The sequence below is a fragment of the Paractinoplanes ovalisporus genome (assembly GCF_016834655.1).
In the GTDB taxonomy this organism is placed as follows: domain Bacteria; phylum Actinomycetota; class Actinomycetes; order Mycobacteriales; family Micromonosporaceae; genus Actinoplanes; species Actinoplanes ovalisporus.
In genome coordinates this window covers 618,698-731,320 of sequence record NZ_JAENHP010000003.1, presented here as the reverse complement: position 1 = coordinate 731,320, position 112,623 = coordinate 618,698, and the positions used below count along the sequence as shown (strand labels likewise).

At 71.3% G+C, this 112,623-nt stretch carries 105 protein-coding genes and 2 pseudogenes (2 of these 107 only partly in view); 57 read left to right on the top strand and 50 right to left on the bottom strand.

Annotation, left to right across the window (positions count from 1 at the left end):
* The 4 genes and pseudogenes from JIG36_RS13630 to JIG36_RS13615 all read right to left on the bottom strand — a co-directional run.
* Positions 1-668 carry the 5' portion of a cytochrome P450 gene (locus tag JIG36_RS13630; protein WP_203376500.1) on the bottom strand. 526 nt of this gene lie to the left of the window's left edge, so the window shows 668 of its 1,194 coding nt (coding positions 1-668); the start codon lies at positions 666-668; its stop codon lies beyond the left edge, outside the window.
* Positions 669-1,398: 730 nt separating this feature from the next.
* On the bottom strand, positions 1,399-2,193 hold the full coding sequence (locus JIG36_RS13625; protein ID WP_203376498.1) for a trypsin-like serine protease: 795 nt from the start codon (positions 2,191-2,193) through the stop codon (positions 1,399-1,401).
* 133 nt (positions 2,194-2,326) lie between these two features.
* Positions 2,327-2,731, bottom strand: a pseudogene (locus JIG36_RS51870) (hypothetical protein); the annotation flags it as partial.
* Between the two features lie 296 nt (positions 2,732-3,027).
* The gene (locus JIG36_RS13615; RefSeq protein WP_307872697.1) at positions 3,028-3,786 is read right to left on the bottom strand and encodes a phosphotransferase enzyme family protein; all 759 of its coding nucleotides are present in this window, start codon (positions 3,784-3,786) and stop codon (positions 3,028-3,030) included.
* A gap of 66 nt (positions 3,787-3,852) precedes the next feature.
* Here JIG36_RS13615 and JIG36_RS13610 point away from each other — a divergent pair, with 66 nt between their 5' ends.
* Positions 3,853-4,935: a hypothetical protein gene (locus JIG36_RS13610; RefSeq protein ID WP_203376492.1), complete on the top strand. Its 1,083-nt coding sequence runs from the start codon at positions 3,853-3,855 to the stop codon at positions 4,933-4,935.
* Here the strand turns inward: JIG36_RS13610 and JIG36_RS13605 are convergent.
* The 5 genes from JIG36_RS13605 to JIG36_RS13585 form a co-directional block, all read right to left on the bottom strand.
* Positions 4,928-5,536: a maleylpyruvate isomerase family mycothiol-dependent enzyme gene (locus tag JIG36_RS13605; RefSeq protein ID WP_203376490.1), complete on the bottom strand. Its 609-nt coding sequence runs from the start codon at positions 5,534-5,536 to the stop codon at positions 4,928-4,930. The genes JIG36_RS13610 and JIG36_RS13605 overlap by 8 nt on opposite strands.
* Positions 5,533-6,690: an alpha/beta hydrolase-fold protein gene (locus JIG36_RS13600; protein ID WP_307872696.1), complete on the bottom strand. Its 1,158-nt coding sequence runs from the start codon at positions 6,688-6,690 to the stop codon at positions 5,533-5,535. Before JIG36_RS13600 ends, JIG36_RS13605 begins: the two co-directional genes overlap by 4 nt.
* An 80-nt stretch (positions 6,691-6,770) precedes the next feature.
* On the bottom strand, positions 6,771-8,162 hold the full coding sequence (locus JIG36_RS13595) for an NAD(P)(+) transhydrogenase (Re/Si-specific) subunit beta (RefSeq protein ID WP_203376486.1): 1,392 nt from the start codon (positions 8,160-8,162) through the stop codon (positions 6,771-6,773).
* A complete protein-coding gene (locus JIG36_RS13590; RefSeq protein WP_203376212.1) occupies positions 8,159-8,443 on the bottom strand; it encodes an NAD(P) transhydrogenase subunit alpha part 2 in 285 nt (94 codons plus the stop codon). The genes JIG36_RS13595 and JIG36_RS13590 overlap by 4 nt, the downstream gene beginning before the upstream one ends.
* A complete protein-coding gene (locus JIG36_RS13585) occupies positions 8,440-9,564 on the bottom strand; it encodes an NAD(P) transhydrogenase subunit alpha (protein ID WP_203376484.1) in 1,125 nt (374 codons plus the stop codon). Before JIG36_RS13585 ends, JIG36_RS13590 begins: the two co-directional genes overlap by 4 nt.
* Before the next feature lie 65 nt (positions 9,565-9,629).
* Between JIG36_RS13585 and JIG36_RS13580 the strand changes: the two genes are divergently transcribed.
* Together JIG36_RS13580 and JIG36_RS13575 are read left to right on the top strand one after the other, a co-directional pair.
* A complete protein-coding gene (locus JIG36_RS13580; RefSeq protein WP_203376482.1) occupies positions 9,630-10,370 on the top strand; it encodes an acetoacetate decarboxylase family protein in 741 nt (246 codons plus the stop codon).
* A gap of 844 nt (positions 10,371-11,214) precedes the next feature.
* Positions 11,215-12,795 carry a methyl-accepting chemotaxis protein gene (locus JIG36_RS13575; RefSeq protein WP_203376480.1) on the top strand — a complete coding sequence of 527 codons (1,581 nt, stop codon included), beginning with the start codon at positions 11,215-11,217 and terminating at the stop codon, positions 12,793-12,795.
* A gap of 57 nt (positions 12,796-12,852) precedes the next feature.
* Here JIG36_RS13575 and JIG36_RS13570 read toward each other — a convergent pair whose 3' ends face one another.
* The 3 genes from JIG36_RS13570 to JIG36_RS13560 all read right to left on the bottom strand — a co-directional run bounded on the left by JIG36_RS13570 (position 12,853) and on the right by JIG36_RS13560 (position 17,680).
* Positions 12,853-14,376 (bottom strand): methyl-accepting chemotaxis protein, encoded by a 1,524-nt coding sequence (locus tag JIG36_RS13570; protein ID WP_203376478.1) that lies wholly within the window; start codon positions 14,374-14,376, stop codon positions 12,853-12,855.
* Between the two features lie 111 nt (positions 14,377-14,487).
* Positions 14,488-15,855, bottom strand: coding sequence for a transaminase (locus JIG36_RS13565; protein ID WP_203376476.1), 1,368 nt, complete (start codon positions 15,853-15,855; stop codon positions 14,488-14,490).
* A gap of 133 nt (positions 15,856-15,988) precedes the next feature.
* Positions 15,989-17,680 carry a sulfatase-like hydrolase/transferase gene (locus tag JIG36_RS13560; protein ID WP_307872695.1) on the bottom strand — a complete coding sequence of 564 codons (1,692 nt, stop codon included), beginning with the start codon at positions 17,678-17,680 and terminating at the stop codon, positions 15,989-15,991.
* 143 nt (positions 17,681-17,823) lie between these two features.
* Between JIG36_RS13560 and JIG36_RS13555 the strand changes: the two genes are divergently transcribed.
* The 3 genes from JIG36_RS13555 to JIG36_RS13545 all read left to right on the top strand — a co-directional run bounded on the left by JIG36_RS13555 (position 17,824) and on the right by JIG36_RS13545 (position 21,751).
* Positions 17,824-20,205, top strand: a complete 2,382-nt coding sequence (locus JIG36_RS13555; protein ID WP_307872694.1) for a phosphoketolase family protein — start codon at positions 17,824-17,826, stop codon at positions 20,203-20,205.
* Positions 20,206-20,331: 126 nt separating this feature from the next.
* On the top strand, positions 20,332-21,231 hold the full coding sequence (locus JIG36_RS13550; protein WP_203376473.1) for an aminoglycoside phosphotransferase family protein: 900 nt from the start codon (positions 20,332-20,334) through the stop codon (positions 21,229-21,231).
* A 46-nt stretch (positions 21,232-21,277) separates the two neighbouring features.
* Entirely contained in the window at positions 21,278-21,751 is a 474-nt protein-coding gene (locus JIG36_RS13545) for a GNAT family N-acetyltransferase (protein ID WP_203376471.1), read from the top strand.
* A gap of 95 nt (positions 21,752-21,846) precedes the next feature.
* Here the strand turns inward: JIG36_RS13545 and JIG36_RS13540 are convergent, their stop codons facing one another.
* On the bottom strand, positions 21,847-24,207 hold the full coding sequence (locus tag JIG36_RS13540) for a putative bifunctional diguanylate cyclase/phosphodiesterase (protein ID WP_203376470.1): 2,361 nt from the start codon (positions 24,205-24,207) through the stop codon (positions 21,847-21,849).
* 105 nt (positions 24,208-24,312) lie between these two features.
* Here JIG36_RS13540 and JIG36_RS13535 point away from each other — a divergent pair, with 105 nt between their 5' ends.
* The 3 genes from JIG36_RS13535 (at position 24,313) to JIG36_RS13525 (ending at position 26,433) form a co-directional block, all read left to right on the top strand.
* Positions 24,313-24,522, top strand: a complete 210-nt coding sequence (locus JIG36_RS13535; RefSeq protein WP_203376468.1) for a hypothetical protein — start codon at positions 24,313-24,315, stop codon at positions 24,520-24,522.
* A 63-nt stretch (positions 24,523-24,585) separates the two neighbouring features.
* On the top strand, positions 24,586-25,623 hold the full coding sequence (locus JIG36_RS13530; RefSeq protein ID WP_203376467.1) for a hypothetical protein: 1,038 nt from the start codon (positions 24,586-24,588) through the stop codon (positions 25,621-25,623).
* Between the two features lie 24 nt (positions 25,624-25,647).
* Positions 25,648-26,433, top strand: a complete 786-nt coding sequence (locus tag JIG36_RS13525) for a class I SAM-dependent methyltransferase (RefSeq protein ID WP_203376465.1) — start codon at positions 25,648-25,650, stop codon at positions 26,431-26,433.
* 11 nt (positions 26,434-26,444) lie between these two features.
* Here the strand turns inward: JIG36_RS13525 and JIG36_RS13520 are convergent, their stop codons facing one another.
* The 4 genes from JIG36_RS13520 to JIG36_RS54030 form a co-directional block, all read right to left on the bottom strand.
* Entirely contained in the window at positions 26,445-27,125 is a 681-nt protein-coding gene (locus JIG36_RS13520; protein ID WP_203376464.1) for a hypothetical protein, read from the bottom strand.
* Between the two features lie 54 nt (positions 27,126-27,179).
* Positions 27,180-27,563, bottom strand: coding sequence for a VOC family protein (locus JIG36_RS13515; RefSeq protein WP_203376463.1), 384 nt, complete (start codon positions 27,561-27,563; stop codon positions 27,180-27,182).
* Positions 27,564-27,643: 80 nt separating this feature from the next.
* Positions 27,644-28,504 (bottom strand): glutathione S-transferase C-terminal domain-containing protein, encoded by an 861-nt coding sequence (locus tag JIG36_RS13510; protein WP_203376461.1) that lies wholly within the window; start codon positions 28,502-28,504, stop codon positions 27,644-27,646.
* A 99-nt stretch (positions 28,505-28,603) separates the two neighbouring features.
* Positions 28,604-29,266, bottom strand: a complete 663-nt coding sequence (locus tag JIG36_RS54030) for a GNAT family N-acetyltransferase (protein WP_203376459.1) — start codon at positions 29,264-29,266, stop codon at positions 28,604-28,606.
* 168 nt (positions 29,267-29,434) lie between these two features.
* Between JIG36_RS54030 and JIG36_RS13500 the strand changes: the two genes are divergently transcribed.
* The 4 genes from JIG36_RS13500 (at position 29,435) to JIG36_RS13485 (ending at position 32,721) form a co-directional block, all read left to right on the top strand.
* Positions 29,435-29,677, top strand: a complete 243-nt coding sequence (locus JIG36_RS13500; protein WP_236046695.1) for a hypothetical protein — start codon at positions 29,435-29,437, stop codon at positions 29,675-29,677.
* 53 nt (positions 29,678-29,730) lie between these two features.
* Positions 29,731-31,395, top strand: a complete 1,665-nt coding sequence (locus JIG36_RS13495) for a beta-propeller fold lactonase family protein (protein WP_203376457.1) — start codon at positions 29,731-29,733, stop codon at positions 31,393-31,395.
* Between the two features lie 73 nt (positions 31,396-31,468).
* A complete protein-coding gene (locus JIG36_RS13490; protein ID WP_203376455.1) occupies positions 31,469-32,026 on the top strand; it encodes a sigma-70 family RNA polymerase sigma factor in 558 nt (185 codons plus the stop codon).
* Complete coding sequence (locus JIG36_RS13485) at positions 32,026-32,721, top strand: anti-sigma factor family protein (protein ID WP_203376454.1); 696 nt, start codon at positions 32,026-32,028, stop codon at positions 32,719-32,721. Before JIG36_RS13490 ends, JIG36_RS13485 begins: the two co-directional genes overlap by 1 nt.
* Here JIG36_RS13485 and JIG36_RS13480 read toward each other — a convergent pair.
* From JIG36_RS13480 to JIG36_RS13470, 4 genes and pseudogenes are all read right to left on the bottom strand, one after another.
* Positions 32,718-34,028, bottom strand: a complete 1,311-nt coding sequence (locus JIG36_RS13480; RefSeq protein ID WP_203376452.1) for an FAD-binding oxidoreductase — start codon at positions 34,026-34,028, stop codon at positions 32,718-32,720. The two genes, JIG36_RS13485 and JIG36_RS13480, sit on opposite strands and share 4 nt — an antisense overlap.
* Positions 34,025-34,852 (bottom strand): sulfurtransferase, encoded by an 828-nt coding sequence (locus tag JIG36_RS51860; protein ID WP_307872710.1) that lies wholly within the window; start codon positions 34,850-34,852, stop codon positions 34,025-34,027. The genes JIG36_RS13480 and JIG36_RS51860 overlap by 4 nt, the downstream gene beginning before the upstream one ends.
* Positions 34,853-34,951: 99 nt before the next feature.
* A pseudogene (locus JIG36_RS51855) lies at positions 34,952-35,824 on the bottom strand (ketopantoate reductase family protein); the annotation flags it as partial.
* 11 nt (positions 35,825-35,835) lie between these two features.
* Positions 35,836-36,519, bottom strand: a complete 684-nt coding sequence (locus JIG36_RS13470) for an alpha/beta hydrolase (RefSeq protein ID WP_203376450.1) — start codon at positions 36,517-36,519, stop codon at positions 35,836-35,838.
* 167 nt (positions 36,520-36,686) lie between these two features.
* Between JIG36_RS13470 and JIG36_RS13465 the strand changes: the two genes are divergently transcribed.
* From JIG36_RS13465 to JIG36_RS13445, 5 genes are read left to right on the top strand one after another with little or no spacing between them, the layout of a single operon-like run.
* Entirely contained in the window at positions 36,687-37,544 is an 858-nt protein-coding gene (locus JIG36_RS13465; protein WP_203376448.1) for a LysR family transcriptional regulator, read from the top strand.
* A gap of 28 nt (positions 37,545-37,572) precedes the next feature.
* A complete protein-coding gene (locus tag JIG36_RS13460) occupies positions 37,573-38,409 on the top strand; it encodes an ABC transporter permease (RefSeq protein WP_203376447.1) in 837 nt (278 codons plus the stop codon).
* A gap of 11 nt (positions 38,410-38,420) precedes the next feature.
* Positions 38,421-39,443, top strand: a complete 1,023-nt coding sequence (locus JIG36_RS13455; protein ID WP_203376446.1) for a taurine ABC transporter substrate-binding protein — start codon at positions 38,421-38,423, stop codon at positions 39,441-39,443.
* Positions 39,430-40,194 (top strand): ABC transporter ATP-binding protein, encoded by a 765-nt coding sequence (locus JIG36_RS13450; RefSeq protein WP_203376445.1) that lies wholly within the window; start codon positions 39,430-39,432, stop codon positions 40,192-40,194. Before JIG36_RS13455 ends, JIG36_RS13450 begins: the two co-directional genes overlap by 14 nt.
* On the top strand, positions 40,191-41,024 hold the full coding sequence (locus JIG36_RS13445; RefSeq protein ID WP_203376444.1) for a TauD/TfdA dioxygenase family protein: 834 nt from the start codon (positions 40,191-40,193) through the stop codon (positions 41,022-41,024). The genes JIG36_RS13450 and JIG36_RS13445 overlap by 4 nt, the downstream gene beginning before the upstream one ends.
* A 137-nt stretch (positions 41,025-41,161) precedes the next feature.
* On the opposite strand, the gene JIG36_RS13440 is transcribed toward JIG36_RS13445, so the two are convergent.
* Positions 41,162-42,214: an SGNH/GDSL hydrolase family protein gene (locus tag JIG36_RS13440; protein WP_203376443.1), complete on the bottom strand. Its 1,053-nt coding sequence runs from the start codon at positions 42,212-42,214 to the stop codon at positions 41,162-41,164.
* A 118-nt stretch (positions 42,215-42,332) separates the two neighbouring features.
* Between JIG36_RS13440 and JIG36_RS13435 the strand changes: the two genes are divergently transcribed.
* Positions 42,333-43,256, top strand: coding sequence for a hypothetical protein (locus JIG36_RS13435; protein WP_203376442.1), 924 nt, complete (start codon positions 42,333-42,335; stop codon positions 43,254-43,256).
* Here the strand turns inward: JIG36_RS13435 and JIG36_RS13430 are convergent.
* Positions 43,253-44,473 (bottom strand): sulfite oxidase, encoded by a 1,221-nt coding sequence (locus JIG36_RS13430; protein ID WP_203376441.1) that lies wholly within the window; start codon positions 44,471-44,473, stop codon positions 43,253-43,255. The genes JIG36_RS13435 and JIG36_RS13430 overlap by 4 nt on opposite strands.
* 48 nt (positions 44,474-44,521) lie before the next feature.
* On the opposite strand from JIG36_RS13430, the gene JIG36_RS13425 reads away from it, so the two are divergent.
* Positions 44,522-45,664, top strand: a complete 1,143-nt coding sequence (locus JIG36_RS13425) for an LLM class flavin-dependent oxidoreductase (protein WP_203376440.1) — start codon at positions 44,522-44,524, stop codon at positions 45,662-45,664.
* On the opposite strand, the gene JIG36_RS13420 is transcribed toward JIG36_RS13425, so the two are convergent.
* Positions 45,621-47,621 carry an MMPL family transporter gene (locus JIG36_RS13420; protein WP_203376439.1) on the bottom strand — a complete coding sequence of 667 codons (2,001 nt, stop codon included), beginning with the start codon at positions 47,619-47,621 and terminating at the stop codon, positions 45,621-45,623. The genes JIG36_RS13425 and JIG36_RS13420 overlap by 44 nt on opposite strands.
* Before the next feature lie 73 nt (positions 47,622-47,694).
* Here JIG36_RS13420 and JIG36_RS13415 point away from each other — a divergent pair, with 73 nt between their 5' ends.
* Positions 47,695-48,168: a MarR family winged helix-turn-helix transcriptional regulator gene (locus JIG36_RS13415; RefSeq protein WP_203376438.1), complete on the top strand. Its 474-nt coding sequence runs from the start codon at positions 47,695-47,697 to the stop codon at positions 48,166-48,168.
* A gap of 1 nt (position 48,169) precedes the next feature.
* Here the strand turns inward: JIG36_RS13415 and JIG36_RS13410 are convergent, their stop codons facing one another.
* Entirely contained in the window at positions 48,170-48,358 is a 189-nt protein-coding gene (locus JIG36_RS13410; RefSeq protein WP_203376437.1) for a hypothetical protein, read from the bottom strand.
* A gap of 152 nt (positions 48,359-48,510) precedes the next feature.
* On the opposite strand from JIG36_RS13410, the gene JIG36_RS13405 reads away from it, so the two are divergent.
* Positions 48,511-49,350 carry a tetratricopeptide repeat protein gene (locus tag JIG36_RS13405; RefSeq protein WP_203376436.1) on the top strand — a complete coding sequence of 280 codons (840 nt, stop codon included), beginning with the start codon at positions 48,511-48,513 and terminating at the stop codon, positions 49,348-49,350.
* Positions 49,351-49,446: 96 nt separating this feature from the next.
* Here the strand turns inward: JIG36_RS13405 and JIG36_RS13400 are convergent, their stop codons facing one another.
* A complete protein-coding gene (locus JIG36_RS13400; protein ID WP_203376435.1) occupies positions 49,447-49,872 on the bottom strand; it encodes a MarR family winged helix-turn-helix transcriptional regulator in 426 nt (141 codons plus the stop codon).
* A gap of 91 nt (positions 49,873-49,963) precedes the next feature.
* Here JIG36_RS13400 and JIG36_RS13395 point away from each other — a divergent pair, with 91 nt between their 5' ends.
* A complete protein-coding gene (locus JIG36_RS13395; protein WP_203376434.1) occupies positions 49,964-51,751 on the top strand; it encodes an ABC transporter ATP-binding protein in 1,788 nt (595 codons plus the stop codon).
* A 68-nt stretch (positions 51,752-51,819) separates the two neighbouring features.
* Here JIG36_RS13395 and JIG36_RS13390 read toward each other — a convergent pair whose 3' ends face one another.
* The 4 genes from JIG36_RS13390 to JIG36_RS13375 all read right to left on the bottom strand — a co-directional run bounded on the left by JIG36_RS13390 (position 51,820) and on the right by JIG36_RS13375 (position 55,069).
* A complete protein-coding gene (locus JIG36_RS13390; protein WP_203376433.1) occupies positions 51,820-52,449 on the bottom strand; it encodes a hypothetical protein in 630 nt (209 codons plus the stop codon).
* A 143-nt stretch (positions 52,450-52,592) separates the two neighbouring features.
* Positions 52,593-52,931, bottom strand: a complete 339-nt coding sequence (locus JIG36_RS13385; RefSeq protein WP_203376432.1) for a VOC family protein — start codon at positions 52,929-52,931, stop codon at positions 52,593-52,595.
* Positions 52,928-53,569: a nitroreductase family protein gene (locus JIG36_RS13380; protein WP_203376431.1), complete on the bottom strand. Its 642-nt coding sequence runs from the start codon at positions 53,567-53,569 to the stop codon at positions 52,928-52,930. Before JIG36_RS13380 ends, JIG36_RS13385 begins: the two co-directional genes overlap by 4 nt.
* A gap of 60 nt (positions 53,570-53,629) precedes the next feature.
* A complete protein-coding gene (locus tag JIG36_RS13375) occupies positions 53,630-55,069 on the bottom strand; it encodes a citrate/2-methylcitrate synthase (RefSeq protein ID WP_203376430.1) in 1,440 nt (479 codons plus the stop codon).
* Positions 55,070-55,136: 67 nt separating this feature from the next.
* Here JIG36_RS13375 and JIG36_RS13370 point away from each other — a divergent pair, with 67 nt between their 5' ends.
* From JIG36_RS13370 to JIG36_RS13360, 3 genes are all read left to right on the top strand, one after another.
* On the top strand, positions 55,137-56,243 hold the full coding sequence (locus tag JIG36_RS13370) for a citrate synthase 2 (RefSeq protein WP_203376429.1): 1,107 nt from the start codon (positions 55,137-55,139) through the stop codon (positions 56,241-56,243).
* A 269-nt stretch (positions 56,244-56,512) separates the two neighbouring features.
* On the top strand, positions 56,513-56,734 hold the full coding sequence (locus JIG36_RS13365; protein WP_203376428.1) for a hypothetical protein: 222 nt from the start codon (positions 56,513-56,515) through the stop codon (positions 56,732-56,734).
* Between the two features lie 166 nt (positions 56,735-56,900).
* The gene (locus JIG36_RS13360; protein ID WP_203376427.1) at positions 56,901-57,128 is read left to right on the top strand and encodes a hypothetical protein; all 228 of its coding nucleotides are present in this window, start codon (positions 56,901-56,903) and stop codon (positions 57,126-57,128) included.
* A gap of 235 nt (positions 57,129-57,363) precedes the next feature.
* On the opposite strand, the gene glgX is transcribed toward JIG36_RS13360, so the two are convergent.
* The gene (glgX, locus tag JIG36_RS13355; protein WP_203376426.1) at positions 57,364-59,472 is read right to left on the bottom strand and encodes a glycogen debranching protein GlgX; all 2,109 of its coding nucleotides are present in this window, start codon (positions 59,470-59,472) and stop codon (positions 57,364-57,366) included.
* An 84-nt stretch (positions 59,473-59,556) separates the two neighbouring features.
* On the opposite strand from glgX, the gene JIG36_RS13350 reads away from it, so the two are divergent.
* From JIG36_RS13350 to JIG36_RS13340, 3 genes are read left to right on the top strand one after another with little or no spacing between them, the layout of a single operon-like run.
* The gene (locus JIG36_RS13350) at positions 59,557-60,180 is read left to right on the top strand and encodes a hypothetical protein (protein ID WP_203376425.1); all 624 of its coding nucleotides are present in this window, start codon (positions 59,557-59,559) and stop codon (positions 60,178-60,180) included.
* Complete coding sequence (locus tag JIG36_RS13345; protein ID WP_203376424.1) at positions 60,177-61,343, top strand: PrsW family intramembrane metalloprotease; 1,167 nt, start codon at positions 60,177-60,179, stop codon at positions 61,341-61,343. Before JIG36_RS13350 ends, JIG36_RS13345 begins: the two co-directional genes overlap by 4 nt.
* Positions 61,340-61,846 (top strand): DUF1990 domain-containing protein, encoded by a 507-nt coding sequence (locus JIG36_RS13340; protein ID WP_203376423.1) that lies wholly within the window; start codon positions 61,340-61,342, stop codon positions 61,844-61,846. Before JIG36_RS13345 ends, JIG36_RS13340 begins: the two co-directional genes overlap by 4 nt.
* A 65-nt stretch (positions 61,847-61,911) precedes the next feature.
* Here the strand turns inward: JIG36_RS13340 and JIG36_RS13335 are convergent, their stop codons facing one another.
* Genes JIG36_RS13335 through JIG36_RS13325 form a run of 3 tightly spaced genes read right to left on the bottom strand, consistent with a single transcriptional unit; the run spans position 61,912 to position 63,995 of the window.
* The gene (locus tag JIG36_RS13335; protein ID WP_203376422.1) at positions 61,912-62,856 is read right to left on the bottom strand and encodes an LLM class flavin-dependent oxidoreductase; all 945 of its coding nucleotides are present in this window, start codon (positions 62,854-62,856) and stop codon (positions 61,912-61,914) included.
* Positions 62,857-62,892: 36 nt separating this feature from the next.
* Positions 62,893-63,486 carry a sugar O-acetyltransferase gene (locus tag JIG36_RS13330; RefSeq protein ID WP_307872693.1) on the bottom strand — a complete coding sequence of 198 codons (594 nt, stop codon included), beginning with the start codon at positions 63,484-63,486 and terminating at the stop codon, positions 62,893-62,895.
* Positions 63,483-63,995 carry a GNAT family N-acetyltransferase gene (locus tag JIG36_RS13325; protein ID WP_203376421.1) on the bottom strand — a complete coding sequence of 171 codons (513 nt, stop codon included), beginning with the start codon at positions 63,993-63,995 and terminating at the stop codon, positions 63,483-63,485. The genes JIG36_RS13330 and JIG36_RS13325 overlap by 4 nt, the downstream gene beginning before the upstream one ends.
* A 112-nt stretch (positions 63,996-64,107) precedes the next feature.
* Between JIG36_RS13325 and JIG36_RS13320 the strand changes: the two genes are divergently transcribed.
* Together JIG36_RS13320 and JIG36_RS13315 are read left to right on the top strand one after the other, a co-directional pair.
* Complete coding sequence (locus JIG36_RS13320) at positions 64,108-65,544, top strand: glycoside hydrolase family 76 protein (RefSeq protein ID WP_203376420.1); 1,437 nt, start codon at positions 64,108-64,110, stop codon at positions 65,542-65,544.
* 66 nt (positions 65,545-65,610) lie between these two features.
* The gene (locus JIG36_RS13315; RefSeq protein WP_203376419.1) at positions 65,611-66,759 is read left to right on the top strand and encodes an endonuclease; all 1,149 of its coding nucleotides are present in this window, start codon (positions 65,611-65,613) and stop codon (positions 66,757-66,759) included.
* A 3-nt stretch (positions 66,760-66,762) separates the two neighbouring features.
* On the opposite strand, the gene JIG36_RS13310 is transcribed toward JIG36_RS13315, so the two are convergent.
* The gene (locus tag JIG36_RS13310; protein WP_203376418.1) at positions 66,763-68,367 is read right to left on the bottom strand and encodes a methyl-accepting chemotaxis protein; all 1,605 of its coding nucleotides are present in this window, start codon (positions 68,365-68,367) and stop codon (positions 66,763-66,765) included.
* Between the two features lie 139 nt (positions 68,368-68,506).
* Here JIG36_RS13310 and JIG36_RS13305 point away from each other — a divergent pair, with 139 nt between their 5' ends.
* Positions 68,507-73,663, top strand: coding sequence for a diguanylate cyclase (locus tag JIG36_RS13305; protein WP_307872692.1), 5,157 nt, complete (start codon positions 68,507-68,509; stop codon positions 73,661-73,663).
* Between the two features lie 7 nt (positions 73,664-73,670).
* Here the strand turns inward: JIG36_RS13305 and JIG36_RS13300 are convergent, their stop codons facing one another.
* Complete coding sequence (locus tag JIG36_RS13300; RefSeq protein WP_203376416.1) at positions 73,671-74,303, bottom strand: TetR/AcrR family transcriptional regulator; 633 nt, start codon at positions 74,301-74,303, stop codon at positions 73,671-73,673.
* A 79-nt stretch (positions 74,304-74,382) separates the two neighbouring features.
* Between JIG36_RS13300 and JIG36_RS13295 the strand changes: the two genes are divergently transcribed.
* Entirely contained in the window at positions 74,383-74,676 is a 294-nt protein-coding gene (locus JIG36_RS13295; RefSeq protein WP_203376415.1) for a DUF1905 domain-containing protein, read from the top strand.
* On the opposite strand, the gene JIG36_RS13290 is transcribed toward JIG36_RS13295, so the two are convergent.
* Positions 74,654-75,250 carry a mycothiol transferase gene (locus JIG36_RS13290; protein WP_203376414.1) on the bottom strand — a complete coding sequence of 199 codons (597 nt, stop codon included), beginning with the start codon at positions 75,248-75,250 and terminating at the stop codon, positions 74,654-74,656. The two genes, JIG36_RS13295 and JIG36_RS13290, sit on opposite strands and share 23 nt — an antisense overlap.
* Positions 75,251-75,343: 93 nt before the next feature.
* Here JIG36_RS13290 and JIG36_RS13285 point away from each other — a divergent pair, with 93 nt between their 5' ends.
* Positions 75,344-76,174: an alpha/beta fold hydrolase gene (locus JIG36_RS13285; protein ID WP_203376413.1), complete on the top strand. Its 831-nt coding sequence runs from the start codon at positions 75,344-75,346 to the stop codon at positions 76,172-76,174.
* 236 nt (positions 76,175-76,410) lie between these two features.
* Here the strand turns inward: JIG36_RS13285 and JIG36_RS13280 are convergent, their stop codons facing one another.
* Entirely contained in the window at positions 76,411-77,181 is a 771-nt protein-coding gene (locus JIG36_RS13280) for a hypothetical protein (RefSeq protein ID WP_203376412.1), read from the bottom strand.
* Positions 77,182-77,257: 76 nt separating this feature from the next.
* Between JIG36_RS13280 and JIG36_RS13275 the strand changes: the two genes are divergently transcribed.
* Both JIG36_RS13275 and JIG36_RS51850 read left to right on the top strand, forming a co-directional pair.
* On the top strand, positions 77,258-78,163 hold the full coding sequence (locus JIG36_RS13275) for a LysR family transcriptional regulator (protein ID WP_203376411.1): 906 nt from the start codon (positions 77,258-77,260) through the stop codon (positions 78,161-78,163).
* A gap of 13 nt (positions 78,164-78,176) precedes the next feature.
* Positions 78,177-78,518, top strand: a complete 342-nt coding sequence (locus JIG36_RS51850) for a cupin domain-containing protein (RefSeq protein WP_203376410.1) — start codon at positions 78,177-78,179, stop codon at positions 78,516-78,518.
* Here the strand turns inward: JIG36_RS51850 and JIG36_RS13265 are convergent.
* From JIG36_RS13265 to JIG36_RS13245, 5 genes are read right to left on the bottom strand one after another with little or no spacing between them, the layout of a single operon-like run.
* Positions 78,505-79,347 (bottom strand): alpha/beta fold hydrolase, encoded by an 843-nt coding sequence (locus tag JIG36_RS13265; protein WP_307872691.1) that lies wholly within the window; start codon positions 79,345-79,347, stop codon positions 78,505-78,507. The two genes, JIG36_RS51850 and JIG36_RS13265, sit on opposite strands and share 14 nt — an antisense overlap.
* Positions 79,344-80,381: an SDR family NAD(P)-dependent oxidoreductase gene (locus tag JIG36_RS13260; protein ID WP_307872708.1), complete on the bottom strand. Its 1,038-nt coding sequence runs from the start codon at positions 80,379-80,381 to the stop codon at positions 79,344-79,346. The genes JIG36_RS13265 and JIG36_RS13260 overlap by 4 nt, the downstream gene beginning before the upstream one ends.
* Positions 80,381-81,820, bottom strand: a complete 1,440-nt coding sequence (locus JIG36_RS13255; RefSeq protein ID WP_203376408.1) for a flavin-containing monooxygenase — start codon at positions 81,818-81,820, stop codon at positions 80,381-80,383. The genes JIG36_RS13260 and JIG36_RS13255 overlap by 1 nt, the downstream gene beginning before the upstream one ends.
* A complete protein-coding gene (locus JIG36_RS13250) occupies positions 81,817-82,095 on the bottom strand; it encodes a DUF4873 domain-containing protein (protein WP_203376407.1) in 279 nt (92 codons plus the stop codon). Before JIG36_RS13250 ends, JIG36_RS13255 begins: the two co-directional genes overlap by 4 nt.
* Positions 82,092-82,772, bottom strand: coding sequence for a TetR/AcrR family transcriptional regulator (locus tag JIG36_RS13245; protein ID WP_203376406.1), 681 nt, complete (start codon positions 82,770-82,772; stop codon positions 82,092-82,094). The genes JIG36_RS13250 and JIG36_RS13245 overlap by 4 nt, the downstream gene beginning before the upstream one ends.
* A gap of 50 nt (positions 82,773-82,822) precedes the next feature.
* Here JIG36_RS13245 and JIG36_RS13240 point away from each other — a divergent pair, with 50 nt between their 5' ends.
* Entirely contained in the window at positions 82,823-83,710 is an 888-nt protein-coding gene (locus JIG36_RS13240; RefSeq protein WP_203376405.1) for an AurF N-oxygenase family protein, read from the top strand.
* 6 nt (positions 83,711-83,716) lie between these two features.
* On the opposite strand, the gene JIG36_RS13235 is transcribed toward JIG36_RS13240, so the two are convergent.
* The 5 genes from JIG36_RS13235 to JIG36_RS13215 all read right to left on the bottom strand — a co-directional run bounded on the left by JIG36_RS13235 (position 83,717) and on the right by JIG36_RS13215 (position 88,877).
* Positions 83,717-84,154: a DUF6069 family protein gene (locus JIG36_RS13235; RefSeq protein ID WP_203376404.1), complete on the bottom strand. Its 438-nt coding sequence runs from the start codon at positions 84,152-84,154 to the stop codon at positions 83,717-83,719.
* Positions 84,155-84,231: 77 nt separating this feature from the next.
* Positions 84,232-85,197, bottom strand: a complete 966-nt coding sequence (locus JIG36_RS13230; protein WP_203376403.1) for an RNA polymerase subunit sigma-70 — start codon at positions 85,195-85,197, stop codon at positions 84,232-84,234.
* Between the two features lie 78 nt (positions 85,198-85,275).
* Positions 85,276-86,430: an alpha/beta hydrolase-fold protein gene (locus JIG36_RS13225; protein ID WP_203376402.1), complete on the bottom strand. Its 1,155-nt coding sequence runs from the start codon at positions 86,428-86,430 to the stop codon at positions 85,276-85,278.
* Positions 86,431-86,607: 177 nt separating this feature from the next.
* On the bottom strand, positions 86,608-87,807 hold the full coding sequence (locus JIG36_RS13220; RefSeq protein WP_203376401.1) for a zinc metalloprotease: 1,200 nt from the start codon (positions 87,805-87,807) through the stop codon (positions 86,608-86,610).
* Entirely contained in the window at positions 87,804-88,877 is a 1,074-nt protein-coding gene (locus tag JIG36_RS13215; protein ID WP_203376400.1) for a HesA/MoeB/ThiF family protein, read from the bottom strand. The genes JIG36_RS13220 and JIG36_RS13215 overlap by 4 nt, the downstream gene beginning before the upstream one ends.
* Positions 88,878-89,183: 306 nt before the next feature.
* On the opposite strand from JIG36_RS13215, the gene JIG36_RS13210 reads away from it, so the two are divergent.
* Entirely contained in the window at positions 89,184-92,657 is a 3,474-nt protein-coding gene (locus tag JIG36_RS13210; protein ID WP_203376399.1) for an NACHT domain-containing protein, read from the top strand.
* Between the two features lie 12 nt (positions 92,658-92,669).
* Here the strand turns inward: JIG36_RS13210 and JIG36_RS13205 are convergent, their stop codons facing one another.
* The gene (locus JIG36_RS13205; protein WP_203376398.1) at positions 92,670-93,161 is read right to left on the bottom strand and encodes a GyrI-like domain-containing protein; all 492 of its coding nucleotides are present in this window, start codon (positions 93,159-93,161) and stop codon (positions 92,670-92,672) included.
* Between the two features lie 234 nt (positions 93,162-93,395).
* On the opposite strand from JIG36_RS13205, the gene JIG36_RS13200 reads away from it, so the two are divergent.
* From JIG36_RS13200 to trpD, 16 genes are all read left to right on the top strand, one after another.
* Positions 93,396-93,581 (top strand): hypothetical protein, encoded by a 186-nt coding sequence (locus JIG36_RS13200; RefSeq protein WP_203376397.1) that lies wholly within the window; start codon positions 93,396-93,398, stop codon positions 93,579-93,581.
* A gap of 4 nt (positions 93,582-93,585) precedes the next feature.
* On the top strand, positions 93,586-93,783 hold the full coding sequence (locus tag JIG36_RS13195; protein WP_203376396.1) for a hypothetical protein: 198 nt from the start codon (positions 93,586-93,588) through the stop codon (positions 93,781-93,783).
* 115 nt (positions 93,784-93,898) lie between these two features.
* A complete protein-coding gene (locus JIG36_RS13190) occupies positions 93,899-95,005 on the top strand; it encodes a uroporphyrinogen-III synthase (protein WP_203376703.1) in 1,107 nt (368 codons plus the stop codon).
* A 73-nt stretch (positions 95,006-95,078) separates the two neighbouring features.
* A complete protein-coding gene (locus JIG36_RS13185) occupies positions 95,079-95,714 on the top strand; it encodes a sirohydrochlorin chelatase (protein WP_203376395.1) in 636 nt (211 codons plus the stop codon).
* A gap of 59 nt (positions 95,715-95,773) precedes the next feature.
* Positions 95,774-97,852 carry a molybdopterin oxidoreductase family protein gene (locus JIG36_RS13180; RefSeq protein WP_203376394.1) on the top strand — a complete coding sequence of 693 codons (2,079 nt, stop codon included), beginning with the start codon at positions 95,774-95,776 and terminating at the stop codon, positions 97,850-97,852.
* 2 nt (positions 97,853-97,854) lie between these two features.
* Positions 97,855-98,202 (top strand): molybdopterin oxidoreductase, encoded by a 348-nt coding sequence (locus tag JIG36_RS13175; RefSeq protein WP_203376393.1) that lies wholly within the window; start codon positions 97,855-97,857, stop codon positions 98,200-98,202.
* A 1-nt stretch (position 98,203) separates the two neighbouring features.
* On the top strand, positions 98,204-100,660 hold the full coding sequence (gene nirB, locus JIG36_RS13170) for a nitrite reductase large subunit NirB (RefSeq protein WP_203376392.1): 2,457 nt from the start codon (positions 98,204-98,206) through the stop codon (positions 100,658-100,660).
* A complete protein-coding gene (locus JIG36_RS13165; protein WP_203376391.1) occupies positions 100,657-100,959 on the top strand; it encodes a Rieske (2Fe-2S) protein in 303 nt (100 codons plus the stop codon). Before nirB ends, JIG36_RS13165 begins: the two co-directional genes overlap by 4 nt.
* Positions 100,956-102,284, top strand: a complete 1,329-nt coding sequence (locus JIG36_RS13160) for a nitrate/nitrite transporter (protein WP_203376390.1) — start codon at positions 100,956-100,958, stop codon at positions 102,282-102,284. The genes JIG36_RS13165 and JIG36_RS13160 overlap by 4 nt, the downstream gene beginning before the upstream one ends.
* 121 nt (positions 102,285-102,405) lie before the next feature.
* Positions 102,406-104,529 carry a sensor histidine kinase gene (locus tag JIG36_RS13155; protein WP_307872689.1) on the top strand — a complete coding sequence of 708 codons (2,124 nt, stop codon included), beginning with the start codon at positions 102,406-102,408 and terminating at the stop codon, positions 104,527-104,529.
* Positions 104,526-104,951, top strand: coding sequence for a roadblock/LC7 domain-containing protein (locus JIG36_RS13150; RefSeq protein ID WP_203376389.1), 426 nt, complete (start codon positions 104,526-104,528; stop codon positions 104,949-104,951). The genes JIG36_RS13155 and JIG36_RS13150 overlap by 4 nt, the downstream gene beginning before the upstream one ends.
* A complete protein-coding gene (locus tag JIG36_RS13145; RefSeq protein WP_203376388.1) occupies positions 104,948-105,277 on the top strand; it encodes a DUF742 domain-containing protein in 330 nt (109 codons plus the stop codon). Before JIG36_RS13150 ends, JIG36_RS13145 begins: the two co-directional genes overlap by 4 nt.
* Complete coding sequence (locus tag JIG36_RS13140; RefSeq protein ID WP_203376387.1) at positions 105,261-105,857, top strand: GTP-binding protein; 597 nt, start codon at positions 105,261-105,263, stop codon at positions 105,855-105,857. The genes JIG36_RS13145 and JIG36_RS13140 overlap by 17 nt, the downstream gene beginning before the upstream one ends.
* Positions 105,854-106,780, top strand: a complete 927-nt coding sequence (locus tag JIG36_RS13135) for an ABC transporter substrate-binding protein (protein ID WP_203376699.1) — start codon at positions 105,854-105,856, stop codon at positions 106,778-106,780. Before JIG36_RS13140 ends, JIG36_RS13135 begins: the two co-directional genes overlap by 4 nt.
* A 9-nt stretch (positions 106,781-106,789) precedes the next feature.
* The gene (locus JIG36_RS13130; protein WP_203376386.1) at positions 106,790-108,169 is read left to right on the top strand and encodes a pyridoxal phosphate-dependent decarboxylase family protein; all 1,380 of its coding nucleotides are present in this window, start codon (positions 106,790-106,792) and stop codon (positions 108,167-108,169) included.
* A gap of 340 nt (positions 108,170-108,509) precedes the next feature.
* Complete coding sequence (gene trpD / locus JIG36_RS13125; RefSeq protein ID WP_203376385.1) at positions 108,510-109,628, top strand: anthranilate phosphoribosyltransferase; 1,119 nt, start codon at positions 108,510-108,512, stop codon at positions 109,626-109,628.
* Between the two features lie 171 nt (positions 109,629-109,799).
* Here trpD and JIG36_RS13120 read toward each other — a convergent pair whose 3' ends face one another.
* Positions 109,800-110,372 (bottom strand): hypothetical protein, encoded by a 573-nt coding sequence (locus JIG36_RS13120; RefSeq protein ID WP_203376384.1) that lies wholly within the window; start codon positions 110,370-110,372, stop codon positions 109,800-109,802.
* A gap of 271 nt (positions 110,373-110,643) precedes the next feature.
* Between JIG36_RS13120 and JIG36_RS13115 the strand changes: the two genes are divergently transcribed.
* The 3 genes in view from JIG36_RS13115 to JIG36_RS13105 are tightly spaced (each overlapping or abutting the next) and all read left to right on the top strand, a layout consistent with a single transcriptional unit that may run on beyond the window.
* Positions 110,644-111,015, top strand: coding sequence for a hypothetical protein (locus tag JIG36_RS13115; protein ID WP_203376383.1), 372 nt, complete (start codon positions 110,644-110,646; stop codon positions 111,013-111,015).
* Entirely contained in the window at positions 111,005-112,183 is a 1,179-nt protein-coding gene (locus JIG36_RS13110; RefSeq protein ID WP_203376382.1) for a GAF domain-containing sensor histidine kinase, read from the top strand. Before JIG36_RS13115 ends, JIG36_RS13110 begins: the two co-directional genes overlap by 11 nt.
* Positions 112,180-112,623: the 5' portion of a response regulator gene (locus JIG36_RS13105; RefSeq protein WP_203376381.1), read on the top strand. Its footprint extends 180 nt past the window's final position; 444 of the gene's 624 nt are visible here — the first part of the coding sequence; it begins with the start codon at positions 112,180-112,182; its stop codon lies beyond the right edge, outside the window. The genes JIG36_RS13110 and JIG36_RS13105 overlap by 4 nt, the downstream gene beginning before the upstream one ends.

Genomic DNA, 112,623 nt, shown 5'->3' with positions numbered 1-112,623 from the left:
GTCAGGGTGCCGCCCGCGCCCGCCTCGACCAGGGCACTCGTCAGGTCTTCCTGCGGGTTCTTCTGCCGTTCGGCGATCAGGCCGACGAAGTAGTCCTCGAGTTCGCGACCGGCCACGTCGGCCAGGTTCATCTCCTCGACCGTGCTGATCGGTTCGAGGACGATGGTCAGGTCGTGGGCGCGCTGCCGGAACCACGGGCGGTCGGCCTCGGGCACGCCGAGCAGGGCGCAGATCACCCCGACCGGCAGCGGGTAGGCGAACGCGGTCATGAAGTCGGCCTCGGCCGGCATCTGCTTGATCAGGTCTTCGACCTGGGCGGTCATCACGTCACGCATCGCGGCGATGCGCCGGGGCGTGAAGGTGGCCGCGGCCGCCCGGCGCACGCGGGTGTGGTCCGGAGGATTGCTCTGCAACATGGACAGCACCACCGAGGCGACGCCGCGGTTCTCGCGCCACTCGGGCCAGAACTGGTCGTAGTCGCTCGCGTCGGCCAGCCGTACGGCCGGATCGCGCAGCAGCCGGTTGGCCAGTGCGTGGGTCGTCACATACCAGCGTTCGTCGGGTGCCTGGAACACGGGCGCGTGGGCCCGCATCACGTCGTAGGCCGGGTACGGGTCGTGGCGTCCCTCGGAGTCGAACAGCGAGCCGAGCGCGGTGAGGTGGTCCATGCCTTCCATGATGGCCGTCGGGTGGGCGGGCCGCCGCCCCGCTGCCCGCCCACCCACGGCCCGTGACCGCCTCCGCGCGCCTGGACGAAGCGTTACCCGGCGGCGGTCACTCCGGCCGGCCACGGCGACCAGGTTCCCGGGGTCGCGGTCCGGCCTTCCGGCAAGCTCGTCTGAGTTCAACGCTACGAACTCGACATGCCGCCGCGGAATCGGCCGACCCATCACGCCGACCCCTCGCGTTGGGGAGCCCGTTTCGGCCCGATCCGGTTACCCCGAGCCGGTTACACACCCAGATCAAGAGCCGTTTCCCTCGTACGGCGGTGGCCCGCCCCGCCCCGACACACGCGCTTCGCGTGCAGGCGACTGGTTACCTCGGGCCGGTTACACACCCAGATCAAGAGCCGTTTCCCTCGTACGGCGGTGAGCCGCTCCGCCCCGGCGTACGCGCTTCGCATGCCGCGTACGGCTCGTCTCGCGCGCGTTTCGACCACCGCCCCCGGCTCGGCTCAGGCGGATGCGGGACGCGTGGTTCAGCTCGCGGCTGCGCGGGTGGCCTGCAGGCGGTTCGGCATGGGCGCGCGCGGCCCCGGGGGTGGGTAGCACGCCGCTCGGCTCGCGCGGGGTGGGAGTGGAGGGCTGGGCAGGCAGGCGGACGCGAGCCCGCCCGCCTGCCCAGGGGTGGCCGCGCCGGTCGGTCGGCGGCCACTGCGGGCCGGCCCCGCGAAACAGGTCAGAGACCGGGTACGTGGGCGCTCAGGAACGCCCAGGCCGTGCTGGCCCGGTCCACCCGGTTGGAGATGCCCACCCACGACTCCGGGCGCGCCTGCAGGCTCGGCAGCCCGCACGTCTCGCGGTCGGCCGCGCCCGCCGTCACCGTCTGCAGCAGCGGAACGTCACCCTGCCAGGCCAGCAGCGGGCCCCCGCTGTCACCCTGCGACGAACCGCCGTGCACCGACGTGACGAAGGTGAGCGAGCCGGTCGGGAACAGGCACGGCCCCTCGTTGACAACCGCCCGTGACGTCACCCGCACGTCGGCGGCGTGCATCGCGGCCGAGGGCCCGCCGAAGCCGTACACCTGGGCGCCGGAGGCCGACCGCAACGGCGTCTCGGCGATCCGGGCCGGCGTCACCGACGTGACCGGCGTGGACAGTCGCAGCAACGCCACGTCGTTGACCAGGCTTCCGGCGTCGTAGCCGCCCATCCGGTAGACCTCGTCGACCGCCACCGGCTGGTCGACGCGAACCGTCAGATCCCGCGGACGGTACGGGTGTCCCGGCGCCCGCCCGACGTTCGTGCAGTGCTGCGCGGTCACCACCCACGTGGGCGCGATCAGCGTGCCGGTGCAGGTCAGCCCGCGGTCGAGGAAGCCGTGGTCGGCCTCGACCCGCAGCACCGGCCCGCCCGGCCACCCGCCCTCGCCGGTGCTCGCACCCGCCATGAGGGCCGACGCCTGACCGGTCACCGCCCACACGACGAAAGCGGCCGTCGCCACCGAGAGCGAGCGCATCCACCGCTGCCTCGTCACAGTGCGCCCTTCCGCCGGCCGAACGCCGCGTAACCACGACGCCACCCCACGCTATGGAGGTCGCGCAACCCGCGGGATCGTCCGTCCCACTGCGCCTTGCCCGCAGGTCGGCTGACGACGCGCGCCGATCCGCCTAACCCGTAGGTGGCGAAACGGACGCGACCCACCGCGCCACGGCGGCGAAGTCGTCCTCGGTGACCCCTTCGAGGGGGTCGACACGCCGCAGCAACGCGGGCCCGGGGTGGTGGCCGGAGACCCACCGGCGGTCGGCGTCGGTGATCTCGTCGTCGAGCCAGGCGAACGGGCGGGCGGCGGCAAAGCGTACGAGGGAAGCGGTCTTCCAATGCAGACCCGGCGCCGGTACGTCGTCCTCGTCCGGCCACGGCACGACCGGTAGTTCGGGCAGCCCGAGGCGCGGCGCGATCTCCTCGTTGGCCTCGGCCATCCAGGTGGTCGCCCACACCGGGGCACACCCGAGCGCGAGCAGCCGCCGCCCGTCGTCCGGGTCGAGGCGCCCCAGCAGCGGATTGCCCGACGAGGCGTCCGCGCCGCCCGACCCCGCATCAGACTCGCCCAACCTGCCCGGCCCCGCGTGCGACCCGCCCGACCCCGCGTGCGACCCGCCCGACCCCGCGTGCGACCCGCCCGACCCCGCGTGCGACCCGCCCGACCCCGCGTGCGACCCGCCCGACCCCGCGTGCGACCCCTGCGCGCTGTGCGACGCGCGCACGGCGGACGACCCACGTGTGGCGCCCGGTGCGGCGGGCCAGCGGGCCCGGAACGGGATCAGCGTGCCGTCCACATCGAGGAACAACAGTGGCAACGACATCCGGGTCAGGCCGCCAGCAGGTGCCGCTCGAAGGTGGCCCGGGACGCGAGGACGTAGTCGGCGTCGTTCAGATAGAGGGTGTGGTGCCCCTCGGCGATGTGACTCGCGAACGCGGCGTGACCGGAGGCGGCCTGCGTGCGCATGAGGTCGACCATGGCGTGCAGGCGGGCGGCCACGGCGTCCACGAGGGCGGCACGCCAGGGTCGGTCCAGGCCGTACACGTCGCAGAAGGTCCGGAGGAGCCGGGCCTGCGACTCCGTGGTCCCGTAGACCTCGGTGTCGGTGGGAACGGTCATCGGAACCCAGCGGTAGACGGCATAGGCCACGTCCCACATGCGGGGCCCGGGGTGGGCGAAGTCGAAGTCGAACACGCCCACGACCCGGGAACCGTCGAGGGCACAGTTGTACGGGGCGTAGTCGCCGTGACAGATGACCTCGACCGGTTGCCGCGCGGGAACCTGCCAGCCGTCGTGCGGGGCCGAGACGGCGTACGAGGCCGTGGCGTCGTGATAGTCGCGCAGCAGGCCCGCCGCCGAGACGAGGGCCTGGGTGAACCGGCGCGGATCCTGGGACACCTCGCCGGGCAGGAACGACAGCACCTCGTGACCGCCGGCAGCCGACCGGAACTCCGGCGCGCCCGTGAAACCGGCCGCGGTCAGATGCCGCAGCAGCGCGTGAACTTGAGGGGACCACGGCCCGGCCGGGCGGCGTACGGAATCGCCGATCTTGACAACCTCGTTGATGCCGCCCGGAAGGATCTCCACGGCCACCACCCTAGTGAGGCGGATTCCCGACAGAAACCCCTTTACGGCCCGGCCAGACTGGGCAGCATGGGGCTCCCGGCGCTCGCCCTCGTGTTGATCCTTTCGTCCGCCCTGCTCCACGCATTGTGGAACGTGCTGCTCGGCCGGGCCGCGCCCAAGGGCTTCGACGCCGGGATCGTCAGCAACGCGCTCGGCTGGCTCGCCCTGACACCGTTGGCTCTCGTCCGCTGGCGGGTGGACGACGCCGCGTGGGGCTACCTGGCCGTCTCGGCGTGCTTCTCGGTCACTTACTTCCTGTTGCTCAACGTCGCCTACGCCCGGGTGCCGGTGCACGCCGCCTACCCGGTCGCCCGCGGCCTCGCCCCCGTCCTGGTGCTGCTGGTGACCCTGGCCGCCGGCGACGCCGTGCCCGCCCGGGCCGGCCTCGGCGTCCTGGTCATCAGCATGGGCATCTTCGTCACGGCCTCGGGCGCGAGCAGCCGTTCGGTGCTGGCCGCCGCCCCCGTGGCGGTGTCGCTGACCTGCTACACCTACGTGGCCTCGCTCGGCCTGAAGCACACCGACCCGAGCACCTACCTCTGGCTGTCGATGGCCCCGCTCGTCATCGGCACGGTCACGCTCCGCCTGCTCATCCACCCGCCAACAAATCCCGGCGCTGCCCGCCCCGGAGCGGACGCTGCTGGTTCCGCTTTGGGGACGGCTGCTGCCGGCCCCGGTGTGGACGCTGCTGGTTCCGCTTTGGGGACGGCTGCTGCCGGCCCTGGGCTGGACGCCGCTGGTTCCGGTCCCGGCACGGTTGCTGCCGGCCCTGGGGTGGACGCTGCTGGTTCCGGTCCCGGGACGGCTGCTGCCGGCACCGCCCGACCGTCGCGGCGGGGCGCCGACGCGCTCCGGGCCGAGGTCCGGCCGATCACATTCGTCATCGGCCTCGGCTCGATCGCCGCCCACGTCCTCACCCTGGCCGCGCTCGCCCTGGTCACCGCGGCCCAGGTCCCCGCGGTCGCGGCCCTGCGCGAGACCGGCATCCTCTTCGTGATCGCCCTGTCCTGGTTGTCGGCCCACACCCGCGAGTCCCGCCCCACCCTCCGGACCGCCCTCGGCGCCACCCTGGTCTTCGCCGGCGTCGCCGTCCTAGCGCTGACTAGGTGAGGACCGGGCCGAGTTCTCCCCGGCCGGTCAGCGCCTCGACGAACTCAACCGGCGACGCCATCTCGGCCAGCACCCGGGCCGTATGCGCGAGCCCCTCGGACGGCACCGCGGGCGTCTCACCCAGGGCCCGCTGGAGATCAAGCAAGTGGACGGTCGCCTCCACGATCCCGATGCCCAGCACCTCCGGCATAGGCATCGTGCCCGTGCCGAGATAGTTGACCACGGTGTCGCCCAGCTTGCCGGCGGCCTCGAGCGCGGGCGGCCCCACCTCGGCGAAGGCGGCGGTCATCTGCTCGACGGTGAGCTTGGTCGCGTCGTCGACGGCCCGGTCGGCGGTCTGCCCGCGGTTGAGCGTGGCAACACCGTCGGGCGCGTTGAACGCTCGCAGCAGATCGGCCGCCCGCGGGTGGGATGGGGGCGTGTCGCGGGTCTGCGTGGCGACATATGCCAGCCATCGCGGCCACTGCGCGGTGTGTGCGAACAGCGCCCGCACGGTCCACGGCTCCAGCCGGGTGGGCGCCTCCCACTGCTCCGCGCTCAGCCGGGACCCGTACGAGGCCCAGACCGCCCACAACTCCCCAAGCGTCGCGGCCGCGCTCACGCCCGCACCCCCGCGACCGCGATCAAGCCGTCGGCGAACGTGCGCCGCCAGTTCACGTAATCATGGCCGCCGGAGTATTCCGCGTACGCCACCGAGTATCCCCGCTTGCGCAACGCGTCGCGCATCGCCCGGTTCATGTCGACCTGGGACGGCACCCCGCCCGGCGCCGGGTAGGTCTCGAAGATCCCCACGTCCATGTAGAACCGCACGTCGGCCACCGGCCGCTGAGCCACCTCGCGCACCAGCTGCCCGGGCGCCTCGCTGGGCCACCAGAAGCTGCCCGACTGCGAGATCACCGCGCCGAAGCTGTCGGGTGCGGTCAGCCCGATGTACGCCGCCGTCAGGCCCCCTCGCGAGGCGCCGGCGATCATGTTGGCCCGCGCGTCGAGCCCGGCCCCCAGCGTCGTCCGGGCCCACGGCAGCAGCTCACCGGTCACGAACTCGCGGATGGCCGACGCCGGCGACAACTCCTCGTCGCGGTCGGCCGTGAGGCTGGTGACGAACAGCGCCACCAGCGGCGGGATCTCCCCGGCGGCGATCAGGTTGTCGAGGATCGTCGGGATGCGCTGCACCTCCCGCGCGACCCACCCGTCAAACACGACCAGCACCGGCAGCCCGGCCGTCGGCACGCCCGCGGGTTTGTAGACGACCACCTCACGGCCGAGCGGGTCGAGGCGTTCAGGAGTCAGCGTTCCCGGCGACACTCCCGGCCGCGGGGCCAGCCAGGGTTCGGGTGGCGCGTCGGGCAGGGCCAGCACCGACACCCACGCGTCGTGGTCGTCGGGGTCGTGCGGGTCGGGCACGAAGCGGTAGCGCGCGGGGTTGGTGGCGTCGACGTGACTCTTGCCGCGCCCGGAGGCGTCGCGCGGCAACTCCTCGGCGCCGTCATGCACCAGGCAGTAGACGGTGTGCAGGTCGGAGGGCATCACCCGGGTCGCATACCAGAGGTCGTTGCCGGGCATCCGTTCCAGCGGCACGTCGAGACCCCACCACACCCGCGTGCTGCGCGCCGAGCCCCGCCACAGGAAGGTGACCAGCCGCGAGTCGTCCCGCCACGGTTCGACGAGCGGGCCGCCGGTCTCGGTGACACGCAGCCACCAGTCGGGCAGGCCGGCCGGGTCTTCGAGCAGGGCGGCGATCTGCGGACTCTGCACTGCGACACTCCCGGGGCGGCGGAGGGTGAGCGATCCGCCACCGAGAGTCCCAATTGGATCTTGCTTAGTCAAGGCGGCGATCATTTCGCGTACGCCGAGACGCCCGCGAGCAGCGCGTTGAGCCCCGCCTTGGCGTCCGCGAACAGCATCGCCGTCCGCGGGTCGGTGTAGAGCTCGTTGTCGATCCCGGCGTATCCGTGCCCGAGCGACCGCTTGATCACGATGACGCTGCGGGCCAGGTCGACGTCGAGGATCGGCATGCCCGAGACCGGGTTGCCGGGTCGTCGCGCCGCCGGGTTGGTCACGTCGTTCGCACCGATGACGAGGGCCACGTCCGTACGGGGGAAGGCGGGGTTGCTCTCTTCGAGGTCTTGAAGCTGCTCGTAGGGCGCGTTGGCCTCGGCCAGCAGCACGTTCATGTGCCCCGGCATACGCCCGGCGACCGGATGGATCGCGTAGGACACCTCGACCCCGTGCGAGGTCAGGGCCTGGGCCAGCGCCACCGCCTCGTGCTGGGCCTGGGCGGCGGCGAGTCCGTAGCCCGGCACGATCATGACCTTTGCCGCGTACGCGAGTTGGATCGCGGCGTCGTCGGCGGTGATCTCGCGTACGGCCGCGGACCCGGCCCCCACCGCGACCGCAACCGCGTCGCCCGTGCCGTAGCCACCCGCGATGATCGCGCTGATCGGCCGGTTCATGGCGTCGGCCATGAGCTTGGTCAGGATCGCGCCGGCCGCTCCGACCAGCGCGCCCGCGATGATCAGCGGCGTGCTCTCGAGGACGAACCCGGCCATCGCCACGGCGGTGCCGGTGCAGGCGTTGAGCAGGGAGATGACGACGGGCATGTCGGCCCCGCCGATCGGCAGGGTGAGCAGCACCCCGGCCGCCAGGGCAGCCACCGCCGCCCCGGACAGCGCCAGGATGCCGCCGTCGAAGCCGACCACCAGCACCGCCGTCACGGCCGCGACCGCCGCGAGCCCGATCGAGATCAGACGCCCGTACGGGACCACGATGGGCCGCCCCGGAACCCGCCCGGCGAGTTTGCCCGAGGCGATCAGCGAGCCGCTGAACGTGAGCGCGCCGATGAGCACGTCGAGCACGCCGGTGACTTCGGCCTGGGTCGAGGCCGGGCGTTCGCCGAGTGCGATCAGGGCCGCCGCGCCGCCGCCGACGGCGTTGAACAGGCTGACGAGTTGGGGCATGGCGGTCATCCGGACGACGCGTGCTGCGATCAGACCGGCCGCGGTGCCGCCGGTCGCGCCGAGGCCCAGGGCCCAGGCCGCCCATGGGTCGACCTGTCCGCCTTTGATCAGTACGGCGAGGGTGGTCAGGATCGCGACGCCCATGCCGGCGGCGGAGACCTGGTTGCCCCGGCGGGCCGTGGCGGGCGCGTTCATCAGGTGCAGCCCGATCACGAAAGCCGTCGCGCACAGCAGGTAGATCAGGTGGACGACGGTGTCGAAGCCGCTCATGACCGGCTCCGGAACATCGCGAGCATGCGGTCGGTCACCACATAGCCGCCGGCCACGTTCATCGCGGCGAAGAACGCGGCTACGGCCAGCAGCGCATAACCGGCCGGGGTGGAGATCGAGGCGGCCAGCAGCATGACCCCGACCAGCACGACGCCGTGGATCGCGTTGGCGCCGGACATCAGCGGCGTGTGCAGGGTGGCCGGCACCTTGCTGATCACCTCGAAGCCGACGAGCAGGCCGAGCGTGAAGACGGTCAGATCGGCCAGCAGCAGCGGGCTCATCGGATCTCCCTTTCGATCTCGCGCAACCGGGGATGCACCACGGCGCCGTCACGGCAGACCAGCACTGCCGCCTGCACCTCATCGGCGCCGTCAATATGAAGACGCCCTTCGGGCATCAAAGTGCTTACGAGTGCGACGACATTTCTCCCGTACGCCGTGGACGCCGCGACCGGCACAGTGGCGGACAGATTGGGCGCGCCGATCACCGTCACGCCGTGTTCGGTGACCGTCCGGGTGTCGGCGGCCGAACCGGCCACGTTGCCGCCGCCCAGGTCGAGCACCACCGAGCCCGGCCGCATGGCCCGCAACGCGTCCTCCGACACCAGCAGAGGAGCACGGCCGCCGGGCACCTTCGCGGTCGTGATCACCACGTCGAACCGGGGGATCGCCGCGGCCAGCGCCGACAATTGGGCCGCCGCCTCCTCCTCGGCCAGCCCGCGCGCATAGCCGTCGCCGCCGTTCTGACCGGCGCCGGCCAGCCGCAGCACGGACGCGCCGGTCGACGCGATGTCGGCCTGCGCCGCTTCCCGCACGTCGTAGCCCGAGACGAGGGCCCCGAGCCGGCGCGCGGTGGCGATCGCCTGCAGCCCGGCCACTCCGGCCCCCAGCACGAGCACCTGGGCCGGACGGCTGGTGCCGGCCGCGGTGACGAGCATCGGGAAGAAGCCCCCGTACGCCTCGGCGGCCAGCAACGCCGCCTTGTAACCGGCCACATTGGCCTGGGAGGTCAGCGCGTCCATCGGCTGGGCCCGGCTGAGCGTACGGGGGAGCAGGTCGAGGCTGATCGCGGTGACGCCCTGCGCGGCCAGCGCCTCGGCCAGCGCGGGGTCGCCGAGCGGATCGAGCATCCCGATCAGCACCCGGCCCGCCGGCAGCGCGGCGATGTCGTCCGGTGGCCGCACCACCAGCAGGACGTCGCTCTCGTCGTACACCTGGGACCGGGCCCCGATCTCGGCGCCGGCCGCGGCATAGCCGGCGTCGTCGAACCAGGCGTGGCGTCCCGCGCCCGTCTCGACCAGCACCCGCACGCCCAGCCGCCGCAACCGGGTCACGCCGTCGGGGGTCAGCGCGACCCGGCGTTCACGGCCGGCGGTCTCGTGCAGCACGCCCACTGTCGTCATCGACATATCGAAGCCCTATCACTTCGCGCTCGGCCCGGCCACCCTGCGCCGGGTAGGGTCGGCCCATGGCGGAGCGTGCGGGTGACGGTGTGTGGACCATCCAGGGCGAGACGGTCACCCTCCCGGTCGAGATCACGTCGGCCCGTTTGACCTCGGCTGTCTTCACCACGCCGGTGGCCTCGGCCCGCGCGGTCCTCGGCGGCCGCCCGTTGCGCCCGTTCTCGCTCTTCGGGCGGGCGATCGGCGTTCTCATGTGCGTGCACTACGACGAGTGGGCGCTCAAGTCGTACGACGAGGTCGGGGTCGGCCTGCTCGTCCGCGGTCCGTCCGGCCCGCCCGGCCTGCACTTCGTCGACCTGCCGGTGACCGGCGCGTTCACCCGCGAGGCGGGACAGGACTTCTGGGCGCTGCCGAAGTGGCTGATGGACGCCGACCTGCGGTTCTCGCCGATGGAGACCGACGTGGTGGTGCACGACCGCTCCGACGAGGTCATGCGCGCGTCGTTCCGCCACGGCCGGTTCCGGTTGCCGTTCGCCCTGCGGTCCGCGCTGCCCGCCTGGTCCTATCTGGAACACGGCGCCCAGGCCGGCGTCCTGTTGCGGGGCGAGGTCCCGATGCGTCTGTCCGGCGTGCGTCTGGGTCGCGGCGCCTTCCGTGTACGGCTGGGGGACCACCCGATGGCCGAGCGGATGAAGGCCCTGGGCATGGGTGCGCGGCCGCTGCTCACCGTGCACGCCGACCGCCTGCACGGTCCTCTGGCCGAGTTCCGCCCGTTCCACTCGGCGCCCGCGGCTTCCCGGCGCTGACGGCTCTCTTCCGCGCGGCACAAGACAACCCCGTTTCCCGTACGAGGTCACGCGGCCGCCGCTGCTTCGACGTCACCGTTCGGCGCTTCCTGGCTCTGGCGGCTCCTTTTCCTGCGGTGTCTGACAACCCCGTTTCCCGTACGGAGTCACGCGGTCGCCGCTACTTCGACGTCACCGTTCGGCTCTTCGCAGCTCTGTCGGCTCCTTTTCGTGCGGTGTCTGACAACCCCGTTTCCCGTACGGAGTCAGGCGGTCGCCGCTGCTCCAACTCAGCCTCCAGTTCTCCAGCTCCAGTTCTCCAGCTCCAGTTCTCCAGCTCCAGTTCTCCAGTTCCAGTTCTCCAGTTCCAGTTCTCCAGTTCCAGTTCTCCAGTTCTTCGGTGATCAGAAGGTGCCTAGCCTCCTAGGAAGCTGAAGAAGGTGTGTGTGAGGCGAGCGGTACTCGGACCACGAGCCGTGCACAGCCGCGGGCGGTCGAGCGGCGCAAGAGCCACGAGCGGTTCTCCGACCACGAGCCGTGCACAGCCGCGGGCGGTCGAGCGGTGCAACGGGCCACGAACAGTGCACGGGCCAAGAGCGTGAGTTTTTCGAGCGGCACTCAGCTCAAGAGGGTCAGTTTTTCGAGCGGCACCCAGCGAACGGCCGCCGGGACGGGCTCGGAAGGCGGCTCAGCGGGCCCATCCGTCACAGGAGTCCCGGATGCGCTCAAGGCGGGCCCGGCGGCCGCCCGGCGCGATTAGCTTGATCCGGAACGCTTTTGTGGCAACCGTGCCGCAACCTCTCAACTCCGGGGTTGCCGGTGCCGATCTGCGTCTTCGCACATCAGGACAGGAGAGGCAACGGGCATGGGACTGGTAGGGGCATTCGACGACCGTTCGCTGCGGACGAAGATCGGGTCGGCGGTTCTGGTGGGCACCGTCAGCGGGCTCATCGTGGGTGGCGTGTCCATCGCGACCCTGCACGGGCAGAACAACGACACCGCCGCCGCGCAGCGCAAGACCCTTGTGCTGGAGGCGGCGGCCGGGTCGTTCGCCAAGAACATCGAGGCCTTCAGCGGCAACAACTCCAGCCTGCGCCTCTACCCGACGCTGGCCGACGGCATCCGCAAGAACATGGAGGCCAACCGGGCCGCCATCAACACCGCGCTGGACGAGCTGGACGCCGCGTTTGCCGGCGACGCCACCGGCAGTTCGGCCGCGGCCAAGGCCCGTACGGACTGGGACGCCTACCTGGCTTTCATCGGCACCGACCTCACCAAGGCGACCCCGGCCCAGCTGGCGGCGGCCGTCGAGACGTACGAGAAGCTCTACGGCGCCCTCAACGCCGACCAGAACGCGCTGCTCGAGCGGGCCAAGGCCCTGGGCGAGGAGTCGATCGCCCGGTCCGAGCGGGACACCACGGCCGCCACCTGGCTGGTCTCCGGCCTGCTGGCGGTGGGCGTGCTGGCGAGCCTGCTGCTCGGGTTCCGGGTGGCGAGCCGGGTGCGGGGTTCGGTGCGCGAGGTGGGCCGGGTCGCCGAGGGGCTGGCCGACGGTGACCTGACCCGTACGTCGGGCGTGACCTCGCACGACGAGGTGGGCCGGATGGCGGCCGCGCTGGACAAGGCCGTGGCCCGCCTCCGCCAGGACGTCGTGACACTGGCCGGCAACGCGAACACCCTGCACGCCGCGTCCGGTGAGCTCAGTTCCGTCTCGGGTGCGGTCGACGCGGCCGCTTCCGAGGCGTCGTCGCAGGCCGGTTCGGTGGCCGCCGCGGCCGACGTGGTGTCGAACAACCTGCAGGTGGTCTCGTCCGGTTCGCAGGAGATGGGTTCGGCGATCCGGGACATCAGCCTGTCCACCACCGAGGCGTCCGAGGTCGCGGTGCAGGCGGTCGAGGTCGCCTCGGCCACCAACGCGATCGTCGCGCGGCTGGGTGACTCGTCCAGCGAGATCGCCGAGGTGATCAAGACGATCACGGCGATCGCCGAGCAGACGAACCTGCTGGCGCTGAACGCCACGATCGAGGCGGCGCGGGCCGGGGAGTCGGGCAAGGGCTTCGCGGTTGTCGCCGGTGAGGTCAAGGACCTGGCCCAGGAGACGGCCAAGGCCACCGAGGACATCTCGCGGCGGGTGCAGGCCATCCAGGGCGACACCGGCAACGCGGTGACCGCGATCGGCGAGATCTCGGCGATCATCGAGCGGATCAACGGCATCCAGATGACCATCGCCTCGGCGGTGGAGGAGCAGACCGCGACGACGCAGGAGATGAACCGCACGCTGTCGGAGGCGGCGTCGGGCGCGGGCGAGATCGCGGCCACGATCGGCGGGGTGTCGCAGGCGACGCAGCGGACGACCGAGTCGGTCGGGGCGACCCGGCACGCGGCCGACGACCTGGCGACCACGGCCAGTCAGCTGCAGGCGCTGGTCTCGCGCTTCCGCTACTGATCCCGTACGGAGAATGGGCGGCCCCTCGATCAGGGGCCGCCCATTCCGCGTACAGGCTCAGTGTTCGAACGCGTGCGCCATCATGGCCTGCTCCTCGAGCACGTCGGTGATGCGGGCCTGGACGGCGTCGAGCTGCGCGATGGTGTCGCTGGTGCTGCGGATCCCGCCCGCCACCGACTCGGCGCTGGACTGCAGGGCGGCGATCTGCTCGGACACCTTCTTGGTGGCGTCCGCGGTCTCCCGGGCCAATTCTTTGACCTCGCCGGCCACGACCGCGAACCCCTTGCCGATCTCGCCGGCCCGGGCCGCCTCGATGGTCGCGTTGAGGGCGAGCAGGTTGGTCTGGTCGGCGATGGACGAGATGATCTGGATGACGTCACCGATCGCCGCCGACGCGTCGTTGAGCGCGGACACGTCGCCGGTCATGTCCGAGGCCCGCCCGACCGCCTCCTCCGCGACCCGGCTGGCGTCGGCGGTGGCCGTGCGCAGCCGCGAGACCGTGTCGAGCAGGGCGCGGGCGTTGCTGGCGGCGGTCTCGGCGCCGCGCACCACGTCGAGGCGCTGCGAGACGAGTTGCTGCACGTTGCGCAGGGCGTCCATCCGCGACTCGGACAGGTCGACGAACTCGGTGGTGAAGAAGTCCATCGTGCCGATGATGCGGTCGCCGCTGGAGATCGGGAAGCAGACCCCGGAGCGGACGCCGGCGCGCTGGGCGGCGGGGGCGCGCACGCAGTCGGTGAGTTTGCCGATGTCGCGGACGAAGACCAGGTCGCGGGCCCGCCAGGCGCGTCCGGAGAGGCCGACGCCCTCGGCGAAGGTGGCGGCCAGGGTGACCTTCTTGAATTCCTCGCCGGCGTTGCCCGACTCGACCGAGAAGCGCAGCACGTTCTCGGCCTCGTCGATCTGCCAGTACGACCCGTAGGCCCAGTGGAAGGCGGTGCGGACGGCGTCGAGGGCGGCCCGCAGCGCGACCGAGGAGTCGCTGGTGTGCCCGAGGGCGGCCACGACGTTGGTGACGGCGAGCCGGTCGTCGGAGACCTGCCGGGTGTAGTAGGCGGTGAGGGCGGCGACGCGGGCCTGCTCGGCGACCCGGGCGATGGCGCCCCACTTGCTGATCAGGGCGGCGTCGGGGGACACCTCGACCGGCGTGTAGTACTCCATCACCGCCGAGACCCGGTGGGCGGTGGTGATCGGGACCGCGACGCCGGCCTTGGCGCCCGCGCGCACGGCGGCCGCCAGCCTCGTGTCGCCGCTGCCGGTGGCGGCCTCGCCCGCATAGACGGCGTGGCCGGTGCGGATGGCTTGTTGCACGAGGTTGGCCTGGCCGGAGGTGCCGGCGATGGCCGAGGTGATCCGGCCGACCTCGTACTCGAGGCGGGCGTTGCCGTTGTCGACCAGCCAGATGGCCACGTAGTCCAGGTTGTAGAACTCCTGGTTGGTGGAGGCGTAGATGCGCCAGCTGCTGGCCTCGTCGGTGACGCTCTCGAGGTTGTTGACCAGTTCCTCGAGTGCTTCGACGTCGCGTGGCGGAGTGCGCTGGGGTGTGGGTTCGAGCTCCACCCGCTTTGAGAACAGACCCATGATGTCAGGCTACGGAGTGATCTGACCTCTTTATGCCCGTATCGCGAAACCCCGACCCTGGCCGGAGGGGCATCGGGGGTTGCCGATGCGCCGTGGTGGAGCCGCCCGACCTCAGGCCGTGAGCTCCGACAACGCGTCGGCGAAGACGGAGTGGTGGCGTTCCACGTCGGCGACGGTCGTCTGGGGCGCCATCAGGGCCATGTTGTGGAACGGGGTGAGCAAGATCCCGCGGTTGGCCAGGTAGGTGTGCAGGAAGTCCTCGAGTTCGGCGTCGGCGGCGGCGGCCGATGCGGTGCCGTTGCGCGGGGCGGGGTCGGCGAACCGGTACTCGACGCGTGCGCCCAGCTGACTGACCGACCACGGGAGCCCGTACGTCTCAATGATCTTGCGGATGCCGGTGGCGAAGACGGTGGCGGTGGCGGTCATCTGCTCGAACGCGGCTTCGGTGAGCACCTGTTCGAGGCAGGCGCGGGCGGCCACGGCCGACACCGGGTTGCCGGCCAGGGTGCCGCCGACGCCGCCCATGTCGACCAGGTCGAGGTCCGTACGGCCGAGAAGTGTGCCGGCGAGTTCGGCGCTGAGCCCGTACGCGCCGATCGGGATGCCCCCGGCGATGGCCTTGCCGATGGTGAGCACGTCGGGTTGCAGGCCCCAGGCCGCGGTGGCGCCGCCCGGCCCGGCCGAGAACGTGTGGGTCTCGTCGTTGATCAGGTAAGTGCCGTGTTTCCGGGTCAGCTCGCGCACCCCGGCCAGGTAGCCGGGTTCGGGCAGCACGATGCCGATGTTGGTCAGGGCCGGTTCCATCAGCACGGCCGCGACGTCGCCGTGGGCCAGTTCGCGTTCCAGGCCCTCGAGGTCGTTGAACTCGGCGACCCGGCTGGTGACGGTCACGTCGGTGGGTGCGCCGACGTTGCCCTCGCGGCTCTGCCCGCGCCCGTCCGGCCCGACCACGATCAGCGTCTCGTCGACCGAGCCGTGGTAGCAGTAGCTGTTGACCAGGATCTTCGGCCGGCCGGTGACGGCGCGCAGCAGGCGGATGGCCCAGCGGTTGGCGTCGGTCGCGGTCAGGGCGAAGCTCCAGTAGGGCAGGCCGAAGCGCCGGGCCAGTTCGGCGCCGACGGCGGCCGCGTCCTCGGTGGGCAGCATGGTGGTGGCGCCGCCGAGGTCGCCCAGCCGGCGGGTGACCGCCTCGACGACCGGCGCGGGGGAGTGGCCGGCCATGGCGCCGGTGTCGCCGAGGCAGAAGTCCAGGTATTCGATGCCGTCGACGTCGGTGATCCGGTTGCCGCGGGCGGTCTCGAACGAGATCGGGAAGCCCGCGGCGGTCTTGTTCATCCACGTCATCGGCACGCGCCCGAACAGGTGGTCGGCGCGCTGGTGGGCGGCGGCCGACCGGGGCCGCCGCTCGGCGAAGGTGGCGCGCTCGCGGGCGGCCAGGGCGGCGAGTCGGGCGCGATCAACTCCGGAATCCGTCGGCATGGCGAGACGCTACCAACAATTCCTTCCCGTACGGGAGTGCCTGCCACCGATTCCGTACGGACTGGGGTGGCTCTTCTTCCGTACGGACTGTGTCTGCTCGCCTTCCGTACGGGCGGTGTCTGCTCGCCTTCCGTTATGACGCGGGGGTCTGCTCGCCGAACGCGGTCAGGAACTTGTCGCGGAAGTCGCTCATCGGCCACACCGGGGTGTCGGTCTTCGGGCGCAGCCCCTCGGCCCAGCCCCAGCCGGCGATCCGGTCGAGAACCTTCGGGTCCTTGGCGACGACCGTGATCGGCACGTCGTGGCTGGCTCCGGCGCCGGCCGCGATCGGGGACGGCTGGTGGTCGCCGAGGAACACCATGACCAGGTTGTCGTCGCCGTACAGCTTGATCCAGTTGATCAGCGAGGTGAGCGAGTAGACGATCGACTTGCCGTACTCGGCGCGGACCTTCTTGGGCTCGGCCCACAGCGCCTTGGGCTTCTGCCCGGCCGCCTCCATGGTGGTGTAGATCGAGCCGTCGCCGACGGAGTTCCAGTCGGGCAGGTAGTCGGGGATCGGCGCCCACGGCGTGTGGCTGGAGACCAGCGGCATCTCGATCATCAGCGGGCCCCGGCCGGGCTTCTTGTACTCGATGGTGTTGAGCTGCTTCAACGTGTACTGGTCGGGCATCGGCGACCAGCTGAACTTGGGGCCCTGATAGCCGAGGTTGCGCGAGTCCCACACGGTGTCGTACCCGTAGAAGTTGCCCTCGGGCCAGGCCCGGGTGGCACCCGGCATGACGCTGACCGTGCGGTACTGCTTGTTCTTGAACGCGCGGGTCAGGGTGAGCCGGTTGCTGGAGACCAGATTGCGGTAACGCTGCTCGTTGTTGATCCACAGCCCGGACTCGAAGGTGGCGTGGGCCAGCCAGCTGCCGCCGCCGAACGTGGGCGAGGTCAGCCAGCCGCTGCGGGCCGCGAACCCGGCCTGCTGCAGCTCGGCCGCGCCCCCGTCGAGCACGGGCCGGGTGATCGGGGAGAGCGCGTCACCCTCGACAGCGCTGCGGCCGTAGCTCTCGACGAAGGTGAAGATGACGTCCTTGCCCTTCAGCCCGGTCAGCATCTGCGCGGCCGGGACGGTCTGGAACGCGTCCTGCTGCACCTCCTGGCGGAAGTTGGCGCCGTCGCGCAGGCCAGCGCGGGCCTGGTGGGCGCGGTCCCACGCGTAGGTGGACGTGCTGCGGGCGGCGATCGGGACGGCGCCGGTGAAGGTGAGACCGAGCGAGAAGGCCAGGCCCCAGGCCACGGCCATGCCACCCGCCGTGAGTGCTGCTTTTTTCTTGTGCCGGGCGACCAGGGCGCCCACACGCAGGACCGACCAGCTGGTGAGGGCCAGGATGGCGACGACCAGGAGGATGACGCCCGCGGCAGCCGCGATCGAGGCCGGGCGGCCGTACGAGTCGACGGCGAAGCTGAACGCGTCGTCGAACAGCACCCAGTCGAGGACCGGGTCGAACGGGCGGTTGAGCTCTTCGAAGAAGCCCATGTCCAGGCACTTCTCGATCACCAGCAGGCCGACGACCGTGCCGGCGAGGATCGCGAACGGTTTGAGCGCCTTCTTCGGGAGCACGGCCAGCAGACCCAGGATCACCGCGCCCTCGACCGGGATGCGGAGGAATCCCAGCGGGGTCAGGCGGGACAGGACGTTCGGGAAGATCAGCGCCGCGAAGAGCAGGACGGCCGCCGTGATGGTCAGCGCGAGCTGGACCTTCGGCTTCCGGAACACTTCGGCGATGCGGGCGCGGCGGCTGGCGACGGCTGGCGGGCCGTCCGTGGTCTCTGGCACGACAGGGGGAACGGATGGACCGGGCTTGTCGGTTCAGTGACACGCGAAAGTCACTTCGACCCGGTACCAAAGACTCTATTGGCTGCTTCGGGGTAGGCCATAGCTTCAATGCCAACGACCGGATGTGTGAAGGGACGAGCAAGGTGACTACGGCTGTCTCCGATCTGCTGCCCACGCTCGACGAGGCCGACCTGGCCCGGCTCGACGCCTGGTGGCGGGCTGCCAACTATCTGACCATCGGCCAGATCTACCTGCAGGCGAACCCGCTGCTGCGCGAGCCGTTGAAGGCCGAACACATCAAGCCCCGGCTGCTCGGACACTGGGGCACCAGCCCCGGCCTGTCGTTCGTCTACGCCCACGTGTCCCGGCTGATCCGCCACACCGGGCAGGACGCGATCTATCTGACCGGCCCCGGCCACGGCGGTCCGGCCCTGGTCGCCGCCGGCTATCTCGAAGGCACCTACAGCGAGATCTACCCCGACGTCACCCTCGACGAGCCGGGCATGCGCAAGCTGTTCCGCCAGTTCTCCAGCCCCGGCGGCATCCCCAGCCACGTCTCGGTGACCACCCCGGGCTCCATCCACGAGGGCGGCGAGCTGGGTTATGTGCTGGTCCACGCGTTCGGCGCCGTCCTCGACAACCCCGACCTGCTCGCGATCGCGGTGGTGGGCGACGGTGAGGCCGAGACGGGCCCGCTCGAGGGCTCGTGGAAGGGCGTGTCGTTCCTCAACCCGGCTCACGACGGCGCCGTGCTGCCGATCCTGCACCTCAACGGCGCCAAGATCTCCGGGCCGACCGTGCTCGGCCGCAAAGACCCGGCCGAGGTCCGGGCCCTGCTCAGCGGTCACGGCTACGAGGTGATCGAGGTCGAGGGCGACGACGTGCCCGGCATGCACCACCGGTTCGCGGCCGCCCTGGCCGAAGCGTGGGGCCGCATCCGCACGATCCAGAAGTCGGCCCGCGAGGGGGAGTGGGACGGCACCCGCCCGACCTGGCCGCTGATCGTGCTGCGCACCCCGAAGGGCTGGACCGGCCCCGCCGAGGTCGACGGCGTCGAGGTCACCGGCACGTTCCGGGCCCACCAGGTGCCGCTGTCGGGTGTCCGCGACAACCCGGCGCACCTGGCGCTCCTGGAGAAGTGGCTCAAGTCGTACCGGCCGGAGGAACTGTTCGACTCCGCGGGCGCGCCGGTGGCGTTGCTGCGCGAACAAGACCCGTCGGGCGACCTGCGGATGAGCGCCAACCCGCACGCCAACGGCGGGGTGCTGACCCGCGAGCTCGACCTGCCCGACTTCCGCGACTACGCGATCGACGTCCCGGCGCCGGCCACCGTGCGGGCCGAGTCGACCCGCAAGCTCGGCGAGTTCCTGCGCGACATCTACCGCGACAACCCCGACCGGTTCCGGCTGTTCTCGCCCGACGAGACCAACAGCAACCGGCTCGGCGCGGTGTTCGAGGTGTCCGACCGCGCCTTCATGGAACGGGTCGGCCCGGGCGACGTGGCGATCGGCCCGTCCGGGCGGGTCATGGAGGTGCTGTCCGAGCACAACTGCCACGGCTGGCTCGAGGGCTACAACCTGACCGGCCGGCACGGCCTGTTCGCCACCTACGAAGCGTTCGCCATGGTCAGCGCGTCCCAGACCATCCAGCACGGCAAGTGGCTGGAAGAGGCCGACCACCTGCCGTGGCGGGCCAAGGTGCCCAGCCTCAACGTGCTGCTCACCTCGACGGCGTGGCGCAACGACCACAACGGGTTCAGCCACCAGGGCCCCGGCCTGATCCAGAATGTGCTGACCCAGCGCGGCACGGTCAGCCGGGTCTACCTCCCACCCGACGCGAACTGCCTGCTGTCGGTGGCCGACCACTGCTTCCGGTCCCGGTCCTACATCAACCTGATCGTCATCGACAAGCAGCCGCAACTGCAGTGGCTGACCATGGACGAGGCCCTGGAACACTGCGCCCGCGGCGCCGGCATCTGGAACTGGGCCGGCACCGACGACGGCGCCTCCGACCCCGACATCATCCTGGCCTGCGCCGGTGACGTCGTGACCATGGAGACCGTCGCGGCCGCGCAGATCCTGCGCGACCGGCTGCCCGGCATGCGGGTCCGGGTCGTCAACGTGGTCGACCTGATGGCGCTCGTGCGCCCCAAGGACCACCCCCACGGCATGAGCGAGACCCTGTTCACCGAGCTGTTCACCGACACGGTCGACGTGGTGTTCGCCTTCCACGGTTACCCGGGCGCGGTCCACCAGCTGGTCCACGGCCGGCCCGACGCCGACCGGTTCCGGGTGCGCGGCTTCATCGAGCAGGGCACCACCACGACCCCGTTCGACATGACGGTGCGCAACAAGGCGTCGCGCTACCACCTGGTGATGGACGCCATCAACAACGCCCGCCGCCTGCCGCAGGGCGCCACCGAGCTCAAGCAGTGGTGCGAGTCGCAGCTGGCGCGCCACGAGCAATACGTGGTCGAGCACCTGGAAGACATGCCCGAGGTCCACGACTGGTCCTACCCCTCCTGACGCCCTCCGCCGCCGTCCCGGTCCCGCCGCGCGCGGGGCCGGGCCCGCGCGCGTTTTCCGGTTACAGCGCCGCCCCCAGAAGATGTGCGCCGGAGGGGTCGTGCGGTTCGCGTACCGTAGCTTGCCGTGATCGAGGTTGACGAGGATCTGGTCCGTGCCCTGCTGCGGGAGCAACACCCGGACCTGGCCGATCGGCCCATCCGTGAGGTGGCGGGTGGCTGGGGGAACCAGATGTGGCGCCTCGGAGACGACCTGGTCATCCGGATGCAGCGCATGGACAGGAGTCCCGATCCGCAGCTCAAGGAGCGCCGGTGGTTGCCCGGGCTGGCCGCCCGCCTGCCGCTTCCCATCCCGGCTCCGGTCCGCAGCGGTACGCCCGGTGAGCGTTTCCCCAAGATGTGGACGGTCATGACCTGGGTCCACGGCATTCCCCTGGACGGTACGACGATCACCCGCGGCGATCACGCGGCCGACACGCTGGCGGCGTTCCTCGAGGCGTTGCACGTGCCGGCGCCGCCGGAGGCGCCGGGGGCCTCCGACTTCGGCACCCACCCCAGGGACGCCCGGGACGGTTTCGAACGCTTCATCGGGGCCGTGGACCTCGATGCCTTCGGCTTCGGCCCGGTCGAGGGTGACATCCGGGGCGTGTGGGACGACGCGGCGGCGACCCCCGAATGGCCGGGACCACGGGTGTGGGTGCACGGTGACCTGCATCCCGCGAACGTCGTCGTCGCCGACGGCACGCTCGCCGGCATCGTCGACTTCGGCGCACTGTTCGCCGGCGATCCGGCGTGGGACCTCGGGGCCGCGTGGTTGCTGCTGCCCGACGGAGGTGCCTCGCGGTTCTTCGACCGGTACGCCCAGGTGGACGAGGCGACTTTCCGGCGGGCGCGTGGGCTGGCCGCCATGAAATGCCTGTTTCTGATGCTGATGGGCCAGAACGGGGATCGCGGGCTGCCCGGCGGAAAGCCGAACTGGGGGCCCATCGGCCGGTCGGCACTTGATCGCGTCCTGAAGGACCTCTGACGTCGGCCAGGGCGGCGCCGAACCCATGCGGTCCTATTCTCGGGCGGTGCTGATCCGTGAGGCCACCGCCGCCGACCTGCCGTTCCTCGAGCTGATCGTGCTGGAGGCCTACAACTGGTCGGGGCCGCGGTTCACGCTCGACTGGGTGCGCGCCGACCCGATGGCTCAGCGCTACCTCGACGGGTTCCCCGGGCCGGGTGACCTCGGCGTGGTGGCGGCGGTCGACGGGCACGACGTGGGCGCGGTCTGGGGGCGGGCGTTGCCGGCCGACCGGGCGGGCTACGGGTTCGTGGCGCCCGACATTCCCGAGCTGACGGCCGGTGTCGTGCCCTGCGCGCGGGGGCGCGGAATTGCGTCGGCGCTGCTGTCCGCGCTGATCGACCTCGCCCGGCAGGGCGGCCGGCCCGGGCTGAGCCTCAGCGTCGAGGACGGCAACGCCGCGCGTCGCCTCTACGAGCGGGCCGGCTTCGTCGTGACCGGCCGCGAAGGCAACTCCGACACGATGCTGCTGCGTCTGTGATCGCCGCAGCGGCCGCCTCAGCCACGCGGCGATCGTCACGGATGCCTCAGCGTGGAGAAGGCAACGCGGTCCTCGTCGCGACCGGCTGTGCATTTCTAGGCCCGGGCTCCGGCGCCGTTGCCCGCACCGGCTCGGCTGCCCGCGTCGCTGCTCGCGTCATATTGGCTGCCGGCGTCGCTGGTCGCGTCGGGTCGGCTGCCGGCGTCGCTGTCCGTGGCGGCTCGGGTCTCGGCGTTCGTGCGGGCGGTCGTGACGATCGCCGCCGACAGGGCGAAGTCGGGGTCGGCGACCGGCCGGCCGTAGTGGTAGCCCTGCAGCAGGCGGTAGCCCAGCCGGTACAGCGCCTCGGCCTGGGCCGCGGTCTCCACCCCCTCGGCCACGGCGGCCAGGCCCAGGCCTGAACTGACCTGGTGCAACGCCTCGGCGATCACCGTGTGCCGACCGGCCTCGGTGACGTTGTCGACGAACGACTTGTCGACCTTGAGGATGTCCACCGGCACGGTCTGCAGCAGCCCCAGCGACGAGTGGCCGGTGCCGAAGTCGTCCAAGGCGATCCGCACGCCGAGCGCGCGCAGCTCGTGCAACGCCACCACCGCCTGGCCGCCCTCGAACACGGCCGTCTCGGTGACCTCCACGGCCAGGCACGACGCGGGCAGGCCGCTGTCGGCCAGCGCCGCCGCCACCGTCGCGGCGAAGTGCGGGCGGGCCAGCTGGCGGGCCGACACGTTCACGCTCACCTTGTCCGGCGCGCGGTCACCCAGCTCGGCGCGCCAACCGGCCAGCCGGTGACAGGCCGTCCGCAGGATCCACTCGCCGAGCTCCACGATCAGGCCGTTGCGCTCGGCGACCGGGATGAACGCGGCCGGGCTGACCAGACCCCGCGCCGGGTGTTCCCAGCGCACCAGGGCCTCCACCGCCGCGACCCGGCCCGACGGCAGCTCGACGATCGGCTGGTACACGACCCGGAACTGCTCGCTGTCGATCGCCGTCCGGATCTCCGCGCCCAGGCTGACGAACTCGCCCGCGCGCTCGTCCAGGGCGGGTGTCCACCTCCGTACGGGCTCGCCGGTCTGCTTCGCGGCGTACATGGCCGACTCGGCCTGCCGCATCATCTCGACCGGGGTCAGCCCGGACCCGCCGGCCAGACCGATCGCGACCCCTACGTACAGCTCGTGCCCGCCGACCACGACCGGCCCGCTCAACGCGTGGGCGATCGTGGCCGTGACGGCCCGCGCCTCGTCGGCGCTGGCCGAGGCGAGCAGCACCGCGAACTCGTCGCCGCCGATCCGCGCGACCACCGACGACCCGGGCGCCACCGCGGTCAGCCGCTCGGCCAGCAGTGACAACACCCGGTCCCCGATGGGCCGGCCGAGCTCGTCGTTGACGTTCTTGAAGCCGTTCAGCCCGAGCAGCGCCATCTGCGGGCGCCCGGCGACGAGGGCGTCACCCAGCGCGACCTCGAACCGGCGGCGGCTGGCCAGCCCGGTCAGTTCGTCGCTCATCGCGGCCCGGGTGAGTTCGGCCGACTGGCGGCGCACCTCGAACACAAAACCGGACATCCGGGCGATGACGAGCAGGATCAGCGCACCCGCGGCGATCGCGACCGACAGCCGGCCGGTCGGGTTGCCGCCGATGCCGGGCACCAGCAGCAGGGCGGGCGCCAGCAGCGAGCAGACACCGAACAGCAGCAGCCGGCCCCGGCCGACGCGGGCCGTCACCCGGCCGGTCGCGGGCGGAGCGGCCATCGCCGGGTGCAGGGCGGCGGCGCCCCACAACACGTACGAAAGCAGGAAGACCGCGTCGGTCGGGTGGGTGCTCGCTTCGGAATAGAGCGGGATCACCGAGAACGCGGTGTCACCGGTCAGCAGGAGCGCGAGCGAAGCCACGAGTAGATGGACGCTCGGTGTGCGGGCGCCGCCGCTGGTGAACAACCGGGCCAGCAGGGCGATCAGCAGGATGTCGACGACCGGGTAGGCGACGGTCACGACGTGCTCGAACAGCGACGCGCCGGAATCGGCGACCACCGGGCGCAACACGAAGATCCAGAACAGCAGGCCGAGCGCGGTCGCCACGATCGCGGCGTCGATCAGGTCGCCGACCGAGCTGCGGCGCTGCCGCACCAGCAGCAACAGGCCGGCCGCGAGCATCGGGTAGGAGGCCAGATAGAAGGCGTCGGCCGCCGACGGGTAGGGCGACAGGTGCAGGACGCTGTCGTAGAACTCCCAGGTCAGGTCGCCCAGCACGAAGGTGATCTGCCCGGCCGCGAACCAGCGCCACATGGCCGGGCGCTGGGGCCGGTGCAGGCGTACGGAGATCAGGATCGCCATCGCCGTCAGGATGCCGATCGCGTCGTACACCAGACTCGCGGTCAGGCTGCCCTCGGGCAGCACGTACTGACCGGCGACCGCGGCCACACCGGCCACGAGCCACCAGATCCACAACCTTCCGGACGTCACGAGGGGTCATCGGGACATAACCGGTGGGAGATGAGCCGGTGTCATGGACTTCACAAGATCGAGTGCAGTAGCCTCCGAGAGCCGTTGATCCAGAAGGGTGGATGTGTGGAGCGTCAGATCGTCCTTCGCCGCTGGACCCGGCCGGTTTATCAGGTGGGCGCGGTCGTCGCGTTCGTCGCGACCGTGCAGGCCGTGATCGTCCCGGCGGTCGGGGGACCGGCGTGGGTGTGGGGAGCTGTCCCCGTCCTGGGCGCGGCCGCCACCCTGATGACGATCAAATCCATCCCGTACGGGCATGTGAAGTATCCCGCCTGATTTCCTCGGTGGCGGCTTTCCTCCATGATCTAAGGAGGGCAGGCGACAGACGGGGGTTGATGGATGCGGCGGTCCCGCAGCGATCTGAGATCACGTCGCGTCTACTACGGGGCCCTGGGCCTGATCCTGCTGATCGGCGCCGCTCTCACCGCGATCGGCGTCACCATGGCGGGCGCCGCCCAGGACGTCCTGATCAACCTCGGGTCGTCGGTGCTCGGCGTATTCCTGGTCGCGGTGGTCCTGGAACCGATCATCAAGTTCGGGCGGCGCTACGAGGAACAGATCCACGGCGGCTTCCCGCACCGGCGCTTCCTCGACGGCGTCGCCGGTTGTTCCCAGCGCGTACGCATCATGGGCGCCTGGCCGTACGTCATGGAGACCCAGTGGCGCGCCGAGTTCCTGGACGCCCTGCTGGCCGCGATCCGCCGCAACGCCCAGGTCGAGATCCTGATCCTCGACCCGACCAGTCCCGCCGCGATGCAGCGCCGCACCGACATGCGCGACTCGACCGAGATCTCCCGCCTGGTCACCGAGATCCTGGCCGCCCTCGACGCCTTCCGCGCCCGCGTCCCGCGCGAGAAACAGACCCGATTGCACGTACGGATCTACAACACGCTCCCACCGGCCCGCCTGTACCGCTGGGACAACCGGGCGTTGAGCTCGTTCTTCCCGGCCGGCGACCGTTGGGGTTCCGACGTCCGGCACTACGAGACCAACGTGACGTCCGGGCTCGGGCATTTCGTCGACGACCAGTTCTCGCTCATCTGGAACGACAAGCGCTCCCGCGACCTGACCACGTACCTGCGCCTGCCGCTGCGCATCCAGGCCACCGGCCGCACGTTCCACGCCCGCTACGTGATCCTCGACGACGGCCTCTACGCGATCGCCCCCGAGCTGACCGACAGCCTGATGCGCAACGCCTCAACCGACTGGCGCGTCTGCGTGGAGGACACCCCCGACCGCGACTACACCGCCCAGGGCGTCCCCGACGACGATGACGAGGCGTGGGAGTCGATCCTCGAGTTCTACACCCTCAAATACGGCGAGCCCACCACCCCCGGCCGCCTCCCCGGCACCATCCGCCTGGTTGAGCAGCCCTGACCCCGGTGCGACTACGTTTTCGCTGTGGATACCGACATCACGGCCGTGGCCGAGGCCAACCGCGTCAGCTGGAACCGCATCGCGCCCCGGCGCTCGGGCCGGCCCGTCGAGCGGATCCGAGCGGGCGAACTCAGCCTGGAGGGCTTCGAACGCCGCCTGGCCGGCGACGTCACCGGCCGCCGCGTCGTGCACCTCGCATGCTCGTACGGGGACGAGGTGTTGTCCTGGGCCGTTCTCGGCGCACACGCCACCGGTGTGGACATCTCCGACGTCGCCGTCGCGACCGCCCGGGCGAGAGCGGCCGAAGCCGGCATCGACGCCGACTTCCGCCGGGCCGACATGCTCACGCCGCCCCCGGACCTGGTCGACCTGGATCTGATCTACCTCAGCTGGGGCGCGATCTGCTGGGTCCCCGACCTCGCCGTCCTCGCGACCATGGTGACCGCTCGGCTCCGGCCTGGCGGCGCGCTGTTGTTGTGCGACCACCATCCCGCCTGGGAGGTGCTCTCCGCCCGCGAACCCGGCCGCCTGGCGGTGGTCGGCGACTACTTCGGCCGCGGTCACCCGAACACCGAGCAGGACGACGCCAAACTGCCGGTCGGAGCTCGCGGCGAGCCCGACGCGCCGTCGTTCTCCACGTTCGTGTGGCCGGTCAGTGACGTCGTGATGGCGCTGATCCGGGCCGGCCTGCGCCTGGACGAGTTCTTCGAGGCCCCCGAGCCCCGCCTCTACGCCGGGCTGGGCGAGGCCGCCGGTTCCCTTCCGGCCTACTACGTCATCAAAGCCACCAAGCCCGACCGCGACCGCTGAGGAAAGGACGCTCAGAAGTCGATCGCCAGCAGCCACTCGCCGCCTCGTTGGGGGCGGTAGCCCAGGCCGCCGGCCAGGGCTCGGACCACGGCGGGCAGGTGGGCCGCGCCGTAGATGACGGCCACGTCGATCTGCTCGTGGCGGCGCTCGGTGTGGATCCGCTGGACGGTCGCCACCAGGTCGCGGTCGCGTTCCTCCAGCATCAGGCGGTTCATCAGCGCCCACCGCATGCGGGGCTCGCTGATGTCGCTGATCTCGAAGTTCTGCCGCATCAGCATGTCGCGGCCGCCCACCGCCATGGTGATCGTCAGGTAGGGCACCAGCAGGGCCAGGTCGATCCAGCCGGCCAGGGGCAGGCGGCGGCGCCGGCCCTCGAGGATGCGGCCGTCGGGCCAGACCGTGGGCACGCCGAGCGCCTCGTAGTCGATGTTCTGGTGCACCAGCGGGCCGCCGCGGTACTGCCGGGTGAGCCGCAACGCGGTCACGTAGGCCAGGCCGGTCGAGCTCGGACCGTCGTACATTTCGGCCACGATCAGCTGGCAGCGCGCCAGCCGTTCCGAGAGCAGGCGGTAGTAGTCGGGCCGGCCCATGTGGACGACCGGCATCAGGACGAACCGCAGCGGGCTGTCGCGGTGCTTGAACACGAGCACCACGGACCGGAGCCCGAAGATGCTGACCTCGGTGAGCTGCATGACCTGACCTCCCCCGGGTCTGGTCGCCCCAGGGTAGGGAGCACACGTCAGCGCTCAGTGAGCACTCAGCGGCGAAGAGTCACCGACGAGCCAGAGATGCCCGTACGGATCGAAGAACCCGCCCTGCCGATGCGGGCCCCACGGCATGTCGTGAACGCGTACGGGATCGTGGTTGTCGGCACCCGCCGCCGCGGCCCGCGCCACGAAGGCGTCCGGGTCCTCGGTGAACACCTCGACCCGTACGGTCGTCGTGCCCACGCCCTGCGGCGTGTCCCAGCCGTTGCCGGCCGGCTCGGCCAGGAAGAACGGCGCCCCTTCGATCTCGAGCCCCACCACCGACCCGAGGTTCCACAGCTCAACGGCGCCGAGGGCACGCTGGTACCAGCCGGACGCCTCGGCCGCATCGGGCACCGCGACCATCAACGAGATAGCAGTCATGCCGACCAGACTCACCCCGCCCGGCGCCCGCGTAAAGCGGAAGGGCGACGAGACGGTTGTGCTGTGTGGCGGCCGTGAGGTCAGTGCCAGTCCGGCCGGATTGCGCCCGGGCGGGTGAAGGCCGCGAACTCGGTGGTGTCGCGGAAGGCCGGCACCGCGTAGAGGCGACGCGCGTAACGCCACAGGTGGGGATAGACGTGCAGGCCGGGGTTGATCGTGCGCAGAGCGTTGGGTCCCACGTCGTAGCGGACCAGCGTCACCCACAGCCGGATGTCGGCTTCGGTGAGCACGCCGCCCACGAGGAAGTCCGAGCGGGAGAGACGGGCGTCGAGCAGTTCAAAGGCGTCGAGCAGCGCCGTACGGGCATGGCCGGGCTCCCGGGCGGCCGCGCCCACCCCCTCGTTGACGGCCGGCCGCAGCCACCGGTCGAGCTCGTCGATCGGCCCGCGCAGGTGCTCGGGGTAGGTGTCGACCGGGTTGCCGGCCAGATGCCGGAACCGTGTGGCGAGGTCGATCCCGATGCCGGTGGCCTCGTTGCTGACGACCCGCGTGGTGAACCTGTCCCACAGCGTCGGAACGGCGATGTGCCCGGCGTAGTCGTCGACCGTCGCGTCGTACGCCTGCCGCAGCAGCGTGAACCCGTTGACCGGGTCGGGCCCGTAGCGCTCCCGGAACGCCCAGCCCCGGGCGTCGCGGGTGTTGTCGACGTACGACATGGTGACGATGTCGTGCAGCCCGGCCAGCTCGCGGGTGATCGCGACCCGCTGCGACCAGGGGCAGAACCAGCCGCCGTAGATGTGGTAGCGGAACGGCCGCGCGGTGAACTCACCGTCCGCCGTGATCCGCCCAGTGAAGCCCACCCGGGGTTCGATCTCGTATCGGCCGTAGGTCGCGATGTCGGTCGGGCCGGCCAGGTGGGTCCGGGCGGACAGCTGCGGCATGGGCGGCCTCCTCGCAACGGCTTCCCGTTCACCCTGGAACACCGCCCCCACCCGCGTCAACCATTCCTACATGAGTAATAGGCGATGGGTGCGGGGCGGTCAGTCGCGGGAGTGCCAGTTGACGTGGCCGGTGACGGCGAAGCCGAGCTTCTCGTACAACGGCCGCCCGGCGTGGGTCGCCACCAGGCTGTGGGGCTGGTTCGGGCTGATCGCGGCCGACAGGAGCGTGCCGGCCAGGCCCTGCCCCCGGTGACCGGGCAGCGTGACCACCCAGTAGACCCCGGTGGAGGTGCCGTCGTCGAAGGTGTACGCCCCGGCCGCCGGTTCGCCGTCGCGGTAGGCCAGCCACACCCGCCAGCCGGGCAGCGACAACACCCGCGCCGGCAGGGCCCGCCCCGGGTGCAGGGGCTGGAACCGCGGCAGCGGGAACCCGTCGACCATCACCCGCTCGGCCACGACCAGCTCGGCGGCGTCGCGCACCTCACCCACCGTGACACCCGGCCGCGGCTGCACCGGGTCGACCGGCCCGGGTGGACGGACCATGACGGGCAGCCGTTCGAGGCCGTCGGCGGGCGGGCCGAACGCGTCCTCGAACGTGTACGCGCCGTCGGGCGGCTCGACCGGCCCCGCCGGCGCCAGCGCGATCAGCCGGGTGAAGCCGGGGAACACCGCCCGGAAGAGCGGCCCCTCGTACGAGACCGAAGGGCCGAGCGAACTCCACATGGCGGCCGCGTTGCGCAGGTAGATCGCGGTGTCATCCACGGCCGAACGTGACGTCCTTCGTGCGGTCGCGGCCGGTGAGGGTGGTCATGGCAAGGACCCTAGACCGGCCCCCCGACAAAAACCTGAACCGCCCACCGGCGGCGGGTCGTGTGGAGAGGACCACGGGGAAGGAACCGAAGAGGCGATGGATATCCATGTGGAGCTGTGTTGAACCCGGCGGCCCCGCCGCCCGTACCCCTCGGCATGTGGGATGACGGGCGGTTGCTGGCAGCGCTCGCCGCGCTGCCGCCGGAGGCCTTCATCGAGGGCCCGGCCGACGACGACGATCTGCGATGGCGGCGCACCGCCCGGCGGCTGCGCCGCGAACTCGGCGCTGAACCGGCCCGGTCGGCGCCTCCCGAGGGGCATCTCGCCCCGGTCCTGGAGCTTCGGCCTAACCCGGTCGACTGACCGGGGGGTTCCGCCGGTTGACCGGCCAGCCCATGATGGGGCGCGGTGATCACATGACTTCCGACAACCTGCCCCCGGAGCTCGCGGCCCGGGCCGGCGACGCCGACCGCAATGTGCGGCACGCGGCCGTCGGCGAACTGCTCGACCTGGCCCGCGGCGACGACCGCGAGGCGGCCGTGGCCGCCCGGGCCGCCCTCGTCGAGCTGACCTCGGACGACAGCCGTCAGGTGTCCGCGGCGGCCGAGGAGGCCCTGGCCTCGACGTCGATCGCGCTGGAACCGCCGAGGATCGACTTCGGACCGGTCGCGCCCGGCACGCCCCGCCTCGAAGCGGTGGTGACGATCACGGGCTCGCCGATGGCCCTCGCGTCCCGGCTCAAGGTCACCGGCGGCGGCCTGCGCGCCCGCATCGCCGGCGACCAGCTGCAGGTGCAGTGGCTGCCCGGTGGCGGCCCGCTCACCGGCATGGTGTCGCTCGACGGGCCGGCCGGCGCGGCTGACCTGCCGGTCACCGGCCACATCGGGTTCGGGCCGCTCACCGGTTTCGCGGCCGAGGCCCGGCAGAACGCTGTGGCGGGACTCGGAAGTCTCCAGTCGGCGTTTCCGCCCGTACGGGAAACTGAATTGTCCAAAAAGTCTGGGAAGGGTCTCATCGTCGCAGCCGCGACCGCTGTCGTGCTCCTGGCCGGCACCGGCATCGCCGCGGCGGTGACACTGACCGGCAACGAGACGGCGGCACCGCCGGCCGTGCAGCAGGAGCCGACGACAACACCGCCGACCGCGCCGCCCTCGCCGGAAGCGCCGGCTCCAAGACGGGAAAGCATCGACAAACCCACCGTCGAGGGCACGATCAAGGTCGGTGACGAGCCCGAGGGTGTGGCGGTCTCACCCGACAGCCGCACCCTCTATGTGGCCAACCAGAACTCGCGCATCCTCTCCGTGGTCGACCTCACCTCGGGCGACGTCAAGAGCGTGCAGCTGCGCAACACCCCGCGCTTCGTCGCCGTCTCCCGCGACGGCCGGCGCGTCTTCGTCTCCATGTACGAGGACCTGCTCGACGGCAGTGGCGTGGCCGTGGTCGACGCCGAGAAGCTGACCGTCCTGAAGAATCTGAACACCGGCGTCCAGCCGTACGCGCTGGCCGTGGCCCCCGACGGCCGTCTGTGGGTGCCGATCCACGGCGGGCGCAATGTCGAGATCTATTCGGCCGCCGAGCAGAAGCTGGAGGGCCGCGTCTTCGTGCCGGAGAACCCGCACGCGGTCTCGTTCGACACCGACGGGCGGCGCGCCTTCACCCCCGACCACGAGTCGAGCACGGTCTCGGTCATCGACATGCGCAACGACCAGCGGCTGCGCTCCATCCCGGTCAGCGCCGCCCCGCACAGCCTGGCCGTGTCACCCGACGGGCGTACGGTCGTGGTCGCCTGCTTCCAGGCCAACGCGGTCGACATCATCGACGCGGTGACGCTGGAACGCCGCGGCCCGTTCAAGGTCGGCACCAAACCGCAGGCGGCGGCGTTCGCGACCGACTCCGGGCACGCCTACGCGGTCAACGAGGGCAGCAACTCGGTGTCGGTGGTGGACCCGCGCACCGGTCGCATCACCGCGACCGTCCCGGTCGGCCGCAGCCCGCGCACGATGGCCGTCTCACCCGACGGCAAGTTCGCGTACGTGTCGAACGGCGACGACGACACGGTCACCATTTTGCGGGTGAGTTGATGCCCGAAAGAGTGATTGCCGGAGTGCAACAACATCTGGGCATGATCGCGTGACGTGGCGTGAGAGGACGGTAATGGCTTCGTGGACGCGAAGGCGGGAGGGTAGCGCCGACGAGGTGCTCATCCGCCAGCTCTACAACGAGCACGGCGGTGCTCTCCTGGCCTATGCGACCCGGCTGATGGGTGACCGCGCCCTCGGCGAGGACGTCGTGCAGGAGACACTGATCAGGGCCTGGCGCAACCCGGACGCGCTGACCAACGACAAGGGTTCCGTACGCGGTTACCTGTTCACGATCACCCGGAACATCGCGATCGACCGGCACCGGGCTCGTCAGGCCCGCCCGGCCGAGGTCGCCGAGACGCCCAGCAGCACGCCGGTCGCCCGCGACCACGCCGACCAGGTGGTCGACTCGATGGTGGTGCTCGGGGCGATGGAGAAGCTGTCCGACGAGCATCAGCAGGTTCTCCGGCAGATCTACTTCCAGGGCCGTACGGTCGAGGAGGCCGCCGAGACGCTCGGTGTGCCGGCCGGGACCGTCAAGTCGCGCAGCTACTACGCGCTGCGCCGATTACGGGAGGCGATCGCCGAACAGCCGGCCGGACCCAGGATCGTCGCGGAAGGAGCAGCCTGATGAGCGAGCACGACAACGAACTGCTCGGCGCGTACGTCCTCGGCGTGCTCGAGCCCGGCGAACGCTCCACCGTGCAGACCCACCTCGACGGCTGCGAGCAGTGCCGCAAGGAGCTCGACGAGCTGCGCGAGATGGAGGCCGCGCTCGGTGAGCTGCCGCCCGAGGCGCTGATCGACGGCCCGCCGGTCGACGGGGAACTGCTGCTGCAGCGCACCCTCAAGCAGGTCCGGGGCGAACGTACCCGCGACGACCGCGTACGCCGCTCGGTCTGGCTCGCCGCGGCCGCGGTGGTCGCCGTGGCGGTGCTCGGCGGTGGCGCGCTGCTGGGCCGGGGAACCGCCCCCGGCCAGCCGGTCATCGAGGCCAACCCGGCCGTGACGCTTCCGGCCGACGCCCGTACGGCCTCGGCCGCCGACGCCGCCACCGGCGCGCGGATGACCGTCGCCGTGATCCCGGCCGCCGGGTGGGTGCGGGTGCACGCCGAGGTGAGCGGGGTCGCCGCCGGTCAGCAGTGCCGGCTCTACGTGATCGGCAAGGACGGTTCCCGCCGCGAGGCCGGCAGCTGGCTGATCTCGGAGAAGGCGGCCGCCGAGGGCGGTTCGGTCGACGGTTCGGCCCTGATCGCCCCCGACGAGGTGGCCTCGGTGCAGGTCGAGACGTTCGCTGGTCAGCCCCTGGTCAACGTCCCGGTCTAGATCGCCTTCCCCGGGTTGAGGATGTTGTCCGGGTCGAACAGGGCTTTGATACGGCGCTGGAGGTCGTGGCTGACCGGCCCGATCTCCCGCGCCAGCCAGGCCCGTTTCAGCGTGCCGATGCCGTGCTCGCCGGTCAGCGTGCCGCCCAGGTCCAGCGCCAGCGTGAAGATGTCGTCGGCGGCCCGCTGGACCTCGGGCGGGATCGTGGTCGCGGCCGGGTCGGCCACGATGATCGGGTGCAGGTTGCCGTCGGCGGCGTGCGAGAGCGTGAAGATGGGCACGCCGTGGCGGGCGGCGATCCGTTCCACCGCGCGTACGGCCTCGGCCAGGCGGGAGCGGGGGACGGCGATGTCCTCGATCAGCGGGCGGCCCAGGCGTTCGATCGCGGGCAGGGCCTGACGGCGGGCGGCCAGCAACGCCGTGGGGTCGCGGCTCACCTCGACCGTACGGGCGGTCTCGGCCAGGACCTTCTCGGCGACCAGTTCCTCACCGGCGGCGTCGGTCTGCACGATCAGAAGGGCGCCGGCGTCGGGCCGGGTGCCGATCGCGCGCAGCGTCGCGGCGTCGAGCAGTTCGGCCATCGCGGGCTGGACGCCGGACGCGGTGAGGGCCACGGCGGCCGCCGCCGCGAGGGCGATGTCGTCGAAGGTCGCGGCCAGGGTGGTCGTGGACAGGGGGAGTGGCCGCAGCCGCAGGGTCGCCTCGACCACCACGCCCAGGGTGCCCTCCGAGCCGACGATCAGCCCCGTGAGGTCGTACCCGGAAACGCCTTTGAGGGTCGAGCGCCCGGTCCTGATGCGCTCGCCGCTCGCGAGGACAACCTCCAGGCCGAGTACGGCGTCGCGCGTCACCCCGTACTTGGCGCAGCGCAGGCCGCCCGCGTTGGTGGCGATGTTGCCGCCGATGGTGGAGATCTCGAAGCTGGCCGGGTCGGGGGCGTAGCGCAGACCTAGTTTCCCGGCCGCACGGTCGAGGTCGGCCGTGATGACACCGGGCTCGACCACCGCGGTGCCGTCGTCCGGGTCGATCGCCACGATCCGGTCCATGCGGCTCAGGTCGAGCACGAGCGCGCCCTCTCCAGCGGTGGTGGCGCCGGTCAGCGCGGTTCCGGCGCCGCGCGGGACCACCACCGTACGGGCGGAGGTGGCCCCTCGCAGCACGCGCGCGACCTCGTCGGCGTCGCGGGGGAACAGCACCGCCGCGGGCCGCCCGACCGGCGCCCACCCCGACCGGTCGACCCGGCGCTCCTCCACGACACCGGTGTCAGAGGACCACGTGACACCGATGGACTCCCACCAGTTCGTCACTCGGGGTCGCCCTTTTCCAGGGGCCGGTCGGGGTCGGAGGACCAGGCCGACCACGAACCGGGATATAACGCCGCGTCGATGCCGGCGACGGCCAGGGCTGCGATCTCGTGCGCGGCGGTCACACCCGATCCACAGTAGACGCCGACCGGGCCGGTCACGTCCGCGAACCGCTCCCGCAGCTCGCCGGTGGCCCGGAACAGCGGCACGCCCTCGCTCAGATTCCCGGTCGTCGGCTTGCTGACCGCCCCCGGGATGTGGCCGGCGCGCGGGTCGATCGGCTCGACGTCGCCGCGGTAGCGCTCGGCGGCCCGGGCGTCGATCAGCGTTCCCGGGCCGGGCAAGGTGGCGGCCTCGTCGGCGGTCAGGGTCGGCAGGTGCCCGGCCGAGAGCGTGATGTCGCCCGGCGGTTGCGGCCGGGCCTCCCCGGCGACGGCGGCGTGCCCGGCGGCCGTCCACGCGGCCAGGCCGCCGTCGAGGATGCGCACGTTCGGGACACCGGCCCAGCGCAGCAGCCACCACGCGCGGGCCGCCGCCAGGCCGCCGCTGTCGTCGTAGACCACCACGCCGCGCCCACGGGTCAGACCCCAGCGCCGGGCCGCGGCCTGAAGGTCCTCGATGGCCGGAAGCGGGTGCCGTCCGGCGCCGGGGGAGTGCGGACCGGCCAGCTCGGTGTCGAGGTCGACGTAGACCGCGCCCGGGATGTGCCCCGCGCGGTAGTGGTCGGCGCCGTGCGGGTCACCGAGTTTCCAGCGCACGTCGAGCAGCACCGGCGGGGGCGGCGGCTCGGCTACCCGCGCGTAGAGCTCGTCCACGCCGATCAGCACGGCCGCGCGGTGCCGTTCGGCGCCGACGGTGGCGGCCAGGTCGGCCTCGTCGAGCGACCCGGCCGGGGTGCCGGCGGCGGCGGCCCGGTGGACGCGGGCCTGCACCGCGGCGTTCAGCGGCGCCTCGACGCCGTGCAGCCGGGCCAGCAACACGATCTCGCCGCTCAGATAGTCGATCTCGGTGCGCCCGCCCCGGGCCAGGCTCTGCCAGGTCGAGTTGCCACCGCGTGGGCGCCCCGGGATCTCGGCGATGGAGAACTCGACGTCGGGCCGGGGCGCGGGGACGATGCCGGCCGCCGCGAACACCTGCTGGGCCTCCTCGCGCAGCGCGTCGAGCGCGGTTGTGCGCGCCGGCGACGGCGGGTAGAGCGCGTCGAGCCCGTTGATCAGGTTGCCGAGGAGCTTGGTCGCCTTGTGCCCGGCGATGTCCCCGGTGACATGGGCCGGGATGCCGGCCCGCCGCAGGTCGGCCGCCACCTCTTCGGCGCGGGGGTCGTCGCCGGTCGGGAACCGGCCCACCCACACGACGGCCGGGTGGGGCACGGCCGGGTTCACGACCTCGCCGGCGACCAGGTATTCGGCCGGGACCCAGATGACCGCGCCGAGCACGGTGGCGAAGGAGCGCAGCGCGAGCCGTTCGTTGACGAGCCCGTTCTGCAGCGTGACGGCCGGCAGATCGGCGGCCGCGGTCGTCCCGCCCCGCACCGGCTGCCAGGCCCATTCCCGTACGGCCTCAGCGGTGTCCTGGGCCTTGGTCGCGAACACGAGCACGTCGTCCCGGGTCAGTTCGACCTCGCCCGGACCCCCGGCCACCGGCACCCGCACCAGGTGCTCGCCGTCCGGCCGTACGTACCGCAGCCCGTCCCGGCGCAGCGCGGCCAGCTGGGCGCCCCGGGCGATCAGCAGTGTCCCGACTCCGGCCCGGTGCAGCTCGGCCGCGACGGTGGCCCCGACCGCGCCCGCCCCGACCACGACGTAGCGGGTCACCGCTGCTCCTGCGCGATCGCCGGCAGGTCGGCCCCGAGGCGCAGCCGCTCCAGGAAGAGCACCACCGTGGCGGCGACCGTGCGGTGGCTGACGTCGTTGAGCACGTCGTGCTTGCCGCCGGTGATCGCCACCAGCGTCCCCGGGTAGTAGGCGCGGGCCTCACCGAGCGGACTGATCGAGTCGGCGTCGCCGTGCAGCCCGAGCGTGGGCAGGCTCACGTCGCTCTTTTCGCGGGCCTCGGGCGCCTTCTCGAGCGCGCCACGCACGGCCGCCCCTTCGGACAGCACCCGCTGGTGGTTCGGGCACGATGTGCGGGCCTCGACCTCGGCCTCCCAGCCCAGCAGGTTGATCCGCCGCGGCACCGGGATGCCGGCCAGCACGAGCGCGTCCAGGCCGGGCGCGCGGCCGGCGGCCAGGTCGAGCGCGAACAGGGCGCCGGTGTCCGATCCGACGACCACCTTGGGGCCGGGCAGACCATCGTCGACCAGCAGTTTTCCGGCCTCGGCGAGGCTCTGTCCGGAGTCGGCGGTGACGTCGGGCAGCACCCGGACGCGATAGCCGTCGGAGGCGATGCGCTTGCCGAAACGGGCGTACGCGGCGGTGGTCTCACCCCGTCCGGCGGCGACGATGACCGTGCCGCGCGGCGCGATGCCCTCAGGTTCGTCGTAGGCGTTCGTCATCTTCTTCCTCGGCTATCGATTCAGTAGGAGATCGTCACCAGCATCGTCGGTTCCGGCTGCCGCTGTCCAACGACGATCGCTTCTCGGCACCGATGACGAATGCTGATCGGTCCCGGTCGTTCACAGGTCGGCAATCCTCGTATCAATTCGTTGTTAGCGTCCCGCGCATGGCACAAGTGCTGGACATCGTCGCGCTGCGCAGCCTGGTCGCGGTGGCCGACTGCGGCGGCTTCCATCGGGCCGCGACCACCCTGCTGATCAGCCAGTCGGCGGTGAGCCAGCACCTGCGCCGGCTCGAGAAGGTGATCGGGCGCCCGCTGGTCGAGCGCCGGGGGCGGGGGGCCGCGTTCACGCCGGACGGGCAGGCGCTGCTGGCCGAGGCGCGGCGCATCCTGACCGCCCACGACGACGCCCTGCGCCGCCTGGTCGGGGTCGAGCGGCCCACCGTCACGGTCGGCACCACCGAGCATGCGGCGGCGCTGATCCTGCCCGCGGTCACGGCCGCCCTGCCCGAGCACCAGGTGCGTTTCCGCATCGACCGCACCCGCCGCCTCGACGACGCCATCGACCGGGGCGCGCTCGATCTGGCCGTGCACCTGGCCGAGGCTTCCTCGTCGCCCGGCGTGCCGGTCGGGCCGCTGCCGCTGAGCTGGTACGCCGCGACGGGCTGGACGCCTCCGGCCGGGCGGGCGTGGCCGGTCGTGGCCATCGAGGAGCCCTGCCTTCTCCGTCGTCGGGCGCTCGCCGCCCTGGCCGAGCGGGGTCTCGACCCGTACGTGGTCTGCGACAGCGGCTATGTGGCGGGCGTGCTCGACGCCGTGCGCAGTGGTCTCGGGGTGGCCCTGATGGCGACCTCGGCCTCGACGCCGGACGGGCTGGCCGTGCGCGACGATCTGCCCCCGGTCGAGCCGGCCGAGCTGAGTTTCCGCGCCCGTTCCGGAGCCGACCAGTCCCTTGCGGCGGCGGTCGTCGAGGGCCTGCGCGGTGTGCTCGGCGTCCAGCAGCCGGGACGCGTGCTTGCCTAAAACCGATAGGCAAGGTAGGAAATGACGCGTGACCTCCCTACTGTCCGCGCCGCCCTCCGCGCCGGCCGCTGAACGCCGGTCGCCGCTGGCCCCTTCGGGTGGGCGGCGGCGCCGGTTCGCTCTGCGGCTGGTGGCTCTTCTCGTCCTCTATGGACTGTGGGAGCTGGCCGCCCGCACCACGCGGAACCCCACCTTCATCCCCTCGCCGGGCGCGGTCTGGGACCAGCTGATCCGGACGTCGACCACCGGCTACTCCGGTCACCTGCTCGTCGAGCACCTCGGCATCTCGTTGCGCCGCATCCTCATCGGCTCGGTCATCGGTGTCGCCGGCGGCCTTGTCACCGGTGTCCTGATGGGCGTCATCCCGTGGCTGCGGGTCGTCACCGAGCCGGTGGTCACGTTCGTCCGGGCGCTGCCGCCCCTGGCGTACTTCAGCCTGTTCATCATCTGGTTCGGCATCGACGAGACCCCCAAGCTGTGGCTGCTCTCCATCGCCGCCCTGCCCCCGGTCGCCGTCGCCACCGCGGCCGCCGTCCAGGGCGCGCCGACCGGGCTGGTCGAGGCGGCCCGGGCCCTCGGCGCCGGCCGCTGGGAGGTGATCCGGGACGTGACGCTGCCCAACGCGCTGCCCGAGATCTTCACCGGTGTGCGGCTCGCGGTCGGCATGGCGTACAGCTCGGTCGTCGCCGCCGAGACCATCAACGGCGTCCCCGGCATCGGCGGCATGGTCCGCGACGCCCAGCGCTACTCACAGACCGACGTCGTCGTGCTCGGGCTGTTCGCCATCGGCCTCTCCGGCCTGCTCATCGACGCCCTGCTGCGGACGGCCGAGAACCGGCTGATCCCGTGGCGGGGCCGTGCCTAGAAGGAATCGCCTTGTTCAAGAAGATCATCGCCGGCCTGGCCGTCTTTTCGCTCGCCGCCTGCGGCAACGGTGCGGCCAGCGGGGGCGCGGACCCGGAGAAGAAATCCATCCGGCTCGCCTATCAGGCCTTCCCCAGCGGCGACCTCGTCGTGAAGAACCAGGGCCTGCTCGAGAAGGCGCTGCCCGACTACCAGATCACCTGGACCAAGTTCGACTCCGGCGCCAGCATCAACACCGCGTTCGTGGCCAGGAGCATCGACATCGCGGCCATCGGGTCCAGCCCGGTCGCGCGGGGCTTGTCGGCGCCGCTGAACATCCCGTACCAGGTGGCCTTCGTCCTCGACGTCGCCGGTGACAACGAGGCTCTGGTCGCCCGCAACGGCAGCGGTGTCACCGATGTCGCGTCGCTCAAGGGCAAGAAGGTCGGCACCCCGTTCGCGTCGACCGCGCACTACAGCCTGCTGGCCGCGCTCGACCAGGCCGGCCTTAAGGAGAGCGACGTCAACATCGTCGACCTCGAGCCGCAGGACATCCAGGCCGCCTGGACCCGCGGGGACCTCGACGCCGCGTACACCTGGCTGCCGTCGCTCGCCGAGATCAAGAAGACCGGCAAGGTGCTCATCTCCAGCCGCGAGCTGGCCACCGCGGGCAAGCCGACCCTCGACCTGGGCGTGGTCTCCACCGACTTCATCACCAACCACCCCGAGGCCGTGGACGCCTGGCGCAAGGTGGAGGCGCAGGCCCTCGACCTGATCGCCGCCGACCCGGCCGCCGCCGCCAAGGCGATCGGGGCCGAGCTCAACCTGTCGCCCGAGGAGGCCCAGGAACAGCTGTCCCAGGGCGTCTTCCTCAAGCCGGCCGACCTCGCCTCCGACGAGTGGCTGGGCACCCCCGACAAGGTCGGCAAGCTGGCCGGCAACCTGGTCAGCGCGGCCGAATTCCTCAAGGGCCAGCAGAAGATCGACGCCGTTCCGGCTCTGGCCGACGTGCAGAAGGCCATCTACGTGCAGGGGCTCCCCGGTGTCCTCGGCTGACGCCATCGCGGTGCAGGGCGTCGAACACCGCTACGGCGACGTCACCGCGGTCGGCCCGATCGACCTGACCGTTCCCGAGGGCGAGTTCCTGGTGCTGGTCGGAGCCTCGGGCTGCGGCAAGAGCACGTTGCTGCGCCTGATCGCCGGCTTCGAGGAGCCCACCTTCGGCACCGTACGCACGGCCGGGGAACCGCCCGTGCCGGGGCGCGGCGCCGGGCTGGTCTTCCAGCAGCCCCGCCTGTTCCCCTGGCGCAGCGTCGGCGGCAACGTCGCCCTCGCCCTCAAGTACGCCGGGCAGCCCGCTTCCGAGGCCGATGTGGATCTTTTGCTGGAACGGGTCGGCCTGCACGGCGTCGCCCGCCGGCGCACCTGGCAGATCAGCGGCGGCCAGCAGCAGCGCGTCGCCATCGCCCGGGCGCTGGCCGTCGACAACCCGCTGCTGCTGCTCGACGAGCCGTTCGCCGCCCTCGACGCGCTGACCCGCGAACGCCTGCAGGAAGACCTCCGCCGCGTCAGTCACGAGACGGGCCGCACCTGCGTGTTCGTGACCCACAGCGTCGACGAGGCGGTCTTCCTCGGCAGCCGGGTCGTGGTGCTCACGCCCCGGCCCGGGCAGATCGCGCTCGACCTGCCCATCACCCTGCCGCGCACCGGGCTCGCCCCCGACGAGCTGCGCGGTCTTCCCGAGTTCGCCGCGCTGCGCGCCGAGGTGGGCGCCGCGGTCCGTACCCGTTCGGAGGTATCCGCATGATCTTCGACCAGCTGTCCCCGCACTTCGGGGCGATCGTCCACGGCATCGACCTGAGCAAGGTGTCCGACGCCGACGTGGCCGACATCCGGGCCGCCCTGGTGGACCGCAAGGTGCTGTTCTTCCGCGACCAGACCCTGGACGACGACGGCCAGATCTCGCTGGGCCGCCGCATCGGCGAGCTGACCGCCTCGCATCCCGTGGTCGGCGGCGTCGACGCCGAGCACCCCGAGGTCTACGCCCTGGACAGCGCCGACAACGGTTTCGCCGACGTGTGGCACACCGACGTGACGTTCATGCGGCGCCCGCCCCTGGGCTCGATCCTGCGCGCCGTGACGCTGCCGCCGACCGGGGGCGACACCAACTGGGCCGACGCTCAGCTGGCCTACGACTCGCTCTCGGCCCCCGTGCGCGAACTGGCCGACAAGCTGGTGGCGGTCCACGACGGCAACCGCGAGTTCGGCTACTACCTGGCCCAGCGCCGCGGCGGCCGGGGCAACGAGTGGGACGGCGAGGTCGTCACCAAACTCGAGCCCATCGAGCACCCGGTCATCCGCGTGCACCCCGAGACCGGCCGGCGCGGCATCTTCGTCAACCCCGGCTTCACGTCGCACATCGTCGGGGTGTCCGAGTTCGAGAGCCGGGCCATCCTCGACCTGCTCTACGCCCACCTGACCAAGCCCGAACACATCGTCCGCCACCGCTGGCGCCCCGGGGACGTCGCCATGTGGGACAACCGCAGCACCGCTCACTACGCCAACCGCGACTACGGCACCGAACGCCGCGTCATGCACCGCATCACCCTGCGCGGCGACGTCCCGGTCGGCGTCTGACGGCACACACCGGGTGCTGGCCCCACTGTGCGGCGCCGGCCCCGGAGGGCCCGGGCGGGCTTCGCCGGCCGTTGCGCGGCCAGAACGCGAGACCCACCCGGGCGGCCTGCGTGAGCGCTCACCCTCGAAAACCCGGATCAGTTGTAGGACTGGGTCGCCTGGTCGAAGTCGCAGCGCGGGGCGGGGCTGCCAGGCAGAGCCGCGGTCACCGCGCGGCAGTAGGCCTCCTGGCCCTTGACGGACGGGTGCATGCTCGTCTGTTTCGGCGTGGCGCCGGCAAGCTGAGCACCGTTGATCCACTTGTCGCCGCCGCAAATGCGATGCCCCTCGAAGGCCGTGTCCACGTCGGCCAGGACCACGGACTGCGTGTTCCCGGCCTCCTGCAAGGTGCGGTTGGCCTCGGCGACGCCGTTCGCGATGGCCGCGTTGCCCTCCTGGGCCAGGCTGTTCATCCACAACGCGTCGTCGTACTTGACGGTGGCCGTGGCCACGCCGTAGGCGGTTCCGACCTTGCAGCTGTATTCCTCGTCCCGGTAACCCTCGATGGACTCGCTGAACAACTGGGGATAGTTGGCCACCACCAGCACGCCGTCGGGAGCCATCCGTTCCGCGACCGCGTGGTAGATCCCGGCCAGGGTCATCGGGCCGTTCGGCGTGTCCACTCCGAGGTTGGTGAGCTTGTTGAGATTGCGGACGGCGTCGTCATGCACCGGGCGGCCCTCGAGGCGGCAGTCGTAGCGGCCGCGTTTGCCGGGCGCGGAGACGCAACCCCGGACGACATCGGCGAACCCGACGTCGTTGCCCCCGATCGAGAGCGTCACCAGACGGGTCGACGACCCCACCTCGTCGATCTGGGCGGATTCCGTGGTGGGGTAGGAGTCGTTCGGCCCGAACAGGTGCGTCGCACGGGCGCCGGAGCAGGCCGCGAGGATCCCGTCGGCCGGCTGCACGGTCGCGGCCACCCCGAACGCCCACGAGCTGTAGGCGCGGTGGCAACCGGTGGTGACGCCGTCCTTCGCAATCGAGTCGCCTTCGAGGTAGTGGCTCTCCGGTGCGCCCTCGCCGGAGGCGTACGAGTCGCCGAGCGCGACGTAGGCGGCTCCGGTGCCCTCGGCCTGGGCGGGCAGCGCGATCAGGATCCCGGTGCCGGCGGCGACGGCGGATGCGGTGAGCAGGGCAGTGAGTCTCATGGGAATCCCTCGGTCGTGGCGGCGGAACACTGCCACCACGGGCCGGGCCGCGGTCTGGTTCACCTGCGGGCGGCGGAACTTTGCGACGATGTCTCCCGTCGAAACGCGGGGAGGCGACATGAGGCGACGGTTGGCGTGGTTCACGGTGGTGGCGATGCTTTCGGGGTGTGGTCCGGCGACGGGCACGGCCGAGGAACCCGAACCGGTGCCTTCGCGGCCCGGCGCCGCCGAGAATCTGCAGCGGCTGCGGGAACGGGCCCAGGTCGTGCTGGCCAACTACGAGGCGGCGATGGGCGCCAACGGCTTCGTGGTGTTGCAGGGGCAGGAATCGGCGATGGTCGGGACTCTGGAGGCTCGCAACGAGCAGCTCAAGACGGCGATCGGCGCCGGGCGTTTCGAGCCGGTGGGCACGTTGCCGCCGGCGCCGCGTGAGACCGGCGAAGTGGTGTGGGGCAACGGTGAGCGGCTGAAGCGGCCGTTGATGTCGGCGCCGGAGGGGCTGCGGAAGCTGGCCGCGCGGGACGACTGCCCGCAGTGTGCGCGGCACCCGGTGACCGGGGCGCGCCTGACCACGATGACGGTGGCGACCACGCGGGGGAAGGCGACCGTTCCGGCCTGGGAATACTCGCTCGCGGACACCGAGGTGCGGGTGAAGCGGATGGCACTCGAAACCGGTGGGCCGGCCACGGTGGCGCCGCCGGCCGGAAACCCCGACGAGATCCCCGAAGGGTCGGTGGCCGAGGCCGTGCGCGTGGACGGCCGCAAGCTCACCGCGGACCTCACCGGCGCTCAGGAGGGCGCCGACAAGCCGTGCGGCGAGGACTTCGTGGCCGAGACCGTCGAGACGGACATCGCGGTGGCGATCATCATCCAGCGGATTCCGTACAGCGGCCCGGAACCGAGCGTTCCGCCCGGCGCGGTATGGGCCTGCACCTTGGTCGGCTACCCGCGTACGGTGACGGCCACGTTGAAGAAGCCGCTGAACGGGCGGGCCGTGCTCGAGGTGCAGCAGGGCCAGCCCGTCCTGCTCAAGGAGGCCTAAGCCGCGGTCACCGGCACCTTCACCACGGCGTCGAACAGGTAGCCGAGGGTGTTGAAGCGGGCCACGTCGGGCTGGGTGTTGCCGCGGACGTCGGTGGCCCGAGCCAGCAGCACGTGGTCGCCCGCGGCCGGCCGCCAGTCGATCTCCCAGCGCTGCCAGGCGTTGTCGATCGACGGGCCGGTCGGGCGGGCGCGCCGCCAGTGCGTGCCGCCGTCGGTGCTCACCTCGACGTGCCTGATGCGCCCGGCGGCCGACCACGAACGGCCGGTCAGCCAGGTCAGGCGGCCGGCCGGGAACGTGGCGCCGGGGTCGAGTTCGAAGGCGCTCTTGATGGACTGGCGGTCGAACGGCTGCCCGTCGGCCGGGAACCCGGGGCCGAAGAACCGGTAGAACTGCGTGTTCCACGGTGAGAAGAGGGGCGCGTCGGAGACCTCGATGCGGCCCACCCACTTGATGGACGAGATGCCGATCCACGAGGGCACGACGAGCCGTACGGGATGGCCGTGGTCGGCGGGCAGGGGCGAGCCGTTCATCTCGTACGCGAGCAGGACGTCGTCCAGTGCCTTGCGGACGGGCAGGGGACGCCGTACGGGACCGAGGTCGACACCACCGGTGACGTAGTTCGGGTCGAGGCCCGAGGCCTGCACGTCGACGGCCCGGGACGTGAGGCCGGCCCGGCGCAGCACAGTGGACAGCCGGACGCCACGCCAGCGCGCGACCCCGACCGCGCCCAGGCCCCAGGCCGTACCGGAAACGGTCTGGCTCTGCTGGGTCGTGAAGTAGCTCCGGCCGTTGCCCGCGCACTCGATCGTGACCGAGCGGGCCACCGAGGGCAGGCGCTTCAGGTCGCGCAAGGAGAACTCGACCGGGCCGCCGCGCAGGCCGGCACCGAAGACGGTGAGCCGCCAGGCGTCGGCGTCGATGATCGGGGTGCTGGTGTGGTTGCGGACGAAGAAGCGGTCGATCGGCACGTGGTAGCCGACGTCCTTGAGCGCCGACCAGAGCGTCTCGGCGTTCGTGCCGAAGGTGCGGAACAGCTCGGGCGGTAGCGGCTTGACGATGGGGCCATCGGCCGCGGTGGCCGGGGAGGCGGGGAGCAGGGCGCCCGCGACTCCGGCCGCGGCGGCGAGTTTCAACAGGTCACGGCGGTCGAGCCCGGTCGCCTGGCCCGAGAGCCACTGACCGAACCGCCGCTCGTCGTATGCACGCTCATCCATGCGATAGACCCTATCGACTTTGTAGGAAATAACGGTAGGGTTCCGGGCATGGACTTTCACTGGTTCCTGCCCACCAACGGCGACAGCCGCGACATCGTGGGCGGCGGCCACGGCACCCCGGTCGGATCGGCCGGCGGCGTCCGCCCGCTCACCATCGGCTATCTCGGGCAGATCGCCCGCAGCGCCGAGCAGCTCGGTTTTGTCGGCGCGCTCACCCCGACCGGCGCCTGGTGCGAAGACGCATGGCTGAGCACCGCGATGCTGACCGAGGTGACCGAGCGGCTCAAGTTCCTCGTCGCGTTCCGGCCGGGCGTCATCTCGCCGACCCTGGCCGCGCAGATGGCGTCGACGTTCCAGCGGCTCTCCGGCGGGCGGCTGCTGCTCAACGTCGTCACCGGCGGGGAGTCGCACGAACAGCGCCAATACGGCGACTTCCTCGACAAGGACGCGCGCTATGCCCGTACGGGGGAATTCCTCGGCATCGTGCGGGCCCTGTTCCGTGGCGAGACCGTCACCCATGAGGGCGAGCACCTGCGGGTCGAGGGCGCGAAGCTGGCCAAACTGCCCGACCCCGCTCCGGCCATCTATTTCGGGGGCTCGTCGAAGGCGGCCGGACCGGTCGCGGCCGACCACGCCGACGTCTACCTCACCTGGGGCGAACCACCGGAGAAGGTCGCGGCGAAGCTCGACTGGATCCGCTCGCTCAAGCCGGACATGCGCTTCGGTATCCGGCTGCACGTCATCACCCGCGACACCGCCGAACAGGCATGGGCCGAGGCCGACCGCCTGCTGCGCAACGTGTCCGAGGCCGACATCGCGGCCGTGCAGGCGGGGCTCAACCGCAGCGAGTCGGAGGGCCAGCGGCGCATGCTCGACCTGCACGGCGGTTCCCGCGACGGGCTGGTCGTCGCACCCAACCTGTGGGCGGGCGTCGGGCTGGTGCGCGGCGGCGCGGGCACGGCCCTGGTCGGCAGCCATTCCGAGGTGGCCGACCGCATCCAGGAGTACGCGGCGCTGGGCATCGACGAGTTCATCCTGTCCGGCTACCCGCACCTCGAGGAGGCGTACTGGTTCGGCGAGGGGGTGCTGCCCGAGCTGGCCCGCCGCGGGGTGTGGCGGCACCCCGCGGGCGGTGGCGCGACGACGGCTATTCCGTTCGCTGGAGTTCCGCTGACGGCGTCGCCGAGCTGAGACGCCCCGGCCACCAGAACCGGTCCCCGGTCATCGTGGCCAGGGCGGGGACGAGGACGGTCCGGACGAGCAGGGTGTCCAGCAGGACGCCGATGCCCACGATCACGCCGATCTGGGTCAGCGTGATGACCGGCAGCACACCCAGCACGGCGAACACGGCCGCCAGCAGGATGCCCGCGCTGGTGATGACGCCACCGGTGACGGCCAGGGCGTGCACCATCCCCTCCCGCGTGCCGCGCGCCGGCGTCTCCTCTCGGGCCCGCGTCACCAGGAAGATGTTGTAGTCCACGCCCAGCGCCACCAGGAACAGGAACGACAGCAGCGGTACGCCGGTGTCGAGCGCCGGATAGTCGAACACGTGCCGGAACAGCCAGCTGCCAGAACCCAGCGCGGCCCCGAAGCTGGCGATCACCGTGACGAGCAGCAGGACGGGCGCGACCAGGGCCCGCAACAGGCCGATCAGAACGAGCAGGACGACGATCAGAACCGCGGGGACGATGACGGTGAGGTCGCGCCGGGCGGCGTCGCGGTCGTCCAGACTGGCCGCCACGCTGCCGCCGACGAGCGCGTCCTGAGCGTGCACACGGTCCCGCAGAGCCCGTACGGTCTCGTACGCCTCCGGGGTGTCCGGCGCGGCCGTGAGCACGGCGCTGATGCTCGCCAGATCGCCGGCCTGCTCGCCGACGCGCGCACTGGCGACACCGGGCGTCCTCGTGACGACCGCGAGCACCTCCTCGGCCCGGGCCGGCGTGGTCATGATGGTGGCGGGATCGGTGGCGCCGGCCGGGAAGTAGCGGCTGACCGTCTCGAGACCGTCGACCGCCTCGGCCTCGACCCGGAACTGGTCGGCCTGCGAGAGGCCCAGCTTGGTGCCGATCAGGCCGCTGCCGAGCACGGCAAGGACGGCCACAGCGGCCGCGGTGACGACGACCGGGCGGTGCGAGACCGCGCGACCGATCCGCGCCCAGAGGCCCCGGCCGGCCTCGACCCCGGCCTGCCCGACGCGCGGGACGAACGGCCAGAACAGGCCACGGCCGCAGACCAGCAGGGCGGGCGGCAGAACGAACAGCGCGAACACGGCCGCGATGGCGATGCCGGCCGCCCCGGCCACGCCCAGCGCGAGGTTCTTGCCGAGGCTGGCCAGCAGCAACGTGAGCAGGCTGAGCACGACCGTCCCGGAGCTCGCCAGTACCGCCGGCCCGGCCCCCTTGAGCGCGGTGCGCATGGCCTCGAACCGGTCCTCGTGCCGGTGCAACTCCTCCCGGTACCGCGAGATGATCAGCAGGGCGTAGTTGGTGCCGGCGCCGAAGACGAGCACGGTGATGATGCCGTTGGTGGAGGCGTCGATGGCCAGATCGGTGTGCCGGGACAGGATCGCCACGACCGATCCGCTCAGGCGGTCGGCCAGGCCGACGACGGCGAGCGGGACCAGCCACAGGATCGGGCTGCGGTAGGTGACGAGCAGCAGCAGTGCGACCACGACGACGGTGACGATCAGCAGGCGGGTGTTGGCGCCCGAGAAGCTGTCGGCGAGGTCGGCGGTGAAACCCGCACCGCCGGTGACCTGGGCCGTGATGCCGTCCGGAATCTCCGCCCGCACCTGCTCGCGCAGCTGGCCGACGGCGTCGACGATCTGCTCGGCCGAATAGCCGGCCGGATAGGGCTTGGAGACGATCGCGGCGTCCTTGCCGGGGGCGACGATCGGCCGGCCGAACGAGCCGATCTTCTCCAGCTCGGCCTCGGTGAGCGCGGTGCCGTCGTCCTTGGCGAAGACGATCAGGGCCGGGTTGACCTGCCCGGACGGCAGCTGCCGTTCCAGCTCGGCGACCCGGGTCGACTCGGCGTTGCCCGGCAGCGAGGCGGTCGGGTCGTTGGTCGTTTCGAGCGGTCCGGCGAACGCGAGCACGCCGCCGCCGATCAGAAGCGCGCAGATGAGCGTCAGCCAGGCGCGTCGCATGAAGCCTCCACGGTGAAGTATCTCGACAGTCGAGATTCTTACCCAGGAGGACGTTGTCTGCAACACTGGCGCAGTGAACGAACGGGACGATCTGCGCGCCGATGTGGTGGACCTGCTCCGGCTCTACAGCATCGAGGCCCAGCACGTGGCCCACGACTTCGCGAACCAGCAAGGCCTGCACTTCACCGACCTGCAGGCGCTGATCGCGGTGATGCACGCCGAGCGGCGCGGCGACCCGCTCACCCCGGGGCGGCTCGGCGACACGCTGGGCCTGTCATCGGGCGCGACCACGGCGGTGATCGACCGCCTGGAGCGGGCCGGGCATTTACGCCGTACGCGGGAAAGTGCCGACCGCCGTGTCGTGCACCTGCGCTACGGCGAGCCCGGCATGGAACTCGCCGTGGCCTTCTTCCGCCCGCTCGGCCGGCGCAGCCACGCGGTGATGGACGATTTCAGCCCGGCCGAGCTGGAGACCGTACGGCGTTTCCTGTCCGGCATGTACGGCGCGATCACCGAGCACCACGCCGAACTGAAGAAGCAGGCCTAGCTCAGACAGTGACGTCGAGCAGGTTGGCCCGGTGGATGTTGAGCACCCGGCGGCTGTCCTGCACGGCCGCGCGGTCGGCGGCGATGACCTCCTTGTCGGCACCGGACACGAAGTCGGTACGCAGGCGCTGCACGTCCAGGTGCAGGTGCACCAGGCTGATGTGCGAGGTCCAGGGGGATCCGATGGTCATGGCGTCGTCCTCCGCTTCCGGGGTGGGGGTCTGCTCCTCGTTGGCAACCGCTCTCGATCGGCATCGCCACCGATCCGGTTAAGGGTTTCCGGCAACTCGAACGCACCCGGCGCGAACCGGTTTCCGCGCCCGGCGCCGCCGATCACAACCCCGTGCAGACCGATAACCTCCTCGACCGTGCCGGCGACCTGCTCTCCAGCGGGCGGGCCGGCCAGGCCGCGACCCTGCTGACGCCGGTGGTGGGCGCCGAGCCCGAGAACGGCGTCGCCTGGCTGCTGCTGGCCCGCGCGCGGATGGCGATGGGTGCGCCCGCCGATGCGCTCGAGGCGGCCCGTACGGCCCTGAACCTGCACCCGCGCGGCGTCGAGGAGCTGTTCTGGGTCAGCGCCGCCTACACGGCGCTGGGTCGCCACGACCTCGCCATCACGGCCGCGGCGGCCGCCTCGGAGGAGGACCCGGGCAACCCCCGGACGGCCGAGCGCCACGGGCGGGCCCTGCTCGCCGCGGGCCGCACCGCCGAGGCCGCGCTCGTGCTCGAGGCCGCGTCCGAGATCGCCCACTACGACGCCGGCGTGCAGGTGGCGTTCGGCATGGCCCTGTTCGCCGCGGGCCGCCCGCTGAGCGCCCGGGAGGCGTACTCGCGGGCCCTGCGCCTCGATCCCACGCACGAGCGGGCCCTGGCCGAGCTGCGCCGCCTGACCACGGCCGAGCAGCACATCCGCGACGCCGACTCGCTGGTGCAGGTGGCCGACGACTTCGCCGAGTCCCTGCGCGTTCCGGCCGGCGGCCTCCGCCCGGTGCGCCCGGCCGGTTCCGTCCTGGGTCATGTCGCGTCGGTGGCCTTCGGTGTCTGCCTGGCCGCCCTGCTGGGTCTGGCCGTGCTGATCCGGGTGGCCGGCGTCGACGTCCCGACGCCCTTGCTGGTGGCGACGTTCAGCACCGCAGCCGCGAGCGCCTGCCTGATCGGCTGGACCCGCCGCGCCCACAAATAGGCGCGGCTTGGACCCGTCGGGCCCCAAATAGCGCGGGTTGGGGAAAGGCTGGCTGTCCGGGCCGGCCAGGTTCCGCTGCCCAGGCGGCCGCCGGGGTCAGCCCGCGTCGTCGCGGAGGCGGCGCAGCAGGCGGGTCAGTTCGGCGCGGTCGCCGGGGGAGAGGGTCGCGAAGAAGCGCTCGCCCGCTTCCTGCCGAGCGGCCTTGATGTCGCGGCTGACCCGGCGCCCCTCCGCGGTCAGGGTGACCAGCACGGCCCGGCGGTCGGCCGGGTCGGGGGCGCGTTCGGCCAGGCCCAGCCTCTGCAGGTCGTCGACCACCTCGGTGGCCGAGCGGGGCGCGATGCGCAGGTGTTCGGCGAGCGCGCCGGGCCGGATGTCGCCGTGGTGGGACAGCACGCCGATCGCGCGGCCCAGCGAGGGGGAGAGCTCCCACGGTTGCAGGGCCTCGCGGGTGCGGTGGCGCAGCCGGCGGGACACCGCGAAGAACGCCTCGGCCAGGCCCTCGTCGTCGACCTCGTGCACGGGAATACCGTACCAGGGACTTCTGTTGTTCCCTCATGTTGAGGTAACCTCACGAAAGACAACGTCCCCCCGTACGGAAGCAGGTCTGCTCTTGGAAAGCCCCGTCGAAGGCCGCACCCGCGGCAAGAAGAAGCCCACCGCCGCCGAGATCGCGCAGGCGAAGAACGTCTCCCTGCGGCGCATCGGCGCCCTGTTCACCGACCACCGCGGCGCGCTCGCCGTGGTCGTCCTCACCCTCGTGGCCTCGTCGGTCGTCGGCATGGCCAGCCCGTTCCTGCTGCGCGAAGTCATCGACCGCGCGCTGCCCGACCAGAACGTGCGGCTGCTCGTCTGGCTCGTGATCGGCATGGTCGCCGTCGCCGCCGTGACCTCCGCGCTCGGCGTCGTGCAGACCTGGATCTCCACCACCGTCGGCCAGCGCGTCATGCACCGGCTGCGCACCGACGTCTTCCGGCACCTGCAGCGCCAGTCCATCGCGTTCTTCACCCGCACCCGTACGGGCGAAGTGCAGTCCCGCATCACCAATGACATCGGTGGCATGGAAGCCGTCGTCACCTCCACCGCCACCTCGATCGCCTCGAACCTCACCACGGTCGTCGCCACCGCGGTCGCCATGGCCGCCCTGTCCTGGCGGCTGTCCCTGGTGTCGCTGCTCGTGCTGCCGCCGTCGATCTGGCTCACCCGCCGGGTCGCGAGCATGCGCCGGGCCATCACCGCGCAGCGCCAGCGCGAACTGGCCGACCTCAACGTCATCATCGAGGAGGGCCTGTCCATCGGCGGCGTCCAGCTGAGCCGCACCATGGGCACCGGCCCGGCCCAGGTCGGCCGGTTCACCGAGTCGTCGAGCCGCCTGATCGACCTCGAACTGCGCTCCGAGCTGGCCGGCCGCTGGCGGATGGCCTCGATGAGCATCGTCTTCGCCGCCATCCCCGCGGTCATCTATCTGGCCGCCGGCCTGCCCGTCACCTCCGGCTCGATGAGCATCGGCACGCTGGTCGCGTTCACCGCGCTGCAGACGAACCTGTTCCGGCCGCTCATGGGGCTGCTCAACGTCGGCGTCACCGTCACCAGCTCGCTTGCCCTGTTCGCGCGCATCTTCGAATACCTCGACCTGCCGGTGGACATCCACGAGCCGGCGCGCCCGGTGCCGCTTCCGGCGGCGCGGGGCCACTTGCGCTTCGAGGACGTCACTTTCTCGTACGGGGAAAGCCCCTCCGCCGCCGTGGCGGGCGTGACCCTCGACGTGCCCGCCGGGACATCGCTCGCTCTGGTCGGCGAGACCGGCTCGGGCAAGAGCACCCTGGCCGCGCTGATCGCCCGCCTCTACGACCCGACCGCCGGGCGCGTCACGATCGACGGTGTCGACCTGCGCGACATGTCCTTCGAGACGCTGTCGTCGATCGTCGGGGTGGTGTCGCAGGAGACGTACCTGTTGCACACGACCGTGCGCGAGAACCTGCGGTACGCGAAACCGGACGCCACGGACGACGAGATCGAGAACGCCGCCCGGGCGGCCCGGATCCACGACCTGATCGCGGGACTGCCGGACGGCTACGACACGATGGTCGGCTCCCGCGGCCACCGGTTTTCGGGCGGCGAGAAACAGCGCATCGCCATCGCCCGCACCCTGCTGCGCGACCCGCGCATCCTGGTGCTGGACGAGGCGACCAGCGCGCTCGACAACGAGACCGAGCGGGCGGTGCAGCGCGCGTTCGACGAGCTGTCGGCCGGCCGCACCACGGTGACCATCGCGCACCGCCTGTCGACCGTGCGTGACGCCGACCAGATCGCCGTCGTCGACCACGGCCGCATCCTCGAGTCCGGAACGCACGACGTGCTGGTCGGTGTGGGCGGCCGTTATGCGGCGCTGGCGGCCTGACGGGTCTTTGGTGCCGTCCGGCCTGCTTCAACCAGAACGCCCCGGGCCTGCTGGTCCGGGGCGTTCCGCTACTTCTTGCCCTTCTTGCCCTCGGGCGGTGGCGTCGGCAGTTTCGGAGCGCTCTTCGCGTAGTCGACCACGATCGGCTTGGCCACGTGGACGAGCTCGCGGGCCCGGCGGCGCACGTCGTCGGCGCTGGTGTGCCGGCCGGTCGGGACGTGGACGGCCACGTTCTCGACGAAGCGGAGCAGGTCGTTGACGGTACCCGGGAAGATGTTGCACAGCTCGGCCGCGGCCAGCAGCTGCGACTCGGGCACACCGGCGACGTGGTCGGACAGGCCGGCGTCCCATGCCTTGGCGTGCACCAGGTAGCCGGCCGGGAGCGAACCGGGTCCGCCCAGCTCCTTGAGCGCCTGCGCGCGGTCGGCCTTGGCCGGTCGGGCGTTCATGACCATCCAGAGGAAGCCGGCGCCGCCGAGCACGCCACACGTGACGAGCGCGGCCGTGGCCGATTCGGCGCCCTTCATGATGACGAGGAAGAGCACGACCAGAATGAGCGCGCCGGCCATCATCTCGGCCGTGCCGTCACGGGCCTCGGAGTCCTCGGAATGGTCGACGGCGCGGGCGATCAGGCCGTCGTAGATCCGGTCCTCCGGCTGCCACCGGTCGTCGCGGACCGGCAGTGTCCGTTGGGCCATGGGCGGGGTCCTTCCTCGGGGTCGATCTGGCGTTACCCCGCTATCGGTCGGACCCGGCCCCGGTTTACGACTCTGCCGCCTGCTACCCGTTCACTCCTCGCCCTTACTCATCGGCTTCACTCGACGGGCTTCACTGGTCGGCTTCATTCCTCGACGCAGAACTCGTTGCCCTCCGGGTCGCGCAGCACGGTGATCCCGCCGGCCTCCCAGGCGAAGGTCGCGCCCAGCGCCTTCAGCCGCTCCACCTCGGCCGGAATGTCACCGCCGGGCGCGCGCAGGTCGAAGTGCATGCGCAGCTTGCCCACCTTGGGTTCGGGAACGCGCTGGAACCACAGGTTCGGCCCGCCCCACCCCGGCGCCTCGACGAAAGCCTTGTCCGGCGTGCCGTCCTCGTCGAGCTCGCCACCCAGCGCCTGCGCCCAGAACCGCGCCACGACGAGCGCGTCCTGACAATCGATGGTGATGCTTTTGACGTACGTCATGAGGCCGTGTACCGCTCGTGGAAGACGACCTCGTCGAGCGGCCGCCGCTTGGGCTGAGCCCACCGCCCACGTTCCGGATAACCCAGCGGGATCAGCGCCATGGTGAGCGCGTCCTCGGGCAGACCGAGCAATTCCCGTACGTCGTCCTCGTGCCCCGCATAGAGTGTCGTCAACGTCGATCCGATGCCGTGGGCGCGCGCGGCCAGCATGAGTTGCTGCACGGCACCGTAGATGGACGAGCCCAGCCGGGGATTGGTGGACTTCTTAGCGCCCAGCAGCACGGGGAAGATCCACACCGGAGCCTCTTCGAGGTGCGCCGCGAGGTGGTCCGCGGCCCGGAACGACGCCGCGCTCATGCCCTGCGGGTCGTCCGAGCCCAGAATCTGCTCCCGCCGGGATCCGTAGTTGGCCTCCCAGCCTTCCCGGTACCACTCGGCGATCCGCCGCTTCACCTCCGCGTCCCGCACGACGATCCACGCCCACCGCTGCGTGTTGCCCCCGCTGGGCCCGCGTACGGCAGCATCGAGCACCGCGGTGATGACGTCGTCCTCGATGGGTCGCGCGGACAGATAACGCCGCGCGGGTGTGGAGTGCAGCCCGTCGAGCAGGGAGAGGCTGTTTGGATCTTCAGTCGACATTCCCGGACCCTACCCCTGGCGCCCGTCCCGCAATCCGCCTGCGCGCGCTGTCGTGGCTTACTACGGCTGGGACGGGACCTGGCCCGCGTATTCGCCGGACGGCCGGAAGCGTGAGGGCCGGTCGGCGTACTCCTCGAGCGCGTGCGCGATCCACCCCGCGGTCCGCGCCACGGCGAAGATGGTCTCACCCGCGTCCGCCGGCATGCCGTACTCGAGGGTGAGCGCGGCCAGGGCCAGATCGACATTCGGCCGTACGCCGGACCGGGCGCGCATCACCTCGGCCAGCCGTTCAGCGGCGTCCCGGGCCCGGGTGTCCCCGAGCATGTCGAGCAACGCCACCGCCCGCGGATCCCCGTCCGGATACAACCGATGCCCGAAGCCCGGAACCGGATCCCCGGCCCGCAGCCGCCCCGCGATCACCCCGACCGGATCGGGCTGCTCCATCACCTCGGCCAGCACCGGACAGGCCAGACTGCTCGCGGCCCCGTGCAGCGGCCCGTCCAGCGCGGCCAGTCCCGCGCCGACCACCGCGTACGGATGGGCCCGGGTCGAAGCAGCCACCCGGGCGGCCAGCGTCGAGGCGGCGATGTCGTGATCCGCCAGCAGAATCAGCGCCGCGTCGAGCAGATTGTGCTCCCGGGGCGCCGCCTCCCACGTGGTCAGCCGCTCCCACAACAGCTCCGCGATCCGCCCGCCGCCGCTGCCACGTCCCCGCCGCTCCGCCACGCCCGCACCGGCCTCGCGCTTCTTCTCGGCCCCGGGGTGTTGTGCCGTCGTGGCCGCGAACCGTGGCGTGCCGTTCCCTTCGTCCCGGCCGGCATCGTGTGCTGTCGTGTCGTTCTGTTCCCTCCAGCCGCCACCGTGTGCCGTCGCGGCTGTGGAACGCGGCGTGTCGCTTGATGCCGGTCGGCCGACGTCCGGGTCGGCGCCCTCTGCCGTCGGCACGTCGAGTGCCGGTTCGTGGACGGCGGCGGGGAGGGCGGCCACCATGGTGCCGAGCAGGGCGCGGCCGGTGGCCGTCACGGCGCTCGGGCTCGTGTCGAAGCGGAGCGGGTCGCCGGCGGCCGCCGCGGCGACGATCACGCGCAGGCGGTCGGTGTGGCGGGCCGTGTGGGGGAGCGGGGCGATCACGGTCTCGGCCAGCCGGCGCAGCCGCGGGTCGGGGGCGAGATCGGCGTACTGCCGGGCCCCTGTCCACAGCAGCGCCACGACCTCCTCGAAACTCGCTACCCTCGCGAGCTGCACGGCATCCTCGCCTCGGTAATAGAGGAAGCCGTCCTGGATCAGCGTGATGCCGGTCTGGATGCCGGGCGTGGTCGGGCGTTTGCGCGCGGCCAGGAAGGCGTCGACCTCCCGGCGGTCGAACAGGCTGTTCTTGCCGTCGGCGTTGCGGCGGCGACCGAGCAGGCCACGGCTGACGTAGGCGTAGACCGTGGCCGGTTTGACGCCGAGCAGGTGGGCGACCTCGGCGGTGCTGAGCGGGGGCGGTTCGGCGGGCATGTGCACATGCTCTCATATTGACTGGATCAACATTGACGTCAACATGTACGGGTCGCATCGTGAGGGCATGCTGACTGTGAATCCAGGACTGGCCGGTGTCGTCGCGTTCGACACCGAGATCGCCGAACCCGACCGCGACGGCGGGTCCCTGCGTTACCGGGGTGTCGACATCCGCACCCTCGCCGGCGAGGTGTCCTTCGCCGACGTCTACGGCCTGCTCGCCGACGGCACGTTCGCATCGCCCCTGCTCCCGGCGGCCCAGCCCGATTTCCCCGTACGGACCGGGGATGCGCGCGTCGATGTGCAAGCGGTGGCGGCCGCGCTCGGGTTGAGGCCATTGATCGATATTGACGACGCCCAGGCCCGTCAAGACGTAGCGCGGGCGTCGGCCGCGATGCTCGCCGCGGTGGCGTCCTCCGCTCGCGGGGAGTCGGCACCCGCCGTGCCCGAGCGGACGATCGCCGAGGGCCACGACATCACCTCGCAATTCATGATCCGTTGGCGGGGCGAACCCGACCCGCGTCACGTCGCCGCGATCGACCGCTACTGGGTCTGCGCGGCCGAACACGGCATGAACGCGTCGACCTTCACGGCCCGCGTCGTGGCCAGCACGGGCGCGGACGTCGGCGCGTGCCTGTCGGCCGCCGTCGCCGCCATCTCGGGCCCGCTGCACGGCGGCGCGCCCGCACGCGCACTGGGCATGGTCGCCGCTGTGGAGGACGGGGGAGACGCCCGGGCGTACGTAAAAAGGGTGTTGGACAGCGGCCAGCGCCTCATGGGTTTCGGACATGCCGTCTACCGCGCCGAGGACCCGCGGGCCCGCATCCTGCGCGAGGCCGCCCGCGAACTCGGCGCGCCGCGTTACGAGGTCGCCCTCGAGCTGGAGAAGGCGGCGCTGGCCGAGCTGCGCGAACGCAAGCCCGACCGCGTCCTCGAGACCAACGTGGAGTTCTGGGCCGCCATCGTGCTCGACTTCGCCGAGGTTCCGGTCGACATGCTGGCGTCCATGTTCACCTGCGCCCGGACGGCCGGCTGGAGCGCGCACATCCTCGAACAGAAGCGCCTGGCCAAGATCATCCGCCCGTCCGCCGACTACGTGGGCCCGTCCGACCGCGACGCCGCCACCCTCCCCGGCTGGGAAGCCGCGGTGAAGCGTCACTCCGCCGCGCATTGAGCACGCCGACCGCGACGCCGCCACCCTCCCCGGCTGGGAGACCGCGGTGAAGCGTCACTCCGCCGCGCATTGAACACACCGGGGGCGGGCTGACGTCAAGGTCGTGCCGGTCCAGGGCGCCATCACGACTCGGTCTCGGGACCGCCGCCGAACGTCGCGCGCGTCGACCACAGGCCACGCGCCTCCACCGCGCCGCGGGATGTTTGGGCGTTCGGCGGACGGGAAGGTCAAAGAGGACACCCCCTGATGACCAGTGAAGGAGATTTGTCATGGCCGGGAACGAGCACGACGTCCACCGCAGCGCCAAGACGGGCAAGTTCGTCAAGGAGAGCACCGTCGAGCGCAACCCGGAGAGCACGACGACCGAGCACGTCGGCGGCGACGACAGCGACAAGGACCGTACGGTCAACCGCAGCACCAGCACCGGCAAGTTCGTGCGCGACACCACGGCCGAGCTGCACCCCTCCACCACCGAGTCCCAGCAGGTCTGAGCCCGACCAGCTGGGCCGTCGAGGAGCCCGACCGGCTGACTGTGGAGTAGAGGCCGCCGCCAAGCCCACCCCCGTGCGAGCGGCCCTCACCCCGTGGCTGGAGACGGCTGACCGGCGGGACGGAAATCGGTCGCGCGGGAGCCGGGGCGCCCGCGAGCATGGAGCGATGTCAGGTTCACCAGAGGGATTCACGTACCGGATCCGCAAGAACGGTGATGTCGAGCTTCTCCATCACGGGCGCCCGGCCGGCGTTCTGCGCGGAGCCACGGCCGCGCGGTTCCTGGCCGAGGTCGACGAGAGCGACCCCCAGGAGCTGATGGCCCGCCTCACCGGCAATTACCGCCACGGCAACGAGCGCACGGCGCGCAACCATCCCCGCAACCGCGGCCGTTAGCGCGTGTTTCGTAGCTGAGAAGGGCTACGGCGTGGTCCAGCGGCGTTCCCCACCACAGGTTGGGGTCGCAGCTGTGATCGCCCTTGCCGTTGGGATTACCCGGCGGCAGGACGAGGTGGACATCCTCGTCAACATTGATCGTGTCAACATAGGCATCCGCCTCGGCGAACAGCTTGTGGAGAACGACGGTCCACAAGCCGCCCACCGAGGCGCGACACCTTGGCGCCGGTGGATATCAGTAACGGCACCGCAGAACCACCATGGTGTGACCCATCACCTCCAGCTGCGTCGCCGCCCGGGCTGTCTTGCGCCGGACCGCCAGCAGCGGGTCGGCCGTGTTGACCACGAGCTCCCAGGTGCGGCCGAAACTGCGGTCCGGCAGCGTGAACTGCACGCTCTCGCCGAGCGGGTTGAACAGCAGCAGGAACGAGTCGTCGATGATCGGCTCGCCGAGGGCGTCACGTTCCGGAATGCCGTGGCCGTTGAGAAAAACGGTCATCGTCATGCCGCTGCGCGTGTTCCAGTCGGCCTCGGTCATCGGCTGGCCGTCCCGCCGCAGCCACGCGATGTCGGGCACCTTGTCGTCGCCGACCGGGTCGCCGGTGAAGAAGCGCCGCCGCCGGAAGATGGGATGCCTGGCCCGCAGTTCGGTCAGCCGCCGGGTGAACCCGGTCAGCACGTCCTGGTTGCGGGCGTCGGTCCAGTCGATCCAGGAAATGTCGTTGTCCTGGCAGTAGACGTTGTTGTTGCCGTCCTGCGTGCGGCCCAGCTCGTCGCCGTGGGAGATCATCGGCACGCCCTGTGACAACAGCAGGGTGGCCAGGAAATTGCGCTTCTGCCGCTCGCGCAGGGCCACGATGTCGGGGTCGTCGGTCGGCCCCTCGACACCGCAGTTCCACGACCGGTTGTGGCTCTCACCGTCCCGGTTGCCCTCGCCGTTGGCATCGTTGTGCTTCTCGTTGTACGACACCAGATCGTTGAGCGTGAAGCCGTCGTGCGCGGTGACGAAGTTGATCGACGCGATCGGGCGGCGGCCGTCGATCTCATACAGGTCGGAACTGCCCGTGAACCGGGAGGCGAACTCGCCGAGCGAGGCCGGCTCGCCCCGCCAGAAATCGCGGACGGAATCGCGGTAACGGCCGTTCCATTCGGTCCACAGCGGCGGGAAACCGCCCACCTGATACCCGCCGTCGCCGACGTCCCACGGCTCGGCGATCAGCTTGACCTGCGAGACCACCGGGTCCTGGTTGACCAGGTCGAAGAACGCGGCCAGCCGGTCCACGGCGTGGAACTCGCGGGCCAGCGCGGCCGCCAGGTCGAACCGGAAACCGTCGACATGCATGTCGGTCACCCAGTAGCGCAGCGAATCCATGATGAGCCGCAGCGACTCGTGGTGGCGCACGTTCAGGCTGTTCCCGGTGCCGGTGGTGTCGTAGTAGTACTGTTTGTCCTCGTCGACCAGCCGGTAATAGGCCGGATTGTCGATGCCCCGGAACGACAGTGTCGGCCCGAGATGGTTGCCCTCGGCCGTGTGGTTGTAGACCACGTCGAGAATCACTTCGATGCCGGCCTGATGCAGGGCCTTCACCATCGACTTGAACTCCTGGACCTGACCGCCGTGCCCGCCGAACGAGGCGTATCCGTTATGCGGCGCGAAGAAGCCGATCGTGTTGTAGCCCCAGTAGTTCGTCAGGCCGCGGTCGACGAGCGTGCTGTCGTGCACGAACTGGTGCACCGGCATCAACTCGACGGCGGTCACCCCGAGCCGTTTCAGATACTTGATCATTGCCGGATGAGCCAGACCGGAATACGTTCCCCGTACGTCCTCAGGGATCTCGGGGTGGCGTTCGGTCATGCCCTTGACGTGCGCCTCATAGATGACCGTCTGATGGAACGGAATGCGCAACGGCCGGTCGTTGCCCCAGTCGAAGAACGGGTTGATGACCACGGACTTCTGCGCGTACGGGGCGGAATTCTCGTCGTTGCGGGAATCGGGGTCGCCGAACCGGTACGCGAAGAGGGCCTCGTTCCAGTCGTTGTGCCCGTCGATCGCTTTCGCGTACGGATCGAGCAGCAGTTTGCTGGGATTGCAGCGCAGTCCCCGCGACGGGTCGTACGGCCCGTGCACCCGATATCCGTACCGCTGGCCGGGGACGATCCGCGGCAGATACCCGTGCCAGACGAGGGCCTCCCGTTCGGGCAGGTCGACGCGTGTCTCGTTGCCGTCGTCGTCGAAGAGACACAGTTCGACCCGCTCGGCGAGTTCTGAGAAGAGGGCGAAGTTCGTCCCCCCTCCGTCGTAGGTCGCACCCAGCGGGTAGGGGTTCCCGGGCCAGATCTTCATGGGGGCGTTGCTTCCCACTAACCACTCCCGTCAATCCGCGCGATCGACTCATCTGAGCATTAGGTTGTTGCTCAGGGGGTCGACATGACTACAGACATACCGGGTTGGGTGCCGGTCGAACATCGGTGGCTCGGTCTGGACCGGCGGCGGCTCAGACCGGCGATCTTCGTGCTGGTGGTCGCGCTGCTGCTCATCTACGGATGGCCGGCGCTCAATGCGATCGTGCCGTGGGACAACCCGATCAAGGCCGGCGACGTGCTCGACCTGGGCGACGGCGCGACCGCGGTGCCGCCGGTCGGCTGGCAGCTCGAGGACGGATCGCTGGTCAGCGACCGGGCCGGGGTGAGCCCGACCAACGACACCGTGAAGCTGGCCAAGGCCGGCGCCGAGATCCAGATCACCGGCGCCGCCTTCGACGGGACGGCGGCGCAGTTCCTCGAGCAGGTGATCCGCTCGGAAGACCCGGACGCCAACATCTCCGGCGCGCCCAGCACGTTCACCACGACCTCCGGCCTGGTCGGGGTGGTGCGGACGGCCAGCGGGCAGTCCGGAGACGAGTTGATCGCCGCGTTCAAGATGTCAACCACTGAGCCCGACGCCGCACCGGCCCTCCTCGTGGAGGCCAGCACCGTGCCCGGCTCGTTCCAGCAGTACTCCACCGAGTTCCAGGCGCTGCTGCGCAGCATCACCCCGGGAGCCGGCGCATGACCGTCACCAGCAGCCCCGCCAAGAGCGCCCAGCTCACCGCGATCGAGCAGTCCGGCTGGGGCGTCCGGTTCAAGCTCTTCCAGCCGCACAACGCCGCGTTCTGGGTCTGGCTCGGCGGTGTCGGCATCGGCGCCGTCGGCATGATCAAGTATTTCGGCGCGGGCTTCGACACCTACCGGCTCGCCGTGACCAGCGGCATCCTGTTCTTCGGCATCTACCTGATCCCGTGGCTCTATTTCCTGCGCCGCCAGAACCGCTACACCGGGCAGCCGGGCAGTCTGCTCGCGACCGGTTTCGTGTGGGGCGGGTTCGCGGCGACGTTCTGGATCGCGCTGCCGGCCAACGCGGCGATGCTGGAGATCTGGTCGAAGCTGCTCGGCCCGGCCGGCGCGGCCAAGTGGGGCGCCGGCCTCACCGCGCCGATCAACGAGGAGTGGGGCAAGGCCCTCGGCCTGATCCTGCTGATCGGCCTGGCCCCGGTGCTCATCCGCAGCGCGTACGACGGCTTCATCATCGGCGCGTTCATCGGGCTCGGATTCCAGGTCTCCGAAGACATCCTGTACGCGTACAACAACGCGACCAGCACGTTCGGCGAGAATCAACTGTCGTCGTCGCTGTTCATCCTCGGCATCCGCGGGTTCGCCGGCATCACCTCGCACGCCCTGTTCAGTGCCATCTTCTGTACGGGCGTCATGTGGATACTCGGGCGTGCCGCGGGTGAGCGGCATGTCGTCCGCGGGGTGCTGGCCTGCCTGGGCGCCATGTTCCTGCACTTCGCCTGGGACGACGTGGCCGGGCTGGCCTTCGGCAACGCGTTCCTCACCGTGGCCATGCCCTACCTGATCCTGATGCCGCTGGCGATCGCGTTGCTGCTGTGGATACGCCGGCTGGCGTCGTCCACCGAACGGCGGTGGATCCGCGACCTGCTCGCCCCCGAGGTCGAGGCCGGCGTGGTGGATCCCCAGCTGCTCACCGCGGTGAGCGGTCTCCACAAGGACCGCCGCCACTTCCGCAAGGTTGTCCACAACCGTCATCGGGCCAACCTGCTGACAGAGAGCGTGGGCGACCTGGCCCACGAGATCGCCGCCGCCCGCGGTGAGGAGACCCCGCGGGTCGCTCACGCCCGCCACGAACTGCTGCGCCTGCGAGGGGTCACCCCATGACAAAACCGCTTCTCACGTACGCCGAGGTCGGCGCCACCCAGCAGGAGCCGATGCCTTCCGGGTACGGGCATGTCGTCCGCGACGTGCCGATCGGCTCGGGGCGCGCGGCGTTCGAACGGGCCGCGGACGGGCTCCTGCACTGGCGCATGCACCGCGAGGCGGGGTTCCGCGTGGTCCGGGCGGACGAGCGCGCCGCCGAGGGCGGCGACGTGATCCTGCGCTTCTACGGGATGACCGTGCCGTGCCGCGTCGTCTACATGCTCGACGAGGAGAACCGGCAGGGCTTCGGGTACGGGACCCTGCCCGGTCACCCCGAGCGGGGCGAGGAGGCGTTCATCGTCCTGCTCACCGCCGACGGCGAGGTCCGGTTCCAGATCCGCGCGTTCAGCCGCCCCGCCACGCTGCTGACCCGCCTCGGCGGCCCGTTCGCCCGCCTGGCCCAGCACTACGCCACCAACCGCTACGTGAAAGCAATGCGCGCCCTGGCCCAGAACACCGACTGACCGGCGACACGCCGCCCAATCCACAAGAACGGCTGTGGACGGCACATCCGCCGGTGATCAAGGCCTCAGCGGTCGAGGGCTTGGGCCAAGCGGGTCAGGGCGTCGAGGCGGTCGGGTTCGGCCGGGATCATCACCACGCTGGTGGCGCCGGCGGCGTGGCGGGCGGCGATCTGGGCCCGTACGTCGTCGGGAGTTCCGGCCAAGGCAAGCTCGCGCACCCACTCGTCGGGCATGGTGGCGGCGAACTCCTCGGGGCCGGTGGACGCCTTGCGGTGTCGGGCGAGGTCGTCCGCGAACGGCATCGCGGCCAGGTGGGGCGCCCAGTCCGGCTCGCCGATCCAGGCCAGGCCGGGCCGCACCAGGTCACGCGCGGCCGGGCCATCGTCGCCGACCACCGCCGCGTCGTACGTGATGACCTCGAGCGGAGCGCCCATGATGCGGGCCGAAGCCTCGATGTACGGCGGCGCCGCGGGCTCGGCCAGCAACACGCCGTCCGAGACCCGCCCGGCGACAGCGATCGACTTCGGGCCGCGCACACCCAGCACCACCGGCGGCACCGCCCGGGGACGCTCGCCGATGACCACACCCTCGACGTCGACGTAGCGTCCCGCCGTCGGGCCGGGTTCGCCGCGCAGCAGAGTGCGTAGCGCGACCGTGTATTCCTCCAGCAACGTCAGCGGGCTGGCCGGCCACGCGCCGACCTGGCGCATCCAGTCCGGCATGCCGTGGCCGATCCCCGCGATCAGCCGCCCCGGGAACAACTGGGCCAGGGTTCCGAGCTCCATCGCCGCGAACGCCGCGTTGCGGGCCCCCGCAGGCAGGATCCCGATGCCCACCGTGATCCGCGACGTCACGGCCAGCACCGCACCGGCCTGCGCGACACCCCCGCGGAACCCCAGATCCTCGACCACCCACAGCTCGTCGAAGCCGAGCGCTTCGGCCCGCTGTGCATAACCCAGAACCTCGTCCACAGGCAGATCCCGCGGCAGCATCACTCCGACACGCGTCACACCCAGCCTCCGTTCCGCCGTCCCATCCCATGGATCCTACGAAGGTGTGAAGCCGGTCTTGTCGGCGTCGGTGATCTCCCGCAGGATCCGCGCCGGGTTGCCGGCTGCGATCACCCCGGCCGGTACGGACCGGGTGACCACGCTGCCCGAGCCGACGATCGCGCCGTCGCCGATGGTGACGCCCTGGTTGATGGTCACGTCGCCGCCGATCCAGACCCGGCTGCCGATGGTGACCGGCTTCGCGTAGCAGCCGCCGGCCGCCCGCTCGTACGGGTCGATCGCGTGATTGCTCGTGTAGATGCCCACCCGTGGGCCGAACAGCACGTCGTCGCCGATCGTGATGCCGCCGCCGTCGAGCATGACGCAGTCGAAGTTCGCGTAGAAGCGGTCGCCGACCGTGATGCCGGACCCGAACTCGCACCGGAACGTCGGCTCGAAATGGCAGCCCTCGCCCACACTGTGCAGCAACCGCCGCAGGACCGCCTCGCGCACGGCCGGGGGCTCCCCGAAACTGGCGTTGTACTCGCTCGTCAGCAACACCGTGTTCTGCCGGGCCCGCACCAGTTCGTCGGTGAGGTCGTCATACATCGCCCCCGACCGGATACGCGCCCACTGTTCCTCCAGCGTCACCGGATCTCCTCGCTGTGGACAACCGGGTCATCCACAGCGGCGACGGGCAGCTTCAGGCGCATGGCCGGGTCAGCGGTGCGCCGGAAGCCCTGACTCAGATACAGCGGCTCGGCGGCCGCCGTCGCTCGCAGGTCGACCGTCCGGATGCCCTGGTTCCGGAACCAGGTGAGCAGTGCATCGGTGCACGCCCGGGCATAGCCGGAACGCCGATGGCCGGGGTCGGTCGCGACGTTGAACACGTAGCCCACGAGTCCGCTCGGGTTGCCGGGCCCGCCGAGCCGCTCCTCGATGATGCCCACGGCGGAGGCGGCCAGCCCGGCGCCGTCCGGCTGGTCGACCACGAACCCGGCCATGGTCGGTGACGGCACCGCCAGCCGGCGGATCAGGATCTGCCGTGATGCTTCCCGCCACCCGTCATCGTCGGAGTCCTCCGCGATGCCGAAAAGGACGCCGCGGAGCCGCACGAGCTCCGCCGCGTCCCCGGTCGTGGCCCGCCGCACGTCGATCATGACCCGAGCGTACGGCGTGGCGGGCCGAGACCGATCTGCGGGCGGCTGCCCGAAGGGGCACGGGCGGCGATCGGGCATTGACTAATTTCGATTGAAACGGTTTGTTAACACTATGACTATCCGGCGGCTGGCGGTCGTGGTGGTTCTGGCCTCGACGGCTCTTGTGCAGGTTCAGACGGCAACGGCGGCGCAGGCGGCCACGATCTGCAATCGCTACTGCGACGGGCGCGACGCGGGGCTGGCGCCCGCCGACCGGGTTCCGGTGAGCGTGTCGCTCTATGGGCGGTCGTTCAAGGTGCACGTCAACGACACCGACGCCATGGTGTGGGGGTCGGTCGAGGGCGGGCAGGCCGGGGACGAGGTGTGGCTGGACCGGTCGTTCGACGGCGGGCGGGACTGGGCCGACGGCAGTCGCCTCGGGGCCACCGGCATTCCCAGCGGGTCGGGCGGATGGCGTACGGCGCAATTCAATGTCGACGACTGGGGATCCAACGGCGTGGGCGCCCTGCGGGCCTGCGGGAAGGCCGGCGACCGGCCCGAGATCGTGTGCACGGCGTGGGCGCGCAGCAACTGGAACGCCTGGGACCGGCGTACGGCCGCCGCGACCGCGCTGATGATGCGGTTCGACCGGGGTAACGGCCTGTTCGACAGCAACGGGTGGTGGACCGGCGCCAACGCGCTGACCGCGATCATCGACAACATCAGGCGCAGCGGGATGCGCAGCTACCAGTACGTGATCGCGTCCACGTACGACAAGAATGTGAACTCGCGGCAGGGCCAGTTCCGCAACGAGTTCCTCGATGACACCGGCTGGTGGGGTCTGGCCTGGGTGGCCGCGTACGACGTCACGGGTGACAGCCGCTACCTGAACACCGCCCGTGTGGACGCCGACTGGATGCACAGCTACTGGGACACGCGCTGCGGCGGCGGCATCTACTGGAAGACCGACCGGGCCAGCAAGAACGCCATCCAGAACAGCCTCTACATCCAGCTCAACGCCGCCCTGAGCCAGCGGATCGCGGGCGACACCGTCTATCGCCAGCGCGCCCAGGCCGGCTGGGCCTGGTTCAAGACGACCGGCATGCTCAACAGCTCGAACCTGGTCAACGACGGCATCAACATGACGACCTGCCGCAACAACGGCGACGTCACCTGGACCTACAACCAGGGTGTGCTGATCAACGCGCTGGTGCAGCTCAACAAGCTGACCGGGGACGCCGACGCGCTCGCCACCGCGCGGCGCATCGGGGACGCGCTGACCAGCAGCGGCTATCTGTCGCCGGGCGGGATCATGCGTGAGCCCAACGAGCCCGACACGTGCTCGGGCGACGGTGTCTCGTTCAAGGGCGCCGCCGTACGGGGGTTGGGTGTGCTCAACGCCGCGACGGGCGGGGCGTACAACTCCTACCTGCAGCGCAACGCCGACAGCGCGTACGCCACCGACCGGAACAGCATCGACGCGTACGGGTCGCACTGGGCCGGTCCGTGGCGCAGCACCAACCACAGTTGCCAGCACAGCGCCCTCGACCTGTTGAACGCCGCGCCATAATCCGTTCGACGTATGACAAAGCTGATATGGCCGGATGGACACCCGGAAACACATAGTCTGACGCCTATGTCTGGGCCGAAGCGCCACCGGCGCGTTGCACTGTTCGCGGTGCCGATCGTCGCCGCCATCTTCCTGACGGTGCCCGCGGGCGCCGCCGCCACGCTGACGGTCGCCCAGGCGATCAGCAGCCAGAGCGGCACCGGCACGGTGACCGGCTACGTCGTCGGCGAGCCGACCGCCACCAACACCGTGCGCACCAGCGGCTTCACCGGCGACACGGCCCTGGCCCTCGCCGACAGCCGCACCGAGACCGCCACCAGCCGGATGCTCTACGTGCAGATCACCAGCTCCTACCGGTCGTCGTTCGGGCTGCTGAGCAACCCGGGCCGGGTGGGCACGACGATCACCGTCACCGGCACGCTGACCGCGTACTTCTCGCACCCGGGCCTCAGATCGCCGACCGCGATGACCGCCGGTGGCACGACGCCGACCACCCCGCCGACCACGCCGCCACCGACCGGGGGCACCGACGCCTACTACGCGGCGGCGGCCGGGAAGACCGGGGAGAACCTGAAGACCGCGCTGCACGGGATCATCTCCAGCGGCGTGACCAAACTGTCGTACGACGGGGTCTGGAACGCCCTCAAGGTGACCGACCAGGACCCGGCCAACTCGGCCAACGTCAAGCTGTTCTACTCGGGCATCAGCCGGTCGAAGAGCCTCAACGGCGGCGACTCGGGCGACTGGAACCGCGAGCACGTCTGGGCCCAGTCGCACGGCGACTTCGGCACCAGCGCCGGCCCGGGCACCGACCTGCACCACCTGCGCCCCGAGGACGTCGCGGTCAACGGCGCCCGCGGCAACAAGGACTTCGACAACGGCGGCACGGCGGTGTCGGGCGCGCCCGGCAACTACACCGACAGCAACTCATGGGAGCCCCGGGCGGCGGTCAAGGGCGACGTGGCCCGCATGATCTTCTACATGGCCGTGCGCTACGAGGGCGGCGACTCCTACCCCGACCTCGAGGTGGACGACGCCACCAGCAGCGGCACGGCCCCGCGGATGGGCCGGGTGTCGGCTCTGCTGGCCTGGAACGCCGCTGACCCGCCGGACGCGGCCGAGCGCAACCGCAACCAGCTGATCTACGCCAACTACCAGCACAACCGGAACCCGTTCATCGACCACCCGGAGTGGGCGGCCTCGATCTTCGGGTGACGCTCAGAGCGAGAACCGGTTCACTGCGATCCGCAGGCGGTCGGCGAGGGCAGTCAGCTCGCCGGCCGCCTGCGTCGCCTCGGCCACCGCCTCCCGGCTCGTGGCCGTGCTCTGCGCGACCGCCGAGATCCCCTGCGCGATGTCGGTGGCGCCGTCCGCGGCCTCGCTCACCCCGCGGTTCATCTCGGTGGTGGTGGCGCTCTGCTCCTCGACGGCCGAGGCGATCGTCGTCTGGTAGTCGCTGATCTGCTGGATGATCTGGCTGATCCCGTCGATCGCGGCCACCGCCTCGCCGGTGTCGCCCTGGATCGCGATGATCCGCTGCGAGATCTCCTCGGTGGCCCGGGCCGTCTCCTGGGCCAGATCCTTGACCTCGCTCGCCACCACCGCGAACCCCTTGCCCAGTTCGCCCGCCCGGGCCGCCTCGATGGTCGCGTTCAGCGCGAGGAGGTTGGTCTGGGCGGCGATCGCCTGGATGGTGCCGATCACGCTGCCGATTTCGGCCGACGACTCGCCGAGCCGGTTGATCGTGGCGCTGGTCTCGCGGGCCGCCGTGACCGCCCCGGCGGCGACCCCGGCCGCGTCCGACGCGTTGCGCGAGATCTCCGAGATCGACGCGCCCATCTGCTCGGCGCCGGCGGCCACCGTCTGCACGTTGCCGGACACCCCGCCGGCCGTGCCCGCCACCCGGTCGGCCTGCTCGTACGCGCTGAGCACGGCCCCGTCGATCTGGCCGCTCACCCGGGACAGGGTTCCGGCCGCCGTCACCAGGGCCCGGGCGTCGTCGCTGATGGTGACGACCGTCGCCCGTACGCCGTCGGCCGCCTTCTCCGCCGCCCGGGCCATCTCCCCGATCTCGTCGGGGGAGTCGTCGCCGATCCGCACCGCCAGGTTCCCGCCCGCGAGCCCGTGCAGCGCGTGCACGACCCGGCCCACCGGTGCCGTCACACTGCGGGTCACCAGCACGGTCAGCAGCACCGCGGCGAGGGCGGCGACCAGGAAACCGACGATCATCGCCGTACGGGCGGCGGCCGCCGAACGCTGCACGTCGACCGCCGTCCGGTCGGCCCGCGCGGTCACCGACGTCACCAGCTCGTCGGTCAGTTGGACGATCTTGAAATAGATCTCGTAGCCGGGGCCGAGGACGACCGCGTTGCCGGCCGCGATCCGGTTGGCGGCGAACGCGGCCACGGCCTGGTTGTCGGCCTCGAAATAAGCGCTCCACTGCTCGGTGAGCTGGGCGAACAGGGCCCGCTCGGCGTCGCTCATCAGGTCCGTACGGGTGGTGGACAGCAGCGTGCGGAGCTCACCGGCCGAGGCCAGGAAACCCGCGCGGTTGTCGCTCGCCGGGTCGGCCGCCTTCACCGCGCCGATCCGGTACGCGTCCCAGGCGTACGCGACCTGCCAGCCCGAGATGTCGGCGTCGCGGAACTTCTGCTCGTCCACCTGGTGCATCAGGACCTGCAGGTCCCGCAGCTGCTGGGCCGAGTCGGACTGCCGGTGCAGCGCGACCGCGCCGATCCCCACCACCACCCCGAGCAGCGCCAGCACCACGGCGAAACAGGCCGCCAACCGGGACCGCAGACGCAACCGCCGCACCGATGTCATGGTCCGCCCCCGCCTGACGCCGAATGTCTCCGTCATCCCCATCGGCGCGAAACCGGTTCGTCTGAGCGGGTCAGAAATCGGGTGCGCCTGCCGAACAGGGATACAGCGGGCCACCAGGTCCCGGACGCGGAGAGAGCATGTGACCAGGACGGCCGGAAACCGGGCAGCGGAGCTGTCGGGCTTCGAGGTGCAGGCCGAGCTGGGCCGGGGCGCCTTCACGACCGTGCACCGGGTGCGGCACGACGGCCATGTGTACGCCCTCAAACGCCCCACCGGCGGCCATGCCGACGACCCCGGGGTGCTGGCGTCGTTCCAGCGTGAGGCCGCGCTGCTGGCCTGTGTCGACGACCCCGGCGTGGCCCGCATCTTCGCCGCCGGCCGGCTCGACGGCGATCCCGCGCTGGTCCTCGAACACCTGCCCGGCGGCTCGCTGGCCGACCAGCTGGGCGCCGGCCCGCTCGGCCAGGAACACGTCGTCGAGGTGGCCGCCCAGCTCGCCCGTGGCCTGGCCGCCGCGCACCGGGTCGGCCTGGTGCACCGCGACGTGAAGCCGGGCAACATCATGGTCGCGCCCGGCCACCCGGCCAAGCTGATCGACTTCGGGCTGGCCCTGCTGGGCGACGGCGGCGAGGCGGGCCCCGGCGACGACGACCAGGCGGTCGGCACGTTTCTCTACAGCTCGCCCGAGCAGTCCGGCATGCTCAAACGACCCGTGGACGGCCGCTCCGACCTCTACTCGCTGGGCGTGGTGCTGTTCGAGTGCCTGACCGGGCAGCTGCCGTTCGAGGCGTCCGACGTCGGCGAGCTGCTGCGCCAGCACCTGGTCGCCCCGGTGCCCGACCTGAACGAGCTGCGCCCGGGCGTGCACCCGGCCCTGGTCGCCGTGATCGACCGGCTCCTGGCCAAGGACCCTGACGACCGCTACCCCGACCCGGCGGCGTTGCTGGCCGACCTGCGGGCCTGCCCCGGCGGTGCGGCGGCCGAGGAACCTGCATCCGTGCGGTGGCCCCTGGCCGGCCGTGAGGCCGAGAGCGAGAAGCTGCGGCGGCGCTGGTTGCGGGCCCGCGAAGGTCACGGCGGGGTGGTGCTGATCCGGGGCGCGGCCGGTTCGGGTCGCAGCCGCCTCGCCGAGGAGGTGGTCGCGCAGGCCCGCGGATGTCCGGTGCTGACCGCCACCGCCGAACCGGACGCCCCGCTGCCGCTGGCCGCGCTGCGGGTCGCGATCGACGGTCACCTGCAGGCCGTACGGTGGCTGCCCGAACCCGACCGGGTCGTCGCCGAGCAACACCTGCGCGAGGCGGCCACGGTGGCGGGCCCGGCCCTGGTCGCCCGGCTCTCGTCCCGGCTGGCCGAGATCGTCGGGACCACGCCCGAGGAGGGCCGCGACGAGCTGGTGCTGGCGGCCACGGCCGCGTTCCTGGGCGACCTGGCCCGGCGCTCGGGCGGGCTGCTGCTGGTGATCGACGACGCCCACTGGCTCGGCCCGGCCACCCGCGAGGTGCTGAACCTGCTGGTGCCCGATCTGAGCAGCCTGCCGCTACTGGTGGTGCTGACCGAGCAAGATGATCTGGCGGGCACGGGCGTTCCCGCCGACACCGTGCTGAGCTGCGAGCCGCTGGCGCCGGCCGCGGTCGACGAGCTGATCGCCACCCGCCTCCCGGGTGCACGGGTCACCACCGAGCTGAGCCGGCACGTCGCCGACCGTACGGGCGGTGTGCCGTTCGCCGTGGTCGCCTACCTCTGGCGCCTGATCGATGCCGGTCTGCTCAGCCCGCTGTGGGGCGACTGGTGGTTCGACGAGGCCGGTGCCCGGGCCCTGCCCGCCGCCGACGACGTGCGCGAGCTGCTGGCCAGCCGCCTGGCCGACCTGCCGGGCGACGTACGAGAGGTGCTCGTGCTGGCGGCCGTGGTCGGCGCCCGGTTCCGCACCGAGACACTGGTCGCCGCCGGGCTCGCCGAGGACAGGGTGGTCTCGGCGGTGGCGGCTGCCCTCGACCGCCGGGTTCTCGAGACCCGGGCCGGTGGCTGGTACGTCTTCATCCACCCGCTGCTGCGCGAGGAGCTGCTGGCCGGCGTCCCCGACGAGAAGCAGCGGCGCCTGCACGCGGCGGTCGCGGCCGCGCTCCAGGGCCTGCCCGAGACACTGCGCGACGCCGAGCACATCTACGCCGTCGCCCGCCACCACCGCCGCGCCGGCGAGGAGGTGCCGGCCGAGTGGCGACGGGGCAGCGCGTACGCGGCCGGGCTGGCCGCCCTCGAGGACCAGGCCCCGGCCGAGGCCCTGGACTATCTGCGCGACGCGGTCGAGGGTGATCCGGCGCCGCCCACCGCCGTGCTGCACTCGTTGGCCGTGGCCTATCTGCGCTCCGGACGCATCCCGGAGGCGCTGGCGACGATCCGGCGCGCGCTGGCCGACGAACCCGACCGGCGGGCCCGGGCCCGGCTGCTCACCACCGAGATCGAGGCCCACCACACCGTCTGGCACGACGACCTCGCCCTCGACGCGACCTCGCGCGCGCTCGGCGAGCTGCGCCGGCCCCTGCCCCGCAGCCGCCTGCTGCTGATCGTCACGACCCTGGGCATCGCGCTCGCGGGCGCGTTCGTCCGCCGTACGCGCTGGGGTTTCGCCTCGGCCCGGGGACGCCGCCGGGAAGACCTGGCCGCGCTCGCCGCCGCTCTGGACGCCGGGGGCTACGGCGCCGCGATCGGGCTGCGGCTGCGCGAGGCCGGCCTGCTCACCATGCGGGCCATGTACGCGGTCAACCGGCTCGGCCCCTGCCCCGAGTACGTGCGCGTCTACGCGCTGGTCGGCTATGTCGCCACCCTGGCCAAACTGCACGGCGTGGGCGGGCGCTGCCTCGACCGGGCCGAGCGGGTCGCCCACGAACTGGGCGATCCCGGGCTGGGCGCCTACGTCGAATGGATGCGCGGCTGCGCGATGCTGTTCGGCGGCCTCGACGACGGCTCGGCCTGGGTCGAGACCACGAACCGGCATCTGCGCTGGTACGCACCGGCCCAGCAGCTGGTCGGCCTGGCCGCCATCGGCATGCGCCGGGTGCTGCGGGGCTACGTGCAGGAGGCCCGCACCGAGTACGAGCGGGGCCTGGCCGTGCTGGCCGACCCGACGCAAGCGCTCGGCACGTCGTTCAGCCTGCTCGGCGTCATGGTCCCGGCCATTCAGGGCCGTCCCGGCGACGCCGCCACCCTGCTGGCCGACATGCGCGCGGCCTGCCCGCCCGGCACCAGCACGGCCGCGCAGCGGGTCAACGTCGTGGTCTCGGCCGCCTGCGCCGCCGTCGAGGAGGGCGAGTTCGGCGAGCGGTTCGACGCGATCATCGAGGAGTTCCGGTCGCTCGGTCTGCGCACCCGCGACCTGATGCAGCAGCACAAGTGGTTCTTCCACTTCCAGCTGCACGGCCGGATGGCGCAGCTGCGGCTCGCGAGCGACGAGCAGCGCCCGGCCGCGCTGGCCGCCGCCAAGGCCGCCGTGGCCGACGTGCGCCGGGTGCGCCGCACCTCACCCCTGCTCCTGTGCTCCTACCTGATCGGCGAGGCCGCGCTGGCCCAGCTGCAGGGCGACGCCAAGAAGGCGATCGAGTGGACCGACCGGGCCGAGAAGATCGCCCGCCGGTACGACTCGCCGATCGTGCACTTCGAGGTGGCCCGGTTCCGCGCCCGTTCGTTCCGCCAGCTCGGCCTCGGCGCCGAGTCGGACCGCCAGGCCAAATGGGCGCTCGCGCTGGCCACCCAGTACGGCTGGGAGCTGCGCCGCCGGCAGGTCCGGTCGGAGTTCGGCGCCGACGACGGCGGGGCGACCGGGCGGCGTACGGTGGTGGGCCGGGCCGGCGAGGGTGGCCGCAGCCGTCGTCTCGAGGCGTTGCAGCAGGTCGGCGCGGCCGCCGCCAACGTGCTCGAGCCGCGGCAGATGGCCCAGGTGACGCTGGACGAGATGCTGCGGATCCTCGGCGCCGAACGGGCCCTGTTCTTCCTGCTCGACGAGGCGGGCGAACCGGTCCCGTACGCCGGGCGGGGCGCCGACGGGACCGACCTCACCGAGACGACCGCCTATGGCGCCACCCTCGTGCGGCGGGTGGCCGACGAGGGCGAGGCGCTGGTGCTCACCGGCACCGAGGAGGGCGCGGCGCTGGGCTCGAGAAGCGCGGTCGTGCACGGGCTGCGCAGCATCCTGGTCGTGCCGGTGCGGTTCAAGGGCGACACCCTGGGCGTGCTCTACCTGGACAGCCGGATGGCCCGGGGCATCTTCACCGAGGACGACATCGAGGTGCTGATCGCCATGAGCAGCCACCTCGCCGTGTCGCTGGAGACCGCCAAGGCGGCCCAGCTGCACCTGGCCGTGCAGACCGCCCGCCAGCAGCAGGCCTTCGCCGAGACGCTGCGGGCCAGCCTGGCCGAGCTGAGCAGCATCCACGACCCGGCCCAGCTGCTGCGGCAGCTGTTCGCGACGCTGTTCACGCAGCTCGGCGCGGTCTCGGGGTGTCTGCTCGGCGCCACCGCCGAGACCGGCGTCATCGACGTTGCCGGCGCGGCGCCGGCCGGCCTGCTCGGTGCGCGGCCCGACGTGGCGGTGCCGGGCCTGGCCCCGATGCTGATCGACGACCCGAGCATCCTCGGGACGGCCGTGGTGCTGGCCGTGCCGCTGCAGCACCGCGAGGGCCGGGCCGGGGTGGCATTGCTGGGCGGCGACGGCTTCGACGACACCGCCCGCAAGGTGGCGGCGGCGCTGGCCTTCCAGGGCATGGCCGCCTATGACAACGCCCGCCTGTTCAGCCGGGTCGAGGAGCTGGCCACCACCGACGAGCTGACCGGGCAGCACAACCGCCGGCACTTCTACGCGATCGCTGGCGCCCTGGTCGAGGCGGCCGCGCGCGGCGGGCGTCCGCTGGCGGCGGTGATGCTCGACATCGACAAGTTCAAGAGCATCAACGACACGTACGGGCATGGGGTGGGTGACGAGGTGATCCGCGAGGTCGCCGCCCGGGTCCGGGCCGGCATCCGCCAGTCCGACGTGCTCGGTCGTTACGGCGGTGAGGAGTTCGCGGTCGTGCTGCCCGACCACACGGGTTCCACGGATTCCCCGCTCGACCTCGCCGAGCGCATGCGCTCCTCGGTGGCCGACGCGCCCGTGGACACCCTGGCCGGCCCGATCCCGGTGACGATCAGCGTCGGGGTGGCCCAGCTGGCCGGGGAGGACTCGCTCGACCAGGTGCTGGCCCGGGCCGACCACGCGCTCTACCGGGCCAAGGAGGGCGGCCGGAACCGTGTGGTGCTCTCCTGACGGTCCGCTAGCGACCCTCCGGCCACCCGTTCTGCATCACCCTGACCTGATGGTTGCGCCACGGCTGGAGGCAGTGGTCGATCAGGGCGAGCTGCCGCTCCGGCCCGGCCGCGGGCGCGCCCAGCACCGAGTGCACCTGCTGGCCGATCGCGAGCGAGAGCAGGACGTCGGCCAGGCTGCTGGTCGGCACGTCGGAGCGCAGCTCGCCGTCCTCGACGGCTTCGGAGAGATGCCGGCTGACCCGGTCGCCCCACCGGGCGATCGCGTCGGTGGCGGCGACCTCGGGCCGGCGGCTCACCGCGAGCCGGCCCCAGAAGCCGACGATCACCTGGGCCTCGTCGCTGGCCTGCGCGCTCAGCGGCAGGATCTCGCGGAGCATGGCGTCGACCGCGGTCAGACCCCGGAGCCCGTGGGCGGCGGTGGCGATCCGCCCGTCCACGCCCTCGAGGATGCGCTGGTAGGCGGCCGAGACCACCGAGTCGAGGCTGTCGAAGTAGTGCCAGAGCGCACCCGCACCCACCCCGAGCTCGGCCGCGATGGCGCGGCTGCCGGCGCCGGCCAGGCCTTCGCGCTCCACGACGGTCAGAAAGGCGGCCACGATTTCCGCGCGGCGCCTCTCGTGATCAACGATCTTCGGCACTCTCTACCCCGTCCTTCTCCTTGCAAGGCCGGGCACGCATACCCCGTTGAGCGGGGTTTACACGTCTAGGGTGTCGGCTATGGAAATGGAGTTCACGGGGGAGATCTGGTTCTGGCGGGGGCCGGCGCCGTGGCACTTCGTCACCGTGCCGGACGAGCAGTGCGGCGAGCTGGAAGCCGCGTCCTCGCTGGTCAGCTATGGGTGGGGCATGATCCCGGTGAACGCCCGGATCGGCCGCACCGACTGGACCACGTCGCTCTGGCCCAAGGACGGGCGCTACATCGTGCCGATCAAGACGGTTGTCCGTCGCGGCGAAGGCCTCGAGGTCGGCGACACCGTGACCGTGCGCCTCACCGTGGGCGGGGCAGCCTGAAACGGCCCGACACGGGTTGCCATCCCGCCGGAGGGTCCTCGCCGGTCCGGCCGTCGACGGCCTCGCGCAGCAGGTCGGCGTGACCGGTGTGCCGGCCGTACTCCTCGAGCATGTCGCAGACGAACCGGCGCAGGTTGGGCCGGATGCCGTCCGGGAACACCGAGGCCGAGGGCTGGTCGAGCCCGCCCGCGGCCACCGCGGCCTCGAGCCGGGCCCTTGCCCGCTCCACCGAGTCGTCGTACCACTCGTACAGGTCGGACGGTTTGTCGCCGGCGGCGCTGCTGAAGTCCCAGTCGTTGTCGGCCTCGGCCGGACGCGACCGCCACGGCTCGAAGGTGTACGACTCGACGGTCTCGCCGCCGAACTTGACGCCGATCGTGAAGTCCTCGGCCATCGCCAGATGCTTGAGCAGGCCGCCGAGGGTCAGCGCGGAGGCGCCGATCCGCGCGTTCAGTCCGTCGGCGTCGAGGCCGTCGGCCTTGAACCGGAACGTCGTACGCATCCGCTCCAGCGCACCCAGCAGTTGCTCGCTCTCGGTGCCGGCGAACGGCGGCTCCCAGGGAATGTCGGTCATCGCCTCACCATAGGGGCCAATCCGGACGGTCGGCGTCCGGAAAAGACGGCTCCGGGAAACCCACGGGCGGCGTACGGGAAGTAGGGTCACCGCGTGACCCAGCCTGAACGCCGTGACATCGCCGGTCTGACGTGTGCGGAGTGGAACGCCGGGGCATCCGGGCCGGCCGTCCTCGCGCTGCACGGGCTGACCAACACGTCCGAGGTGTGGCGGGCGCTGGCCGAGTCGCTGCCCGGCACCCGGGTGATCGCACCCGACCTGCCCGGCCGGGGCGGGTCGCTGACCACCCGGGCCGCGCCGGGCCTGGCCGGTCACGCGGCCGAGGTGGTGCGCGTCGCCGACGAGTGCGGCCTCGACGACGTCGTGCTGGTCGGGCACTCGATGGGCGGCTACCTGGCGCCCCTGGTCGCCGCCAAGCTGGCCGACCGCGTACGGAAGCTGGTCCTGCTCGACGGCGGCGTGCTGCCCGAGCCCCGCTGGACCACAAAACGGCCCGTGGTGCGCGCACTGTGGACGCTGTGGACCCGCCCGCTGACCCGCACCGTCCCCGACGCCGGCACCTTCGTCGACCAGGTCGAGGGTCGCGCGATCGCGCTGCGTCCCGACCTGCGCCCGCGGCTGGAACAGTGGGCCGGCTACCTGCTCGACTCGTCCGGCCGTCCCCGGGTCGACCGGCCCCGCCTGATCGACGACGCGGTCGACACCCTGGCCGGGCGCCCGACGTTGCCCTTGCTGGCCGCTCTCGACGTGCCCGTCCACGTGATCCTGGCCGAACACGACGGCGACGACGCGGCCAAGCCGTTCATCAGTGACCGCGGCCTGAAGATCGGCCGTACCCAGCTGCCACGCCTGACCGCCGAACGCATCCCGGCCAACCACGTCACGATGCTGTTCCACCCGTCCGTGGCCGAGGCCGTGCGCTGACTTGTGTGACACGCCGCCATCAATCCTCCGAGGTGTGGACAACCCCGCGAAGCGACCACGCCCGCCTGTGGACAGAGGCGTGGCCGAGACTTGACAGAGCGTAAAGTTGATCCCGAAGCCCCTGAGGTGGGTGGGGGAGGCGGTGGCTGCTTCCAAGATAGTTGATCTGCGGCCCTGGCTCTGACACCCCCGGTTCCTCCGTGTGAGGACCGAGCGGTGTTGGGGGCGGCTCTCGGTCACCCCAATGCCTCCGCGTGAGAGACGAACGGGGCGGGGGCGGCCTTCGGGACGAACCTCCAAGTGACGGCGGCCGCGCCCAGGGCGGCGAGCAGGCCGAGGCCGGCGGAAGCTACGCCGGTCAGCGGGGCGGAGAGGGCGACGACCAGGCAGAAGGCCAGGTAGCAGGGCAGGCTGCGGACGAGGCCGGTCAAGGTCTGCGCTCCGGCGGCGGGGCCGTCCCGGGTCACGGCGACCACGGTCACCGTGGCGCACATGGTGGGGAATGCGGCTACCCCGCCGGCGAAAATGGGATCGGCGAGCCGGGCGCACAGCATCACCGTGCCGACCATCGCGGTTGCGCTCAGGCAGGTCAGGACGGTGGACGACCAGTGCCGGGGCGCGGGCCGCAGCGGCCGGGCGGTGGGCATCAGCCGCGGGCCGGCCACGAGTGCCACGACCGCGAGCGCCAAGGCCACCGGGCCGGGCAGGAACGAGCCGGCGACGTAGGCCAGGGCGCCTGCGTTCAGGCCGGAAGTCAAGCCTCGGCGGCGCAGGACGTGGGCGGAGACCACCGCGAAAGCTACCTGCGCCGGCACGTGGGTGGCCGCGCTCAGGGCGAGCGAGGCGGCCGCCTGTGGAGTCATGTCTACGGCTACGGCCACGACGGAGACGGCGAGCGAGACCGGCAGGGCGGCCGTCCAACCGGCCGCGGACGGGCCCAGCCGTCGTTCGACGAACGCGACCGCCACCATCACGGCGGGGGCGATGAGTAGGGGAACCAGGAGCATGTCCTCCACGGTGTCGGAGGAAACCGTTCGGGACCAGCGCACGTTTTCGACGTGAAACCGTGGAAGAATCCGAACGATGGAGCTCCGTCGTCTTCGGCTGTTCGATCAGCTGGCCCGGCTCGGCACGGTGGCCGCGGTCGCGGAGGCGCTTTCCTACAGCCCGTCGAGCGTGTCGGTGCAGTTGGCCCAGCTCGAGCGGGAGGCGGGGGTGAAGCTGCTGCGCCGCGTGGGACGCAACGTCGAGCTCACTCCGGCCGGCGTCCGGCTGGCGGCGTACGCGGCGGAGGCGATCGCGGCCGACGAGTCGGTCCGGGCCGAGCTGGCCGCCGTCAGCGATACGCCGCGCGGGCGGCTGCGTCTGGGGATGGTGCAGACACCGGCCCTCGCGCTTCTGCCCGTGACCCTGGAACGGCTCGCCGTCACCGCGCCGGAGCTGCAGGTCGAGGTCTATCAGCGGGAGACCGCGCCGGCCCTGGAGGATCTGCGGGCGCGGGCGGTCGATCTGGTCGTCGGCATCGAGTACGACCCGGTGCCGGTCGCCCGGCAGCGTGACATCACCCGGCACGACCTGGTGCGCGAGGACGTGCTGATCGCCGTGCATCCGGAGCACCCGCTCGCCTCGGCGCCGCTGGCCGCCTTCGAGGAGGTCGCGTGGGCCACCGGGAACCGCGGGACATCGCTGGATTCCGTGCTGCGTAACGTGTGCAACCGCCTCGGTGGGTTCGAACCGCGCGTCCAGCACCGCAGCGACGACGGGCTCATCCTGGGGGCGCTCGTCGCCTCGGGGAAGGCCGTGGCCCTGCTGCCGGCGCTGGTGACCACGGCGTTGCCGCAGATCCGGGCCCGGCCCTTGCGGGAGGAACGTCTGCAGCGGACGATCTTCACCGCCACCCGGGCCACGGCGGCCGAGGCGCCGGCCGTCGTCGCGGTTCTGGGCGCGTTGCGGGAGGCCGCGGCCGGGGTCTTGCCGCAGCGAGGATGAGGGGCGGTCGACGGTGGAGATTGTGGACTTCGGGCCCGAGGTGGGACGGTCCGTCGAGGCGTACGGGAGCCGGGGTCTGACGGCCAAGGCCGTGGTCAGGGCGGACGAACTGGCGGTCACCGTGCTGCGGGTGGCGGCGGGCGGGGAGATCGGACGGCACCCGGCGCCGGTCGAGCAGATCATGTTTGTGGCGGCGGGGCACGGGACGGTGTGCGGCGGCGATGAGCGGTGGCAGCCGGTCGGTGCGGGGCAGGCGGTGTTCTGGCGGGCGGGTGAGGAACACACCACCCGCGCGGAGGCGGATCTGGTGCTGGTGGTCATGGAGAAGCCGGGGCTGGAACCTAACCGGCGGTGACCCCGGCCAGCAGCGGGCGGACCAGGGCGGCGAACTCGCCGGGGCGCTCGAGCTGGGGCATGTGACCGGTGTCGGGGAAGAGATGCGTTTGCGCGTACGGGAGAAGGGTGCGCGCCGCCGCCAGATGTGTCGCCGGGAGGATCAGGTCGCGTTCGCCCCACACGATCATGGTGGGTCTGCGGGCGGCGGCCACCCGGGGCAGCAGCTCGCCACGCCAACCGGCAGCCACTCCCCGGAAGCCGCCCAGCGCGCGAGCCGTTTCCAGATAGACCGCGGCGAAGTCGGGTTGCCGGCCGATCCGGACGGCCATGGCGACGCGCTCGTCGGTGACGTGGGCGCGGTCGAAGAAGATGGACCGCTCGATCCGCCGGGCCGAGCGGGGGTCGATGCGGCGCAGCAGGGAACGTCCCAGCAGCGGGACGGCCAGGATCCGCAGCGCGAACGTGACCTCCGGGCCGAAGCCGGCGCTGTTGGCCAGGGTCAGCGTGGACACGCGGTCGGGGTGGTCGGCGACCATCCGCATCGACACGGCACCGCCGAGCGAGTTGCCCATCAGATGCACCGGGCGGTCCACGCCCAGCCGGTCGAGCGCCGCCCACACCGCGTCGGCCAGGCCGGCCAGGCTGACGGGCGCGGGTAGCCGCTCGGAGAGGCCGAAGCCGGGCATGTCCAGGGTGATCACGCGGTGGTCGCCGGAGAGGAGGGGGCGCTGCGGTTCCCAGTCCTCCAGGCTCCGGCCGATGCCGTGCAGCATGACGATCGGTGGCGCCTCCTCGGGGCCGCTGACCTCGTAGCGGAGGCGCCGGCCACCGACTTCGGCCCAGCTCACCACGGCGCCTCACCCGGTCGCGCCTCGCCCCGGGAAACGGAGTCACGGGAAGCGGAGCCGCGGGAAGCCGAGTCACGGGAAGCGGAGCCGCGGGAGGCCGAGTCACGGGAAGCGGAGCCACGGGCGGCCGAGGCGCGGGAAGCAGAGCTGCGGGAAGCGGAGCCACGGGCGGCCGAGGCGCGGGAAGCAGAGCTGCGGGAACGGCCGCCCACCGCGTTCGTCAGCGCCTGCAAAATCCGGTCGTGCGAGACCGGCGCCACCCGGGCCAGCAGGTCGGGGATCTTGGCGCTGCTCGCGATCAGCAGCCGGGCCTTACGGCGGGCGACCGCGTCCAGGATCTGCTGCGCCGCCTTCTCGGGCGGGAATGTCAGCAACGCCGCGAACAGCCGCTTGTGCGGTTCGATGTCCGAGGCGGGCACGCCGCTGCCGACCCGTGCGCTCTCCGCGATCCGCGTCCGGATGCCGCCGGGATGCACGGTCGTCACCCCGACTCCGTTCTCGGCGAGTTCGGCCCGCAGCACCTGGCTCAGCCCGCGCAGCGCGAACTTCGAGGCCGAGTAGGCGCTCTGGCCGTACGGGGAAATCAGCCCGAACAGGCTCGACATGTTGACCAGGTGGCCGCCCGGGGTGGCCGTCAGCGCCGGCAGCAGCGCGTGCGTCAGCAGCATCGGGGCGCGGAAGTTCACGTTCATGACGGCCTCGAACTCGTCGACCGTCACCTGGTCGAACCGGCCGCCCAGCGCGATCCCGGCGTTGTTGATCAGCAGGCCGATCGCCGGATGATCCGCGAGCACCTGGGTCGCGACCCCGTCGACCTGGGCGCGGTCGGCCAGGTCGGCGACGATCGGGGTGACGTCGAGGGCCGGATGCGCAGCCCGGATCCGGTCCGCGACCGGGCTCAGACGCGTGGCGTCGACGTCGACCAGCACCAGATGGCTGCCGCGCACGGCCAGCCCGTAAGCGAGCTGTTCGCCGATGCCGCTGGCCGCGCCGGTCAGCACGGCGGTCCGGCCGGCGAACGGGTAGGCGGGAATCATGAACGGGCCTCCTCGAAGGTCATGTCGCGGGTGACGTCGGCCCGGGGAGTGGTGAACACGTCCCGCAGGTAGTTCTGCCGTACGATCCACGGCGCCTTGTCGCCCTGCCGCGGGAAGATGTCGAGCGCCCGCTGCACGTAACCCGACGACAGGTCGAGCAGGGGTCGTCCGGTGCCGTCCGGGGTGCCCGGCGTGGCGACCGCGAGCCGGTGGCGGTCCATGTGGCGCAGCAGCCGCACCACGTACCGGTGGGAGAGGTCGGCGCGCAGCGTCCACGAGGCGTTCACATAGCCGATGCAGTAGGCCAGATTCGGTACGCCGCTGAGCATGAGCCCGCGGTAGGCGGCCTTCTCACCGATGCGGACGGGCTCGCCGTCGACCGACACCCGCACGCCGCCGATCGGGACGAGCCGCAGACCGGTCGCCGAGACCACGATGTCGGCCTCCAGCACGTCGCCACCGGCCAGGCGGATGCCTTCGGGCACGAACCGGTCGATGTGGTCGGTCACCACCGAGGCCCGCCCGGAGCGGATCTCGGCCCACAGGTCACCGCCGGGGATCACGCAGAGCCGCTGGTCCCACGGGTCGTACGAGGGCCGGAAATGCTTGTCCACATACTCGGCGTCACCGATGCCACGGACCGCCATCCGGCGCAGGAACCGGCGGATGCGTTCCGGGCGGCGCCGGGCGAGCTGGTAGAAGGTCTGGGTGAGCAGCACGTTCTTGGTGCGGGCGGCGGCGCTGGCGGCCTTCGGGGGCAGCGCGCGGCGCAGGGCGGCGGCGACCACGTCGCGTGGGGGCAGCGCGGTCAGATAGCTGGGGGAGCGCTGCAGCATGGTCACGTGGGCGGCGTCCGGGGCCATCGCGGGCACCAGGGTCACGGCGGTGGCGCCGCTGCCGATCACGACGACGCGCTTGCCCCGGTGGTCCAGGTCGGCCGGCCACGACTGCGGGTGGACCAGGCGGCCCCGGAAATCGGCGGCGCCCGGGAAGTCGGGCTGATAGCCGCCCTCGTACGAGTAATAGCCCGCGCAGGCGTACAGGAAGTCGCAGGTCATGGTCGTGCCGTCGGCCAGCCGGACGGTCCAGCGCGAGTCGGGCGTCGACCAGTCGGCGGCGACCACCTTGGCGCCGAAGCGGATGTGCGCGGTGATGCCGCCCTCGTCGGCGGTGTCCTGGATGTACTGGCGGATCTTCTCGCCGGACGCGAGCGACTGCGTGTCGACCCACGGCCGGAACGGGTAGCTGAGCGTGAACATGTCGGAGTCCGAGCGCACGCCGGGATAGCGGAACAGGTCCCAGGTGCCGCCGATCGCGTCGCGGGATTCCAGGATCGCGTACGTCTTGGCCGGGAACGCCTCCTGCAGGCGCCAGGCCGCACCGATCCCGCTCAGGCCGGCGCCGATGATGAGGACGTCGTGGTGGCTGGTCGTCATCGGAACCACGGCGGGGTGCCGGTTCCGTCCAGGCGTACGCCGCCCCAGGGGTCGGGTTCGCTCAGCCGGACCCGGGCGTCGCTCGTGACGGCCAGCTCGGCCTCCCGGAGCCCCCGGGTCACCTGCTCGTGCAGGGACGGGTCGGGACCGGTGCGGCCGGCCCAGCGGAAACGCCCCTCGATCGGCTCGAAGCGGGCCGACATGCGGATCTGGACGGCGTGCCGGTGCTCGCCGATCCTGATCGTCGCCGGCCCGCGGTACTCCTCGTCGTTCACTCTGCTGCCTCCCGTCTGAAGGCGGCCAGGCCGCCGGGGATGTCGGCCGCGTGCTGGATACCCGCGACGCCGCCCCACAGGAACGTGGTCAGATAGTCGCCGAGGGCCTCCCGGCTGATCGGCTGCTGTTGCCGCAACCACCAGTCGCCGACCGTCTGCACATAACCCACGACTCCGTACGCCCAGGGCAGCGCGGCCCCGGAGTCGAGCCCCCGCGCCCGCAGCCGGTCACCGAAGATGCGGGCCAGGCCGCTGGCGACCGTGTCGACCACGTCGGCCACCACGTCGCGATGCCGGGCGATGTCGGGCTGGTGCACGACGAACTGGTAGAGGTTCGGGTCGGCGGCGATGTGGGCGAGGTAGGCGTCGATCGCGGCCCCGATCGCGTCGCGTTCCTCCCGTACGGCGGCCACGGCCGGGACGATCGCGTCGAGCACCATGGCGCCCGAGCGCTGCCCGACCGCCAGCCACAGCTCCGACTTGTCGGCGAAATAGCGGTAGAGGACCGGCTTGCTGACCTTGGCGTGGGCGGCGATCGCATCCATGCCGACCTCGGGGCCGAGCTGCCGGATGGCGTCGATCGCGGCCTCCGTGAGTTCGGATCGGCGCTGCTCACGATGGCCGGCCCAACGCCCGCGGCGGCCATCGGTATTGACGGGTTCCTCGTCCGGCTTCACAGTACTAGAAGTAACTGTTACCGCCGGTAACGTCAAGCCTGGGAGGCTCCGTGACCGATCGCGACCACACCGCTCAACGCCTTCTGGGGGCGTCCGCGTCCCACTCGTACGACCCGTCGGTCGAGATCGACTGGGATGCGCCCCTGGCCCCCGACCTCTACTACGTGCCCCCGCAGCGGTCGTCGCTCTATGGCACGGCCATCTGGGCGGGGCTGTCGGAGCAGCAGCGGATCACGTTGACCCGGCACGAGGCGGCCAGCATCGCCGGGCTGGGCATCTGGTTCGAGACGATCCTCATGCAGTTGCTGATCCGGTCCTACTACGGTCAGGACCCCACGACCGCCCACGCCCAGTACGGGCTGACCGAGGTGGCCGACGAATGCCGCCACTCGGTCATGTTCGGCAAGATGATCGACAAGCTGTCCACGCCGGTCTACCGGCCCGCGGGGGTCAACGCCTTCCTGGGCAAGTGGATCGGGGCCACCGCCACCGGCCCGCGGATGTTCGCGGCCATCCTGATCTGCGAGGAGATCCTGGATACGTTGCAGCGGGAGGCCATGGGGTCGTCCGAGGTGCAGCCGTTGGTGCGCATGGTCTCGCGGATCCACGTCGTCGAGGAAGCCCGGCATGTGCGCTATGCCCGCGAGGAGCTGGCCCGTCAGGTGCGGGCGGCCGGCTCCCGGCGGCTGATGTTCGACAAGCTGGTCATCGGGCGGGCGGCCTATCTGTGCGGGACCCGGCTGATCCACCCGGCGGTCTACAAGTCGGTCGGGGTGGCGCCGGCCGACGGGTGGCGGGCGGCCCGGGAGAACCCGCATTTTCGGGAGACACTTCGCTGGGCGGGGGAGCGGGTGGTCGCCTTTCTCGGCGATCTCGATCTGATCGACGGGCCGGGGAAGCTCCTGTGGAAGCGGTCCGGTTTGTTGCCGGTCGGGTAGACGGGCTCAGGCCGAGCGGGAGCGCAGGGCCCGGGTCAGCGCGGGGATCATCACGGCGGCGGCGACCAGATGCAGGGCGATCAGCGTGGCGACGGTGGCCGGGGCGGCCCCGGCCAGGAACGGCGGGATCAGCGAGAGCGCGGTCAACGCCGTCGCGGTCCAGAGGAACCGGTCGGCGGGGCGCGCGCTCCACCGGAGCAGGGCCGCCGCGATGACGACGCCCACGACCGAGAAGAAGGCGGTCACCACGGCGAAGCCGGCCACCGGGATGGTCTCGCCGCCGTCCGGGATCTCAAAAGTGACGCCGAGGGCACCGGCCGGCGCGGCGGCGAGGGCGGTGGCGACCGCCGCACCCAGCGCGGACGCCAGACCGGTGAGCGCCAGGCCGCCATATCGGCGCGAGGCCGGGCGGGCGACGATGTCGGTGTCAGGTGTGCTGGTCATGGATCTCCTCCAGGGTGCGTCGACCGGCCGGCGGGCATGCGCGGCCGGCCGGTTCGTTGTGGGAGTTCGTGGGGTGGCTACTCGGTGCCGGTCGGTGCGAGGCTCTCCGGCAGGTCCAGGCCGGCGAAACGGTCGGCGTGGAAAGTGGTGATCTCGGTGATGGCGCCACCGGTGATGCGCAGAACGTCCAGGGTCAGCGGAAGGTAGACGCCCTCGCGTTTGCGCCAGTGGTAGAACGCCAGAGCGGGCTGGCGGTTGACCGCGGTGGGCAGCGCGCGCAGGCCCGTCATCGCATCGAAGCCGCTCTCGCGCCAGTCCTTCACCACGGCGTCGCGGCCGAGGAACAGGCCGGGCGTGGGCGGCATCGAGCAGCGGACATCCTCGCGGAGCATGGCCGCCAGGGCGGGGATGTCCGAGGCCACGCTCGCCTCGGTGAAGCGGCGCACCAGGTCGCGAGTTCCGGCGTCCTCCTCGGCGCCGGTCCAGTCCTGCCGCTCGGCGGGCAGATGCTCCCGCATGCCGGCGCGGGCCCGCTGCAGCGCGCTGTTCACCGAGTTGACCGAGTCACCCAGCAGCTCGGCCACGTCCTTGGCGCGCCAGCCGAGCACGTCGCGCAGGATCAGCACGGCCCGCGGGCGCGGCGCCAGGTGCTGGACGGCGACCAGGTAGGCCAGCTCGATCGTCTCGCGGGCCACGGCGACCGTCTCCGGCTCGTCGGCGCCGGCGGCGGGCAGCTCGTCGAGCAGCCGGTCGGGGTAGGGCTGCAACCACAGCACCTCGCCGCCGACGGCCGGGTCGGGACGGACCTTGGCCAGCCGGTCCAGGCAGGCGTTGGTGGCGATCCGGTACAGCCAGGCCCGGAACGACGAGCGGCCCTCAACGGTCTCCCGGCGCCGCCAGGCCCGCAGGAACGTCTCCTGCACGGCGTCCTCGGCATCCTCGAACGAACCGAGCATCCGGTAGCAGTGCACGTGCAATTCGCGCCGGTGCCGCTCGGCCAACCCGGAGAAGGCCGGCTCGTCGACCGTGCCCAGTGCGCTCATCATGTGATCCTCACGCGTCGTCGTGGTTCCGTCCTAGGTAAGACGGGCGTGCGCGCGGAAACTCATCACCGGAGCGATTCACCGGGTCACGGCGATCAGGGCCTCAGGGAAGTTGTGGCGCCAGTTCACGTAGTCGTGACCGCCGGAGTATTCGAGGTAGGTGACGTCGCAGTCGCGGGACCGGAGGGCGTCGCGCATCTCGCGGACCGTGTCCAGCTGGGACGGGGCGTTGTCGGGGCCGGGCATCGTCTCCATACGGCCCACGTCGAGGAAGTAACGCACCCGGGGGACAGCCTGGCGGGCGGCGTCGCGGATCAACTGCCGGGGAACGCCCTCAGGGGGAGCCGGCCACCAGAACGAACCGGACTGAGCGATCACGCCCGTGAACAGGTGGGGGCGGGTCAGGCCCAGGTGGGCCGCGACCAGGCCGCCCCGGGACTGGCCGGCGGCCACGTTGTCGCCGGTCGGGGAACCGATGCCCCAGCGGGTGCGGGCCCACGGCAGCAGCTCGTCGGCGAACGCGCCGACGTGGGGGCCGGGGGTCAGGTCGCGCAGGCGGGTCTCGTCACGGCCGCGGACGAACAGCGCCGCGGTCGGGTGGATGCGGCCCTCGGCGATCAGGTTGTCCAGGACGGTCGGGATGCGCATCAGGGTCTGACCCAGGTAGCCGTCGAACACCACCAGGATCGGCAGGTCGTCGGGCTCGATCCCGTACGGGAAATAGGCCGTGACGGGCACATCGGGGCGGAACCAGGCCGTGGTCAGGGCGCCGGCCGGGATGCCCGGGTGAGGCCGCGTCCACGGCGAGCGGGGCGCCTCGGGCAGCTGCAGGACGGACGCCCAGCTGCTCGCGTCGGTGGGGTCGTCGGGGTCGGCCTCGAAGAACACCGACCGCGGGTTGTCCCGGTCGAGCTGGGCCGGTCCACGGTCGTCGGGGCGGGCCGGCAGGTCCTCGGTGTCGCCCAGCACCAGGCCGTAGATCGTCCGCAGGTCGGACGGGAACACCTCGGAACCGTGCCAGATGTCGGTGCCGGGCAGGCGGGTCAGCGGCACGTCGATGTTCCACCAGGCCCGGACCCGGTCCGCCTCGCCCCGCCACAGGAACGTGACCAGCGTCCGGCCGTGACCCCACGGTTCCATCAGCGGGGTCCCGGCCGCGGTGAGCTCGGCCCACAGCCGGTCGGTGTCGTCGGTGTTGTTCTCGAGCAGGCCGGTGATGCGGGGACTACGCATGATGGGGGGCTTCCTCGCATACGAACGGGAGAACGGGGGATGGCGGCCGGTGCTTTCGCGCCGGCCGCCATGTCGGAACCGTCAGTTACCGCTCGGGTTGCTCCGGTTGGTGGTCTCCACCTTGTCCAGCTTGCGGATGACGATCTTCTCCATGGCCGTTCACCTCCTCTCCCCGTGTCAGGCGGTGTGGGGCGCCCGGCGCCGGACGCGGCGGACACGATCGCCGTGCCGCCGCCACCAGGCCCGGCCCCACAAGGTCCAATAGGCCGCGCTGACCGAGAACGTCACCAGCGCGTCGAGCAGCCCGGCCGCGCCGCCGTCGCCGGTCAGCGAACCGGCCAGCCGGCCGATCACCGCCACCACGAACGGCAGCGACACGACCGCGAAAACGCCCAGGCACAACACCGTTCCCACCGCCAGGGCGACCGCGTACGCCCGTACGGCGGTCCGTTCGTGCGCCGGCAGCCGTGGCATCGGGTCGTCCCCGCTCAGGCGCAGCTTCCGGCGCACATAGGCGGCGCCGTCGGCGTACAGGTTGCGGCAGCCGGTCAGGTCCTGCAGCACGAAGTACAGGTCGGTGCGCATGAACATCAGCAGCTGACCGGGCAGCGACAACAGCGACGTGATCACGACGAGGGCGGCGATCCGGTCGGTGAGGCTCCCGGGCGTGGCGAAGACCCGTACGAGAATCGCGGTGGACGCGGCCGCCACGTTCACGCCCATCCCGCTCAGATAGACGATCATGCGGGCTCGTCGCGGCGCGCCCCAGATGCCGCTGACGTCGGTCTGCGCGACCAGGAACTGCAACTGCGTCGAGAAGCTGATCTTGCCGTTGACGCCGAAGGCGCGCGCGGTCGCCAGGTGCCCCACCTCGTGCAGCCCGATCAGGATCCACGCCACGACGATGCCCCCGAGCAGCACGGGCGTCGTGCGGGTCGTCCACAACAGATCCCCGTACGAGGGAACGAGCTCTTGTCTTGTCGAAAGGGCCACGACGGCGGCCGCCGTGAGCGCGGCGACGGCGATCAGGAAAGGCGTGCTGACGAGCCAGCGGACGTGCCGGGCCCGCAGGCGCGGGAAGGTCGGCGGCGCGGGTTCGTGACCGGGCACCGGGACGCCGTCGACGGCCTCGACAAAACCCAGCTCGGTCAGGCTGTCCACGAACTCGGCCACGTTCACGTCGCGGTCCTGCTCGCGGCGGATCCGGCGGTGCGCCTCGTCGATGCTCAGGCCGTCGCGCAACAGCATGATCACGTCGGCCGCCACCGGGGGCACGGCGATGAACTCGCCCGTCTCGACCCGGCCGACCACCCATTCGCGCTCGTCGCCGCGCTGCTCGGCCCGCATGTGCAGCGGATGCAGCCGTACGGTGGTCATGGCTTGTCACCGCAGGCCGGGCAGCCGGGATGCCGGTCGAACGGCGGCGGCTCGTAGGGTTCCGCGACCGCCAGGTTGATGCCGATCGGGCGTCCGGCCGCGACCGCGGGCACACCGGTGATCAGCGCGATGACCAGGTGGGCGGCGAGCTGACCGGAGAGGCCGGCGGAGACCGCGGTGACAGCGGAAGAGCTGTTTCGCCGTACGGAATAAGGCCTCTCCGGCACCACGTCGCGGTGTCGCTCGTGCTCGTCGAGCCACCCGCACTCATAGCAGGGACCACGCCCCGGCGTGTAGGCCGAGGCGGTGACGGCCGGACCGTGGTAGCCGGCGTCGACCCACGGGGTGCCGCTCGCCAGGCAGGCCTCGTTCACCCAGGCCCGGATCTCGCCCGGCTGGTCGGCGCAGAGCAGGAAGACGTCGCAGCCGCCGGTCCGTAGCTCGTCGCGCCCGCTGATGATCGCCTTCTCGCTGGTGACCAGGATGTCGGCGTTGAGGCGCCGCAGCCGGGCGGCGGTGGTCTCGGCCTTGGGCCGGCCGACATCCCGCTCGTCGAACTGGACCTGCCGGTTGAGGTTCGACAGCTCGACCGTGTCGCCGTCGATCAGGTGCAGCCGGCCCACACCCGAGGCGGCGAGGGCCAGGGCCGCGGTGCCGCCCGTTCCGCCCAGGCCGAGCACGGTGACCGAGGCCCGCTTGAGCCGGGCCTGCGGCTCCCACGAGTTGTCACGGCGCCGCTGGTCGATCCAGCGGTAGAACTGGCGTCCGCGGTCGTGCCGGGTGAGATCGCGCGGGGTGAGCTCGGGCGGCGGGGCGGCGGCGGCGTTCTCGAGATAGCCGGCGTCGATGAACTGGTCGAGAGCGTCGGCGACGCCGCTCCGGCCGTCGACGAGCTCGGCGATCGTGCGGGTGCCGTCGGCCGCGGAGAGCAGGGCCCAGACCTCGCCGGTGGCATCTTCGACCTCGGCCGCGATGCCGTGCACCGCCCCACCGATCCGGATGCTGCCCCGCGGCGTGCGGACCAGGCCGTGTTCCGGCTTGATGCGCGGCCGCCAAACCGCTTCAGACACTGATCGCCCCTTCGGCAACTTCGCGTCATCGCCCCGCCACGCAGAGTTCCAGCCGGGTCGAGGCCTGTCAAGCCACGAGTTCAATGTGGACCTTCGACCGAAGCTCGATCCCCGTCGAGACAGGCAGCTCGGGATCGCCATGCCTGGTAACAGATTTGGCACACTCCGACGCCGGCCGGTTCCCGCATCGCGGTGTATTTCTGTCTGTCCGCGCCGGGGGCCTGATCCTCCGAACGGTGACGGCGAATGTGCGTCACCGTCCCTGAGCCGTGTACAACGAGTGGCACCGGAAATGCGGAGGTGGCGGTGGCGAAGGGCCTGACCTATCGGGACGCCGTACGACTGCTCGGCGGTGACCAGGGTGGCGTCGTCGACGCGCTCGACAAGGTCACCACCGGGCTGATGCTGGGCGGCACGGTGACCGTGGTTCCCGCGCTGCTGGGCTGGTTCGACGCGCGGGCCGAATTCGCACGCCTGTCGCGCGGCCTGGTCGGGCGGGCCCGGCAACGCCGCACCGGCAGCCACCGGCTCGGGCGCACCCAACAGGTCGAGGCGGCACACACGGTCCTGGTCGTCGCGTCGTTCTTCGAGGTCCTGTCCGAGGCCCCGCTGCCCTTCGCGTTCGGTGATCTGGTCCCGTCCCGGTCCGAGCAGCTCGCGCTGGCCGGTGGCGGCCCGGCGGCCGCGGGGGAGTCCCTGGCCGCCGACGTGCTGGCCACGGCGGTCGCTTTGCCCGTGCCGCACCGCAGCCACGACGAGTATCTGGGCGAGTTGCTGGAATTCCACCGTGGGCTGGCGACGGCGGTGGTGCGATTCGTGTCGGGCCTGGCCGCCTGGGACGCACTGACCCCGCCTCAGCGTGACGCCTTCACAACCGTGCTGGAAGACATCGGGTGGCGCGCGGGGCGGCGCTACGGCGACATGCTGCTGGAACTGGTCGCCGACTTCCCGGAGATTGCCCACTGGGCCAACCTGCGTGAGCACCGCAGTCTGCGGCTCTCCCTGCAGAACCTCGAAGCGACCCTGGCCGAAATCAGCTCGGGCCGCACCCCCGGAGAGGTCCGCGAGAGCTTCCACCGGGCGTACGCGGCCGCGCTCGACCGGCCTATCACCGAGAGTACCGACGTCCCCGAGGGTATGACCGTGCCGACGCTGGCCGACGCTTACGTGCCACCGCCGTTCCGGGTGACGGGCGCGCCGGCCGACTCGGTGGCCAGCGACGAGGCGGTCTGGGCGGACGTACCGATTCGCGACGACCTCGACGACTACCTGGTCGGCCGGCTCACGTCCCCCGGGGCGGTCCAGGCCCCCATGTTGCTGCTGGGCCAGCCCGGTGCGGGCAAGTCGGTGCTGACCAAGGTGCTGGCCGCTCGCCTGCCCGCTGCCGACTTTCTGCCCATCCGGGTGGTGCTGCGCGAGGTCGACGCCACCAAGGACCTTCAGGGTCAGATCGAGGACGCAGTACGCCTGTCCACCGGCGACGACCGACGCTGGCGCGACATCGCCGAGGCCGCCCAGGGTGCGCTGCCGATGATCCTGCTCGACGGTTTCGACGAGCTGCTGCAGGCGACCGGGGTCAGTCAGTCGAACTACCTGATGGACGTCCTCCGTTTCCAGGAACGCGAACGCGACCAGGGCCGTGCGGTGGCGTTCATCGTGACGACCCGCACGAGCGTGGCCGACCGCGCCCGGACACCACCCGGGACGGTCGTTCTGCGCCTGGAACCGTTCGACGAGGAGCGGGCCCGGCGCTGGCTCGACGTGTGGAACACAGCTAATGCGCGGCACTTCCGTTCGTCGGGGGTGCGGCCCTTGCCGTCCGAGGTGGTGCTCCGCTATCCGGATCTGTCGGGGCAGCCGTTGCTGCTCCTGCTGCTCGCGCTGTACGACGCCGACGGCAACGCCCTGCAACGCGAGACAGGTTCGCTCAGTCTCGGCGAGCTGTATGAGCGTTTGTTGCGCGCTTTCGCCCGTCGGGAGGCAAGTAAACACGTCAGCCGCCTGGGATCGCGCGAAACCGAGGCATGGATCGACACCGAACTGCGAAAGTTGTCGATCGCGGCGTTCGCGATGTTCAACCGCTCATCCCAGTGGGTCACCCACGCCGACCTCGAGGACGACCTCCAGGCGATCCTGCCACCCGCGTCCGGTGCGACATCATTCGACGCGATGGCCGAGTCAGCGCTGCTGGTCGGCCGCTTCTTCTTCGTCCACCGGACCCAGGCCCAGCAGCGCGACACGACACTCCACACGTACGAGTTCCTGCACGCGACCTTCGGCGAATACCTGGTGGCCCGCCTGACCTGGGAACTGCTGCGCGAGGCGGGCCGCCGCAACTCGGCGTCTTCGCTGCACTTCGGCGAGGTCGACGACGGCGGGCTCTACCGGTTCCTCTCGTACGCGGTCCTGGCCGTACGTACCCCGACCATGACGTTCCTGCAGGGCATGGCCGTCGACCTGACCGCCGAGGATCGGAACCACCTGGGTGCGTTGCTGGGCCGCCTCTACACGGCCGCGCCCTACGAATGGCGCCCGGATGCGGCGGCACCGCAGCGCGCGAAGCCGTACCAGCCCGTGCACATGCCGATCCCGTCCCGGATCGCCGCCTACACCGCGAACCTGACCCTTCTCGCGATCGTCGTCTCGGACCAGCTGGCCTATTCGGATCTCTGCACACCCCGCGAGCGGGAGGCGGCCGAGGCCTGGCACGCCCAAGCCCTGTTGTGGCATTCACAGCTGAGGGAGGAGGAGTGGGACAGCATCGTCGAGTCGGTGGCTGTCGAGCGTTACTGGTTGGCGGAGGACGGCGAGCGCGATGTTCGCCTGACGCTGGACTACGGCACTTCCGTCCCGGCACCGCTCGACCCGCACTGGACCTTCAAGCGGCCCGCCGCCGAGCGTGGCGGGTTCGCTTTCACGCATGGCGCACCGGCCTGGCTGGTGCAGCGGCGCGCCAACTTCGTGTGCGGTTCGCAGGACGACGTGTTCCAGCATTCGCTTCAGCCGCTTCTGGGTTCCGAGATCGAGGTCACGACGCGCACGTTTGTCAGCTGGCTCCCGGACCGCTATCCGTCGGCCGCCGGAGCGCTGCTCGACGTCATGCTTTTGCCGGCGCATCCGCTAGCGCCAGACATTCGGCCGGCTGCCTACCGTGACTGTGCACGCATCGCCGCGTATCACTTTCCGCCGTGGGACCGCAAAGCCAGGCTCGGCTACAGCGGCCTTCTGCTGGCGGCGATGAGCGTCGACCCCGGAGTCGACGCCACGCTCGCCTCCGAAGTGCTGAGAGAACTACTGGTGCCTCACGTGGCGTGGGACGACGTCACGCAATGCACGGCGGCGATGCTAAACCGTTTCGGAACCTCAGACCACGGCTTCGCCCAGTTGGCCGAGGCCGCCCGCGAGGTCCTGCGGTGGGTCAGGCGCTACCGTTCACAAGGCGACCCGCTCGTCAGGGAAATCACCTATCGGCTCGCCACAATCGACACCGGCCAGGCGCCGGGATCACGGGTGGAGTACGTGAGTCCATCGGAGTCTCACGATTTTCTGAAGGCGACGATAGTGCGTTTGCGGGCAGTGGCCGAACAGGCGAAGCCATCCCACGAGGCGCTCCTCAGCGTCCGTCAGGACCTTGAACGAGCTGTTGGACCTATGGACGACTCGAGCGATGTGGCCGAGGCCCTCGAGCTGGTGCGTTCCGGCGAACGGGAACATCGCAAGATCGTGGCCGCGTTGGCAGTCGCCGTCGAGAAGATCGGCACCCACCGATTGACCCTGTGAATAATTGGCGAATCACCGGTCCAGGCGGATGCCGAGCTCGATCTGCCAGCGCGTTTTCATGCGCTCGGAACGTGGGTCGGTCAGATACATCTCGTAGCGGGCGCCGAAACGGTCGCCGGACGGATTTTCGTCGACGTCCATCGGCAGGTTTACGGCTCGGATCCAGTTGATCAGGGTGCCGTTGGCCCGGCGGCCGTGGCCGATGAAACGCAACGTGGCGTAATCGCCGGCGGGGAGGGTTCCGGGGGTCACGCGGTCGTCGCCGTCCAGCGGCTTGTCGGTTTCCACCCCTACCTCCAGGGTCATGTCGCTTTCCATCGCCACCACGTGCAGGCGCAGGAACGTGCGGCCGTAGGACTCGCCCCTGGTGTCCAGCCACGTGTACAGCTCGGTCATCAGCTTGTCGCGGACGGCGAACATGCCCCGGAACGGCGTCACCACCCGGATGCCGGCCGTGTGGCGCAACGGCTGGGGGACTACGGCGGGGCCGAACAGGATCTCCACGTGGTGAGGCTAACGAAAAACGCATTCCGCCTGGGGGCTGGTCACGCCGCGTGACGGGCTGAACGCCGTACGTGGGAATGTGAATCTGGGAATTGACTGATCCTCCTCTTGACCTGGAACTTTAGGAAAACTCGGCGGGCGAATCGGCCGGTGCCGCCGCCGGGTCGCGCGTGTGAGATTTGTTCGCGGTGTCTGCGCTCGAACGCGCGGCAGGAGGCGTTCGAGGAGGACGGCATGGACAGCGCGGACTTCGCCCTGAAGGCGTACGACGAAGGTCGCGCCGACGGTGTCGCCGGGCGTAAGGATCTGGAGCGGACGGGGGACGCCGACTATCGGGTCGGTCTCCACGACGGGCAGCTCGCGGCGTTCGAGGCCGACCTCATCGCCGCGATCCGTAAGGCCATGGACGGTAAGAGCTGACCTGATGGACGACCAGATTCTCGCGTATTCCACCGGGCGCGCCGACGGCATCGCGGGGCGGCGGGACCACCTGCGGGCGGGGCACCCGGGCACCGGCGCCGACTACCGGATGGGCTTTCTCGACGGGCGCATCGAAGTCTTCCACATGCTCACGGCCGTGCGCCGCATGGTCGACGACGCCGACGAAGGGCCTCACCGGTAGTCACAAGATCTTCTGCGCGGATTGTGATGCCGCCTTATCGGAGGCGAAACACGACGAGGACGTCGCGGTAACCCAGCCTGGGAACCCTGGCGGAAACGACGTGGATGGGGTGCCGATGATCGAAGGCGTGCTGGCCGGCTTCACCGTCGCCGTGACCGCCGAGCGGCGGCGCGACGAGATGGCCGCGCTGCTCGCCCGGCGTGGGGCCCGGGTGGTCACCGCGTCGGCGATCACCATCGTGCCGCTGGCCGACGACGACGCGCTGCACGCCGCCACCGCCGCCTGCATCGGGCTCGCCCCCGACCTGGTCGTCGCCACCACCGGCTTCGGCTTCCGGGGCTGGCTCGAGGCGGCCGAGGGCTGGGGGCTGGGCGACCAGCTGCGCGAGGTGCTGGGCCGGGCCCGCATCGTCGCCCGCGGCCCCAAACCGTGCGGGGCGATCCGTGCCGCCGGTCTCACCGAGGAGTGGGCGGCCAAGACCGAGTCGACCGACGAGATCCTGGAACGGCTGCTCGCCGAGGGCGTCGCCGGCCTGCGCATCGTGGTGCAGGAGCACGGCGAGCCGCAGACCGAGTTTGTCGGCGCCCTGCGCGGCGGGGGCGCGGCCGTGGTCGAGGTGCCCGTCTACCGGTGGGTGCTTCCGCAAGACCTTTCCCCCGTACGCCGTCTGGCCGAGCAGATCACCGCCGGGCAGATCGACGCCGTGACGTTCACCAGCGCCCCCGCGGCCAAGGCGTTCCTGCGCGTGGCGGGGGAGTCGCATCCGGCCGCGCTCGACCGTCTGAGCTCGGGCGCCACCCTGGCCGCCTGCGTCGGGCCGGTGACCGCGGGCCCGCTCACCGGCCGGGGCATCCCGGTGGTGATGCCGGAGCGCTACCGCCTCGGCGCCCTGATCAAGACCGTCACCGACGAGCTGCCGCGACGGTCGGTGAAGTTGCGGGTGGCCGGTTCGACGCTGGAGATGCGCGGCCACGCCGTGCTCATCGACGGGGTGACGCACACTTTGGCCCCGGCCGCGATGGCCATCCTGACCTCCCTCGCGGCCCGGCCCGGGGTGGTCGTCTCGAAGGACCAGTTGATCGCCGCGCTGCCCCGGGGCAACGACGGCCACGCGGTTGACGTCGCCGTGGCCCGGCTGCGCACCGCCCTCGGCTCGGGCCGCCACATCGAGACCGTGATCAAGCGGGGCTACCGGCTGCGCCTCGACGAGCCGGCGGCCTGAAAAGCCGCGCCGGGGCCGGCTGTCTGAAAAGCAAGAGGTCGCAACGTGGCGACACACGTCAAGAAGGAGACGTATGCCCACGCTGATCGCCGTCGCGCACGGCACCCGCAGCCCGGCCGGTCAGGCCCAGATCCGCGACCTCGTGGCCCGGGTCGCCCGCCGCGGCATCGACGTGCGCCTGGCCTACGTCGACGTGCAGCAACCCAGGGTCGCCGAGGTGGTGCCGCTCGTGCCCGACGCGGTGGTCGTCCCGCTGCTGCTGTCGGCCGGCCATCACGTGCGGGTGGACATCGCCGACGCCGTGGCCGGCACCTCGATTCCGGTCACCCGGCCGCTCGGACCCGACGACGTGCTGCTCGAAAGCCTGGTCCGCCACCTGCCGCGGGCCGACGCCGTCGTGCTGGCCGCCGCTGGTTCCTCCGACCCGGCCTGGCGCGCCGACGTCGAGGCGCTGGCCGGTCGCCTGGGTGCGGCCGGCGTCGGATTCGTGTCCGGTCCGGGGCGCCGGGTGCCCGACATCGTCGCCGGACTGCGCGCCCAGGGGGCCCGGACGATCGCCGTCGCGGCCTATCTGCTGGCCGACGGTCTGTTCTACCGCAGCCTGCGCAAGGCCGGTGCCGACCACGTGACCCCGCCCCTGTGCCTCGACCCGGCGGTCACCGATCTGGTCGTACGCAGATTTCTCACAACGGCCGCCGCGCGTTTGTAGGGTTTTCCGTACGCCGCCGCAACCGCGAAAACAACGCCGGAAAACAATGACGCCCAAACATGAGGGGCGTGACGGCGACCGATACGCATTGCCCCTACTGCGCCTTGCAGTGCGGCATGACCCTGACCCCGGAGATTCCCCGGGTGAGGCTCGAGCCGCGCGATTTCCCGGTCAACCGGGGCGGGTTGTGCGCCAAAGGGTTCACCGCCGCCGATCTGCTCGACCACCGCGACCGCCTGCTGCATCCGCTCGTGCGGAAAGTGCCCGGCGACCGCACCAGCCCGTTCCGTGAGGCGACCTGGGACGAGGCGCTGTCGCAGACGGAAGAGCAGATCCGGACGGCCCAGGAAAGGCACGGGCGCAACAGCGTCGGCGTGTTCGGCGGGGGCGGGCTGACCAACGAGAAGGCGTACGCGCTGGGGAAGTTCGCCCGGGTCACGTTGAAGAGCGCGTCGATCGACTACAACGGCCGGTTCTGCATGTCGAGCGCCGCTACTGCGGCCAACCGCACCCTGGGCGTCGACCGCGGACTGCCTTTCCCGCTCGAAGACGTGGCCCACGCCAAAACGGTTCTGCTGGTCGGTGCCAATCCGGCCGACGCGATGCCGCCGAGCATGCAGTATCTCGACACCGGCCGGGAGAACGGCGCCCGCCACATCGTCATCGACCCCCGCCGGACGAACACCGCGGCCGGTGCTCATCTGCATCTGCAACCGCTGCCGGGCACCGATCTGGCCCTGGCCAACGGTCTGCTGCACATCGCGATCCGGGAAGGCCACATCGACGAGGCCTATATCCGGGACCGGACCACCGGCTTCGACGCGGTGAAGAACGCCACCAATTCGTACTGGCCGGACCGGGTCGAGCGGATGACCGGCGTACCGGAGAACCGCCTGCGGGAGACGGTGCGGCTGCTCGCCACGCAGGGGCCGGCGATGATTCTGACCGCCCGCGGCGCCGAGCAGCACAGCAACGGCACCGACACGGCCCAGGCCTATCTCAATCTGGCCCTCGCGCTCGGCCTGGTCGGACGGCCCTTCTCCGGGTACGGGACCATCACCGGCCAGGGCAATGGCCAGGGTGGACGCGAGCACGGGCAGAAGGCCGACCAGCTCCCGGGATATCGGAAACTCGACGATCCAGAGGCCCGGAAACACGTCGCCAAGGTGTGGGGCATCGACCCGGACGAGCTTCCGGGGCCGGGGCAGTCCGCGTACGAAATGCTCGACCAGCTGGGCGGGAAAGTGCGCGTCCTGATGGTGCTGGCGAGCAACATCGCGGTCAGTGCCCCGAACAGCAACCGCATCCTGGAAAAGCTGAAATCCCTCGACTTCCTCGTCGTCTCCGACATTTTCGCGTCCGAGACGGCCGAGCTGGCCGACGTCGTGCTCCCGACGGCCCAATGGGCCGAGGAAGAAGGCACGATGACGAACCTCGAAGGCCGCGTGATCCGCCGCAAACGGGCGCTGGCGCCGCCGCCCGAGGTGAGGACCGACCTGGAAATGCTGGCCGATCTGAGCCGGCGTCTCGGCCGGGCGGAATCCAGTGATCCGCGCACGGTCTTCGAGGAGTTGCGCCGCGCCAGCGCCGGGGGGATCGCCGATTACGCCGGAATCACGTACGAGCGGATCGAGAAAGAGAACGGCGTTTTCTGGCCCTGCCCGGCCGAGGACCACCCGGGCACGCCCCGCCTGTTCGCCGACAACTTCCCCACCAAGGACGGAAGAGCCGCCATGCGAGCGGTCATCCATCGGGACCCGGCGGAAATGCCGGACCGGACCTTTCCGTACGTGCTCACCACCGGCCGCAACATGCAGCAGTACCAGAGCGGCAATCAGACCCGCCGGGTGAAGGCGCTCAATGTCGCGCTTCCCGAGCCCCGCGCCGAGATCCACCCCGACCTGGCCCGCCGGCACGGCATCAACGACGGCGACCTGGTCGAACTGCGCAGCCGCCGCGGTGTCGCGGTGCTGCGGGCCCGGCTCTCCGACGGCATCCGCCCGGACACCGTCTTCGCGCCCTTCCACTGGCCGGGCGCGAATGCGCTCACCAATCCCGCCCTCGACCCGCATTCGCGCATGCCCGCGTTCAAGGCGTGCGCGGTCGCGATCTCCCGGCACGAGAGAGGAACCGATTAGCGGTGCACTCCACCCCACGATTCCGGCAAGGCGTTTTTCCGTACGAGGGCAAGGGTCTGGACCGCCCGGCGCCCATCGACCCGGCGTTGTCCTATGTGGTTCCGGACGGATTCACCGCGCAGGCGGTCTATTTCCGGGGCGGCAACGCGGCCGCCGAACTCGTCAGCGTCGTGCTGATGCGCGACGGCAGCCCGATGCGGTACTTCCCGATCGGCGCCAAGAGCGACGTGCACGTGCCGCTGCGGGTCGTCGAGGACCTGGCCGCCGGCACCGTCGTCGACCTGTGGCTGGCCGCGCCGGCCGGGCTCTCCGGCACCGTGATCGTCGACCTCGGCCTGGTGGAGATCTGAGATGCGCCAACGTCTGGTGGTCATCGGCAACGGCATGGCCGGGGCCCGCACGGTCGAGGAGATCCTGGCCCGCGGCGGCGACTTCGCCATCACCATGTTCGGCGACGAGCCGTACGGCAACTACAACCGGATCATGCTCTCCAACGTCCTCGCGGGCGTGGAGGACGAGTCCGGCATCTTCCTCAACGACCTCTCCTGGTACGCCGACAACAACATCACCCTGCACACGGGTACGCGGATCGAACGTATCGACCGGTTCGCCAAGCGGGTCTACGCCGAGGACGGCACCGAGACCCCGTACGACAAATTGATCATCGCCACCGGCAGCCGCGCGTTCGTGCCGCCGATCCCCGGCCTCCACCGGCCCGGCCGCGGCTACCACCAGGGCGTGTTCGCGTTCCGCACGCTCGACGACACCCGCGCGATGATCCGTTACGCGAAGGAGCACGAGCGCGCGGTCGTGATCGGCGGTGGCTTGCTCGGGCTGGAAGCCGCGCGCGGTCTGCAGAACCACCTGCCGCACGTCACTTTGATCCACGCCGCCGGGCACCTGATGAACGCCCAGCTCAACGAGGTCGCCGGCGGCATGCTCAAGGACAGCGTCGAGAAGCGGCTCGGCATCGAGGTCGTCGTCAACGGCCGCACCACCGAGATCCTGGGCAAACACGCGGTGACCGGGGTCAAGCTGGACGACGGCCGCGTGATCGGCTGCGACGTGGTCGTGGTGGCGGCCGGCATCCGGGCCAACGCCGAGATGGCCGCGGCCAGCGGCCTCGTCGTGGAGCGGGGCATCGTGGTCGACGACCGGATGCGCGCCCAGGACGAGGACGACATCTATGCGGTGGGGGAGTGCGCCCAGCACCGCGGCGAGACGTACGGGCTCGTCGCCCCGCTGTGGGACCAGGCCAAGGTGCTCGCCGACCACATCACCGGCGTCAACCCGTACGCGGAATATCACGGCTCCCAGGTGGCGACCAAGCTCAAGGTGGCCGGGGTCGACGTCGCCTCGATGGGGCTGAGGGAACCGGAACGCGACGACGACGAGTCGCTGACGTTCACCGAACCCCGCAAGGGCATCTACAAGAACGTCATCATCCGCGACGGGCGGCTCGTCGGCGCCACCATGGTCGGCGACGTCACCAAGGTCGCGTTTCTCATGCAGGCCTTCGACCGCGGCCTGGCGCTGCCCGAGGAACGGGCCGAGCTGATGTTCGACCTGGGCGGCCCGGCCGGCGAGGTCAAGGTCGAGGACATGCCGGACGACGAGCAGGTCTGCAACTGCAACGGCGTCAGCAAGGGCGCCATCTGCGCCACCGTTCAGTCGGGGTGCCGGACCGTCTCCGGCGTGATGGACAAGACCCGGGCCGGCAAGGGCTGCGGCACCTGCAAGAGTGTGGTGCAGCGGATCGTCGAATGGGCCGCCGGCGGCGAGGCCGAGGAGGACCCGGCCGCGTCCTGGTATGTGCCCGGCATCCCGATGCCCAAGCCCGAGCTGATGAACGCCATCCGGCTGCACGGGCTGAAATCCGTCTCGGCCGTGTTCGCCAAGCTGGGCGGCGAGGAGGACGCCAAGAGCAAGATGGGCCTGGCCTCGCTGCTCAAGATGATGTGGGGCGGCGACTACGTCGACGAACGCGACGCCCGGTTCATCAACGACCGCGTGCACGCCAACATCCAGCGCGACGGCACCTTCTCGGTGGTGCCGCAGATGAAGGGCGGCGTCACCACCCCGGCCCAGCTGCGCCGCATCGCCGAGGTGGCCGAGAAGCACGACGTGCCGATGGTCAAGCTCACCGGCGGGCAGCGCATCGACCTGCTCGGCATCCCCAAGGAGAAGCTGCCGCAGGTCTGGGCCGACCTCGACATGCCGTCCGGGTGGGCCTACGGCAAGAGCTTCCGCACGGTGAAGACCTGCGTCGGCTCGGACTTCTGCCGGTTCGGGGTCGGTGACTCGACCGCCCTGGGGATCGCGCTCGAGGAGCGTTACCAGGGCATCGAGGGGCCCGGGAAGATGAAACTCGCGGTCACCGGCTGCCCGCGCAACTGCGCCGAGGCGTACGTGAAGGACCTCGGGGTGGTCGCGATCGACGGCGGCAAGTGGGAGATCTATGTCGGCGGCGCGGCCGGCGCCCACATCCGCAAGGGCGACCTGCTCGCCACGGTGGACAGCGCCGACGAGGTGGTCGTGCTGACCGGGCGGTTCCTGCAGTACTACCGGGAGAACGCGAACTGGCTGGAGCGGACGTACGCGTTCGTGCCGCGGGTCGGCATCGACCGGATCCGCGAGATCGTCGTCGACGACTCCGAGGGCATCGCCGGTGCCCTCGACGCGGCCATGGACGCCTCCGTCACGACCTATCGCGACCCGTGGAAGGACCGCGAACAACCGGCGACCCCGGGCCAGTTCCGTACGTCGTTGCCCCTCACCGTCCTCCCTCAGGTGCCGGTGCGGGCATGAGGCCCATCGGATCGGTCCACGAGATCCCGCCCGGCGAGGGCCGCACCTTCGCCGTGGACGGGCAGATGATCGCGGTCTTCCGGCTGCGCGACGGCTCCCTGCGCGCGACGCAGGCCGTCTGCCCCCACAAGGGCGGCCCCCTGGCCGACGGCCAGATCGACCTCAAGCAGGTGCTGTGCCCGCTGCACCTCAACGCCTGGGACCTCACCACCGGCTGCTCGCTGAGCGGCCAGCCCGACCTCGCTGTCTATCCCGTGCACCTCGACCACGACACCATCCTGCTGGGAGACCCGACATGACTGCCACCCTGCCCGCGGTCCGCCCGGCCGCGACCCTCAAAGGCCACTGGATCGACGACTGGCGGCCCGAGGACAGCGAGTTCTGGGACACCACCGGCGCCCCGATCGCGCGGCGCAACCTCATCTTCTCGATCACCTCGGAGCACATCGGCTTCTCGGTGTGGTCGCTGTGGTCGGTGCTGGTGCTGTTCCTCGGGCCCGAGTACGGCATCGACCCGGCCGGCAAGTTCCTGCTCACCGCCGTGCCCACCCTGGTCGGGGCGGTGCTGCGGATCCCGTACAGCTTCGCCGTGGCCCGCTTCGGCGGTCGTAACTGGACCGTCTTCAGTGCCGCGCTGCTGCTCGTGCCCTCGATCCTGGCCGCGTTCCTGATCCGGCCCGGCGTCGACTACTCCACCCTGCTGATCATCGCGGCCGTGGCCGGCGTCGGCGGCGGTAACTTCGCCTCGTCGATGACCAACATCAACGCCTACTACCCGGACCGTCTCAAGGGCTGGGCCCTCGGCATCAACGCGGGCGGCGGCAACCTCGGCGTGGCTGCGGTGCAGCTGGTCGGGCTGTTCGTGCTGGCCGTGTTCGGCGCGGGCCGCCCGGGCCTGGTCGCCGGCATCTACATCCCGTTGATCGTGCTCGCCGCGCTGGGCTCGGCGCTCTACATGGACAACCTGTCACAGGCCCGCAGCGAGAAGCGCGGCATGCGTGACGCTGTCCGCGAGCCCCACACCTGGGTGATGTCGCTGCTCTACATCGGCACGTTCGGCTCGTTCATCGGCTTCGGGTTCGCGTTCGGCCAGGTGCTGCAGGTGCAGTTCGCCGACGTGTTCAGCACCCCGGTCAAGGCCGCCTACCTGACCTTCCTCGGCCCGCTGCTGGGCTCGCTGATCCGGCCCGTCGGTGGCGCCCTGGCCGACCGGCTGGGCGGCGCCAAGGTCACGTTCGTCAACTTCATCGCCATGGCGGCCGGCGCGGCCACGGTGCTGATCGCGGCCCAGGCGCGCTCGCTGCCGCTCTACATCGTCGGGTTCATCGCCCTGTTCGTGTTCAGCGGCATCGGCAACGGCTCGACGTACAAGATGATCCCGGCCATCTTCAAGCGCAAGCACCCCGGCGACGAGCACGAGGCCCGCCGCCTGTCCGGAGCGGTCATCGGCATCGCGGGCGCGATCGGCGCCCTCGGCGGGGTGCTGGTCAACCTGGCCTTCCGGCAGTCGTTCCTGGCCACCAAGGAGGCCGACGCGGCGTACGTCGCGTTCATCGCCTTCTACGCCCTGTGCGTGCTGGTGACGTGGGTCGTCTACCTCCGCCCGGCCCACCAGCGGGTCTGAACGCGCGGGTTCCTCTTTCGGGTTGTCTTGGCCCGCGGCCGTGGACGAGAACTCACCCCCGTCGATAGCGTTCCGACGCCGTTCGAACACGGCGTGTCGAGATCGACTGGGGTGAACTCCCGTGACCACCATCCGCCGTCGTGTGGCGCGCACCCTCGCGCTGCCGGTGGTCGTCGCCCTGCTCCTGCTGGCCGCGGTGGTCGCCATCGAGGAACGCGGCTATCGCCGGGCCGCCGATTCGGCCGACGCGGTCACCCGGGCCCTCGCGGCCCAGGATCTGGTGCAGGAGCTGCAGAACGAGCGCGGCCTGGCCGCCGGGCTGCTCGGCGGCAACGACGGGTTCCGGGCCGAACTGGGCCCGGCCCGGCAGCGGGTCGACCAGCGCCGCGGCCGGGCCGACACCCCGGCCTTGGGCGCGCTGGGCGGGGTGCGGACGGCCATCGACAACAGCACGATCACCCGCTCCGACGCGTTCACGTTCTACACCGGCCGGATCGCCGAATTGAACCGTCTCGACACCGGGCTCGACGGCGCCACCGACGGCGAGCTGCGCCGGGGCGTGAGCACGCTGCGGGCGCTGAGCGACGCCAAGGAGGCCGTCGCCCAGGAACGGGCGTTCCTCAACGGCGTGTTCTCGGCCGGCGGCTTCCGCAGCGGCGAGTTCCTGCAGTTCGTGACCATGCGCTCGGCCAAGGACACCGCCCTGGCCACCTTCACCCGCTATGCCACCTCGGGGCAGCGCGCCTCGGCCGACTACGTCTTCGGCACCGGCGCCGGCCGGGTCGCGGCCTATTTCGAGGGGGTCGCCCTGGCCTCCGGCGACGGCCGTGAGCTGCAGGTCAACCCGCAGTCGTGGTGGTCGGCGCTGACCACCGTGCTGGACGACCTGCTGCGCCTCGAACAGCACGTCGGCTCGGTGATCCAGGCCCGCGCCCGGCTGCTGCGCGACCAGGCCGCACGGCGGATGGGCGGGCTCGGCGCAATCGTGCTCCTGTTCCTGGCCGGAGCGATCTGGCTGGCCGTCGCCGCTTCCCGGTCCATCGCGCGGCCGCTGCGCCGGCTGGCCGAGCAGGCCGACCGTCTCGCCGCCCAGGACCTTCCCGACGCCGTACGGCGGGTGGCCGCGGGCGACGAGGACGTCGAGTCCCCGTCCGTACGACCGCCGCCCGACGCGACCGCCGAGGTCCAGTCCGTGGCCGGCGCCCTCGACCGGGTGCAGGCGACCGCGTACGCCCTCGCCGCCGAACAGGCGCAGCTGCGGCGCGGCACCACCGCCTCGCTGGCCGACCTGGGCCGCCGCCACCAGAACCTGCTGCGCCGCCAGCTCGGCCTGATCACCCGCCTGGAACGCGAGGAGACCGACCCCGGCGGCCTGGCCGACCTGTTCGAGCTCGACCACCTGGCCACCCGCATGCGGCGCAACGCCGAGAGCCTGCTCGTGCTGGTCGGCGCGACCGGCCCGCGCCCGTGGTCGGAGCCGGTGCCGGTGGAGGACGTGATCCGGGCCGCCGTGTCCGAGGTCGAGGAGTACCGGCGGGTCAGCCTGCGCCGGGTCGACGAGTGCCGGCTGACCGGGGGCGCCGCCACCTCGGTGGCCCACCTGCTGGCCGAGCTGATCGAGAACGGTCTCGCCTTCTCGGCGCCCGAGTGCGACCTCGAGATCCAGGGCCGGCGCGTCGGCCCGCAGTACCTGATCGCCGTGGTCGACCAGGGCATCGGCATGACCGACGCCGACCTGGCCGAGGCCAACCGGCGGCTGCGCGGCGAGGCCGACTTCCTGATCGCGCCCGCCCGCTACCTCGGGCACTACGTGGTGGGGCGGATCGCCCGCGATCTCGGGGCCGAGGTGGTGCTGACCCCGTCGCCGGTCACCGGGGTCACCGCCCGGGTCGCGTTGCCGGGCGTGCTGATCGCCGCGGAGCCGGAGCTGCCACCGCCGCCCCCTTTGACTCCGCCGCCTCTGAGCCCGTCACCTCTGACCCCGCCGCCTCTGGTCACCGTGGAATACCTGCCCGCCCCCGGCCCGGCACTGCCGCACCAGCGCGCGGCTTCTCCCGACGAGACAAACTCCGGCCGTACGGCAAACGGATTGCCCCGCCGCCCACCGCGCGCACCCCGCGTGGCCCGGCTGCACCCGGTTCCGTCCCCCTCACCTTCGTCCGAGACGCTGCAGAGCGCGCCGGGAGACGTGCGATCGCGCCTCGACGCGTTCCGCGGTGGCGTCGCGCGAGGAGCAGAACAATGAAACTCCCGGCCCCGGCCGACCGGCACCAGTTCAACTGGCTGCTCGGCAACTTCGTGCAACACACCGACGGCGTCCGGGACACGGTCGCGGTCTCGTCGGACGGGCTGCTCATCGCCGCGTCGGACGGGCTCGACCGGGGCGATGCCGACCACCTCGCGGCCATCGTCTCCAGCCTGGCCAGCGTGGCCCGCAGCGCGGCCCGCCGGTACGACTTCGACGGTCTCGAACTGATCATGATCGAGATGCAGCGCGGGTTCCTGCTGGTGTCGGTGATGCCCGGCGGCAGCTGCCTGGGCGTGGTGGCCGGCTCGGACTGCGACGTCGGCCTGGTCGGGTACGAGATCTCCCGGCTCGCCGAGCGGTTCGGCGCGCTGCTGAGCCCGGCGCTGATCGCGGACTCCCGGCGGCACCTGCGGTCATGACCGACGAGGCGTTCCTACGGCCGTTCGTGGTGACCGGCGGTCGCACCCGGCCCCGCACCGACGGGCTGCGGGTCGAGACCCTGTTGCACGCCACGCCGGACGCGCTCGCGGCGCCGCTGCGGTTCGAGGCCCGCCGGATCGTCGCGCTGTGCCGTACCCCGCAAGCGGTGGCCGACCTCGCGGTGGCGTTGCGCCAGCCGCTCGGCGTGGTGCGGGTGCTCGCCGCCGACCTGGTCGCCGAGGGGCATCTGCGCATCGAGGACCAGCTCGGCGAGCTGCCGCTCGCGTTGATCGAGAGGATCAGGGACCGTGTCAGCGCGCTCTAGCACCGCGTCACCCCCGGTCGCCGTCAAGATCGTCATCAGTGGCGGGTTCGGCGTCGGCAAGACCACGTTCGTCGGGGCCATCAGCGAGATCGAGCCGCTGGTCACCGAGGCCGAGCTCACCGAGCGCTCGGTGGGGGTCGACGACACCTCGGCCGTACGGGGAAAGACCACGACGACGGTGGCGCTGGACTTCGGCCGGATCACCCTGGACGACGCCCTTCTGCTCTATCTGTTCGGCACGCCCGGGCAGGACCGTTTCGCGTTCCTCTGGGACGACCTGGTCGACGGCGCGCTGGGGGCGATCGTCCTGCTCGACACGCGGCGGCTCGAGGACTGCTTCACGGCCGTCGACTACTTCGAGGACCATGACATCCCGTTCCTGATCGGCGTGAACGCCTTCGACGAGACCCGGCGCTTCGACCTGGCCGAGGTGCGCGACGCGCTCGGGATCGACCCGCGGGTGCCGGTGGTCGAGTGCGACGCCCGCCGCCGGGAGTCGGTGAAGGGGGTGCTGATGGCGCTGACCGAAGAGGTGCTCGCGCAACGGCTGGCCCGGGCCTCGGCGGGGTCACCGTGGTGAGGGCCCTGACCGCGCTGCTGCTGGTGGCCACGCTGGGTGCGTGCTCGGCGTCGCCGGCGGCGATCACCCCCGCGCCCGGCGTGGTGCGGACGGCGACCTGCGGCACCGTACGGATCGCGGTCAACCCGTGGGTGGGCTACGCGGCGAACGTGGCCGTCGTCAGCTACCTGCTGCGGCAGGAACTCGGCTGCACGGTCGTCACCCGCGACCTCACCGAGGAGGCGTCGTGGCAGGGGCTGGCCCGCGGCGACCTCGACGTGATCCTGGAGAACTGGGGGCACGACGAGAACAAGAAGCGCTACATCGACGACCAGCGGGTGGCCGTCGAGCAGGGGCTGACCGGCAACAAAGGGGTGATCGGCTGGTACGTGCCGCCCTGGCTGGCCCGCGACCACCCCGACATCACCGACTGGCGCAACCTCAACAAGTACGCCCCGTTGCTCGGCGGCCGGTTCCTCGCCGGTGACCCGTCCTTCGTCACGAACGACGCCGCGCTCATCCGCAACCTGAAGCTCGACTACAAGGTGGTGTACGCCGGCAGCGAGGACGCGCTGATCGACGCGTTCCGCCGGGCCGAGGAGAACCGGACACCGCTGATCGGCTACTTCTACGCGCCGCAGTGGCTGCTCTCCGAGATCGAGCTCGTGCACGTGACGCTGCCCCGCTACACGCCCGGCTGCGACAGCGACCCCAAGCGGGTGGCCTGCGACTACCAGCCGTACGACCTCGACAAGATCGCCCGCAAGGGGTTCGCCGAGTCGGGCAGCCCCGCGGCCGAGCTGATCAAACGCTTCAGCTGGACCGACGAGGACCAGAACGCGGTCGCCCGCGACCTGACCATCGGGAAGCTGCCGCCCGATCAGGCCGCGAAACGCTGGCTCGACGCCAACCGGGCGACCTGGCAGGAGTGGATCACGCAGTAGCCTGCCGGTATGGCGGACCTTCTCGGACAGGTGCACGCGGCCGCGGAGCCCTATCTCTCGTCCCTGTCGTCGCGGGCGGTGCAGGACCCGTCGGCGCTCGCGCTGCTGGCCGAGCTGGGCGGGCCGCTGCCCGCGTCCGGCGGGGAGCCGTCCGAGGTGATCGAGCGGCTGCTGCGGGTGGGGACGGCGGCCGGGACGGCCTCCAGCGGGCCCCGGTTCTTCCACTTCGTGACCGGGGGCGTGACCGAGGCGGCGCTGGCCGCGGACTGGGCGGCGGCCCTGCTCGACCAGAACGCGTTCTCGAAGATCTCGTCACCGTTCGCGCACGAGGTGGAGACGGTGGCGCTGGGCTGGCTCAAGGAACTGTTCGGGCTGCCCGCCGCGTGGGGCGGGGCGCTGGTGGCGAGCGCGACCTTCGCCAACTTCACGTCGCTGGGCTGCGCGACCCACTGGTGGGGGTTCCAGCACGGCGTCGACACGGCCGCCGACGGGCTGGCCGACCTGCCGCGGATGCCGGTGCTGTCGTCCGGCTACGTGCACGCCAGCGCCCGCAAGGCGTTGCAGATGCTCGGGCACGGCCGCAACGCGGTGATGGTGTGTGCCCGCGACGGCGTGGGCCGGGTCGACCTGACGGCCATGCGGCGGCACCTCGAATCCCTCAAGGGCGGCCCGGCGGTGATCATCGCGAACGCCGGCGAGGTCAACGCCGGCGACTTCGACCCGATCGCCGAGCTGGCCGGCCTGGCCGAGGAGTACGGCTGCTGGCTGCACGTGGACGGGGCGTTCGGCTTGTTCGCGGCCCTGTCACCACGCACGGCCCACCTGGTCGAGGGAATCGACCGCGCCGACTCGATCGCGGCCGACGGCCACAAGTGGCTCAACGTGCCCTACGAGAGCGGGTTCGCGCTGGTGAAGGACCAGGCCCGGCTGGGCGCGGCGTTCGGCATGCCCGGCGCGGCCTACCTGCCCGGCCCCGGCGACCCGGGCGCGGGCTACGCGCTGTTCGGACCCGAGTCGTCGCGGCGGGCCCGTTCGCTGCCGATCTGGGCGACCCTGGCCGCGTACGGTCGCGAAGGCCACCGCACGATGGTCGAGCGCCACCTCGACCTGGCCCAGCACCTCGCGGCCCGCATCGACGCCGCCCCCGACCTGACCCGCCTGGCCGACGTGCCGTTGTGCATCGTGTGTTTCCGGGCGACCCCACCCGGGGTGACCGACCTCGACGACTTCAACCGCCGCCTGGGAGCCGCGTTGCTGGCCGACGGCCGCGTCTACGCCGGAACCACCGTCTACGACGGCCAGGTCGCCCTGCGCCCGGCGATCGTCAACTGGCGCACCACCGAGGCCGACATCAACTACTTCGTCGACGTGGTCCGCGAGCTCATCTGACGACACCACCAATGGTTCGATCCCGATGTCGCCCATCAATAGCTCCTGACCTGCACAACGTGAATCGATTGTTGGCGGTGCGCGAACAGCCTGGGCCGGATGTGCGGTGAGCTGTAGGAACGTGGCTGTCGGCGTCCTGGCCTCCAAGTTCCGCCGGGCGACTGGTTGACGGATAGCGGCGATTGTTAGAGTGCCGGGCATGTTCATGCGTTCGACCGGCTGGTGGTCCGTCTCGTAGGCGGCCCTTGACCTTTCGAACCCACCGGCCGCCCGATGAGGCGGCCGTCTTCGTTGGGGGGGAGCTCGCAGCCTTGCCGGGCCCTCTTGAGCGAGGACCTCCATGTCATCGGCCACCTCCACCACGGCCCGCCGCGATACGCCCGACTCCATACCCGGCGCATCGTCCTGGACGATCGTTCTTTCCGCCCTCCTCGGCGGCGCAGACCTGACCAGCGCTCAGACAGCGTGGGCCATGAACGAGATCATTTCCGGCGCAGCGGCTCCCGCGCAGATGGCCGGCTTCGTGACTGCCCTGCGCGCCAAGGGCGAGACGCCTGCGGAGGTCGCCGGCCTGGTCACCGCTCTGCGTGCCAACGCGACTGCCGTTGCTGTCAGTGGGGCGACGGTGGACATCGCAGGCACTGGTGGCGACGGCACCGGCGCCGTCAACGTCTCTACGATGGCCGCTGTCGTGGCGGCCGCGGCCGGGGTGACGGTGGTCAAACACGGTGGACGGTCCGCGTCGTCGTCGACCGCGGGCGCCGCAGACCTGGTCGAGTACCTCGGCATACCTCTGGACTTGACGCCACGGCAGGCCGCCCGGATAGCGGCGGAGGCAGGAATCACGTTCCTGTTCGCGCCGCGATTCAACACCGGTCTGCGTCATGCTTCGCCCGTTCGTCGCGACTTGGGCGTGCCCACGGTCTTCAACTTGCTCGGGCCGCTGATCAACCCAGCTGATCCGCGTCATCAGGTGGTAAGCGTCGCGCACTCACAGATGGCGCCCGTCGTCGCCGGCGTCCTGGCCGCCGACGGACGATCCGCCCTGGTCGTACGCGGGGATGACGGGCTGGACAAGCTGACCACCTCGACCACGTCGCAAATCTGGTCGGTCCGTGGCGGAACCGTCACGGCTACCCGGCTCGATCCGCAAGACCTGGGCTTCGCCCGGACGCAGTCGGCCGCGCTGCGCGGTGGCAGCGCAGCCGAGAACGCGGGCGTCCTCCGGTCCGTAGTCAGCGGTGAACGCAACCCGGTCCGAGATGTCGTGATCCTCAACGCCGCCGCTGCTCTGGTCGCCTCCGACGAACGTGACACGCCCCTGCTCGATCAGTTCGCCGCCGCTGCCGCCCTGTGCGCCGATGCCATCGACACGGGAGCGGCCAAGACGACGCTCACACGATGGATCACCGCCAGCCGGCGCATAACCAGGTCAGCAGAGATCGCTGAAACGGCCTAGCCGCCATGGATCCCGCCGCTTCGCCCGTCGAGCAGCGCGCCGTTCACCCGAAGCGGCGGGGTCGGCCCAGCTACGGTGATCAGCAAACCGGTGGTGATGCGCGCGGAGGACCGCGACGTTGTCGGAGGGGAACGGCAGCAAGCGGTCCCGGCGATGGCGGTCATGTTCGGCTCATTCGAACGGCAGCGTGACCTCGTTCGACGCTGCGCAGTCGTTGCACGGTGGGTTGATGAGCTGTTTCTCGGACATGGTGGCGTCGTCGGCGGCTCCGGCGGCCATCCACTTCGCGGTGGCGGCGTCGACCTCGAAGACGTGGCCGGTCCGCTTGCGGGCGACGTCGGCGTCGGGCGGGATGGAGACCTGCAGCTGATAACCGGGCTCGCTGGCCGACACGTCCTTGCGCGGGTAGAACTCGCTGTGGCCGTTCACGTTGTGGATCTGCAGGACGAACCAGAAGCTGCGGCCGGCCCGTGGTGCCCGCTTCCGTTCCACGCCGACCGCAACCTGCCGCGTCCCCGACGCCTCAGCCGTGAGCGCGATGGCCGGCCCGTCAGTGGTCGGCGTCGCTGGTGGTGGCGTGGTGGTCGGCAGCGACGTGACGGGCGCGGAACTGGCGGCGACCGGTGGCTTGGACGGTTCGTCCTTGCCCAGAGTCGTGATCAGCACCGGGATCGATGCGGCGAGGACGGCGCCCGCCGCGCCGATCACTGCGACTTTGACCGCTTTATCCGTGTTCGTTGCCACGGCTTCAAGTATGGGAAGAAGCGTTGACGCCGCGGCAGCGTCCACAAAGGTGGTTGTACCGACTGGACGGCCGGTCCGTTCCGGGCGTTCGTCCCACAGCGGGATCGAACAAGCGTCAGCTGTCGCGGCGGGCCGGATTGGTCGCCCGTCACGAGGCTGTCCCGGCGAAGTGTCCCAAGGTGCCGGGACACGGGCCTCGTGTGCTGCGGGACGTGGGATTTCTAGCGTGAAGGCCTCGACAAAGCACAGCTGGAGGCTTCTCATGGGACGCATGACCCGGTCGACCGCGCTCAAGGTCGCGGCCGCTCTTTCGGTGGTGGTGGCGATCATCGGGATCGTCGCCTTCGATCTGCCCAATCTTGTGCTGGGGGCCGAGGAGAGCCGCGACCCCTTCGCCATCGTGCTGGGCAGCTTCACCTCTGACGTGGTGGCTCTGGTGGCGGCGTACGGGGCCTGGCGCCTGCAGAAGTGGGGCGCGGTGCTGCTCATCGCCGTCAACTCGTTCTGGATCATCCAGGCGGTGGGGTCCCTGCTGTTCGACGCGGGGGCGGGAGCGATGGCGTTCGCGTCGGTCATGCTGGTGCACCACGTCGCGGTGATCTCGCTCTGCCTCTGGCGGGAACGGGTGGTCAGTGCGGTCTGAACGGGCGGCCCGGAGGCTCTATCAGCTGCTCTACCCGTTCCTGCTGATCTGGTACGCCTTCGTGGTCGCGGGGCTGGTCGCCGTCGTCACCACGTGGCCGCAGCGGCCCATCGGCTCGCTCGACGAGATCCCCTGGTGGTCGCACGCGATCGCGTTCGCCGTGGTCGCGGCCACCTGGGCGCCGGTCTCGGCCCACCTCGACCGGGGCGTGCACCAGCTCGCGTTCGGCCAGCGCGACAACGCGTACGAGGTCGCGGGTCACGTCTCCCGTCAGCTGCTGCCCTCGGTCGCGGCGGCGCTGGCGGGCACCATGTCACTGCCGCACGTCGAGATCGAGGCCGGCGGGCGTGTGGTCACCTCGTACGGGAAAGCTCCCGAAGGCGCCCCGATCACGACGATCCCGCTGGTCTATCAGAACCACGCGGTCGGCACCCTGCGCGTCAGCGCTCGACGCCGCCGGGACCGTCTCTCCGCCACCGACGTACGGCTGCTGGAAGACCTGGCCCGTCAGGTCGCGATCACCCTGCACGCCGCCGGGCTCTCGGCCGCCGTGCAGCAGTCCCGGGAGCAGCTGGTGACCGCGCGCGAGGAGGAGCGCCGGCGGATCCGCCGCGACCTGCACGACGGGCTGGCGCCCACGCTGGCGTCGCTCGGGCTGCGCCTCGGGGTGCTGCAACGCGCGATCGCCACCGATCCGGCCGCGGCGACCGAGATGGCGGCCGAGCTGCGGACCGACGTGCGCCAGGCGACCGCCGACATCCGCCGCCTGGTCTACGAGCTGCGGCCCCCGATGCTCGACGAGTTCGGCTTGGCCGACGCGCTGCGTAACCTGCGTCCCGTCGACGGCCTTTCCCGTACGGTGTCAGCGCCCGACCCGATGCCCGCGCTGCCCGCCGCGGTCGAGGTCGCCCTTTACCGGATCGCGGCTGAGGCCCTGCACAACGCCGCCCGCCACGCCGGTGCGACCCGCTGCACGGTCGAGGTCGCCGCCGGCGCCGGCGATGTGGTCCTGACCGTCACCGACGACGGCCGCGGCCTGCCCGTCGACTATCTTGCCGGTGTGGGTCACCGGTCGATGCGCGAGCGCAGCACCGAGCTCGGCGGCACGCTCGACATCGGCGCCGGCCCGTCCGGCGGCACCCGGGTCGTGGCGAGGTTCCCGCGATGATCACCGTATTGATCGCCGACGACCATCCGATGTTCCGCCGCGGGCTGCGGGCCCTGCTGGGCACGATGGCCGACGTCGAGGTGGTGGGGGAGGCCACCGACGGGGTGTCGGCGGTCCGGATGGCGCAGCAACTGCGGCCCCGGCTCGTGCTGATGGACCTGCACATGCCGGGCGGCGACGGCTTGGCCGCGATCCGGAGGCTGGCCGCCGAGCCGGACGGCCCGCACATCCTGGTCGTGACGATGTTCGAGGACGACGACTCGGTCTTCGCGGCGCTGCGCGCGGGCGCCCGTGGTTACGTGCTCAAGGACACCGACGACGAGGAGATGGCCCGGGCGATCCGTGCCGTCGGTCACGGTGAGGCCCTCTACAGCGCGGCGGTCGCCGCGCGGATCGTCGCGTTCTTCGCGGGCCGCCCGGCTGAGCCGTTCCCAAGCCTG

What these genes read in the sequence shown, in the direction of transcription:
- trpD (WP_203376385.1), top strand. Translation starts at nt 108,510, where the DNA reads ATGTCATCGGCCACCTCCACCACGGCCCGCCGCGATACGCCCGACTCC.
- JIG36_RS13585 (WP_203376484.1), bottom strand. Translation starts at nt 9,564, where the DNA reads ATGACGACAGTGGGCGTGCTGCACGAGACCGCCGGCCGTGAACGCCGG.
- JIG36_RS13315 (WP_203376419.1), top strand. Translation starts at nt 65,611, where the DNA reads ATGTCTGGGCCGAAGCGCCACCGGCGCGTTGCACTGTTCGCGGTGCCG.
- JIG36_RS13345 (WP_203376424.1), top strand. Translation starts at nt 60,177, where the DNA reads ATGACCGTCACCAGCAGCCCCGCCAAGAGCGCCCAGCTCACCGCGATC.
- JIG36_RS13445 (WP_203376444.1), top strand. Translation starts at nt 40,191, where the DNA reads ATGATCTTCGACCAGCTGTCCCCGCACTTCGGGGCGATCGTCCACGGC.
- JIG36_RS13360 (WP_203376427.1), top strand. Translation starts at nt 56,901, where the DNA reads ATGTCAGGTTCACCAGAGGGATTCACGTACCGGATCCGCAAGAACGGT.
- JIG36_RS13595 (WP_203376486.1), bottom strand. Translation starts at nt 8,162, where the DNA reads ATGAGCGGCTTCGACACCGTCGTCCACCTGATCTACCTGCTGTGCGCG.
- JIG36_RS13435 (WP_203376442.1), top strand. Translation starts at nt 42,333, where the DNA reads ATGAGGCGACGGTTGGCGTGGTTCACGGTGGTGGCGATGCTTTCGGGG.
- JIG36_RS13340 (WP_203376423.1), top strand. Translation starts at nt 61,340, where the DNA reads ATGACAAAACCGCTTCTCACGTACGCCGAGGTCGGCGCCACCCAGCAG.
- JIG36_RS13490 (WP_203376455.1), top strand. Translation starts at nt 31,469, where the DNA reads ATGGCTTCGTGGACGCGAAGGCGGGAGGGTAGCGCCGACGAGGTGCTC.
- JIG36_RS13495 (WP_203376457.1), top strand. Translation starts at nt 29,731, where the DNA reads ATGACTTCCGACAACCTGCCCCCGGAGCTCGCGGCCCGGGCCGGCGAC.
- JIG36_RS13115 (WP_203376383.1), top strand. Translation starts at nt 110,644, where the DNA reads ATGACCCGGTCGACCGCGCTCAAGGTCGCGGCCGCTCTTTCGGTGGTG.
- JIG36_RS13195 (WP_203376396.1), top strand. Translation starts at nt 93,586, where the DNA reads ATGGACGACCAGATTCTCGCGTATTCCACCGGGCGCGCCGACGGCATC.
- JIG36_RS13580 (WP_203376482.1), top strand. Translation starts at nt 9,630, where the DNA reads ATGGCGGAGCGTGCGGGTGACGGTGTGTGGACCATCCAGGGCGAGACG.
- JIG36_RS13160 (WP_203376390.1), top strand. Translation starts at nt 100,956, where the DNA reads ATGACTGCCACCCTGCCCGCGGTCCGCCCGGCCGCGACCCTCAAAGGC.
- JIG36_RS13365 (WP_203376428.1), top strand. Translation starts at nt 56,513, where the DNA reads ATGGCCGGGAACGAGCACGACGTCCACCGCAGCGCCAAGACGGGCAAG.
- JIG36_RS13295 (WP_203376415.1), top strand. Translation starts at nt 74,383, where the DNA reads ATGGAAATGGAGTTCACGGGGGAGATCTGGTTCTGGCGGGGGCCGGCG.
- JIG36_RS13570 (WP_203376478.1), bottom strand. Translation starts at nt 14,376, where the DNA reads ATGGGTCTGTTCTCAAAGCGGGTGGAGCTCGAACCCACACCCCAGCGC.
- JIG36_RS13370 (WP_203376429.1), top strand. Translation starts at nt 55,137, where the DNA reads ATGCTGACTGTGAATCCAGGACTGGCCGGTGTCGTCGCGTTCGACACC.
- JIG36_RS13530 (WP_203376467.1), top strand. Translation starts at nt 24,586, where the DNA reads ATGCGGCGGTCCCGCAGCGATCTGAGATCACGTCGCGTCTACTACGGG.
- JIG36_RS13130 (WP_203376386.1), top strand. Translation starts at nt 106,790, where the DNA reads ATGGCGGACCTTCTCGGACAGGTGCACGCGGCCGCGGAGCCCTATCTC.
- JIG36_RS13515 (WP_203376463.1), bottom strand. Translation starts at nt 27,563, where the DNA reads ATGACTGCTATCTCGTTGATGGTCGCGGTGCCCGATGCGGCCGAGGCG.
- JIG36_RS13190 (WP_203376703.1), top strand. Translation starts at nt 93,899, where the DNA reads ATGATCGAAGGCGTGCTGGCCGGCTTCACCGTCGCCGTGACCGCCGAG.
- JIG36_RS13275 (WP_203376411.1), top strand. Translation starts at nt 77,258, where the DNA reads ATGGAGCTCCGTCGTCTTCGGCTGTTCGATCAGCTGGCCCGGCTCGGC.
- JIG36_RS13320 (WP_203376420.1), top strand. Translation starts at nt 64,108, where the DNA reads ATGACTATCCGGCGGCTGGCGGTCGTGGTGGTTCTGGCCTCGACGGCT.
- JIG36_RS13575 (WP_203376480.1), top strand. Translation starts at nt 11,215, where the DNA reads ATGGGACTGGTAGGGGCATTCGACGACCGTTCGCTGCGGACGAAGATC.
- JIG36_RS13610 (WP_203376492.1), top strand. Translation starts at nt 3,853, where the DNA reads ATGGGGCTCCCGGCGCTCGCCCTCGTGTTGATCCTTTCGTCCGCCCTG.
- JIG36_RS13430 (WP_203376441.1), bottom strand. Translation starts at nt 44,473, where the DNA reads ATGGATGAGCGTGCATACGACGAGCGGCGGTTCGGTCAGTGGCTCTCG.
- JIG36_RS13375 (WP_203376430.1), bottom strand. Translation starts at nt 55,069, where the DNA reads ATGCCCGCCGAACCGCCCCCGCTCAGCACCGCCGAGGTCGCCCACCTG.
- JIG36_RS13235 (WP_203376404.1), bottom strand. Translation starts at nt 84,154, where the DNA reads ATGACCAGCACACCTGACACCGACATCGTCGCCCGCCCGGCCTCGCGC.
- JIG36_RS13590 (WP_203376212.1), bottom strand. Translation starts at nt 8,443, where the DNA reads ATGAGCCCGCTGCTGCTGGCCGATCTGACCGTCTTCACGCTCGGCCTG.
- nirB (WP_203376392.1), top strand. Translation starts at nt 98,204, where the DNA reads ATGCGCCAACGTCTGGTGGTCATCGGCAACGGCATGGCCGGGGCCCGC.
- JIG36_RS13220 (WP_203376401.1), bottom strand. Translation starts at nt 87,807, where the DNA reads ATGACCACCGTACGGCTGCATCCGCTGCACATGCGGGCCGAGCAGCGC.
- JIG36_RS13510 (WP_203376461.1), bottom strand. Translation starts at nt 28,504, where the DNA reads ATGCCGCAGCTGTCCGCCCGGACCCACCTGGCCGGCCCGACCGACATC.
- glgX (WP_203376426.1), bottom strand. Translation starts at nt 59,472, where the DNA reads ATGAAGATCTGGCCCGGGAACCCCTACCCGCTGGGTGCGACCTACGAC.
- JIG36_RS13565 (WP_203376476.1), bottom strand. Translation starts at nt 15,855, where the DNA reads ATGCCGACGGATTCCGGAGTTGATCGCGCCCGACTCGCCGCCCTGGCC.
- JIG36_RS13310 (WP_203376418.1), bottom strand. Translation starts at nt 68,367, where the DNA reads ATGACATCGGTGCGGCGGTTGCGTCTGCGGTCCCGGTTGGCGGCCTGT.
- JIG36_RS13485 (WP_203376454.1), top strand. Translation starts at nt 32,026, where the DNA reads ATGAGCGAGCACGACAACGAACTGCTCGGCGCGTACGTCCTCGGCGTG.
- JIG36_RS13230 (WP_203376403.1), bottom strand. Translation starts at nt 85,197, where the DNA reads ATGAGCGCACTGGGCACGGTCGACGAGCCGGCCTTCTCCGGGTTGGCC.
- JIG36_RS13410 (WP_203376437.1), bottom strand. Translation starts at nt 48,358, where the DNA reads ATGACCATCGGATCCCCCTGGACCTCGCACATCAGCCTGGTGCACCTG.
- JIG36_RS13425 (WP_203376440.1), top strand. Translation starts at nt 44,522, where the DNA reads ATGGACTTTCACTGGTTCCTGCCCACCAACGGCGACAGCCGCGACATC.
- JIG36_RS13520 (WP_203376464.1), bottom strand. Translation starts at nt 27,125, where the DNA reads ATGCAGCTCACCGAGGTCAGCATCTTCGGGCTCCGGTCCGTGGTGCTC.
- JIG36_RS13180 (WP_203376394.1), top strand. Translation starts at nt 95,774, where the DNA reads ATGAGGGGCGTGACGGCGACCGATACGCATTGCCCCTACTGCGCCTTG.
- JIG36_RS13150 (WP_203376389.1), top strand. Translation starts at nt 104,526, where the DNA reads ATGAAACTCCCGGCCCCGGCCGACCGGCACCAGTTCAACTGGCTGCTC.
- JIG36_RS13255 (WP_203376408.1), bottom strand. Translation starts at nt 81,820, where the DNA reads ATGACGACCAGCCACCACGACGTCCTCATCATCGGCGCCGGCCTGAGC.
- JIG36_RS13465 (WP_203376448.1), top strand. Translation starts at nt 36,687, where the DNA reads ATGGCACAAGTGCTGGACATCGTCGCGCTGCGCAGCCTGGTCGCGGTG.
- JIG36_RS13290 (WP_203376414.1), bottom strand. Translation starts at nt 75,250, where the DNA reads ATGACCGACATTCCCTGGGAGCCGCCGTTCGCCGGCACCGAGAGCGAG.
- JIG36_RS13385 (WP_203376432.1), bottom strand. Translation starts at nt 52,931, where the DNA reads ATGACGTACGTCAAAAGCATCACCATCGATTGTCAGGACGCGCTCGTC.
- JIG36_RS13440 (WP_203376443.1), bottom strand. Translation starts at nt 42,214, where the DNA reads ATGAGACTCACTGCCCTGCTCACCGCATCCGCCGTCGCCGCCGGCACC.
- JIG36_RS13145 (WP_203376388.1), top strand. Translation starts at nt 104,948, where the DNA reads ATGACCGACGAGGCGTTCCTACGGCCGTTCGTGGTGACCGGCGGTCGC.
- JIG36_RS13225 (WP_203376402.1), bottom strand. Translation starts at nt 86,430, where the DNA reads ATGCGTAGTCCCCGCATCACCGGCCTGCTCGAGAACAACACCGACGAC.
- JIG36_RS13200 (WP_203376397.1), top strand. Translation starts at nt 93,396, where the DNA reads ATGGACAGCGCGGACTTCGCCCTGAAGGCGTACGACGAAGGTCGCGCC.
- JIG36_RS13165 (WP_203376391.1), top strand. Translation starts at nt 100,657, where the DNA reads ATGAGGCCCATCGGATCGGTCCACGAGATCCCGCCCGGCGAGGGCCGC.
- JIG36_RS13380 (WP_203376431.1), bottom strand. Translation starts at nt 53,569, where the DNA reads ATGTCGACTGAAGATCCAAACAGCCTCTCCCTGCTCGACGGGCTGCAC.
- JIG36_RS13325 (WP_203376421.1), bottom strand. Translation starts at nt 63,995, where the DNA reads ATGATCGACGTGCGGCGGGCCACGACCGGGGACGCGGCGGAGCTCGTG.
- JIG36_RS13470 (WP_203376450.1), bottom strand. Translation starts at nt 36,519, where the DNA reads ATGACGAACGCCTACGACGAACCTGAGGGCATCGCGCCGCGCGGCACG.
- JIG36_RS13280 (WP_203376412.1), bottom strand. Translation starts at nt 77,181, where the DNA reads ATGCTCCTGGTTCCCCTACTCATCGCCCCCGCCGTGATGGTGGCGGTC.
- JIG36_RS13390 (WP_203376433.1), bottom strand. Translation starts at nt 52,449, where the DNA reads ATGGCCCAACGGACACTGCCGGTCCGCGACGACCGGTGGCAGCCGGAG.
- JIG36_RS13420 (WP_203376439.1), bottom strand. Translation starts at nt 47,621, where the DNA reads ATGCGACGCGCCTGGCTGACGCTCATCTGCGCGCTTCTGATCGGCGGC.
- JIG36_RS13350 (WP_203376425.1), top strand. Translation starts at nt 59,557, where the DNA reads ATGACTACAGACATACCGGGTTGGGTGCCGGTCGAACATCGGTGGCTC.
- JIG36_RS13185 (WP_203376395.1), top strand. Translation starts at nt 95,079, where the DNA reads ATGCCCACGCTGATCGCCGTCGCGCACGGCACCCGCAGCCCGGCCGGT.